This window comes from Pantoea sp. FN0307 (assembly GCF_050113815.1).
Classification (GTDB): Bacteria; Pseudomonadota; Gammaproteobacteria; order Enterobacterales; family Enterobacteriaceae; genus Mixta; species Mixta alhagi.
In genome coordinates this window covers 1-115343 of sequence record NZ_JBNJSO010000004.1, presented here as the reverse complement: position 1 = coordinate 115343, position 115343 = coordinate 1, and the positions used below count along the sequence as shown (strand labels likewise).

General features: G+C 53.7%; 108 protein-coding genes, 12 tRNA genes, 2 other RNA genes and 5 pseudogenes (1 of these 127 running past the window's edge). 60 read left to right on the top strand and 67 right to left on the bottom strand.

Features of this window, described 5'->3' with window-relative positions:
* Positions 1-738 carry the 5' portion of a biotin synthase BioB gene (gene bioB / locus ACQE3Z_RS13250; RefSeq protein WP_426974143.1) on the bottom strand. The gene continues 294 nt to the left of window position 1, outside the view, so only the first 738 of its 1032 coding nucleotides appear in the window; the start codon lies at positions 736-738; its stop codon lies beyond the left edge, outside the window.
* A gap of 86 nt (positions 739-824) precedes the next feature.
* Here bioB and bioA point away from each other — a divergent pair, with 86 nt between their 5' ends.
* The 4 genes from bioA (at position 825) to ACQE3Z_RS13230 (ending at position 4413) form a co-directional block, all read left to right on the top strand.
* On the top strand, positions 825-2117 hold the full coding sequence (gene bioA / locus ACQE3Z_RS13245) for an adenosylmethionine--8-amino-7-oxononanoate transaminase (protein WP_426974368.1): 1293 nt from the start codon (positions 825-827) through the stop codon (positions 2115-2117).
* 74 nt (positions 2118-2191) lie between these two features.
* Positions 2192-3244 (top strand): NADP-dependent oxidoreductase, encoded by a 1053-nt coding sequence (locus tag ACQE3Z_RS13240; RefSeq protein WP_426974142.1) that lies wholly within the window; start codon positions 2192-2194, stop codon positions 3242-3244.
* The gene (locus ACQE3Z_RS13235) at positions 3244-3924 is read left to right on the top strand and encodes a type 1 glutamine amidotransferase domain-containing protein (RefSeq protein ID WP_426974141.1); all 681 of its coding nucleotides are present in this window, start codon (positions 3244-3246) and stop codon (positions 3922-3924) included. The genes ACQE3Z_RS13240 and ACQE3Z_RS13235 overlap by 1 nt, the downstream gene beginning before the upstream one ends.
* 12 nt (positions 3925-3936) lie before the next feature.
* Positions 3937-4413 (top strand): kinase inhibitor, encoded by a 477-nt coding sequence (locus ACQE3Z_RS13230; protein ID WP_426974140.1) that lies wholly within the window; start codon positions 3937-3939, stop codon positions 4411-4413.
* Here the strand turns inward: ACQE3Z_RS13230 and ACQE3Z_RS13225 are convergent.
* Together ACQE3Z_RS13225 and pgl are read right to left on the bottom strand one after the other, a co-directional pair.
* Complete coding sequence (locus ACQE3Z_RS13225) at positions 4410-4580, bottom strand: hypothetical protein (RefSeq protein WP_426974139.1); 171 nt, start codon at positions 4578-4580, stop codon at positions 4410-4412. The two genes, ACQE3Z_RS13230 and ACQE3Z_RS13225, sit on opposite strands and share 4 nt — an antisense overlap.
* Positions 4556-5551, bottom strand: a complete 996-nt coding sequence (gene pgl / locus ACQE3Z_RS13220; protein WP_426974138.1) for a 6-phosphogluconolactonase — start codon at positions 5549-5551, stop codon at positions 4556-4558. The genes ACQE3Z_RS13225 and pgl overlap by 25 nt, the downstream gene beginning before the upstream one ends.
* Before the next feature lie 158 nt (positions 5552-5709).
* Here pgl and ACQE3Z_RS13215 point away from each other — a divergent pair.
* Together ACQE3Z_RS13215 and ACQE3Z_RS13210 are read left to right on the top strand one after the other, a co-directional pair.
* A pseudogene (locus tag ACQE3Z_RS13215) lies at positions 5710-5925 on the top strand (HAD-IIB family hydrolase); the annotation flags it as partial.
* A gap of 124 nt (positions 5926-6049) precedes the next feature.
* Complete coding sequence (locus tag ACQE3Z_RS13210) at positions 6050-6892, top strand: pyridoxal phosphatase (protein ID WP_426974137.1); 843 nt, start codon at positions 6050-6052, stop codon at positions 6890-6892.
* A gap of 192 nt (positions 6893-7084) precedes the next feature.
* Here ACQE3Z_RS13210 and ACQE3Z_RS13205 read toward each other — a convergent pair whose 3' ends face one another.
* The 3 genes and pseudogenes from ACQE3Z_RS13205 to ACQE3Z_RS13195 form a co-directional block, all read right to left on the bottom strand.
* On the bottom strand, positions 7085-7414 hold the full coding sequence (locus ACQE3Z_RS13205; protein ID WP_426974136.1) for a DUF1493 family protein: 330 nt from the start codon (positions 7412-7414) through the stop codon (positions 7085-7087).
* Positions 7399-7860 (bottom strand): STM2901 family protein, encoded by a 462-nt coding sequence (locus ACQE3Z_RS13200; RefSeq protein WP_426974135.1) that lies wholly within the window; start codon positions 7858-7860, stop codon positions 7399-7401. Before ACQE3Z_RS13200 ends, ACQE3Z_RS13205 begins: the two co-directional genes overlap by 16 nt.
* 102 nt (positions 7861-7962) lie before the next feature.
* Positions 7963-8592 (bottom strand): annotated as a pseudogene (locus ACQE3Z_RS13195) (DDE-type integrase/transposase/recombinase); the annotation flags it as partial.
* A 113-nt stretch (positions 8593-8705) separates the two neighbouring features.
* Between ACQE3Z_RS13195 and ACQE3Z_RS13190 the strand changes: the two are divergent.
* Positions 8706-8930, top strand: a pseudogene (locus tag ACQE3Z_RS13190) (HAD hydrolase family protein); the annotation flags it as partial.
* 93 nt (positions 8931-9023) lie between these two features.
* Here ACQE3Z_RS13190 and modC read toward each other — a convergent pair.
* From modC to ACQE3Z_RS13170, 4 genes are all read right to left on the bottom strand, one after another.
* The gene (modC, locus tag ACQE3Z_RS13185; protein ID WP_426974134.1) at positions 9024-10085 is read right to left on the bottom strand and encodes a molybdenum ABC transporter ATP-binding protein ModC; all 1062 of its coding nucleotides are present in this window, start codon (positions 10083-10085) and stop codon (positions 9024-9026) included.
* Positions 10085-10774, bottom strand: coding sequence for a molybdate ABC transporter permease subunit (modB, locus tag ACQE3Z_RS13180; RefSeq protein WP_426974133.1), 690 nt, complete (start codon positions 10772-10774; stop codon positions 10085-10087). The genes modC and modB overlap by 1 nt, the downstream gene beginning before the upstream one ends.
* The gene (gene modA / locus ACQE3Z_RS13175; RefSeq protein ID WP_426974132.1) at positions 10774-11550 is read right to left on the bottom strand and encodes a molybdate ABC transporter substrate-binding protein; all 777 of its coding nucleotides are present in this window, start codon (positions 11548-11550) and stop codon (positions 10774-10776) included. Before modA ends, modB begins: the two co-directional genes overlap by 1 nt.
* 150 nt (positions 11551-11700) lie before the next feature.
* On the bottom strand, positions 11701-11856 hold the full coding sequence (locus ACQE3Z_RS13170; protein WP_426974131.1) for an AcrZ family multidrug efflux pump-associated protein: 156 nt from the start codon (positions 11854-11856) through the stop codon (positions 11701-11703).
* Between the two features lie 164 nt (positions 11857-12020).
* Here ACQE3Z_RS13170 and modE point away from each other — a divergent pair, with 164 nt between their 5' ends.
* From modE to gpmA, 6 genes are all read left to right on the top strand, one after another.
* The gene (gene modE, locus ACQE3Z_RS13165) at positions 12021-12803 is read left to right on the top strand and encodes a molybdenum-dependent transcriptional regulator (protein ID WP_426974130.1); all 783 of its coding nucleotides are present in this window, start codon (positions 12021-12023) and stop codon (positions 12801-12803) included.
* Between the two features lie 76 nt (positions 12804-12879).
* Entirely contained in the window at positions 12880-14349 is a 1470-nt protein-coding gene (modF, locus tag ACQE3Z_RS13160) for a molybdate ABC transporter ATP-binding protein ModF (RefSeq protein ID WP_426974129.1), read from the top strand.
* A gap of 307 nt (positions 14350-14656) precedes the next feature.
* Positions 14657-15709, top strand: coding sequence for a galactose-1-phosphate uridylyltransferase (gene galT / locus ACQE3Z_RS13155; RefSeq protein WP_426974128.1), 1053 nt, complete (start codon positions 14657-14659; stop codon positions 15707-15709).
* Entirely contained in the window at positions 15706-16854 is a 1149-nt protein-coding gene (gene galK, locus ACQE3Z_RS13150; RefSeq protein ID WP_426974127.1) for a galactokinase, read from the top strand. The genes galT and galK overlap by 4 nt, the downstream gene beginning before the upstream one ends.
* Complete coding sequence (galM, locus tag ACQE3Z_RS13145) at positions 16848-17879, top strand: galactose-1-epimerase (protein ID WP_426974126.1); 1032 nt, start codon at positions 16848-16850, stop codon at positions 17877-17879. The genes galK and galM overlap by 7 nt, the downstream gene beginning before the upstream one ends.
* A 146-nt stretch (positions 17880-18025) precedes the next feature.
* Positions 18026-18778: a 2,3-diphosphoglycerate-dependent phosphoglycerate mutase gene (gene gpmA, locus ACQE3Z_RS13140; protein WP_085067561.1), complete on the top strand. Its 753-nt coding sequence runs from the start codon at positions 18026-18028 to the stop codon at positions 18776-18778.
* A 67-nt stretch (positions 18779-18845) separates the two neighbouring features.
* On the opposite strand, the gene aroG is transcribed toward gpmA, so the two are convergent.
* Positions 18846-19898, bottom strand: coding sequence for a 3-deoxy-7-phosphoheptulonate synthase AroG (gene aroG / locus ACQE3Z_RS13135; RefSeq protein WP_426974125.1), 1053 nt, complete (start codon positions 19896-19898; stop codon positions 18846-18848).
* A 293-nt stretch (positions 19899-20191) separates the two neighbouring features.
* Between aroG and ACQE3Z_RS13130 the strand changes: the two genes are divergently transcribed.
* From ACQE3Z_RS13130 to zitB, 4 genes are all read left to right on the top strand, one after another.
* A complete protein-coding gene (locus ACQE3Z_RS13130; RefSeq protein WP_426974124.1) occupies positions 20192-20548 on the top strand; it encodes a YbgS-like family protein in 357 nt (118 codons plus the stop codon).
* Positions 20549-20722: 174 nt separating this feature from the next.
* Positions 20723-21310 (top strand): response regulator, encoded by a 588-nt coding sequence (locus ACQE3Z_RS13125; RefSeq protein ID WP_426974123.1) that lies wholly within the window; start codon positions 20723-20725, stop codon positions 21308-21310.
* Complete coding sequence (locus ACQE3Z_RS13120; protein WP_426974122.1) at positions 21292-24438, top strand: ATP-binding protein; 3147 nt, start codon at positions 21292-21294, stop codon at positions 24436-24438. The genes ACQE3Z_RS13125 and ACQE3Z_RS13120 overlap by 19 nt, the downstream gene beginning before the upstream one ends.
* On the top strand, positions 24407-25339 hold the full coding sequence (gene zitB, locus ACQE3Z_RS13115) for a CDF family zinc transporter ZitB (protein ID WP_426974121.1): 933 nt from the start codon (positions 24407-24409) through the stop codon (positions 25337-25339). Before ACQE3Z_RS13120 ends, zitB begins: the two co-directional genes overlap by 32 nt.
* 4 nt (positions 25340-25343) lie before the next feature.
* Here the strand turns inward: zitB and pnuC are convergent, their stop codons facing one another.
* From pnuC to ACQE3Z_RS13100, 3 genes are all read right to left on the bottom strand, one after another.
* On the bottom strand, positions 25344-26051 hold the full coding sequence (gene pnuC, locus ACQE3Z_RS13110; protein ID WP_250652140.1) for a nicotinamide riboside transporter PnuC: 708 nt from the start codon (positions 26049-26051) through the stop codon (positions 25344-25346).
* Between the two features lie 22 nt (positions 26052-26073).
* Complete coding sequence (gene nadA, locus ACQE3Z_RS13105) at positions 26074-27132, bottom strand: quinolinate synthase NadA (RefSeq protein ID WP_426974120.1); 1059 nt, start codon at positions 27130-27132, stop codon at positions 26074-26076.
* A gap of 161 nt (positions 27133-27293) precedes the next feature.
* A complete protein-coding gene (locus tag ACQE3Z_RS13100) occupies positions 27294-27785 on the bottom strand; it encodes a methylated-DNA--[protein]-cysteine S-methyltransferase (RefSeq protein ID WP_085067569.1) in 492 nt (163 codons plus the stop codon).
* A 168-nt stretch (positions 27786-27953) separates the two neighbouring features.
* Between ACQE3Z_RS13100 and ACQE3Z_RS13095 the strand changes: the two genes are divergently transcribed.
* On the top strand, positions 27954-29414 hold the full coding sequence (locus ACQE3Z_RS13095; RefSeq protein WP_426974119.1) for an AlkA N-terminal domain-containing protein: 1461 nt from the start codon (positions 27954-27956) through the stop codon (positions 29412-29414).
* A gap of 72 nt (positions 29415-29486) precedes the next feature.
* Here ACQE3Z_RS13095 and ACQE3Z_RS13090 read toward each other — a convergent pair.
* From ACQE3Z_RS13090 to sdhC, 26 genes are all read right to left on the bottom strand, one after another.
* Positions 29487-29611, bottom strand: a non-coding RNA gene (locus ACQE3Z_RS13090) — RtT sRNA.
* 29 nt (positions 29612-29640) lie between these two features.
* Positions 29641-29716 (bottom strand) — tRNA-Lys (locus tag ACQE3Z_RS13085).
* Positions 29717-29718: 2 nt separating this feature from the next.
* A tRNA-Val gene (locus ACQE3Z_RS13080) sits at positions 29719-29794 on the bottom strand.
* 75 nt (positions 29795-29869) lie between these two features.
* Positions 29870-29996, bottom strand: a non-coding RNA gene (locus tag ACQE3Z_RS13075) — RtT sRNA.
* Positions 29997-30008: 12 nt separating this feature from the next.
* A tRNA-Lys gene (locus ACQE3Z_RS13070) sits at positions 30009-30084 on the bottom strand.
* 76 nt (positions 30085-30160) lie between these two features.
* Positions 30161-30236: transfer RNA gene (locus ACQE3Z_RS13065), tRNA-Lys, on the bottom strand.
* A gap of 73 nt (positions 30237-30309) precedes the next feature.
* Positions 30310-30385: transfer RNA gene (locus tag ACQE3Z_RS13060), tRNA-Lys, on the bottom strand.
* A 164-nt stretch (positions 30386-30549) separates the two neighbouring features.
* Positions 30550-31335, bottom strand: coding sequence for a cell division protein CpoB (gene cpoB, locus ACQE3Z_RS13055; RefSeq protein WP_426974118.1), 786 nt, complete (start codon positions 31333-31335; stop codon positions 30550-30552).
* Positions 31336-31344: 9 nt separating this feature from the next.
* Entirely contained in the window at positions 31345-31872 is a 528-nt protein-coding gene (gene pal, locus ACQE3Z_RS13050; RefSeq protein ID WP_085067572.1) for a peptidoglycan-associated lipoprotein Pal, read from the bottom strand.
* A gap of 44 nt (positions 31873-31916) precedes the next feature.
* Positions 31917-33212 (bottom strand): Tol-Pal system beta propeller repeat protein TolB, encoded by a 1296-nt coding sequence (tolB, locus tag ACQE3Z_RS13045; RefSeq protein WP_426974117.1) that lies wholly within the window; start codon positions 33210-33212, stop codon positions 31917-31919.
* A 124-nt stretch (positions 33213-33336) separates the two neighbouring features.
* A complete protein-coding gene (gene tolA / locus ACQE3Z_RS13040; protein WP_426974116.1) occupies positions 33337-34635 on the bottom strand; it encodes a cell envelope integrity protein TolA in 1299 nt (432 codons plus the stop codon).
* 31 nt (positions 34636-34666) lie between these two features.
* On the bottom strand, positions 34667-35095 hold the full coding sequence (tolR, locus tag ACQE3Z_RS13035; RefSeq protein WP_038627352.1) for a colicin uptake protein TolR: 429 nt from the start codon (positions 35093-35095) through the stop codon (positions 34667-34669).
* Positions 35096-35108: 13 nt separating this feature from the next.
* Positions 35109-35795, bottom strand: coding sequence for a Tol-Pal system protein TolQ (gene tolQ / locus ACQE3Z_RS13030; RefSeq protein ID WP_085067575.1), 687 nt, complete (start codon positions 35793-35795; stop codon positions 35109-35111).
* On the bottom strand, positions 35792-36196 hold the full coding sequence (gene ybgC / locus ACQE3Z_RS13025; RefSeq protein WP_250652134.1) for a tol-pal system-associated acyl-CoA thioesterase: 405 nt from the start codon (positions 36194-36196) through the stop codon (positions 35792-35794). Before ybgC ends, tolQ begins: the two co-directional genes overlap by 4 nt.
* Positions 36197-36422: 226 nt before the next feature.
* Positions 36423-36716, bottom strand: coding sequence for a cyd operon protein YbgE (ybgE, locus tag ACQE3Z_RS13020; RefSeq protein WP_426974115.1), 294 nt, complete (start codon positions 36714-36716; stop codon positions 36423-36425).
* A complete protein-coding gene (gene cydX / locus ACQE3Z_RS13015; protein ID WP_085067578.1) occupies positions 36716-36829 on the bottom strand; it encodes a cytochrome bd-I oxidase subunit CydX in 114 nt (37 codons plus the stop codon). The genes ybgE and cydX overlap by 1 nt, the downstream gene beginning before the upstream one ends.
* Before the next feature lie 15 nt (positions 36830-36844).
* Positions 36845-37984, bottom strand: a complete 1140-nt coding sequence (gene cydB, locus ACQE3Z_RS13010) for a cytochrome d ubiquinol oxidase subunit II (RefSeq protein WP_426974114.1) — start codon at positions 37982-37984, stop codon at positions 36845-36847.
* Between the two features lie 11 nt (positions 37985-37995).
* Complete coding sequence (gene cydA / locus ACQE3Z_RS13005; RefSeq protein ID WP_426974113.1) at positions 37996-39564, bottom strand: cytochrome ubiquinol oxidase subunit I; 1569 nt, start codon at positions 39562-39564, stop codon at positions 37996-37998.
* Between the two features lie 706 nt (positions 39565-40270).
* Entirely contained in the window at positions 40271-41146 is an 876-nt protein-coding gene (gene sucD, locus ACQE3Z_RS13000; protein ID WP_085067580.1) for a succinate--CoA ligase subunit alpha, read from the bottom strand.
* A complete protein-coding gene (sucC, locus tag ACQE3Z_RS12995) occupies positions 41146-42312 on the bottom strand; it encodes an ADP-forming succinate--CoA ligase subunit beta (RefSeq protein WP_085067581.1) in 1167 nt (388 codons plus the stop codon). The genes sucD and sucC overlap by 1 nt, the downstream gene beginning before the upstream one ends.
* Before the next feature lie 69 nt (positions 42313-42381).
* The gene (gene odhB / locus ACQE3Z_RS12990; protein WP_426974112.1) at positions 42382-43605 is read right to left on the bottom strand and encodes a 2-oxoglutarate dehydrogenase complex dihydrolipoyllysine-residue succinyltransferase; all 1224 of its coding nucleotides are present in this window, start codon (positions 43603-43605) and stop codon (positions 42382-42384) included.
* Between the two features lie 13 nt (positions 43606-43618).
* Positions 43619-46426, bottom strand: a complete 2808-nt coding sequence (sucA, locus tag ACQE3Z_RS12985; RefSeq protein ID WP_426974111.1) for a 2-oxoglutarate dehydrogenase E1 component — start codon at positions 46424-46426, stop codon at positions 43619-43621.
* 254 nt (positions 46427-46680) lie between these two features.
* Positions 46681-47397: a succinate dehydrogenase iron-sulfur subunit gene (locus ACQE3Z_RS12980; RefSeq protein ID WP_085067584.1), complete on the bottom strand. Its 717-nt coding sequence runs from the start codon at positions 47395-47397 to the stop codon at positions 46681-46683.
* A gap of 17 nt (positions 47398-47414) precedes the next feature.
* Positions 47415-49181: a succinate dehydrogenase flavoprotein subunit gene (sdhA, locus tag ACQE3Z_RS12975; RefSeq protein ID WP_085067585.1), complete on the bottom strand. Its 1767-nt coding sequence runs from the start codon at positions 49179-49181 to the stop codon at positions 47415-47417.
* 2 nt (positions 49182-49183) lie between these two features.
* On the bottom strand, positions 49184-49531 hold the full coding sequence (sdhD, locus tag ACQE3Z_RS12970) for a succinate dehydrogenase membrane anchor subunit (RefSeq protein ID WP_085067586.1): 348 nt from the start codon (positions 49529-49531) through the stop codon (positions 49184-49186).
* Positions 49525-49914, bottom strand: coding sequence for a succinate dehydrogenase cytochrome b556 subunit (gene sdhC, locus ACQE3Z_RS12965; RefSeq protein WP_426974110.1), 390 nt, complete (start codon positions 49912-49914; stop codon positions 49525-49527). Before sdhC ends, sdhD begins: the two co-directional genes overlap by 7 nt.
* 622 nt (positions 49915-50536) lie before the next feature.
* On the opposite strand from sdhC, the gene ACQE3Z_RS12960 reads away from it, so the two are divergent.
* Positions 50537-51820: a citrate synthase gene (locus ACQE3Z_RS12960; RefSeq protein WP_085067587.1), complete on the top strand. Its 1284-nt coding sequence runs from the start codon at positions 50537-50539 to the stop codon at positions 51818-51820.
* A gap of 221 nt (positions 51821-52041) precedes the next feature.
* On the opposite strand, the gene nei is transcribed toward ACQE3Z_RS12960, so the two are convergent.
* From nei to ACQE3Z_RS12905, 11 genes are all read right to left on the bottom strand, one after another.
* Positions 52042-52830: an endonuclease VIII gene (gene nei / locus ACQE3Z_RS12955; RefSeq protein ID WP_426974109.1), complete on the bottom strand. Its 789-nt coding sequence runs from the start codon at positions 52828-52830 to the stop codon at positions 52042-52044.
* A 12-nt stretch (positions 52831-52842) separates the two neighbouring features.
* On the bottom strand, positions 52843-53490 hold the full coding sequence (gene pcp / locus ACQE3Z_RS12950; RefSeq protein WP_426974108.1) for a pyroglutamyl-peptidase I: 648 nt from the start codon (positions 53488-53490) through the stop codon (positions 52843-52845).
* A 7-nt stretch (positions 53491-53497) separates the two neighbouring features.
* Positions 53498-54514, bottom strand: a complete 1017-nt coding sequence (locus ACQE3Z_RS12945) for a DUF979 domain-containing protein (RefSeq protein ID WP_426974107.1) — start codon at positions 54512-54514, stop codon at positions 53498-53500.
* Positions 54514-55242, bottom strand: coding sequence for a DUF969 domain-containing protein (locus ACQE3Z_RS12940; protein ID WP_426974106.1), 729 nt, complete (start codon positions 55240-55242; stop codon positions 54514-54516). The genes ACQE3Z_RS12945 and ACQE3Z_RS12940 overlap by 1 nt, the downstream gene beginning before the upstream one ends.
* Positions 55243-55286: 44 nt before the next feature.
* Entirely contained in the window at positions 55287-56027 is a 741-nt protein-coding gene (gene pxpA, locus ACQE3Z_RS12935; protein ID WP_426974105.1) for a 5-oxoprolinase subunit PxpA, read from the bottom strand.
* Positions 56017-56949, bottom strand: a complete 933-nt coding sequence (gene pxpC / locus ACQE3Z_RS12930; protein ID WP_426974104.1) for a 5-oxoprolinase subunit PxpC — start codon at positions 56947-56949, stop codon at positions 56017-56019. Before pxpC ends, pxpA begins: the two co-directional genes overlap by 11 nt.
* Complete coding sequence (gene pxpB, locus ACQE3Z_RS12925; RefSeq protein ID WP_426974103.1) at positions 56943-57599, bottom strand: 5-oxoprolinase subunit PxpB; 657 nt, start codon at positions 57597-57599, stop codon at positions 56943-56945. The genes pxpC and pxpB overlap by 7 nt, the downstream gene beginning before the upstream one ends.
* Before the next feature lie 175 nt (positions 57600-57774).
* The gene (locus ACQE3Z_RS12920; RefSeq protein ID WP_250652121.1) at positions 57775-58518 is read right to left on the bottom strand and encodes a type 2 GTP cyclohydrolase I; all 744 of its coding nucleotides are present in this window, start codon (positions 58516-58518) and stop codon (positions 57775-57777) included.
* The gene (gene phrB, locus ACQE3Z_RS12915; protein WP_426974102.1) at positions 58505-59968 is read right to left on the bottom strand and encodes a deoxyribodipyrimidine photo-lyase; all 1464 of its coding nucleotides are present in this window, start codon (positions 59966-59968) and stop codon (positions 58505-58507) included. The genes ACQE3Z_RS12920 and phrB overlap by 14 nt, the downstream gene beginning before the upstream one ends.
* A gap of 21 nt (positions 59969-59989) precedes the next feature.
* Positions 59990-60943: a YbgA family protein gene (locus ACQE3Z_RS12910; protein ID WP_426974101.1), complete on the bottom strand. Its 954-nt coding sequence runs from the start codon at positions 60941-60943 to the stop codon at positions 59990-59992.
* Between the two features lie 171 nt (positions 60944-61114).
* On the bottom strand, positions 61115-61318 hold the full coding sequence (locus tag ACQE3Z_RS12905) for a YbfA family protein (protein WP_250652118.1): 204 nt from the start codon (positions 61316-61318) through the stop codon (positions 61115-61117).
* 262 nt (positions 61319-61580) lie between these two features.
* On the opposite strand from ACQE3Z_RS12905, the gene kdpE reads away from it, so the two are divergent.
* Complete coding sequence (kdpE, locus tag ACQE3Z_RS12900) at positions 61581-62258, top strand: two-component system response regulator KdpE (RefSeq protein ID WP_250652687.1); 678 nt, start codon at positions 61581-61583, stop codon at positions 62256-62258.
* A gap of 60 nt (positions 62259-62318) precedes the next feature.
* Here the strand turns inward: kdpE and pgm are convergent, their stop codons facing one another.
* A complete protein-coding gene (gene pgm / locus ACQE3Z_RS12895; RefSeq protein ID WP_250652117.1) occupies positions 62319-63959 on the bottom strand; it encodes a phosphoglucomutase (alpha-D-glucose-1,6-bisphosphate-dependent) in 1641 nt (546 codons plus the stop codon).
* A gap of 24 nt (positions 63960-63983) precedes the next feature.
* Complete coding sequence (seqA, locus tag ACQE3Z_RS12890) at positions 63984-64535, bottom strand: replication initiation negative regulator SeqA (RefSeq protein ID WP_426974100.1); 552 nt, start codon at positions 64533-64535, stop codon at positions 63984-63986.
* A gap of 252 nt (positions 64536-64787) precedes the next feature.
* Here seqA and ybfF point away from each other — a divergent pair, with 252 nt between their 5' ends.
* The 4 genes from ybfF (at position 64788) to fur (ending at position 67458) form a co-directional block, all read left to right on the top strand.
* The gene (gene ybfF / locus ACQE3Z_RS12885) at positions 64788-65552 is read left to right on the top strand and encodes an esterase (protein ID WP_426974099.1); all 765 of its coding nucleotides are present in this window, start codon (positions 64788-64790) and stop codon (positions 65550-65552) included.
* A 155-nt stretch (positions 65553-65707) separates the two neighbouring features.
* On the top strand, positions 65708-65983 hold the full coding sequence (ybfE, locus tag ACQE3Z_RS12880) for a LexA regulated protein (RefSeq protein ID WP_085072204.1): 276 nt from the start codon (positions 65708-65710) through the stop codon (positions 65981-65983).
* Positions 65984-66122: 139 nt separating this feature from the next.
* Positions 66123-66653 carry a flavodoxin FldA gene (fldA, locus tag ACQE3Z_RS12875; protein ID WP_085067601.1) on the top strand — a complete coding sequence of 177 codons (531 nt, stop codon included), beginning with the start codon at positions 66123-66125 and terminating at the stop codon, positions 66651-66653.
* A 361-nt stretch (positions 66654-67014) separates the two neighbouring features.
* Positions 67015-67458, top strand: coding sequence for a ferric iron uptake transcriptional regulator (fur, locus tag ACQE3Z_RS12870; RefSeq protein ID WP_085067602.1), 444 nt, complete (start codon positions 67015-67017; stop codon positions 67456-67458).
* 77 nt (positions 67459-67535) lie between these two features.
* On the opposite strand, the gene chiP is transcribed toward fur, so the two are convergent.
* The 4 genes from chiP to nagE form a co-directional block, all read right to left on the bottom strand.
* Positions 67536-68939, bottom strand: a complete 1404-nt coding sequence (chiP, locus tag ACQE3Z_RS12865; RefSeq protein WP_426974098.1) for a chitoporin ChiP — start codon at positions 68937-68939, stop codon at positions 67536-67538.
* 366 nt (positions 68940-69305) lie between these two features.
* Positions 69306-70556, bottom strand: coding sequence for a tryptophan permease (gene mtr, locus ACQE3Z_RS12860; RefSeq protein ID WP_426974097.1), 1251 nt, complete (start codon positions 70554-70556; stop codon positions 69306-69308).
* A 201-nt stretch (positions 70557-70757) separates the two neighbouring features.
* Complete coding sequence (gene glnS, locus ACQE3Z_RS12855; protein ID WP_250652112.1) at positions 70758-72425, bottom strand: glutamine--tRNA ligase; 1668 nt, start codon at positions 72423-72425, stop codon at positions 70758-70760.
* 155 nt (positions 72426-72580) lie between these two features.
* A complete protein-coding gene (gene nagE / locus ACQE3Z_RS12850; protein WP_426974367.1) occupies positions 72581-74608 on the bottom strand; it encodes an N-acetylglucosamine-specific PTS transporter subunit IIBC in 2028 nt (675 codons plus the stop codon).
* A 342-nt stretch (positions 74609-74950) separates the two neighbouring features.
* Here nagE and nagB point away from each other — a divergent pair, with 342 nt between their 5' ends.
* The 11 genes from nagB (at position 74951) to ACQE3Z_RS12795 (ending at position 81028) form a co-directional block, all read left to right on the top strand.
* A complete protein-coding gene (nagB, locus tag ACQE3Z_RS12845; RefSeq protein ID WP_085067612.1) occupies positions 74951-75751 on the top strand; it encodes a glucosamine-6-phosphate deaminase in 801 nt (266 codons plus the stop codon).
* 67 nt (positions 75752-75818) lie between these two features.
* Positions 75819-76967, top strand: coding sequence for an N-acetylglucosamine-6-phosphate deacetylase (nagA, locus tag ACQE3Z_RS12840; protein WP_250652110.1), 1149 nt, complete (start codon positions 75819-75821; stop codon positions 76965-76967).
* 6 nt (positions 76968-76973) lie between these two features.
* Positions 76974-78194 (top strand): DNA-binding transcriptional regulator NagC, encoded by a 1221-nt coding sequence (gene nagC, locus ACQE3Z_RS12835; protein ID WP_085067614.1) that lies wholly within the window; start codon positions 76974-76976, stop codon positions 78192-78194.
* A 291-nt stretch (positions 78195-78485) separates the two neighbouring features.
* A complete protein-coding gene (gene asnB / locus ACQE3Z_RS12830; protein ID WP_085067615.1) occupies positions 78486-80153 on the top strand; it encodes an asparagine synthase B in 1668 nt (555 codons plus the stop codon).
* Positions 80154-80372: 219 nt separating this feature from the next.
* Positions 80373-80449: transfer RNA gene (locus tag ACQE3Z_RS12825), tRNA-Met, on the top strand.
* Positions 80450-80456: 7 nt separating this feature from the next.
* Positions 80457-80541 (top strand) — tRNA-Leu (locus tag ACQE3Z_RS12820).
* Positions 80542-80563: 22 nt separating this feature from the next.
* Positions 80564-80638: transfer RNA gene (locus tag ACQE3Z_RS12815), tRNA-Gln, on the top strand.
* Between the two features lie 35 nt (positions 80639-80673).
* Positions 80674-80748, top strand: a tRNA-Gln gene (locus ACQE3Z_RS12810).
* Between the two features lie 21 nt (positions 80749-80769).
* Positions 80770-80846 (top strand) — tRNA-Met (locus ACQE3Z_RS12805).
* A 6-nt stretch (positions 80847-80852) separates the two neighbouring features.
* Positions 80853-80927: transfer RNA gene (locus ACQE3Z_RS12800), tRNA-Gln, on the top strand.
* A 26-nt stretch (positions 80928-80953) separates the two neighbouring features.
* Positions 80954-81028, top strand: a tRNA-Gln gene (locus tag ACQE3Z_RS12795).
* An 86-nt stretch (positions 81029-81114) separates the two neighbouring features.
* Here ACQE3Z_RS12795 and ubiF read toward each other — a convergent pair.
* Entirely contained in the window at positions 81115-82287 is a 1173-nt protein-coding gene (ubiF, locus tag ACQE3Z_RS12790) for a 3-demethoxyubiquinol 3-hydroxylase (RefSeq protein WP_426974096.1), read from the bottom strand.
* Between the two features lie 175 nt (positions 82288-82462).
* Here ubiF and miaB point away from each other — a divergent pair, with 175 nt between their 5' ends.
* The 9 genes from miaB to ACQE3Z_RS12745 all read left to right on the top strand — a co-directional run bounded on the left by miaB (position 82463) and on the right by ACQE3Z_RS12745 (position 91730).
* Positions 82463-83887 (top strand): tRNA (N6-isopentenyl adenosine(37)-C2)-methylthiotransferase MiaB, encoded by a 1425-nt coding sequence (miaB, locus tag ACQE3Z_RS12785; RefSeq protein ID WP_426974095.1) that lies wholly within the window; start codon positions 82463-82465, stop codon positions 83885-83887.
* Between the two features lie 208 nt (positions 83888-84095).
* Positions 84096-85148, top strand: a complete 1053-nt coding sequence (locus ACQE3Z_RS12780) for a PhoH family protein (RefSeq protein WP_426974094.1) — start codon at positions 84096-84098, stop codon at positions 85146-85148.
* Entirely contained in the window at positions 85145-85618 is a 474-nt protein-coding gene (gene ybeY, locus ACQE3Z_RS12775; RefSeq protein ID WP_426974093.1) for an rRNA maturation RNase YbeY, read from the top strand. The genes ACQE3Z_RS12780 and ybeY overlap by 4 nt, the downstream gene beginning before the upstream one ends.
* A gap of 77 nt (positions 85619-85695) precedes the next feature.
* A complete protein-coding gene (gene corC / locus ACQE3Z_RS12770; protein ID WP_085067620.1) occupies positions 85696-86574 on the top strand; it encodes a CNNM family magnesium/cobalt transport protein CorC in 879 nt (292 codons plus the stop codon).
* A 44-nt stretch (positions 86575-86618) separates the two neighbouring features.
* Positions 86619-88151 (top strand): apolipoprotein N-acyltransferase, encoded by a 1533-nt coding sequence (lnt, locus tag ACQE3Z_RS12765; RefSeq protein ID WP_426974366.1) that lies wholly within the window; start codon positions 86619-86621, stop codon positions 88149-88151.
* Positions 88152-88535: 384 nt separating this feature from the next.
* On the top strand, positions 88536-89432 hold the full coding sequence (locus ACQE3Z_RS12760) for a glutamate/aspartate ABC transporter substrate-binding protein (protein WP_085067622.1): 897 nt from the start codon (positions 88536-88538) through the stop codon (positions 89430-89432).
* 154 nt (positions 89433-89586) lie between these two features.
* Positions 89587-90327 (top strand): amino acid ABC transporter permease, encoded by a 741-nt coding sequence (locus tag ACQE3Z_RS12755; RefSeq protein ID WP_426974092.1) that lies wholly within the window; start codon positions 89587-89589, stop codon positions 90325-90327.
* Positions 90327-91004, top strand: coding sequence for a glutamate/aspartate ABC transporter permease GltK (gltK, locus tag ACQE3Z_RS12750; protein ID WP_250652684.1), 678 nt, complete (start codon positions 90327-90329; stop codon positions 91002-91004). The genes ACQE3Z_RS12755 and gltK overlap by 1 nt, the downstream gene beginning before the upstream one ends.
* The gene (locus ACQE3Z_RS12745; RefSeq protein WP_426974091.1) at positions 91005-91730 is read left to right on the top strand and encodes an amino acid ABC transporter ATP-binding protein; all 726 of its coding nucleotides are present in this window, start codon (positions 91005-91007) and stop codon (positions 91728-91730) included. It abuts the gene before it with no gap.
* A gap of 47 nt (positions 91731-91777) precedes the next feature.
* On the opposite strand, the gene ACQE3Z_RS12740 is transcribed toward ACQE3Z_RS12745, so the two are convergent.
* Positions 91778-92260, bottom strand: a complete 483-nt coding sequence (locus tag ACQE3Z_RS12740; protein WP_250652103.1) for a zinc ribbon-containing protein — start codon at positions 92258-92260, stop codon at positions 91778-91780.
* 288 nt (positions 92261-92548) lie between these two features.
* Between ACQE3Z_RS12740 and leuS the strand changes: the two genes are divergently transcribed.
* The 13 genes from leuS (at position 92549) to lipA (ending at position 106080) form a co-directional block, all read left to right on the top strand.
* Entirely contained in the window at positions 92549-95131 is a 2583-nt protein-coding gene (gene leuS, locus ACQE3Z_RS12735; RefSeq protein WP_426974090.1) for a leucine--tRNA ligase, read from the top strand.
* Positions 95132-95145: 14 nt separating this feature from the next.
* Positions 95146-95748 carry an LPS assembly lipoprotein LptE gene (lptE, locus tag ACQE3Z_RS12730; RefSeq protein WP_250652102.1) on the top strand — a complete coding sequence of 201 codons (603 nt, stop codon included), beginning with the start codon at positions 95146-95148 and terminating at the stop codon, positions 95746-95748.
* Positions 95745-96776 (top strand): DNA polymerase III subunit delta, encoded by a 1032-nt coding sequence (gene holA, locus ACQE3Z_RS12725; protein WP_426974089.1) that lies wholly within the window; start codon positions 95745-95747, stop codon positions 96774-96776. Before lptE ends, holA begins: the two co-directional genes overlap by 4 nt.
* Positions 96777-97421 (top strand): nicotinate-nucleotide adenylyltransferase, encoded by a 645-nt coding sequence (nadD, locus tag ACQE3Z_RS12720; RefSeq protein ID WP_426974088.1) that lies wholly within the window; start codon positions 96777-96779, stop codon positions 97419-97421.
* A gap of 88 nt (positions 97422-97509) precedes the next feature.
* On the top strand, positions 97510-97827 hold the full coding sequence (gene rsfS / locus ACQE3Z_RS12715; protein WP_085067631.1) for a ribosome silencing factor: 318 nt from the start codon (positions 97510-97512) through the stop codon (positions 97825-97827).
* A gap of 3 nt (positions 97828-97830) precedes the next feature.
* On the top strand, positions 97831-98301 hold the full coding sequence (rlmH, locus tag ACQE3Z_RS12710; RefSeq protein WP_085067632.1) for a 23S rRNA (pseudouridine(1915)-N(3))-methyltransferase RlmH: 471 nt from the start codon (positions 97831-97833) through the stop codon (positions 98299-98301).
* Positions 98302-98354: 53 nt separating this feature from the next.
* Positions 98355-100259, top strand: a complete 1905-nt coding sequence (mrdA, locus tag ACQE3Z_RS12705) for a peptidoglycan DD-transpeptidase MrdA (RefSeq protein WP_426974087.1) — start codon at positions 98355-98357, stop codon at positions 100257-100259.
* Positions 100260-100267: 8 nt separating this feature from the next.
* Positions 100268-101380 carry a peptidoglycan glycosyltransferase MrdB gene (gene mrdB, locus ACQE3Z_RS12700; RefSeq protein ID WP_250652683.1) on the top strand — a complete coding sequence of 371 codons (1113 nt, stop codon included), beginning with the start codon at positions 100268-100270 and terminating at the stop codon, positions 101378-101380.
* A 10-nt stretch (positions 101381-101390) separates the two neighbouring features.
* Positions 101391-102482, top strand: a complete 1092-nt coding sequence (rlpA, locus tag ACQE3Z_RS12695; RefSeq protein ID WP_426974086.1) for an endolytic peptidoglycan transglycosylase RlpA — start codon at positions 101391-101393, stop codon at positions 102480-102482.
* Between the two features lie 149 nt (positions 102483-102631).
* On the top strand, positions 102632-103843 hold the full coding sequence (gene dacA / locus ACQE3Z_RS12690; protein WP_426974085.1) for a D-alanyl-D-alanine carboxypeptidase DacA: 1212 nt from the start codon (positions 102632-102634) through the stop codon (positions 103841-103843).
* A 99-nt stretch (positions 103844-103942) separates the two neighbouring features.
* Complete coding sequence (ybeD, locus tag ACQE3Z_RS12685; protein ID WP_085067636.1) at positions 103943-104206, top strand: DUF493 family protein YbeD; 264 nt, start codon at positions 103943-103945, stop codon at positions 104204-104206.
* Positions 104207-104290: 84 nt separating this feature from the next.
* On the top strand, positions 104291-104950 hold the full coding sequence (gene lipB, locus ACQE3Z_RS12680) for a lipoyl(octanoyl) transferase LipB (protein ID WP_426974084.1): 660 nt from the start codon (positions 104291-104293) through the stop codon (positions 104948-104950).
* A gap of 164 nt (positions 104951-105114) precedes the next feature.
* The gene (gene lipA, locus ACQE3Z_RS12675) at positions 105115-106080 is read left to right on the top strand and encodes a lipoyl synthase (protein ID WP_085067638.1); all 966 of its coding nucleotides are present in this window, start codon (positions 105115-105117) and stop codon (positions 106078-106080) included.
* Positions 106081-106170: 90 nt separating this feature from the next.
* On the opposite strand, the gene tatE is transcribed toward lipA, so the two are convergent.
* The 4 genes from tatE to cspE form a co-directional block, all read right to left on the bottom strand.
* Positions 106171-106371, bottom strand: coding sequence for a twin-arginine translocase subunit TatE (gene tatE / locus ACQE3Z_RS12670; protein WP_085067639.1), 201 nt, complete (start codon positions 106369-106371; stop codon positions 106171-106173).
* 160 nt (positions 106372-106531) lie between these two features.
* A complete protein-coding gene (locus ACQE3Z_RS12665; RefSeq protein WP_426974083.1) occupies positions 106532-107323 on the bottom strand; it encodes a deaminated glutathione amidase in 792 nt (263 codons plus the stop codon).
* 45 nt (positions 107324-107368) lie between these two features.
* Positions 107369-107794 (bottom strand): GNAT family N-acetyltransferase, encoded by a 426-nt coding sequence (locus ACQE3Z_RS12660; RefSeq protein ID WP_250652096.1) that lies wholly within the window; start codon positions 107792-107794, stop codon positions 107369-107371.
* 341 nt (positions 107795-108135) lie between these two features.
* The gene (gene cspE / locus ACQE3Z_RS12655) at positions 108136-108345 is read right to left on the bottom strand and encodes a transcription antiterminator/RNA stability regulator CspE (protein WP_038627478.1); all 210 of its coding nucleotides are present in this window, start codon (positions 108343-108345) and stop codon (positions 108136-108138) included.
* Positions 108346-109671: 1326 nt separating this feature from the next.
* Here cspE and ACQE3Z_RS12650 point away from each other — a divergent pair.
* Positions 109672-109917, top strand: coding sequence for a hypothetical protein (locus ACQE3Z_RS12650; protein ID WP_426974082.1), 246 nt, complete (start codon positions 109672-109674; stop codon positions 109915-109917).
* 87 nt (positions 109918-110004) lie between these two features.
* On the opposite strand, the gene gntT is transcribed toward ACQE3Z_RS12650, so the two are convergent.
* A complete protein-coding gene (gntT, locus tag ACQE3Z_RS12645) occupies positions 110005-111321 on the bottom strand; it encodes a gluconate transporter (RefSeq protein ID WP_426974081.1) in 1317 nt (438 codons plus the stop codon).
* Between the two features lie 291 nt (positions 111322-111612).
* On the opposite strand from gntT, the gene ACQE3Z_RS12640 reads away from it, so the two are divergent.
* Positions 111613-112755 carry an iron-containing alcohol dehydrogenase gene (locus tag ACQE3Z_RS12640; protein ID WP_426974080.1) on the top strand — a complete coding sequence of 381 codons (1143 nt, stop codon included), beginning with the start codon at positions 111613-111615 and terminating at the stop codon, positions 112753-112755.
* Here ACQE3Z_RS12640 and ACQE3Z_RS12635 read toward each other — a convergent pair.
* The 3 genes and pseudogenes from ACQE3Z_RS12635 to ACQE3Z_RS12625 all read right to left on the bottom strand — a co-directional run bounded on the left by ACQE3Z_RS12635 (position 112752) and on the right by ACQE3Z_RS12625 (position 114255).
* Entirely contained in the window at positions 112752-113573 is an 822-nt protein-coding gene (locus tag ACQE3Z_RS12635) for a Cof-type HAD-IIB family hydrolase (RefSeq protein ID WP_426974079.1), read from the bottom strand. The two genes, ACQE3Z_RS12640 and ACQE3Z_RS12635, sit on opposite strands and share 4 nt — an antisense overlap.
* Before the next feature lie 111 nt (positions 113574-113684).
* Positions 113685-113828: pseudogene (locus ACQE3Z_RS12630) on the bottom strand (helix-turn-helix domain-containing protein); the annotation flags it as partial.
* Between the two features lie 238 nt (positions 113829-114066).
* Positions 114067-114255 carry a hypothetical protein gene (locus ACQE3Z_RS12625; RefSeq protein ID WP_250652092.1) on the bottom strand — a complete coding sequence of 63 codons (189 nt, stop codon included), beginning with the start codon at positions 114253-114255 and terminating at the stop codon, positions 114067-114069.
* Between the two features lie 453 nt (positions 114256-114708).
* Here ACQE3Z_RS12625 and ACQE3Z_RS12620 point away from each other — a divergent pair.
* Positions 114709-115343: pseudogene (locus ACQE3Z_RS12620) on the top strand (IS3 family transposase); the annotation flags it as partial.

Here is a 115343-nt window from a genome sequence, read left to right as displayed (position 1 = left end):
GGCGATGGTACGGATAAAATCAAAAGGATCGACATCCTCGTTATCCGCCAGCGGCGTGCCTTTGACCTTAACCAGCATATTGATCGGCACGCTTTCCGGCGGCGTCGGCAGGTTCGCCAGCTGTACCAGCAGCGCGGCGCGATCCTTTACCTCTTCCCCCAGGCCAACGATGCCACCGGAGCAGACTTTGATCCCCGCCTCGCGCACTTTTTCCAGCGTATCCAGTCGCTCCTGATAGGTGCGGGTAGTGATGATATTGCCGTAAAACTCCGGCGAGGTATCAAGGTTATGGTTGTAAAAATCGAGTCCCGCTGCGCCCAGCCGCTGTGCCTGCTCATCGTTAAGGGTACCCAGCGTCATACAGGTTTCCAGCCCCATCGCCTTTACGCCCTGCACCATTTTTTCCAGGTAAGGCATATCGCGATCGTTGGGGTTTTTCCATGCCGCGCCCATACAGAAACGGGAGGAGCCTGCCGCTTTCGCCTTACGCGCCGAGGCCAGCACCTCTTCCACTTCCATCAGGCGTTCCGATTCCAGCCCGGTTTTATAACGGGCGCTTTGCGGACAGTATTTGCAATCTTCCGGGCAGGCACCGGTTTTAATCGATAACAGCGTACTCACCTGTACCTGACGCGGGTCGAAGTGCTGCCGGTGTACCTGCTGCGCTTCAAACATAAGTTCAAGAAAAGGCTTATTAAACAGGGCCTTAGCCTGTGCCAGCGTCCAGCGCATTGACATTGCTTACTCCAGAAAGGGTCGTTTTTATCATGGTATCTGATGTAGACTTGTAAACTAAATCTTTTTATTTTGGTTTACAAGTGATCATGACTTCTGACGATCTCGCCTTCGACCGCGACCATATCTGGCACCCTTATACCTCCATGAGCGAACCGCTGCCCTGTTATCCGGTAGTGGGCGCGCAGGGCGTTCATTTGCAACTGGCCGATGGCCGCCAACTTGTGGATGGCATGTCCTCGTGGTGGGCGGCGATCCACGGCTATAACCACCCTCGTCTGAATCAGGCGCTGCAGCAACAGATGGCGCAAATGTCGCATGTGATGTTCGGCGGTATTACGCATCCCTCCGCCGTGGCGCTCTGTCGCCGTCTGGTCGCCATGACGCCTGCGCCGCTGGAGTGCGTGTTTCTGGCCGATTCCGGCTCGGTGGCAGTGGAAGTGGCAATGAAAATGGCGCTGCAATACTGGCAGGCGCGCGGTGAGCGGCGGCAACGCTTTTTGACCCTGCGACGCGGCTATCATGGCGATACTTTCTCCGCCATGTCGGTTTGCGATCCCGATAATTCAATGCACAGCCTGTGGCAGGGCTATCTGCCTACGCATCTGTTTGCGCCCGCGCCGCAGTGTGGCTTTGATGATTGCTGGGATGAGCAGGATATTGCCGAATTTGCCGCGCAGATTGCCACGCATGCAGGCAGCCTCGCCGCCGTGATCCTTGAGCCGATTGTGCAGGGCGCTGGCGGGATGCGCTTTTACCATCCTGATTATCTGCAGCAGGTCCGCGCGCTGTGCGATCGCTATCAGGTACTGTTGATTGCCGATGAGATCGCCACCGGCTTTGGCCGTACCGGCAAACTTTTCGCCTGCGACCATGCCGGTATCGCACCTGATATTCTTTGTCTGGGCAAAGCGCTGACCGGCGGCACCATGACGCTTTCCGCCACGCTGACCACACGCGAAGTGGCGAACACCATCAGCAATGGTGCGGCGCGCTGCTTTATGCACGGACCAACCTTTATGGGCAATCCGCTGGCCTGCGCCGTGGCCGATGCCAGTCTGGCGCTGCTGCAGGAAGGCGACTGGCAAACGCAGGTAGCGACCATTGAACAACAGCTACGCACCGCGCTGCTGCCGCTGGCGGCTCATCCGCAGGTAGCGGACGCGCGCGTGCTGGGTGCTATCGGCGTGATTGAAAGCCGTCAGCCGGTGAATATGGCGGCAATACAACGCTTTTTCGTTGAGCACGGCGTATGGATCCGTCCCTTTGGCAAGCTGATCTATCTGATGCCGCCCTATGTGATTACATCGCAGCAGCTGAGCCAGCTAACTGAAGCAATTAAGGCGGCCCTGGATCACGCCGAACTGTTTCTGCCGGGCTAATGCCGACCGCCGTTAAGCGCGGGGCCGTGGGATAAACTACGCTTTTAGCATCCCCATTAGCCAAGGAGTGAATAATGTCACAGCAGAAAGAGCATAATCGCCGCGTCATTCTGGTCTCGCGTCCACATGGTGCGCCGACTTCCGCCAACTTTCGTCTTGATACGCAGCCGGTTCCCACGCCCGGCGAGGGAGAGCTGCTGTTACGGACGGTTTATCTCTCACTCGACCCTTATATGCGCGGTCGCATGAGCGATGCGCCTTCCTACGTTGAGCCTTTTGCCGTGGGAGATGTGCTGGGCGGCGGTACGGTGGCGATTGTTGAGCAGTCGCAGCATCCCGACTATCAGCATGGCGACTGGGTGGTCAGCCAGAGCGGCTGGCAGGACTATGCGCTGTCGGATGGTCGCGGGCTGTTTAAATTACAGGGCCCGGTATTAAAGCACCCTTCGTGGGCGCTGAGCCTGTTGGGAATGACCGGCTTTACCGCCTATATGGGGCTGCTGGATATTGGTAATCCGCAGCCGGGCGAAACCGTGGTGGTGGCCGCCGCAACCGGTGCCGTTGGCTCGGTAGTGGGTCAAATCGCGAAGCTGAAAGGCTGTCGCGTGGTCGGCATCGCCGGCGGCGAAGAAAAATGCCGCTACGCTATGGAAAAACTGGGCTTTGACCACTGTGTCGATCACCGCCGCGACGATCTGGCGCAGCAGCTGAAGCAGCACTGCCCTGACGGCATCGACGTCTATTTTGAAAATGTCGGCGGCAAAGTATTCAACGCGGTATTGCCGCTGATGAACAGCAAAGGCCGAATCCCACTGTGCGGTCTGATTGCCGACTATAACAGCACCGACCTGCCGCAGGGACAGGATCATTTACCGCTGTTCCAGGGAGCCATTCTGCGTAAGCGCCTGCGGGTGCAGGGCTTTATTATCAATCAGGATTACGGCGATCGTTTTGAGGAGTTTTTCCGTCAGATGAGCCAGTGGGTAGCGGAAGATCGCCTGGTGTTCCGTGAACATAGGGTTGATGAGCTGGAAAACGCGCCTGAAGCCTTTATCGGCATGCTGGAAGGCAAAAACTTCGGCAAGCTGGTTATTCAGGTAGCAGCGGATCAACCGGGAGAGCAGTAATGAAAATTTTAATGGTCTTAACGTCCCACGATCGGCTGGGCGATACCGGCAAAAAAACCGGCTTCTGGCTGGAGGAGTTTGCTGCGCCTTATTATATCTTCAAGGATGCCGGTATCAGCGTGGTACTTGCCTCGCCGCAGGGCGGGCAGCCGCCGCTCGATCCGAAAAGCGACGAGCCGGATGTGCAGACCCACGATACCCAACGCTTTCGTCAGGATATTGCTGCTCAGCAGGCGCTGGCGAATACGCAACGTCTGGAAACCATTGATGGCAGCAAGTACGACGCGGTATTTTATCCCGGCGGCCACGGTCCGCTATGGGATCTGGCCGAGGATAAGCACAGTATCGCGCTGATTGAAAATCTGTTCGCTAACGGTAAGCCGGTCGCTACCGTTTGCCACGCGCCTGGCGTTTTGCGCCATGTGAAAAAACCAGACGGTACACCGCTGGTAGCGGGTAAACGCGTCACCGGCTTTACCAACAGCGAAGAGCAGGCGGTCGGACTGTCAGATATTGTGCCTTTCCTGGTAGAGGATGAGCTGAAGAAACAGGGCGGCCTGTTTGAACGCACCCAGGACTGGGGCGTCTGGACGGTAACCGATGGTCATCTGATCACCGGCCAGAATCCCGCTTCTTCTGCCGCCACCGCCGAAGAGTTACTGAAACTGTTGCATCAATAAAATGGAGAGGCGATGAGGGTTTATAGTCACAATTTCAACGACGGCGAAAAGATGCCGGAGCGCCATGTCTTTAATGGCATGGGTTATCAGGGCGATAACATTTCACCGCATCTTGCCTGGGATGAGGTGCCGGAAGGCACGAAAAGTTTTGTCGTGACCTGCTACGATCCTGATGCGCCGACCGGTTCCGGCTGGTGGCACTGGGTGGTGGCGAATATTCCTGCTGACGTCACGGTACTGCCACAGGGCGCGGGTTCCGGCCAGGCATCGCTGCCTGAAGAGGCGATCCAGACGCGCACCGATTTTGGTAAAGCGGGCTACGGCGGCGCGGCCCCGCCGCAGGGCGAAAGCCACCGCTATATTTTTACCGTACATGCGCTGGACGTGGATAAAATCGAGGTGGATGAAAACGCCAGCGGCGCGATGGTGGGCTTTAATGTCCATTTCCACCGCCTCGCCAGCGCATCGATTACCGTGCATTACAGCTAATAGTATTCAGCGGGGCGCTGGTGCGCTCCGCCTGCTGCCAGCCGCCTGAATTCCTCTTTTGCTTTTACCATCTGCTGACTGAACTGCGTGTTATTGTGCAGCCTTGCCACCATTGCCGCAGCGCTGCGATGCGGCTCAAGTTTTACAGCGCGTGGATCACCACCCACATCGGCCCCTGCCCTACCGCATAGCGCGCCAGCGGCGTCAGCAGCCCCTGCTCGCCATCGATACGATAGACTTCGATATGATGCGATTTCTGCCCTGCCGCAACCAGATACTGGCCGCTGCGATCGATGTTAAAGCCGCGCGGTTGGGTTTCCGTCGGCTGATGCCCTTGCAGAGTTAACATGCTGCCATCTTCGCTGACGCTGAAAATAGTCAGGGTGCTGGAGGTACGATCGCAGGCGTAAAGATGACGACCATTCGGCGTCAGATGAATATCCGCCGCCCAGCGCGTGTCGGTAAAGTCGGCAGGCTGCATATCCAGACTCTGTACGCACTCTACTTCGCCGTGGGCGTTGCGCAGCTTCCAGACGTCAACGGTGCTGTTAAGCTCATTGACGCAGTAGGCATACTGCTGACTGGGATGGAACACCATATGACGCGGGCCTGCGCCCTCAACGGTAGTGACCTGCGGCTGCTGATGCGGCGTGAGTTTTCCGGTGGCATGAACATCAAACAGGCAGATACGATCCTGCTTCAGGGCTGGTACAAATAGCGTCTGGTTGTCGCTGCCGATATTCGCGGAATGGCACCCTTCCAGCCCGTTAATAATCTGGCTCGGCTCCAGCGGTACGCCATCAGCGCCGATCGGGCTAATGCTGACGCAGGCGTCGTTATAGGATCCGCAGAACAGGAACCGGCCCTGATGGTCGGTAGAGATATGCGTCGGGCTGCCCGGCAGCGAGGCCTGCCCCGCTTCGCTCAGCGTGCCATCCTCAGCGATACGATATGCAATAGTACGGAACTGCGGGCGCACGCCTACGTATAAAAAAGGCTGGGTGGGGTTCACCACCATCGGCTGCACCTGACCGGCGACATCCACCACTTGCAACAGCGTCAGCGCGCCATCCTCATTCATACGCCAGACGTGAATCTGTTGGCTTTCCGGACTGGCGGTATAAACAACTTGCTTCATGAATTCTCCTTGTCTGATTACCTGTAATTGTTGGCCTGTGGCAAAGGGTAGCGTGTTTTAACCAGACTCGGCGGATTGATTGTGCCGCTATGGTTTGGTGACCAGCACCACAGGGTGTAACATCGCTGCTTTGCTAATAATGACTGGCGGAATTAACTATGAGCTATCGCGTGATTGCCCTCGACCTTGACGGTACGCTGCTGACGCCGCGTAAAACCATTCTTCCTGAATCGCTGGCCGCCCTTGCCGAAGCCCAACGGGCCGGGGTAAAAGTCCTGATCGTTACCGGACGTCATCACTGCGCCATCCATCCTTTTTATCAGGCGCTGGCGTTAGATACACCTGCAATCTGCTGTAATGGTGCCTGTTTGTATGGGTAAAGCATTACTACAAAAAAATCCTGTCCATGCTTCCCTTCCCATGACTTACAAGTGTTGATCAACAAAGCAAGCGGTGTACTATCAGTACATCTTCTAACTAAGACACTGCGAAAATAGCATGGATTATCAGGTAATAGCTCTCGATCTGGACGGCACTTTATTGACCCCAGAAAAAAAAATCCTCTCTGAATCACTCACTGCCTTAGAGAATGCCCGTAAGTCTGGTGCAAAAGTCATCATTGTTACCGGAAGACATTTTGTTGCAATTCACCCATTTTATCAATCACTTGCATTAGATACCCCTGCGATATGCTGTAATGGTGCATTATTGTACAATTACCAAGAAAAGAAGGTGCTTGAGTCTGATCCCCTGCAAGCTGAACAAGCTATTAAGTTGATTGATCTGCTTGATAGTTACGATGTTCATGGATTGATGTACGCCGATGACGCCATGATTTATCAAGAAGCAACCGGGCACATCATCCGTACTGAAAATTGGGCAAGAGCCCTACCAGCATCGCAGCGTCCTGTGTTTAAAAAAGTAAACTCAATACGAGAAGCCGCAGATGACGTATCGGCAATCTGGAAATTTGCTCTTACTGATACTGATATAGTGAAGTTGCAAAACTTTACTGATGTGGTTGAAAGCGAGCTTGGCCTTGCTTGTGAGTGGTCTTGGCATGATCAGGTAGATATAGCCCAAAGCGGAAACAGTAAAGGTAAACGCTTAGCACAATGGGTTGAATCTCAGAGTTTATCTATGAGCCAGGTTATCGCTTTTGGTGATAACTACAACGATATTAGTATGCTAAAGAATGCTGGTCTTGGTGTAGCAATGGGTAACGCTTCTGATAAGGTTAAAGATAGCGCTGATCTTGTTATAGGTACTAATGTTGAGCCAGGAATAGCAGAAATAGTTAATAAGTATTTTTCAGAACAACAATCAACAGCGTGCAACTGAAACAGGAATGTATGAAATGATACAATTTATACCAGAAAATGGAATGCGAACTTACATTGATGAACAGTTAGTACGGCTAACCTTTCTGTGTATTTATTAATGACTATAAAAACACGGATCAAATCACATTGTTAATCTTAAAACAAAAAATGCCCATACATTGGGCATTTAAAATGAACTGTAATATATCATTCAACTATATAACCAACGTCCAGCTTTAGCACTTTCAACGAGCATACCAACTGTTAGAGGCTTATACGGATCTGGCTCTTTACTTCCAAGATATTCTGGATTCAGATAGTTAAGTATTTCAAATTTTCCTGAATCTACATTCCAACGCTTAAAGTATTCATGTAGTAACTCTTCACTATCTTCAAATACGAGTTTTAGATCGTCTCTAATACTTGTATCAAGCGTAATGGTTCGCTTTGGCCCAAAGAGAAAGTACTTTTTTGTGTTATATTCCTGATCGATAAAATCGATAATTTCTTTCTCAATATCTCTCATTAGAAGTATGTCCACTGAATGCGATCTTTAGGAGCCGCTACACGATTATATGTATCCTTAACATCTCTCTGAATGTCATAAATCGTAGTAAATGTCATAACCCAACCGAGCCAGGGAACATTACGACCAACGAACCGACCTAAATTATTGGTTGAACTTAATCTTAAGCTATTGATAGTTTTACCTGTCAACGTTGGTAATCTGATCCCACGTGGCAGTTTATAATTCAGCCAATGACTGATGTACTTAGAAGCAATAGATGTACCCGGCGTTGCCGTTCCTGGCTTGGCTCTCGTACCTATGATTGGCTGTCCTGAGATCACCAGTGCAGCATCAACCGCCGAGATCCCCAGATGATTGCTCACAACGGCGATGGTTATAGCCCACCATAGTTGTTGTGGTGTCAGGTTTGATAACCCGCCGTAGAAGTACGTACCATTCAGTGTTTCAGTAGTGTCCATTTACTCACTCCCTCTAACCATGACGAACAATTATACAACACACAATCTCGTTGTTCTAACTAACAATTATGGGAGTTATACGCAATTGTCTACTTGAAGTGGTCAACAAAAACTGGCCACATCTTTAGAGTTTTTCCAGTATCGATTTTCCGATTGGTTTGGTGGTAACCCACCGTTATATTCGTGCGGTCTGAGCGCGCTGTAATCTCCAACGATATAGTCTGTTATTGCATGGGCAGCATCACTGAAGCTTATGTAACCTGTCACCGGCACCCACTCATTCTTCAGGCTCCTCGCTCCATCGGGCTGTTATCCCGGCAGTTTCCACGTCGACTCATACTCTATTTGATCGGGCACTGCCACAGTAACTGCCGGAACTGCCTGCTTGTATAATGACTGCCCTGATCACTGTGGAACATCACTCCACCTGGCTTGCCGCGCGCTTCCCATGCCATTTCCAGCGCTTACCTGTCTAACTATACGTCACGTCGCCGCACCTGATTTGGCACTGTCACTGCGAACGGCTGCTCAAGGTGATTCGGGATAGCGACGTGTTCATGGCCGCCACGTTTATATTGATGAGTCGGCTGCTGGCAACTGACCAGCTCCAGCTCTTTCATAAGTCTGCCAGCAAGCCAGCGCCCCATCCGATAGCTTCTCTGAGTCGCCATTGTGGAGATGTTCCTTGCTCCGACCATGGCTGATGTTATACAGATCCAGCACCTGGCTTCGTCGGATTCACGTTTGAATTCACGACTAAAATTTCTTCTTTTCATTGGTGCACCTGTGTTGTTCTGAGGTAAACATATCACCTCTGTTCAGGTGGCCAAATTCAGTAAACCACTTCAAAAGGCAAACGGCTGGCGCAATGGGTCGCTTCGCAGGGACTGGAAATGAAAGATGTGCTGGCGTTCGGCGATAATTATAACGATCTCAGCATGCTGGAAACGGTGGGGCTGGGCGTCGCGATGGGCAACGCCGATGAGGCGATTAAAGCGCGCGCCGCGCGGGTTATTGGCACTAACCTGGAACCAGGGATTGCAGAAACCATTCGGCGCGAAGTGCTGTAAAGCCTTAAGTGCCATACATCAACGGACCCGCCGTTGCTGCCTTACCTGACAGGCAGAGAAAAAACCGCGGAGCCAGGGACGGCTCCGCCGCTTTCAGGGCGTGATAGAAACGCTTTTGATCTGGGCGTACAGCCACATTCCCGGTTTGATCGCCAGCTCATCGCGCGCCCACGGCGTGATGCGCGCCCACAGCTCGCTGGAACCGATACGCAGCTTGACTTCAATCTGCTGATTGGAGACTTCAATCAGCTCGCTGACCTGCGCGGGCAACACATTACGAATGGTGCTGTTAAGCGGCGGTTGCAGAATTAACGACACGTCCGATGACTGAACGCGAATACGCAGCGGCGTTTTCAGCGGCGCGTCTACCCGGCTGACCCAGATATGCTGGTCGCCAAGCGACAGTGCGGTCATGGCATAATCGGGATGCTGCTCCAGTACCTGCACGCGCAGTACGCTGCTCTGTTCGCTACGCGGCAGCCACGGACGTAGCGCGCTGCCGTTCCATACCTCTTCCAGCGTCCCGGTCGCTTTAACCTGACCGTTATCAAGTACCAGCACCCGATCCGCCAGCTGTAAGATCTCATCCAGACTGTGCGACACGTAAAGCAAGGGAATATCTACCTGCTTTGCCAGCTTCTGCAAATAGGGCAGCAGCTCGCGCTTACGTAGCAGATCCAGCGCCGCCAACGGCTCATCCATTAGCAGGATATCGGGCGCGGTTAACAGCGCGCGTCCAATCGCCACGCGTTGCTTTTCACCGCCGGAGAGCGACCAGGGAAAGCGATCCAGCAGGTCGCCAATACCCAACAAACTGACCAGCGCATCAAACTGCCCCTGGCGGCTTTTGGCCATACCGTAGCGCAGATTGCCGCGCACCCGGTAATGCGGAAACAGGCGCGCCTCCTGAAACACATAGCCGACGCGCCGTTTCTCCGGCGGTAGCCAGACAGCCTGTTCCGCATCGCTCAGCGTGCGCCCGTTCAGGCGGATATAGCCCTGCTGCGGCGCAGCCAGCCCGGCGATGGCATTGATCAATGAGGTTTTGCCCGCGCCCGAGACGCCAAAAATGGCGGTGATACCGCTGGCGGGCAGCTGCGTATCGATCTGCAGCGAGCTGTCGCCCTGTTGCAACGTGAAGTTAAGTTCCAGCATCAGCCCCCCAGACGCTTACGGCCCCAGCGAGCCAGCCATTCCGACAGCAGCAATGAAATCAGCGCCAGCGCAATAGCGATCAGGCAGAGTCTGGCGGCATTCGTTTCGGCTCCCGGCGTTTCCAGCAGCGTAAACATCGCCAGTGGAATAGTGCGGGTTTCGCCAGGAATATTGGATACAAAAGTAATGGTGGCGCCAAACTCGCCGAGCGAGCGGGCAAAGGCGAGCACGGTACCGGCGATCAGGCCCGGCAGCGTAAGCGGCAGAGTAACCGTAAAAAACACGCGCAAGCGTCCGGCCCCGAGAGTACGCGCCGCCTGCTCCAGTTTCGGATCGACCGCCTCCAGCGCCAGGCGAATAGCGCGCACCATCAGCGGCAGCGCCACCACGGCGGCAGCCAACGCTGCACCGCGCCAGCTAAACGCGAAGCTGATGCCAAACCAGTCATAGAGCCATGCGCCCAGCCAGCCGCGCCGCCCAAGCGACAGCAGCAGCAGATAACCCACCACCACCGGCGGCAGCACCAGCGGCAGATGGATCAAACTATCCAGCAGGGCTTTGCCACGAAACTCACGGCGCGCCAGCACCCAGGCGAGCAAGATGCCAAAAGGCAAACTGAATAACACAGCAATAGCAGAAACTTTCAGGCTGAGCTCGACAGCCTGCCATTCAACATCACTCAATATCATTAGCGTGGCGTAAATCCATATTTTTTAAATATTGCTGCCGCCTCAGGCCCTTTTAAGTAGTCATAAAATGCGCTGACGGCAGGATGGCGGTGATCTTTGACAATGGCCATCGGATATTCCACCGGTTTATGGCTGTTTGCCGGGAAATGCCCGACCACCGTCACGTTATGGCTGGCGACTGCATCAGAGCCGTAAACAATTCCGTAGGGGGTTTCGTTACGTTCCACCAGCGCCAGCGCGGCGCGTACATTATTGGCGCGCGCCATAACCGGCGACAGCGTATCCCAGGCGCCTAAATTTTGTAAGGCCTCTTTCGCATAAATACCGGCCGGAACATGATCCGGATCGCCGGTAGCAATACGCTGCCCCTTTAGCAGACTTTTCCAGTGGGTATTTTTATCAATGGTAACCGCTTTCGCCTGTGCATCGGCAGGCGCGATAAGCACCAAATCGTTGCCCAGCAGCGTATAGCGCGAATCGCCCTCGATACTGTTTTTTTGCGCCGCGTAATTCATCCACTGCTGATCGGCGGAAATAAACAGATCGGCCGGCGCGCCCTGCTCTATCTGACGCGCCAGCGTCGACGAGGAGGCGTAAGAGGTAACGATTTTAATCTCATGTTTGTTTTTTTCATACTGGCTGACAATATCCTGTAGCGCATTGGTCAGCGACGCGGCGGCAAACACCGTTACATTTTGCGCGGCAACGGCGTGCCCCGATACGCTCAAACTGATGGCGGCAGCACCCAGCCAGCGGCTCCATTTAACAGCAGACATAGCATTTCTCCTGGTTACGTTATATAGCGCATAATATAACGAGACAGGAAGGTATGTCATACGTTTGATCAAATAGCGGCGAATAGGTAGATAAACAGCAGGGCCGACATCATGTCCGCCCTGCTAAAAGAAGAGAATCGCGCGGTGGGATTACTGGCGATGCTTTGCCGGCTGGTCATTACGATGACCGAATTTAGAAATGACGTTGAAAACTTCGCCCAGGCCATAAATCAGGCCAAGAATGACCGCCATTACGATCGGCACCATGATCACGGCGACAGCAAGGCTTTTTAATAACTCCAGCATAGTTGCCTCGTTTATTACGGTAAAAAAACCATTTTAACCAGCGTGGCAGAAAACGCACTGCTATTTTGTGCGCTTTACCTTTCCTTAAGCGGCAATGCTTAACGCCGTGACACTCCCTGCCGCCTCTTTTACAATCCGATGATTACCACTTTTTGGGATTTAGCATGCAGGCTGATATTTCTCTGATTATTCGACTACAGCAGAAGCTGTTTGCCGATCCGCGCCGGATTGCGTTATTGCAGCAAATCAAACACACCGGTTCAATTAGCCAGGGCGCAAAGCTGGCTGGCATCAGTTACAAAAGCGCATGGGATGCGATCAATGAGATGAATCAGCTGGCGGAGCGCACGCTGGTAGAGCGCGCAACGGGCGGCAAAGGCGGCGGCGGCGCGCAGCTTACGCGCTATGGCGAACGTTTAATTGAGCTGTTCCGTCTGCTGGAGCAGATTCAGCAAAAAGCGTTTGATGTGTTGCAGGATGACCAATTGCCGCTGGATAGCCTGCTGGCAGCCATCGCCCGTTTCTCGCTGCAAACCAGCGCGCGCAATCAGCTGTTTGGCACCCTGGTGAATCGCGATGCGCAGTCGGTGCAGCAGCACGTTGAGGTGTTGTTAGCCGATCAACAGACGCGACTGAAAGCTGCCCTGACCCGGCAGAGTGCAGATCGCTTGCAGCTGAGCGCGGGCAAGGAGGTGTTACTGTTGATCAAAGCGCCCTGGATCGAGGTAAGCCATACGCCTTCCGGGGCGGATAACCAACTTCCCTGTACCATCAGCGCGATTGAGCATGGTGAGCAGCAAAGCGAAGTATTGATGCGCCTGACCAGCGGCGAAACCCTGTGCGCCACGTTAAGCAATCAGCAGGTTGCGCAGCAAAATCTACAGCCAGAGGCGACGGTGCTGGCACATTTCAATGCCGATCGGGTGATTATCGCGACGCTGCTCTGAATTGGTCACGGTTGTTTGACAAGCTTTCAGCCAGCCATTAAAAATCCTTTTTACGCTGCAAAAAACGGAATGAAAAATGGCTACATTGCAAATTTCGCAAGGCACGTTTCGTCTTAGCGATACCCGGATCCTGACCCTTAATGATTTAACGCTGCGCGGCGGAGAAAGCTGGGCTTTTGTTGGCGCTAACGGCAGCGGTAAATCTTCTCTGGCGCGCGCGTTGACAGGTGAGCTGCCGCCGCTGCAGGGCCGCTTTTCCAGCGACTTTATCCGCCCGACGCGCCTGTCGCTGGAAAAACTGCAAAAGCTGGTTGAGGAGGAGTGGCAGCGTAACAATACCGATCTCCTGAGCGAAGGCGAAGAGGATACCGGGCGCACGGCGGCGGAAATGATTCAGGAGGAGGTAAAAGATGAAACGCGCTGCCGCCAGCTGGCGCAGCTGTTCGGCATTGAATACCTGCTGGAACGCCGCTTTAAATATCTTTCCACCGGTGAAACGCGCAAAACCCTGCTTTGTCAGGCGCTTATGGCTCAGCCGGATCTGCTGGTACTGGACGAACCTTTTGATGGGCTGGATGTGGCTTCGCGCGCCAGCCTGGCGGCGCTGCTTGAGCAGCTGCATCAGCAAGGATATACCCTGGTGCTGGTGTTAAATCGCTTTGACGATATCCCCGCTTTTGTCGAGCGTACCGGCGTGCTGGCGGAGTGTAGTCTCACCCATGTCGGCGCACGCGAAACGGTGCTGGCAGAAGCGCTGGTGGCGCAGCTGGCGCACAGCGAACAGCTGGCGGGCATGGCGGTGCCGGAAGCAGATAATCCTGCTCAGCAACCGCGGCTGGCGCCTGACGTACCGCGCATCGTGCTGAAAAACGGCGTGGTCAGCTATAACGATAAACCGGTTTTACACGGGTTGACCTGGGAGGTTAAGCCAGGCGAGCACTGGCAAATCGTCGGGCCTAACGGCGCAGGGAAATCGACCTTGCTGAGCCTGGTAACCGGCGATCATCCGCAGGGTTACAGCAACGATTTAACCCTGTTTGGTCGTCGGCGCGGCAGCGGCGAAACCATCTGGGATATCAAACAGCATATTGGCTATGTCAGCAGCAGCCTGCATCTGGATTACCGCGTCGCCATCAGCGTGCGCAACGTGATCCTTTCCGGTTATTTCGACTCTATCGGCCTGTATCAGGCGGTTTCCGACCGCCAACGCAAGCTGGCTGATAACTGGCTGGCGCTGCTGGGAATGGCGACGCAGGGCGATACGCCTTTCCACAGTTTGTCGTGGGGGCAGCAGCGGCTGGTGCTGATTGCGCGGTCGCTGGTGAAACACCCTGCGCTGCTGATTCTGGACGAGCCGCTACAGGGGCTGGATCCCATCAATCGACAGCTGGTACGCCGCTTTGTAGATATATTGATTACCGAAGGCGAGACGCAATTGCTGTTTGTTTCACATCATGCTGAAGATGCGCCGCAATGTATTACCCACCGTTTGAGCTTTGTGCCGCAGGACGATCGTTACCGCTATGAAATTGCCGCGCTGAGTTAATGTTATGGCCCGGGCAAACCGGGCCATAATGAAGCCACAAACGCAGGCCGATCGTTATCTCCTGATTTCCCCTGCTCTTGTTGCATTTGCTGCGCATCACAAAGCGGCATTCATTATGTAACCGTTACCATTATTTCACCCTGTCTAATCAACCCACAAAGCATCAGGTGCTATTAACACTGGCAAATAAGAATTTTCATCTTGTGTAAACGATTCCATTTATCCAGACTGGATCACGCTTTCAGGTTTTACACTGTGCTATTTTTTATTCTGCGATCTCCGCTTTAGTCAGCTATCAGGACACAACATGGAAAAATTCAATCCGGTCGATCATCCTCATCGCCGTTATAACCCGCTGACCGATCAGTGGGTGCTGGTTTCCCCACATCGTGCGAAACGCCCATGGCAGGGCGCGCAAGAGGCACCGGCCGTGCAGCAACTGCCGAAACACGACCCTGACTGTTTTCTTTGTCCGGGGAATACCCGTGTGACCGGCGACAAAAATCCCGATTATCCCGGCACCTGGGTGTTTAACAACGACTTTGCCGCGCTGATGGTTGATACGCCTGAAGCGCCGCAAAGCGACGATATGTTGATGCGCTGCGAAAGCGCGCGCGGCACCAGCCGGGTGATCTGCTTTTCTCCTGACCACAGCAAAACGTTGCCGGAATTAAGTCTGTCGGCGCTGGAAGAGGTAGTCGCCACCTGGCAGCAGCAGACCGCCGAGCTGGGCCGCGACTATCCCTGGGTACAGGTGTTTGAAAATAAAGGCGCGGCGATGGGCTGCTCAAATCCCCATCCGCACGGTCAGGTATGGGCAAACAGTTTCCTGCCAAACGAAGTGCAGCGCGAAGATCAGCATCAGCGCGCTTACTGGCAGCAGCACGGCTCACCGATGCTGGTGGATTATGTGGCGCGTGAGCTAAAAGACGGCAGCCGCACGGTGGTGGAAACTGAACACTGGCTGGCGGTGGTGCCCTGGTGGGCGGCCTGGCCGTTTGAAACGCTGCTGCTGCCGAAAACGGCTGTTCAGCGCCTTGTGGATCTGACTGATGCGCAGCGCAGCGACCTTGCGCTGGCGCTGAAAAAGCTTACCAGCCGCTACGATAACCTGTTCCAGTGCTCTTTCCCCTACTCCATGGGCTGGCATGGCGCGCCGTTCAATGGCGAAGAGAACCCGCACTGGCAGCTGCATGCACATTTTTATCCGCCGCTGCTGCGTTCGGCGACGGTACGTAAGTTTATGGTTGGGTATGAAATGCTGGCAGAAACCCAGCGCGACTTAACCGCAGAACAGGCAGCGGAGCGCCTGCGTTCCGTCAGTGATATTCATTTCCGCCAGACGGGAGACTCAGAATGACGTTAAAAACCACTACCGATCAGATTTTCCAGCAGCAGTTTGGCTATCAGCCGACACACACCATTCAGGCACCGGGCCGCGTCAACCTGATCGGTGAACATACCGATTACAACGACGGCTTTGTGTTGCCCTGCGCTATTGATTACCAGACGGTGATCAGCTGCGCCAGGCGTGACGATCGTCAGGTGCGGGTTATCGCGGTAGATTATGATAATCAGCAGGACAGCTTCTCGCTGGATGAGCCGATTATGAGCGTTAAAGAGCCGATGTGGGCGAATTACGTGCGCGGCGTGGTGAAACATTTACAAAAGCGCAGCGGCAACTTTAACGGCGCGGACCTGGTGATCAGCGGCAACGTGCCGCAGGGGGCTGGACTCAGCTCATCTGCGTCGCTGGAAGTGGCAGTGGGTACCGTATTCCAGCAGCTTTACCATCTGCCGCTGGATGGCGCCGAGATCGCGGTAAACGGTCAGGAAGCGGAAAACCAGTTCGTCGGCTGTAACTGCGGCATCATGGATCAGCTGATCTCCGCGCTGGGTAAAAAAGATCACGCTATGCTGCTTGACTGCCGCACGTTAGGCACGCGTGCGGTGCCGATGCCGCAGGATGTGGCGGTGGTGATTATTAACTCGAACTTCCGTCGCAGCCTGGTAGGCAGTGAGTACAACACGCGCCGCGAGCAGTGCGAAACCGGCGCACGTTTCTTCAGCCAGCCCGCGCTGCGCGATGTGGATATCAATCAGTTCAGAGCAGTAGAACATGAGCTGGATCCGCAGGTTGCCAAACGCGTGCGTCACGTATTAACCGAGAACGCCCGCACGCTGGAAGCTGCCGAGGCGCTAAGCAAAGGCGACCTGAAACGCATGGGTGAGCTGATGGCGGAATCACACGCCTCAATGCGCGATGATTTTGAGATCACCGTACCGCCTGTCGACCAGCTGGTTGAGATAGTGAAAGACGTTATCGGCGATCGGGGCGGCGTGCGGATGACCGGCGGCGGCTTTGGCGGCTGCGTGGTGGCGCTGATTCCGGTTGACCTGGTGGAGCCGGTAAAAGCCGCCGTTGCCAGCCAGTACGAAGCCAAAACCGGGATTAAAGAGACCTTTTATGTCTGCAAGGCATCGGAGGGCGCGGGACAATGCTAAACGAAGCGACTTCACTGGCTCCCGACGGCCAGCCGTGGCGCATTACCGTACTGCGCAACGGCAAGGGCATGGTCGCCACCTTTATGGACTGGGGCGCGACCTGGCTCTCGGCGCGCGTCCCCATGAAAGATGGCAGCATTCGTGAAGCGCTGCTCGGCTGCGCAACGCCTGCCGACTACCTTAAGCAGACCGCTTATCTTGGCGCGACCGTAGGCCGCTACGCCAACCGCATCGCCAGTGCGCGTCTGAACAAGGCGGATATTTTTTTAGCGGCAAATCAGGGCGCGCATCAGCTGCACGGCGGCCCGGAAGGTTTCGATAAACGCCGCTGGCAGATTGTTCGCCAGAACGAAAACAGCGTTATTTACCGTATCGATTCACCCGACGGCGACCAGGGCTATCCCGGCAATCTTATCGCTCAGGTGGAATATCGGCTGGATGATAATAACTGCCTGTGGATTAACTGGGAGGCGCAGGTGGATCGTTCCTGCCCGGTCAATCTGACCAATCACGCCTATTTCAATCTGGACGCGCATCACGGCGATGCGCGTCAGCACAGGTTGCAGCTCAGCGCCGATCGCTATTTGCCGGTAGACAGCGAAGGCATTCCGCGCGCGCCGCTACAGACGGTAGAGAACAGCGGCTTTGATTTCCGCCAGCCCAAATCCATTAGCCGTGACTTTTTGCAGGATGAGGATCAGCGTCTGGTACAGGGCTACGACCATGCCTTTCTGCTGAATGAACGCGATGCCGCGCAACCTGCAGCGCAGCTCTGGTCGGCAGACGGCAAACTTAAGCTGACGGTGCATACCAGCGCGCCGGCGCTGCAGTTTTACAGCGGCAATTATCTGGCAGGAACGCCGGCACGTGACCAGGAGAGCTATACTGCTTTCCAGGGCATCGCGCTGGAGAGTGAGTTTTTACCCGACTCACCTAACCATCCTGAATGGCCCCAGCCTGACTGTTGGTTACAACCGGGCGAAACCTATCACAGTGTTACCCGCTATACGTTAACGGCGGAATAACATCAGGCTGAAAAACAGGCATCGCGCAGGTTGAGTACTTACGCCGTGCGTAGAATTCCGCTATGGTAGGGCACTATCGATTGCCGTGCCGCGCGCGACGGCAATATAATGGTTTCATTATCATACGAGCGTTAAGGAGTTAAGCTATGGCTGTAACTAAGCTGGTTCTGGTGCGCCACGGCGAAAGCCAGTGGAACAACGAAAACCGCTTTACCGGATGGTACGATGTGGATCTGTCTGATAAAGGCCGCGGAGAAGCAAAAGCAGCAGGTCAGCTGCTGAAAAAAGAGGGGTTCACCTTCGATTTCGCTTACACCTCCGTGCTGAAGCGCGCAATTCACACTCTGTGGAACATTCTGGACGAACTGGATCAGGCCTGGCTGCCGGTTGAAAAATCCTGGCGTCTGAATGAGCGTCACTACGGTGCGCTGCAGGGCCTGAACAAAGCAGAAACCGCTGAGAAGTATGGCGACGAGCAGGTAAAACAGTGGCGTCGCGGCTTTGCCGTTACCCCGCCGGAACTGGATCGCGAAGATGAACGCTTCCCGGGCCACGATCCGCGCTATGCGAAACTGACCGCTGAACAGCTGCCTACCACGGAAAGCCTGGCGCTGACCATTGAACGCGTTATCCCTTACTGGAATGAATCTATTCTGCCGCGCCTGAAAAGCGGTGAGAAAGTGATCATTGCCGCTCACGGTAACTCACTGCGCGCGCTGGTGAAATATCTGGATAACATGAGCGAAGAAGAGATCCTCGAACTGAACATCCCAACTGGCGTACCGCTGGTTTATGAGTTCGACGAAAACTTCAAGCCGCTTAAGCGTTACTATCTGGGCGACGCTGACGAAATCGCAGCGAAAGCCGCAGCGGTAGCGAACCAGGGCAAAGCGAAGTAATTCGTTATTTGCAAAAAAACCCGCCAGACGGCGGGTTTTTTATTGCTGCCTGTGCGTAAGACGACGCTCAGCCCCGGCGCGCTTTTACCGCAGCGGCCAGCCGATGCAGTACCTTCTCCGTATCTTCCCAGCCGATGCAGGCGTCGGTAATGCTCTTGCCGTAAACCAGCGGCTCGCCGCTTTCCAGGCTTTGATTACCTTCCACCAGATGACTTTCGATCATCACGCCGATAATGCCCTGCTCTCCGCCTTCGATCTGCTGTGCAACATCCTCAGCCACTACCATCTGACGCTGGAACTGCTTACTGCTGTTAGCATGGCTGAAATCGATCATAACCTGAGCCGGCAGACCCGCTTTTTCCAGACCCGCTTTTACTGTGCTGACATGATGCGCACTGTAGTTCGGCTCTTTACCGCCGCGCAGGATAATATGGCAGTCACCGTTGCCGCTGGTTTCAACAATCGCAGAATGGCCATACTTGGTCACCGACAGGAAACAGTGTGGCGATCCGGCCGCGTTAATCGCATCAATCGCCACTTTAATGGTGCCGTCAGTGCCGTTCTTAAAGCCTACCGGGCAGGAAAGGCCTGAAGCCAGTTCACGGTGCACCTGTGATTCGGTGGTACGTGCGCCAATTGCTCCCCAGCTCATCAGGTCGGCAAGATACTGCGGGGTGATCATATCCAGGAATTCACCCGCCGTCGGCAGACCGGCGTCATTGATGTCCAGCAACAGTTTGCGGGCAATGCGCAAACCATCATTGATCTGGAAGCTGCCGTCCATCAGCGGATCGTTGATCAGCCCTTTCCAGCCCACCGTGGTACGCGGCTTTTCAAAATAGACGCGCATCACGATTTCCAGCTCGCCGCTTAACGCTTCACGCAGCGTTGACAGACGGTGAGCATATTCTTTGGCTGCTTCAACATCATGAATAGAACAGGGACCGATCACCACCAGCAAACGGTCATCTTCATTTTTCAGAATTTTGTGAATCGCCTGACGCGAAGCGGCAACGATCGTCGCGGCTTTTTCCGTCGAGGGAAACTTTTCCAGTAGCGCAACCGGAGGTAACAGTTCTTTTATCTCTTTGATTCTTAAATCATCATTCTGGTAATTCATAAGCTATCCATTTTTATATTTTGCCTGTCATGCAGCTGGCACACCTTGCCCAATCTATCCCGTCACTGCCGCGCTGTAAATCGCGTTTCCCTAAACAAAGGGCATTAGGGATTTGCGTTTCTTTGGTTCCTTACTACACTTTTAACCGTTAGTTCTTAAAAATTTATTATTTTCATCACAAGTTTTCGCCATATGTTGCTGTGGCGATATATTGTTTTGCCTGCACGAGAAAATGACTTAAACGTTTTATCAGGTTTCGTCAGCAACTATCAATAATTAACGGGAGCATAATTATGAATAAGTTTGCCATTGCAATTCTGACAGCAGCCATGACTTTGGGCAGCGGTGCCGCACTGGCCGCAGACGGTAATAACGGTGCAGCAAACCAGGCAGCGGATGCCGGCGCAGTAGCGCCAGGCGCAAAAGAAAATTTGCCGCCGAATAATGTTGATAATAGCCAGATTAACAATTCCGGTATTAATAATAATACCAGCAGCACGCCAACCGCTGGCAGCAACGGCATGAGCGCTGATGAAATGGATAAAAACGCGCAGTGTAAAGACGGCAAATGCCCTAACATCAATGAAAAAGTTCAGACGCAGCAGGGCGGTGGCGACGTTGATCGTAAAACCGACGGCACGACGCAATAACATGACGCCGTCATGCTGATTAAATAAAAGAGAGCCGCGGCTCTCTTTTATTTTGACCCACGATAAATTTTTGCTGGTTTACCGCCTTCTCTTCTGCCAGACATTGCTTCCACCGCTTTTTTCGCTATTCTAAGATGCTGTAATAAATCAAATAACGATCAATGAAATATTTCTATGGCGCATCTGTTACTTATTGACGACCATCCGCTGGTGCAGGTTGCGCTGGAAGCTGCACTGGCAAATGCGCCTATTCGCCTGAGCCTGACGGCAGTGGATAACGAAGCCGCCGCTTTTCAGGCTTTGCAGCAGCAAATGCCCCATTTGGTGATCCTGGATATCAGCCTGCCTGACAGCAATGGGCTGGAGATGCTCAAGCTGCTTAAACGCCGTTTTCCTGATCTGCCGGTGCTGATCTACTCTGCTCAAACCGAGCGCCTGTATATGCAAATGGCGCAGGCTACCGGTGCCGCTGGCTACATTGTAAAAAGTCAGAGTATGCCGCAATTGCTGAGCGCTATTCTTGCGGTGCTGGGCGGGAAGACGGTTTTCGCCGCCGATATTTCCGCTGCAGGCGCTTTGCCACTGACCGGCAAAGAACAGCAGGTGCTTTCCTTACTGGCACAGGGCTTGTCTAATTTGCAGATCGCTCAACAGCTGCATATCAGCAATAAAACGGTCAGTACGCATAAAAAGAATATTCTGGAGAAAACCGGAGCCCATTCCGTCCTGGATCTCGCCGCCTTATGGAAAGCTCAGCAATAGCTCGCCTGCTGCTGCTGGCGCTGCTGCTGAGCCTTCCGGCCACCGCCGCCTGGCGACCGGTAAGCAGTATGCCGCTGCCGCAGGAGCTGATGATGCCGGGCGGCGAAACAGGGCCCTGGCAGGGAAAAACGTTGCGCGTAGGCGTGCTGCAGGCCAGCAGCGCGCCGTGGAATATGTTTGTCGGTAAGGATTTATATGGCATCAACGCCGATTACCTGGTGGCGCTGGGTAATCTGACCGGCGCGCGCTTTGCCATTAACAGCTATCCGACTAACGCTGCGCTGCTGGATGCGCTGCGTCAGGGCAAGGAAGATCTCGCCTTTGGCATCCCGCGTCAGGCGATCGCCGACGATCTTTACGCCACCCGCCCCTGGTTTAGTACCCCGCTACGCATCTACCGCAGCCGCCAGAATCATCGCCCGGTCATGTTTAATTCGCAGGAGGCACGCATTGCGGTTAGCGCCAGCACGCTGCAGCAAGTTGATCCTGACTTTGCGCATCGTCACCGCTGGGAAACTTACAGCAGTGATTTACAGGCGCTCTATACCCTGTTCAATCGGCAAAACGATTATGTTGTGGCGGATGAAACCAGCGCGGGCTTTCTGCTCAGCCAGCTACAGCAGGGAGAGATTTATCAGATTGCCTCCACGCTTGAGCCGGGTGAACTGAGCCTGTACGCCGTTACGCCGCAGGTCGCGCTGCGCGACGCGCTGAATCAGGCGATTCGGCAACTGCCGGTCGAAGTGATTAATGGTATCCAGGGGCGCTGGAGCATGCAGCTACCGCGCTACTCTGATACCAATACGCTGCATCTTACCGCAATGGAAAAGGCCTGGCTGAAGCAGCATCCGCAGGTGGTCTATAGTGCGCTAACGGATAATTATCCCTGGAGCTACCGCAGCGCCAGCGGCGAAGCGCGCGGTTACAGCATCGACCTGCTGAACGCCATCGGACAAAGTACCGGCCTGCGCTTTACCCCGCTGTGGGTTAATAATCCGCAGCAGGCGCGGGAACGGGTCAGCACAGGCCAGGCGCTGATTGAGCTGGTGCAGCCGTTGACCGGCAGCGATGGCATGGAAAGCAGCACGCTTCCGGTCTGGCGTGCGCTATGGGGCGTTTATGTCGGCGCGCTGTCGCCCAACCTTACCCGCTGGCAGGATTTACAGGGCAAACGCGTGGGTATCCGGCGTGGCGATTTAGCACTACAGCTGCTCCCTGAAGGCGTTACCGTGCAACCTTTTGACGATGCCTCCACACTGTATAATGCGCTGGCCAACGGACAGCTGGATGCGGTGGTAGATAATGTGCTCTCGGCACGCTGGCTGATACAAAGCCGCTACGGCGAGGCCGTGCGCTTCGCCTTTGCCGCCAGCGATATTGCCTGGCCGATCGCGATGGGCGTCAACAGTCAGCAGCCGTTGCTGCGTGCCATCCTCGATAAAGGACTGCAGCAGATCCCACCCGATACCCAGCAGCGTATGCGAGCCGCATGGAGCAATGAAAATCAGCCCGGCAGTGCGGATAGCGGCGCCATGCGCCCCGTTATTCTGACGCTGTTGATTCTCGCCCTGGCCGCTATTCTGCTACTGCTGGCGTTGCTGGTACGCCGCTGGCGGCAACAGCGCCTGGAAGCGCGGCAGCGTTTACGGCTTGAGCAGGAGCGCGAGGCGGCAGAGCAAGCCAACCGCATGAAAAGCCAGTTTATCGCCAGCGTCAGCCATGAACTGCGTACGCCAATGCAGGCGATTCTCGGCCTGCTGGAGCTGGAGCTGGCCCATCAGCCACAGACAAGCCGCCTGAGATTAATCCACAGCAGCGCCACCTCACTGATGTCGTTATTAAACGATCTCCAGGATCATGCGCGGATCGAAAATAACACCTTTAGTTTGCAGCCGGTCCCGCTGGATCTCCAACAGTGGCTGGAGGATCTTTCCCGCTTCTGGTCGCCGCTGATGCGTACCAACGGTCCCGCCTTCAACGTGAAAGCGCTGAGCGCCCTGCCCCGGCGCGTGTTGCTGGATGGCGGCCGACTGCAGCAGATTGCCACAAACCTGATCAGCAATGCGCTGAAATTTACCGCTCAGGGCACCATTACCCTGACGCTGAGCGCCACGGATAGTGAGCTTACGCTATGCGTTACCGATAGCGGCTACGGTATCCCTGCGGATGAGCAGGCGCGACTGTTTGAACCCTGGTATCAGACACCTTCAGGGCGTGCGCGCTCTGTCCAGGGAAGCGGACTGGGACTCTCGATTTGTCGTGAAATAGCGCGCCGAATGGGTGGCGATATCATTCTATACTCGCAGCCCGGCCAGGGCACCCGGGTCACCGTGACGCTACCGCTGACCTTCACTTCCGAAGCGTCATTGATTACGGCATCTTCCGCCAATAATCCCTCAGAGCTTCAGCATCTAACGATTGCGGTAGTTGACGATCATCCTACCAACTTGCTGGTTATGAAGCAGCAGCTCAACTGGCTGGGCGCACATGTTCAGGTGTTCGCTGAAGGGCGCGCGCTGCTGCGGGCCGCACAAAGTACCCGCTTCGATATTATTTTTATCGATTACAATATGCCGCATCCCGATGGCCCAACGGTGGCGCGCATTTTACGGCGACGCGAACGCGGTGCGGAAAAACGCACCCGGCTTATCTACTGTAGCGCCGACGTTCAGCTGCCACAGCACCCGGAAGCCTGGCGCGAGGCGGACGAAGTGATACTGAAGCCGGTCAGCCTCACGGCGCTGCGAACCCTGTTAACCAGCCAGCCGGCTACCCAGATCCAGGATGAGCTGGAGCAACAACTCTGGCAGTTGGCCAACCGGGATGCGGCATTCTTACCACGGGTCATCACCACGCTGCGTCAGACGCTTCAGGAAGACAGCGAGGCTATTCAGCAGGCGCTCGATCGACAGGACTGGGCGCAGCTGGAAAAACATGCTCATCGCATGAAGGGCAGCTGGTTGCTGTTAGGTATTGATGAAGGCAAGCAGCTTTGCCAGCAGCTGGGCGCGCAGGCGCAGACGCGGCAGGCGTGCGGGGAAACCAGCCGTTTACTGTTATTATTAATCAAAGATTTATTAGCCAGACTGGAAAACTATGACGCATCATCATTCACACCCGGAACATGACGGCAACCGCTCCCGCCTGCTCGCGGCCTTTATTGTTACCGCCCTGTTTATGCTGGCAGAAGTGGCAGGCGGGCTGCTCTCCGGCTCGCTGGCGCTGCTGGCCGATGCCGGTCATATGCTGACGGATACCGCCGCGCTGCTGATGGCTCTGCTGGCGGTACATTTTGCGCAGCGTAAGCCGAACGCCAGCCATACCTTTGGCTGGCTGCGCCTGACCACGCTGGCTGCCTTTGTTAACGCCATCGCGCTCTTTGTGATTACCGTACTGATTGTCTGGGAAGCGGTGCAGCGCTTTTATCAGCCGCAACCGGTAGCAAGCGGGATGATGCTGGCTATCGCCATTGGCGGCCTGTTGGCCAATCTGCTCTCTTTCTGGCTGCTGCATCGTGGCAGCAGCGAAAGCAATCTGAACGTGCGGGCGGCGGCGCTGCACGTGCTGGGCGATCTACTCGGCTCTCTGGGAGCGATTGTTGCGGCGTTAATTATTATGTTTACCGGCTGGACGCCTGTGGATCCCATTTTGTCGCTGGTGGTCTCCGCGCTGGTGCTACGCAGCGCCTGGGCATTGCTTAAAGAGAGCCTGCATGAATTGCTGGAAGGCGCGCCTGCGGCGATTGACGCAGAGAAGCTAAAGCGTGATTTAACGCTGAATATTCCGGAAGTGCGTAATGTGCATCATGTTCATCTTTGGCAGGTAGGCGAAAAGCCTGTCGTCACGCTACACGTTCACGTGATCCCCCCTTACGATCATGACGCGCTGTTGCAGCGTATTCATCACTATTTGCATCAGCGCTATCAGATCGATCACGCTACGGTTCAGATGGAATACCAGGCCTGCGAAGGGGGGGACTGCGGCCTGACGCTGGGCGCGTCGTCGCACGCCCATCATCACCATCACTAACCCTTTAACGCGCGCGTTGATGCTGACGCGCGCTTTTGATCCACAGCCAGCTGCCATTTAACGCAATCAGCGTCAAAATCAGATATTCCAGCGACATGGCATAGACACCCTGACGGGCAAAAATCCACACGCTGATCACATCAATCACAACCCACAGCAGCCAGTTCTCGACATATTTACGCGTCATCAGAATCATCGCCACGATCGATAACACCATCATGGTGGAATCCCAGAACGGGAAGGCATCAGGCTGCAGTTCCGGCATGGTGACCTGTAGCCCCAGCGCCTGCATCAGCATCACGGCCACCTCGGTCAGGAAAGCGAACACCGGGTCGATCCATAACGTCATTAAGGCTATCGCTAGCAGACTGCCCACGCCCCAGCCAAGCGCTTTGTTGCGCGGTAGCCAGCGAATCTGCAACGCCGCCTGGTTTCCCTCCTGTCGGCTCCAGGCGTACCAGCCATAAAGATTGGCGGCAAAGAAAAACAGCTGCAGCAGCAGGCTGGCATAGAGCTGGATCTGGAAAAAGATAATGGCGAACAGCGTGACGTTGATCAGCCCAAACAGATAATTGATGATTTTTTCCCGGCTGGCCAGCCAGATACAAAGCAGACCCGCCAGAGTGCCAATCGCCTCAATCCATGATAAGTCGTAACCGCCTTTGCCCAGCGGAATGTGAATCAGAATGTTTTGCGTGCTTAAAAAGTCCATCCTGGCACCCTGAAGTAAGCCGTCAGGCATTACCCTTTACGTTAAGTTTAAGTTCCGCTGCAAAAGATAGCATACGGTTAAGCGGCAGCAGCGCCCGCTCACGCAGTGCCTCATCCACATGGATCTCATGCGCCTTACCGCCCTGCTCCAGCCCTTCTGCAATCGCCTGCAGACCATTCATCGCCATCCAGGGACAGTGCGCGCAGCTGCGGCAGGTTGCGCCTTCGCCTGCGGTAGGCGCTTCCAGCAGAACCTTTTCCGGCACCGCCTGCTGCATCTTATAGAAAATGCCGCGATCGGTAGCCACGATCATCTGCGGATGCGGCAATGTTTTCGCCGCCTGAATCAGCTGACTGGTAGAGCCAACCGCATCGGCCAGATCCACTATCGCCTGCGGCGATTCCGGATGAACCAGCACCGCCGCCTGCGGATACAGCGCTTTCATTTGCTGCAGCGCCTGGGTTTTAAATTCATCATGAACAATGCAGGCGCCCTGCCAGCACAGCATGTCGGCTCCGGTTTGCTGCTGCACGTAACGTCCAAGATGTCGGTCCGGCGCCCACAGAATTTTCTCGCCGAGGCTGTCAAGATGTTCTATCAGCTCAACGGCAATGCTGGAGGTGACCACCCAGTCAGCCCGCGCTTTTACCGCCGCCGAGGTATTAGCATAAACCACGACGGTGCGGTCAGGATGCTGGTCGCAGAAGGCATTGAACGCATCAATCGGGCAGCCGAGATCCAGCGAACATTCCGCCTGTAACGTAGGCATCAGAATCGTTTTTTCCGGGCTGAGGATTTTTGCCGTTTCACCCATAAAGCGCACGCCAGCAACCAATAATGTTGAAGCGGAATGGGCGCTGCCGAAACGCGCCATTTCCAGCGAGTCGGCAACGCAGCCGCCGGTTTCTTCCGCCAGCGCCTGAATTTCTGGATCGGTATAGTAGTGGGCCACCATTACCGCATTACGCTCACGCAGCAGACGTTTAATTTTCTCGCGATAGTGCTGTTTTTCATCAGCGGTCAGGCGACCCGGTTTGGGCGGGAAAGGATAGAAGTCATTGAAATCGGGCAACAGGCTCATTCAGCGCTCTCGTTTTATCAATTTAACTTATTTAGCATTTACACCGCTGTATAACGGCATAAAAACCCACATCTGTTTTTTATGCTAAACAAGATAATGGAAAACGAGGCCGCTGTCGCGCGTTTTAGGCGACGGCTGGTGAAACAGGCGCGCCGCGTCTTTCACTGGCTCAGCAGGTCAGGCTTTTCAATCGCCAACAGGAAAGCCTTGGCCTCCAGACCACCGGCAAATCCGGTTAATTTGCCGTTAGAGCCAATGACCCGATGGCAGGGAGCAATAATAGAAACGGGGTTTCTGCCGTTGGCGGCACCGACCGCTCTTACCGCTCCAGGATGGCCTATCGCCCGGGCAATGTCAGCGTAGCTGCGCGTTTCTCCATAGGGAATCGCCACCAGCGCCTGCCAGACCTTTTTCTGAAATTCGGTGCCGTTAAAATCGAGCGGCACGGTAAACTGTCGCAGCTCGCCGTTAAAATAGGCGTTAAGCTGACGTTCTGCTTCCAGCAGCAGAGGATGCCGGGGATCTTCCGTTACCGGAACCAGCCGGATGCGTCTCAGTTCATTGGGCCACAGCACCGCAGCCAGCCCGCGTTCGCTGGCGAACAGCGTTAACTCACCAACCGGCGACGCCATTTTTTTGCTGTAGTAGCTCATGGTATTTACCTCCGTTCACTCGCACTGTTTGCTTATTATCGCGCCTTCTCTGGCGCTTACTCGCTGTTTCCGGTCAGCAGAACAAAAAATATGCCTGTCCGAAAACAGCGAGTTTTATACTGAACCAGAGCATAAGATAAGGTTTATGACCTCTGGCGGAGCAAGACAATGATTAACGGCGATACCGCTTATCAAGCCCTGACCTCTAAAGACACACGCTTTGACGGCCTGTTTTATGTTGGCGTAACTTCGACCGGCATTTATTGTCGCCCTGTTTGTCCGGTGAAAGCGCCGCGAAGGGAGAACTGCCGTTTTTTTGCCAGTGCCGAAGCGGCGGAAAAGGCTGATTTTCGCCCCTGTCTGCGCTGCCGTCCTGAGCTGGCACCAGGCAATGCGCCAGTTGACAGCGCCCATCGGATAACCGATCTGCTGTTGCAGCGTATTGATGAAGGCATGATTGATGAAGTCAGCAGCCTGGAAGAGGTTGCCGCCTGGTTCCATCTTAGCCTGCGCCAGCTACGACGCATTGTGCAGCAGGAGCTGGGGGTTTCCCCGCTTGAGCTGAAACAGACGCGCCGCCTGCTGCTGGCTAAGCAGCTGCTGACCGAAACGCGCCTGCCCATCACCGAAGTCGCTTTCGCCAGCGGCTTTAGTAGCCTACGCCGATTCAACGATGTTTTTAATGCGCGTTATCGTATGCCGCCCAGCCGTCTGCGTAAAGAAGCCGCTACCGGAGAAAAAGATTTCGGTCATTTAGGTTCATCCACCCTGCTGTTGGGTTATCGGCCCCCCTATAACTGGCAGACCATGCTCGACTTTCTTCGCCTGCGTGCGTTAAAGAATGTGGAGTGGGTTGATGAGACTCGCTACCTCAGAACAGTGCAACTGGGGCGCTATCGCGGCTGGATTTGTGTGACCCATGCTCCGCAGAAAAACGCATTGCAGGTAGAGTTTTCGCACGCGCTGACCGGGGCGCTGCCTGCGTTGCTGCGACGTCTGCGTAATTTATTCGATCTTAATGCGCATCCGCAGTGTATTGACGAGCGTTTACGCCAGGATCCTTTGCTAACCGCCAGCATCGATGGCGATCCCGGCCTGCGAGTCCCGGGGGCTTTTGACGGCTTTGAAATGGCGGTACGCGCTATTCTGGGTCAGCAGATTACGGTTAAAGCAGCCACGACGCTGGGAGGCCGTTTTGTCAGCGCCTTTGGTGAGGCGTTTGAAACGCCTTTCCCTGAGCTTAACTGTCTCGCTCCCCTGCCGCAGCGTATTGCTGAGGCGAGCATTGACGAGATCGCCAGCCTGGGCATTGTCAGCGCCCGGGCGCGTTCTATTCTGGCGCTGGCCGCCGCCTGTGCCCAGGGCGATCTGCAACTGGATACCTGTACTCACCCCGAAGAAATGATGCAAAAGCTTAAGCAGCTGCCGGGCATCGGTGACTGGACGGCTGCCTATATCGCCATGCGCGCGTTGCGCTGGCCAGATGCTTTTCCCGCTGGCGATATTGTGGTGCGCAATAACCTTGGCAAGATCAGCGCAAAGCAGGCAGAGGCACGCTCTGTGGCCTGGCAACCGTGGCGCAGCTATGCGGTAATGCATATCTGGAAAAATCTGGGGCCAAAAAAATAGCGTGGTGAATACAGGTTCTCATCCTGCCGATTTTGCATAGCAGAAAGGCGCCTTTAGGGCGCCTTTCTGCACTGGTGGGTCGTGCAGGATAACCCGGCTTCGCCTCGCCCTGCGGGCCGTTGCCGCTGGCAACGTTGTCTCGCTTCGCTCGGCCCGAACCTGCTGCAGGTTCTCATCCTGCCGATTTTGCATAGCAAAAAGGCGCCTTTAGGGCGCCTTTCTACACTGGTGGGTCGTGCAGGATTCGAACCTGCGACCAATTGATTAAAAGTCAACTGCTCTACCAACTGAGCTAACGACCCGATGGTGGGTGATGACGGGTTCGAACCGCCGACCCCCTCCTTGTAAGGGAGGTGCTCTACCAACTGAGCTAATCACCCGCAATGCGGTTACTGCTGTTCAGGAAGAAACGGGGTTCGCTTCCTGCCGATTTACACCGGATACTGCTTTAATAATGGTGGGTCGTGCAGGATAACTCGGCTTGCGCCTCGCCCTTCGGGCCGTTGCCGCTGGCAACGTTGTCTCGCTTATGCTCGACCCGAACCTGCTGCAGGTTCGCTTCCTGCCGATTTACACCGGATACTGCTTTAATAATGGTGGGTCGTGCAGGATTCGAACCTGCGACCAATTGATTAAAAGTCAACTGCTCTACCAACTGAGCTAACGACCCGCAATGCGGTTACTGCTGTTCAGGAAAAAAACGGGGTTCGCTTCCTGCCGATTTACACCGGGTACTGCTTTAATAATGGTGGGTCGTGCAGGATTCGAACCTGCGACCAATTGATTAAAAGTCAACTGCTCTACCAACTGAGCTAACGACCCGCAATGCGGTTACTGCTGTTCAGGAAGAAATGAGGTTCGCTTCCTGCCGATCTACATCGGGTACGGCTTTAAGTGGTGGGTCGTGCAGGATTCGAACCTGCGACCAATTGATTAAAAGTCAACTGCTCTACCAACTGAGCTAACGACCCACTTTTTGCCGTCCGAAACCTAATTGCTTAAGCCTCGTCAACGGCGGCATATATTACTGATTTACCTTTCCAGCGCAACCACTATTTTCCCACAGAAGGTTCAACTGCTTACCTTTCATGCGTTAAGACCAGAAATCCAGCGAAATCTGGTCATTATTACGCGCTTAAAGGCTGGCAGCGCGTTTTTCCGCCTGTTTGGCTGCTTCGGTATTTGGATACTGTTTAATGACCTGCTGATAAACAGCTTTGGCTTTTGCGTTATCACCTTTGTCCTGCATGATAACGCCCACCTTATACAGCGCTTCCGAGCTTTTTGGTGATTTCGGATATTTTTTCACCACGGTAGCGAAATAATATGCCGCATCATCCTTTTTGCCTTTGTTGTAATTCAACTGTCCCAGCCAGTAATTTGCATTAGGCTGATAGGTTGAATCAGGGTATTTCTTCACAAAAGCCTGGAACGCTGCAATAGCCTGATCGTACTGTTTCTTTTCCAGTACCAGCGCAACGGCGCTGTTGTAATCAGTATTGGCGTCACCGCTTTGTACCGGTGCCGCTGACGTTGCACCTGTCTCTGCCGGGGCCGCTGCAGTATCACCGCCGGCATCAGGGGCAGCATTACTGCTCGCCGCCGCAGCGCCGCTGCTCAGGCTGTCAATTTGCTGATAGATCTGTTTTTGCCGCTCAACAACCTGATTCAGTTGATAGCTGTTTTCCTGAATCTGCCCACGCAGCGAATCGATATCACTTTGCGTTGCGTTAAGCTGCTGTTGAAGCTGTTGAAGAAGCTGAGCCTGTGCATTGGAAATGCGCTCAAGGGAGGTGACACGGTCTTCTACCGAGCCGGAGCCGACGCTACTGATTAATGCCTGAGCATTAGCGGCCCAGGGGGCCGCTAAGCCAATCAGTAACGACAGACTCAACAAGTGAGGTCTGAAGCTACTAATCATGTGACTCTCTTAGTATACCAGGACGGCACGGCGGTTTTTGGAGTAAGCCGCTTCGTCATGACCAAGAACCGCAGGCTTCTCTTTACCGTAAGAAACGATAGAGATCTGATCGGCAGAAACGCCTTTACCCTGCAGGTACATCTTCACTGCGTTAGCACGACGCTCGCCCAGTGCAATGTTGTATTCCGGCGTACCGCGCTCATCCGCATGACCTTCAACGGTAACTTTGTAGGACGGGTTATTACGCAGGAAAGTCGCGTGCGCATCCAGCATCTGAGCGAAGTCAGAACGGATGTCATATTTGTCCAGGTCAAAGTAAACGATGTTGTTCTGCTGCAGCTGCTGCATCTGCAGACGCGCCTGCTCGTCAGAAGACATGTTGCCGCCGTTCATGCCATTGCCGCTACCGTATGCACCATCAGCGCCGCCCATACCGTTGGTCTGGTCGTTGTCGTTGTTTTTGTGCGAGCTACATGCAGCTACAGCGATTACCGGCAGAGCCAGCATTAAACCTTTCAGCACTTTGTTCAGTTGCATTTCTAAATCCTGTTATTAGTTTGCCATACATATTTACACATGCATCACAGATACGGCGACCAGGCAGGAAATTTGACCTGTCCATCAGTCGCCGGAAGACGCGCTTTGAAACGCCCATCTGTCGAAACCAACTGCAACACGGAACCCATCCCCTGAGTAGAGCTATAGATTACCATCGTGCCGTTAGGTGCGAGACTTGGCGTCTCATCCAGGAACGTGTCCGTTAATTGTTGAACGGCTCCCGTTTCCAGATCTTGTCTGGCGACGTGTTGAGCGCCGCCGTTGGTGCTGATCATCACCATAGATTTGCCGTCAGTAGCAACGTCAGCGTCCTGGTTTTGTGAACCTTCCCAGGTAATACGCTGCGGCGCGCCGCCATTGACATTAATTTTATAAATTTGTGGACGTCCGGCCTGATCCGAAGTGTACGCCAGGCTCTGGCTATCCGGGAACCAGGTAGGTTCGGTGCTGTTAAAGCGACCATCGGTCACCTGACGAATCTGACCCGATCCCAGATCCATTACATAAAGGTTAAGGCTGCCGGTTTTAGAGAGCGCAAACGCCAGCTTAGAACCGTCCGGCGAGAAGGCCGGCGCACCGTTGTGACGCGGGAAAGAGGCAACCTGACGAATCGCACCGTTAGCCAGCGTTTGAATTACCAGCGCAGACTTGCCGCTCTCAAACGTAACATAGGCCACCTTGCTGCCGTCCGGTGACCAGGCCGGTGACATCAGCGGCTGTGGTGAACGGTGTACCACAAACTGGTTATAGCCATCATAATCCGCTACGCGCAGTTCATAAGGGAACTGGCCGCCATTGGTCTGCACCACATAAGCGATACGGGTACGGAATGCGCCTTTAATGCCGGTCAGCTTTTCAAAAGACTCATCGCTGGCGGTATGCGCGGCATAACGCAGCCACTGTTTGGTGACTTTGTACTGATTTTGCGCCAGCACGGTACCCGGCGAGCCGGAAGTATCCACCAGCTGATAAGAGACCGTATAGCTGCCATCAGCACCCGGCTGAATCTGCCCCACCACGACGGCATCAATACCCAGCGCGGTCCAGGCGGCTGGCTGCACTTCCGCCGCGCTGCCAGGTTGCTGTGGCAGACGAGAGCGATCCAGCGGATTGAATTTACCGCTGTTGCGTAAGTCCGCAGCGATAATGCCGCCAATATCTTCCGGCGCCGCGCCCGGCCCCTCCCATTTAAACGGCACAACACCAATCGGACGCGCCGTATTCACCCCCTGGGTGATTTCGATGCGTACTTCTGCATGCAGCACTGCTGCCCACAGAAGAAGAAAAAAGCTTAGGGTTACACGTAGTGCCTGCTTCATTTTCTCTCCCTTATCTGAACGCCATGTTCTCGATAATTCGCACTGTTCCTGACGACGATTAACTAAAACCATACAGAGTACGGCAAGCTAACCATAGTTCAACCTGCCATTTGTTACTGCATTCTTACGGCTTGAATTCCAGCGTCGCATCTTTTACCGCCTGCCAGACATCCTGACTTGGTGGTTTAGGCATACGCGCCATACGCGCCGCATTGATCGCCGCCTGACACAACACCGCATCGCCGCCCGCCGCCGTAGCTGAAATCAGCAAACCATCAGGCGCCAGCTTGATACGAACGTCACAGGTGCGCCCCTTAAAGGTATCGGCATCATAGAATTTACTCTCTATCGCGCCTTTTACCTGTCCCAGATAGCTGTCAATCGCCGCGCCGGAAGCGCCTGATTTTTTCTGAGTGCCCTTCCCTGCCGCACCGCCACCAGCCTGGCCGGTTTTCGGTGCGTTTTTACCTGAGGTCAGGCCGCCCAGTAAATCATCAACCGCGCTGCTGTCGCTGGCGGCTTCCGCCGCTGCTTTTTTCTTCGCTTCAGCCGCTGCTTTCGCTTTAGCTTCAGCGGCGGCTTTTGCTTTCGCTTCCGCTTTGGCCTTTGCCTCAGCGGCCGCTTTCTCTTTTGCTTCCTGTGCCGCTTTGGCCTTGGCCTCAGCCGCTTTCTCTTTTGCTTCCTGCGCCGCTTTGGCCTTTGCCTCAGCAGCCGCCGCTTTAGCCTGCTCCGCCGCCTCTGCTTTCGCTTTCGCTGCCGCAGCTTTGGCTTGCTCCGCCGCCTCTGCTTTCGCTTTCGCTGCCGCAGCTTTAGCTTGCTCCGCCGCCTCTGCTTTCGCTTTCGCTGCCGCAGCTTTAGCTTGCTCCGCCGCCTCTGCTTTCGCTTTCGCTGCCGCGGCTTTGGCCTGCTCCGCCGCCTCTGCTTTCGCTTTTGCTGCCGCGGCTTTGGCCTGCTCTGCCGCTTCTGCTTTCGCTTTCGCTGCAGCGGCTTCTGCAGCTTTTTGCTGCTCTGCGGCGCGTTTGGTGGCTTCTTCCGCCTGGCGCTGCTGTTCAGCCTGCGCCTGGGCCTGTTGTTTCGCCTCTTCCTGCGCCTGAAGCCGCTCTTTTTCCAACTCTTTCAATCGCTGCTGCTCAGCTGCGCGCTTTTGCTGCAGCTCTTCCGCCTGCTGCTGCGCCTGCTTCTGACGCTGCTGCTCGGCGCGCTGGCTGTCGCTTTGCTGATTTTGCTGGCGGTTATACTGCTCAACCACCGCACCTGGGTCGACCATAACGGCATCAATATCGCTACCGCCACCGCCACCGCTGGCCTCGATTTTTTCGTTAAACGAACTCCAAATCAGTAATGCAATCAGGACGATATGCAATATCACTGAGATGATTATCGCGCGTTTTAACTTATCGTTTTGTTCGGATGCCTTCGACACGCTCGGTTCCCAAAAAACGGTTACGGAATAATTAAATTGGCTGCGTCATCAGGCCGACTGATTTCACACCCGCCTGGTGCAGCAGGTTCAGCGCCTTGATAATCTCGTCATAGGGCACATCTTTTGCGCCGCCAATCAGAAATACCGTTTTCGGATTCGCTTCCAGTCGGCGCTGTGCTTCCGCCACCACCTGCTCTGAAGGCAACTGCTCCATACGATCGTGATCGACAACCAGGCTATATTGCCCAACGCCGGAAACCTCTACGATCACCGGTGGATTATCATCACTGGACACCGTTTTAGAATCCGTGGCGTCCGGCAGATCCACTTCAACGCTCTGGGTGATAATGGGCGCCGTGGCCATAAAAATCAGCAGCAGCACCAGCAGCACGTCCAGCAGCGGAACGATGTTAATTTCAGACTTCAGATCGCGACGACCGCGACCACGCGTTCTGGCCATACGTCACCTCTGCTTACTTTTTATTCTCACTGGAGAATGCCTGACGGTGCAGGATAGCCGTGAACTCTTCCATAAAGTTGTCATAACCCTGTTCCAGTTTGTTAACGCGCTGGTTCAGGCGGTTATACGCCATTACGGCAGGGATAGCGGCAAACAGGCCGATAGCGGTCGCAATCAGCGCTTCGGCAATACCCGGCGCAACCATCTGCAGCGTGGCCTGCTTCACCGCGCCCAGCGCGATAAAGGCGTGCATAATCCCCCACACGGTACCAAACAGGCCAATATAAGGACTGATGGAACCCACGGTGCCAAGGAAGGGAATATGGTTTTCCAGGCTTTCCAGCTCGCGGTTCATTGAGATACGCATTGCCCGACTGGCGCCTTCCAGCACCGCTTCCGGCGCATGGCTGTTGGCGCGATGCAAACGCGCAAACTCTTTAAAACCGGCGTAAAAGATCTGCTCTGAACCGGTTAGCTCATCGCGACGCGCCTGGCTTTCCTGATAAAGGCGGGATAGCTCAATGCCCGACCAAAATTTGTCTTCAAACGCTTCCGCTTCGCGTCCCGCCGCGTTAAGAATGCGGGTGCGCTGGATAATAATCGCCCAGGACGCAATGGAAAACCCGATCAAAATTAACATGATAAGTTTAACCAGAAGGCTTGCCTTCAGGAACAAATCAAGAACATTCATGTCAGTCACTGCTTGAACTCCGCGACAATAGACTTGGGAAGCGCTATTGGCTTCATTAGGTGTGGGTTGATGCAGGCGATAAGGACTTCTGCCTCATTGAGCAATTTGCCTTCTGCATTAACGATGCGTTGCCTGAACGTCATAGTGGCACGGGTCATCGACGTCACCTCGCTCTGCACTTCAAGCATATCATCCAGTCGCGCGGCGGCAATATAATCAACCGTGATTCGACGTACAACAAAAGCAATCTGCTGTTCAAGCAGCGATTGCTGATGAAAATGATGCTGGCGCAGCATCTCCGTACGCGCTCGTTCATAAAAAGCGATATAGCTGGCGTGGTAAACCACCCCACCGGCATCGGTATCTTCGTAATAGACACGCACCGGCCATCGAAACAGCGTTGTACTCACTTTACATCCCGGTAATGCTTTTTAAACGTTGCTACTATACGCAAGTGCAAACGGCTTTGGAATGGGTCACCAGAGCGTGGAGAAAATAATTATAGAATGGAAACTATTGACAAAAATGGCAGGATAATCATTGAAAAAAAACGGCGCTAAACAGACGTTTGCTGACATAAATTTTCAGCGTCAGGCAGACCTGAGCCTGTACTCATGTTTCAGGCCTGCAATCGCATCAAAAAAAGAAAAAGAACGTTCCCAGCGAGAGGGCAATCAGGGCCAACAGCGGCGAGAAAAACATCTGCCACCGTACCCGTCGAGGATGAAATCCAACGCCATGCACCACGCCAGCGCATACCGCCCATATCAGTAAAAAACCCTGCCAGACGGTGAGCGAACTGGTGCTGGCGGCAAAACGCGTCGGATCCCAGAACAGGCAGCCTGCCAGCAGCAATGCCAGCACCAGAGAAAGCGCCCGCAGCGGGCGCTTATCCATGATGAAATAGAGCTGTTGTAGCTGCTGACGCATCAGGGTTTATCCTGTTGCTGGGCGCTATCTTCTACATGCTCCAGCGCCAGCGCGGTGATAATCCCGAAGGCACAGGCCAGTAGCGTTCCAAGAATCCAGGCAAAATACCACATGGTTTAACGCCTCCGTTAATAGAGTGAATGAGTGTTGCTTTCAATATGTTCTTTAGTGATACGTCCGAACATTTTGTAGTAACACCAGCTGGTGTAAATCAGGATAAGCGGCACAAAGATCATCGCCACAAACAGCATCAGCTTCAGCGTCAACAGGCTTGACGTGGCATCCCACATGGTCAGGCTCATGTCAGGCTGAGTGCTGGAGGGCATAATGAATGGAAACATCGCTACGCCAGCGGTCAAAATAACGCAGGCCAGCGTCAGCGAAGAGAACAGAAACGCCCAGCCGCCCTTCCCGATGCGTGAACAGACGACGGTGAACAGCGGCAACGCCACGCCCAGCGCCGGAATCAGCCACAGCAGCGGATGCTGCTTGAAATTAATCAGCCAGGCGCCTGCTTCGCGCGCCACTTCTTTATTAAGTGGATTTGAGGATGCGGCATGATCCAGCGTGCTGGTCACTACGTAGCCATCAATGCCGTAAACCACCCAAACGCCCGCCAGCGCAAAGGCAACCAGCATGATCAGCGCACAGATTTGCGCAGTGGCACGAGCGCGTAAACAGAGCTCGCCATGGGTGCGCATCTGCAGGTAAGTTGCGCCCTGCGTCAGGATCATCGTCAGGCTAACCACGCCCGCCAGCAGACCAAACGGATTCAGCAGCTGGAAGAAATTACCGGTGTAGTAGAGACGCAGATAGGCGTCGATATGGAAAGGCACGCCCTGCAACAGGTTGCCAAATGCCACGCCAATCACCAGCGGCGGAACAAAGCTGCCGATAAAAATGCCCCAGTCCCACAGCGTGCGCCAGCGCATATCTTCAATTTTCGACCGGTAGTCAAAGCCCACCGGCCGGAAAAACAGCGAGGCCAGCACTAAAATCATCGCAACGTAGAAACCGGAAAAGGCGGCGGCATAGACCATCGGCCAGGCGGCAAACAGTGCGCCGCCGGCGGTAATCAGCCAGACCTGGTTTCCATCCCAGTGCGGCGCAATGCTATTGATCATGACCCGGCGTTCCGTATCGGTACGTCCGAGAATGCGCGACAGCATGCCCACGCCCATATCAAAACCATCGGTGACCGCAAAGCCAATCAGCAAAATACCGATCAGCAGCCACCAGATAAAACGTACAACCTCATAATCCAACATGGCTGGCTCCTTTACTGCACCGACTGCGAGGCGAGAGTGGACTGCTCATAGTGATAGCGTCCGGTTTTCAGGCTGCTTGGTCCCAGGCGGGCAAATTTGAACATCAGATACATTTCCACCACCAGGAAGAGCGTGTAGAGGCCGCAAATCAGTCCCATTGAGAACAGCAGATCGCCGACGGTAAGCGTTGAGTTCGCCACGGCCGTTGGCAGCACCTCGCCAATCGCCCACGGCTGACGACCATACTCTGCAACAAACCAGCCCGCCTCAACGGCAATCCACGGCAGCGGAATGCCATACAGCGCCGCTTTCAGCAGCCAGCGGTTTTTCCCGATGCGGTTACGAATAACGCTCCAGAACGAGAGGCCGATAATGCCGAGCATCAGCACGCCGCACAGCACCATAATGCGGAAAGAGAAATAGAGCGGCGCAACATGCGGAATTGAGTCCTGAGTAGCCAGCTTGATTTGCGCTTCCGTGGCGTCGACAACATTTGGCGTATAACGTTTCAGCAGCAGACCGTAACCCAGATCCTGCTTGTGGCCGTTAAAGGCTTCACGCACTGCCGGATCGGTATTGCCTGCACGCAGTTCTTCCAGTAGGTGATAAGCCTTCATCCCGTTGCGGATGCGCACTTCATGCTGTGCCAGCAGATCTTTCAGGCCGGTAACTGGCTGATCGACCGAACGGGTAGCGATCAGGCCCAGCAGATAAGGAATTTGAATCGCGTAGCTGTTTTCCTGCGTCAGCTGATTGGGCAGGCCAAACAGGGTAAAGGCTGCCGGGGCGGGCTGCGTTTCCCACTCGGCTTCGATCGCTGCCAGCTTGGTTTTTTGCACATCGCCCATTTCGTAGCCTGACTCATCGCCCAGCACGATCACCGACAGCACCGCCGCCATGCCGAAACTGGCGGCGATAGCAAAGGAGCGTTTAGCAAATGCCAGATCGCGCCCGCGCAGCAGGTAATATGCACTGATGCCAAGAATAAACATTGCGCCGGTGGTATAGCCTGCCGCAACCGTATGCACAAACTTCACTTGCGCGACCGGGTTAAGCACCAGCTCTGAGAAGCTCACCATCTCCATGCGCATGGTTTCAAAATTAAATTCAGAGGCGATGGGGTTTTGCATCCAGCCATTTGCCACCAGGATCCAGAGCGCAGAGAGGTTGGAACCCAGGGCCACCAGCCAGGTGACGGCCATATGCTGCACTTTGCTCAGGCGATCCCAGCCAAAAAAGAACAGGCCAACAAAGGTGGATTCAAGGAAGAAAGCCATCAGGCCTTCAATGGCCAGCGGGGCACCGAAGATATCGCCGACATAGTGAGAGTAGTAAGACCAGTTGGTGCCGAACTGGAACTCCATGGTCAGGCCCGTTGCCACGCCCAGTGCAAAGTTGATACCAAACAACTTGCCCCAGAATTTGGTCATATCTTTGTAGATCTGTTTACCCGACAGGACATAAACGGTTTCCATAATCGCCAGCAGAAACGCCATACCCAGCGTTAACGGCACGAAAAGGAAGTGGTACATCGCAGTCAGGGCAAACTGTAAACGCGACAGTTCGACGATATCAAACATCTTAACCCCTTGCTCTTTGCTAAAAGCAGTTAATGCATGATGTTCATTTGCCGGAAAGCGTTGGCAAATAGCGCCATGCTGATTGCTGTTTTCAATAAAACGATATTTATAGTTTGCTGTTAAACGGACAGGGAAAATCACACCCGCAGGCAGCAAATAAAAGAGAGTTGATAACTCACCGTAAGTGAGACGGCAATATCATACCCTTACAAACGATACGGTAAAGAAAAATTATTGTGATCTCCGGGATATTTTTTGATCTGGACCCGCATTTAACCTGAAAGTGTTATAAAGGCTTGATATGACATAGCGTAATAGGATCAAAAATGAGAAACAATCTCAAAAATCACTTAAACATCCATGACTTAGCTATAAAATTAAAATAAGGTTAAATATAATAATCAATATAAACCAAACAGGTAAAACATATGTTAATAATATGTTTTGGCTAAATGACTTTATTAAAACTTTATTTAAAAACAGCGGAAATCATACCGCATAAATGTCTATTCCTTTCGCAAGAGCAGTCTTAAATTTTCATTTCAATTCCATTGATAAAAAGAAAAATAGATTTTTACTGCATTTAACTTCACAATTATTAAACCGAAATTCATTTTATTATTAACAAACATCCCTTATAGCAGGAATAAAACTCATAAAAAAGGCCACCCGTAGGTGGCCAGTCTGTGGAATAAGCTGATACCGATTATTTAAGAGGGAGGACTGCTTTTACCGCGTCACCAATATCCGCCAGGCTACGGACGGTTTTAACACCGGCCGCTTCCAGCGCAGCGAATTTCTCATCCGCCGTACCTTTGCCACCGGCAATGATCGCGCCAGCATGGCCCATACGCTTGCCTTTCGGCGCCGTAACGCCAGCGATATAGCCAACAACCGGTTTGGTAACGTGTTCTTTGATGTAGGCTGCCGCTTCTTCTTCTGCGCTGCCGCCGATTTCACCGATCATCACGATGGCTTCTGTCTGCGGATCATCCTGGAACATCTGCAGGATATCGATAAAGTTAGAGCCAGGGATCGGGTCGCCGCCGATACCCACACAGGTGGACTGGCCGTAGCCGATATCGGTAGTCTGCTTCACAGCTTCATAGGTCAGCGTACCGGAACGTGAAACGATACCGATGCGGCCCGGCTGGTGAATGTGGCCCGGCATAATGCCGATTTTACATTCGCCTGGGGTGATAACGCCCGGACAGTTCGGGCCAATCATGCGCACGCCCGCTTCATCCAGCTTCACTTTTACCGTCAGCATATCCAGCGTCGGGATGCCTTCAGTGATAGTGATGATCAGCTTAATACCCGCATCGATCGCTTCCAGAATACCGTCTTTGCAGAAAGGAGCCGGAACATAGATAACGGATGCCGTTGCGCCAGTCGCTTCCACCGCCTCGCGTACGGTATTGAATACCGGCAGGCCCAGATGCGTGGTGCCGCCTTTGCCTGGCGTTACGCCGCCAACCAGCTGCGTACCATAGGCCAGCGCCTGTTCAGAGTGGAATGTACCCTGGCCGCCGGTGAAACCCTGGCAGATCACTTTGGTGTTTTTGTCGATCAAAATGGACATTATTTACCCTCCGCTGCAGCAACAACGCGTTGGGCCGCGTCGGTCAGGCTGGTTGCTGCAATAATGTTCAGACCGCTGTCCGCCAGTTTCTGTGCGCCCAGCTCAGCGTTGTTCCCTTCAAGACGCACCACTACCGGTACGTTGACGCCAACTTCTGCCACCGCGCCGATGATGCCATCAGCAATCAGGTCACAGCGTACGATGCCGCCGAAAATGTTAACGAATACCGCTTTTACCGCGTCGTCAGACAGGATGATTTTAAAGGCTTCGGTAACGCGCTCTTTGGTTGCGCCGCCGCCAACGTCAAGGAAGTTAGCTGGCTGACCACCGTGATGTTTCACGATGTCCATGGTGCCCATCGCCAGACCGGCGCCGTTTACCATACAGCCGATGTTGCCTTCCAGCGCAACGTAGTTAAGTTCCCACTGCGTCGCATGCGCTTCGCGCGGATCTTCCTGGCTCGGATCGCGCATTTCACGCAGCTCCGGCTGACGGAACATCGCATTACCGTCTGCGCCCAGTTTGCCATCCAGGCAGACCAGGTCGCCCTGTTTGGTGATAACCAGCGGGTTGATCTCAACCAGGGCCAGGTCGCGTTCCAGGAACAGCGTCGCCAGACCCATAAAAATTTTGGTGAACTGATTGACCTGCTTGCCGCTCAGACCCAGCTTAAACGCCAGCTCGCGGCCCTGATAAGGCTGCGGGCCAGTCAGCGGATCCAGCGCCATTTTATGAATCAGCTCTGGCGTCTCTTCCGCCACTTTTTCAATTTCAACGCCACCTTCGGTGGAGGCCATAAACACCACGCGACGCGTGCTGCGGTCAACCACGGCACCCAGGTAGAGTTCCTGATCAATATCGGTAGCGGCTTCAACCAGAATCTGGTTAACCGGCTGGCCTTCCGCATCCGTTTGATAAGTGACCAGACGTTTACCCAGCCAGTTTTCAGCAAAAGTACGGATCTCTTCTTTGCTGTTAACCACTTTCACACCGCCCGCTTTACCACGGCCACCGGCATGAACCTGACATTTTACTACCCACGGACCTGCGCCAATTTTAGAGGCCGCTTCTTCCGCTTCACGTGGTGTAGTGCAGGCGTAACCGGTCGGTGCCGGTAAGCCATACCGTGCAAACAGCTGTTTCGCCTGGTACTCGTGTAAGTTCATGATGTTCTATCCATTCAGGTCTGAAAAGATTAATAAGGTTGGGCGCGGCAGTAACCGCGCCCGGCAACATTAAACGTCCAGCAGCAGGCGCGCCGGATCTTCCAGCATCTCTTTCACTGCCACCAGATAGCCCACAGATTCGCGGCCATCAATCAGACGGTGGTCGTAAGAGAGCGCCAGATACATCATCGGCAGCACCACAACCTGACCATTAACCGCCATTGGGCGATCTTTGATTGCGTGCATGCCCAGGATGGCGCTCTGCGGCGGGTTAATGATCGGCGTCGACATCAGCGAACCGAACACGCCACCGTTGGTGATGGTAAAGTTGCCGCCGGTCAGCTCTTCGACCGTCAGCTTGCCGTCACGGCCTTTTACCGCCAGCTCTTTAATTTTCTTCTCGATATCCGCCATGCTCAGCGTATCGACATCGCGCAGAACCGGCGTCACCAGGCCGCGCGGCGTGGAAACGGCGATGCTGACGTCAAAGTAGTTGTGATACACCACATCATCGCCATCGATGGAAGCGTTCACTTCCGGATAGCGTTTCAGCGCTTCCACAACCGCTTTGATATAGAAGGACATAAAGCCCAAACGCACGCCGTGACGTTTCTCGAAGGCATCGCCGTACTGCTTACGCAGTTCCATGATCGGCTTCATGTTGACTTCGTTAAAAGTGGTCAGCATGGCGGTGCTGTTTTTCGCTTCCAGCAGACGCTCGGCAACGCGCTTACGCAGACGCGTCATCGGTACGCGCTTCTCGCTGCGGCCAGCCAGCGGTTGAGGCTGTGCCTGCTGCGCGGCGGCTTGCGGTTTTGACTCGGCTTTCGCCGGCTGCTGCTTGAGATGTTTTTCCACATCTTCGCGGGTAATGCGTCCGCCTACGCCGGTGCCTTTAATCGCCGCCGCATCCAGATCGTGCTCGGCAATCAGCCGACGGATCGCCGGGCTGAGGGCATCGTTGCTCTCTTCTTCCAGCGAAGCAGACTGACGCTGCGCCGGAGTGGATTCATTGCTTTCCGTTTTAACAGAGGCCTCTTTGCCGCCGCTGTTACCCTCTTTCAGGCGTCCCAGGATCTGACGCGAGGTCACGGTTGCACCCTCTTCTTCCAGTATGGCTTCCAGCACGCCGTCAGCAGAGGCTGGCACTTCCAGCACCACTTTATCGGTCTCGATTTCTACCAGTACTTCATCGCGGCTTACCGCATCGCCCGGTTTCTTATGCCAGGTTGCTACAGTGGCATCAGCAACAGATTCAGGCAGGTCGGGAACGAGAATTTCTACGCTACTCATTATCTTTCCTTATTTAATCAACGTTCAGCGCGTCATTAACCAGGTCTTGCTGCTGTTTCAGGTGTACAGACATGTAACCTACAGCAGGTGAAGCGGAAGCCGGACGTCCGGCATAACGTAAAGAAGCACCAAAAGGAATCACTTCACGGAAGTGATGCTGGCTGCAATACCAGGCGCCCTGGTTTAGCGGCTCCTCCTGACACCAAACGAAATCATGCACGTGCGCGTAAGGCTGCAGCGCTTCCTGTACCGCTTTGTGCGGGAAAGGATAAAGCTGCTCAATGCGCACGATAGCGACATCGCTTTGTTCATTTTTGCGACGCTGCTCCAGCAGATCGTAATAGACCTTACCGGCACACAGCACTACGCGTTTTACTGCTTTGGCATCCAGCGCGTCGACTTCACCAATCGCGGGCTTAAAGCTGCCGTTAGCCAGTTCATCCAGGGTAGAAACCGCCAGCGGATGACGCAACAGCGACTTCGGCGACATGACCACCAGCGGGCGACGCATACCGCGCAACGCCTGACGACGCAGCATGTGATAGACCTGCGCCGGGGTCGACGGTACACAGACCTGCATATTCTGCTCTGCGCAGAGTTGCAGATAACGCTCCAGGCGCGCCGACGAGTGCTCCGGTCCCTGCCCTTCATAGCCGTGCGGCAGCAGCATCACCAGGCCGCACATACGGCCCCACTTCTGCTCGCCGGAGCTGATGAACTGATCGATAACTACCTGAGCGCCGTTGGCAAAGTCACCAAACTGCGCTTCCCAGATGGTCAGGGTACGCGGCTCAGCGGTAGCGTAACCATATTCAAACGCCAGCACGGCTTCTTCCGACAGCACCGAATCCCAGACTTTGAACTGGCCCTGGCCGTTATGGATATGCTGCAGCGGGATCCAGGTTGAGCCGTTCGCCTGGTTATGAATCACCGCATGACGATGGAAGAAGGTGCCGCGCCCGGAGTCTTCGCCGGAAATACGCACCGGAATCCCCTCATCCACCAGCGTGGCGTAGGCGAGGTTTTCCGCTGCGCCCCAGTCAAACGGCTTATTGCCTGCTGCCATTTCAGCGCGGTCGTTGTAGATCTTCGCCACGCGCGACTGCACTTCAACGGATTCCGGCACCTGGCTGATGCGTTTCGCCAGCTCCTGCAGACGCTTGAGTTCCACTTTTTCCGGGTAGCTCTCATCCCACTCATGGTTGAGATAAGGCGACCAGGTGAAAGAGTGCAGGCTCATGGGACGCCATTCCGGCACTACGCACTCACCTGCATCCAGCGCATCACGGTAAAGGTTAACCATCTCCGTAGCGTCTTCCAGATTAATCACCTGCTCCGTTTCCAGACGATCGGCGTAGATTTTACGCGGCGTCGGATGCTTTTTGATTTTCTGGTACATCACCGGCTGGGTTGCGCTTGGCTCATCCGCTTCGTTATGGCCGTGACGGCGATAGCAAACCAGATCGATAAAGACATCGCGCTTAAAGGTATTACGGAAATCGAGCGCCAGGCGGGTAACAAAGGCGACCGCTTCCGGATCGTCGGCGTTAACGTGGAAAATAGGCGACTGCACCATTTTACCGATGTCGGTACAGTATTGTGTTGAACGGGCATCTTTCGGGTTTGAAGTGGTAAAACCGATCTGGTTGTTAATCACGATACGCACCGTACCGCCCACTTCATAACCTCGCGCCTGCGACATGTTCAGGGTTTCCTGAACCACGCCCTGGCCGATGACCGCCGCATCGCCATGAATGGTAATCGGCAGCACTTTATTGCTGACCGGCTCATCCAGACGATCGAGGCGGGCACGTACCGAGCCCATAACTACCGGACTGACGATCTCCAGATGCGACGGGTTAAACGCCAGCGCCAGGTGAACCATACCGCCTTCGGTTTCCACATCGGAAGAGAAGCCCATATGATATTTTACGTCACCGGTACCGAGATGCTCTTTGTGTTTACCGGCGAACTCATCAAACAGATCCTGAGGTTTTTTACCCAGTACGTTGATTAATACGTTCAGGCGACCACGGTGCGCCATCCCCAGTACCACTTCACGCGTGCCGCTTTTGCCGGCGTGACGAATCATCTCACGCAGCATCGGCACCAGCGCATCGCCGCCTTCCAGCGAGAAGCGTTTCGCACCGGGGAATTTAGCGCCCAGATAGCGCTCCAGCCCTTCTGCGGCGGTTAGCTCTTTCAGAAAGCCTTTTTTCTCTTCAGCGGAGAAAGATGCGCGTCCCACAGCCGATTCGATACGCTGTTGCAGCCAGCGTTTTTCATCGGTGTTGGTGATGTGCATATATTCCGCGCCGATTGAGCCGCAATAGGTTTGCTTCAGCGCATTAATCAGTTCCCCTAACTGCAGGCGATCTTTGCCGATGGCAAAAGAGCCGACATTGAAAGTTTCCTGAAAATCCGCCTCGCTTAAGCCATGAAAAGCCGGGTCGAGATCGGAAACCTGCTCCTGCTGCCAGAGGCCCAGCGGATCGAGGTTAGCGTGCTGATGTCCACGGAAGCGGTAGGCATTGATCAGTTGCAGGACTTTAACCTGTTTGGCATTGGCATCGGGATCGCCAACGGAAGCGGCGTAACGCGAGGTATCTTTTGCCAGACGACGGAAATAGTCGCGCGTAGAGGAGTGGAACTGCTCAGGCCTGAGCCCGGTGCCGGGAAGCTGTTGGAACATATCGCGCCATACAGCATCAACAGAGTCAGGATCGGTGAGAAAATCCTCATAGAGCTGTTCTATGTAAGATTGGTTCGCGCCGGCCAGCCAGGAAGAGTCAAGCCAGGGCTTCATTGCGCTGTTCTGCATTGTGATCCCTTAAGCATTACATGCTTTTTTCGAGGTTTCATTGTTGCCGGGTTACCGGCTTGCCCAACGCTGTGTCGCGCACCTGCTTGGAAAGTGCCCGCCACAGCCAGATCCAGTTCATCGATACAAGCACGGGGCAATCGATGCCCTGGCCCGTAAGGGAACCTTGGTAAGGTTTTTCACCGCGCCGTGACAGACCTTACCAGGGTCTCCGTAAATGCTCCAGGAACCGGGGTTCCCGGAGCATAGTGCTGTTATGCGTTACGCTGCAGCAGCATCGACTTAATATGGCCGATAGCGCGCGTTGGGTTCAGCCCTTTAGGACAGACGCTGACACAGTTCATGATACTGTGGCAACGGAATACGCTGAAAGCATCGCTGAGATCGTCCAGACGCGCATTGGTTTCGGTATCGCGGCTGTCGATCAGGAAGCGATAGGAAGCCAGCAGCCCCGCAGGCCCAACAAACTTATCCGGATTCCACCAGAATGACGGGCATGACGTTGAGCAGCAGGCGCACAGAATACATTCGTACAACCCATCCAGGTGCGCACGATCTTCCGGCGACTGCAAATGCTCGCGTGCAGGCGGATTTGCGCCATTATTCAACAGGTAAGGCTTAATTTTCTCATACTGCTTGTAGAACTGCCCCATGTCCACGACTAAGTCACGGACTACCGGCAGGCCCGGCAGCGGACGGATAACGATTTTTTTCTTGCCGTTGCCCAGCGCTGAAACCGGCGTAATGCAGGCCAGACCGTTACGACCGTTCATATTCAGGCCGTCAGAGCCGCAAACGCCCTCACGGCAGGAACGCCGAAAGGCCAGCGTCGGGTCTTTCTCTTTCAGCTTGATCAGCGCGTCCAGCAGCATCATGTCACGGCCATCTTCCGCTTCCAGGGTGTAATCCTGCATGCGCGGCGCGTCATCCACGTCCGGGTTATAACGATAAATGGAAAATTCGAGTCTCATCGTCTCTTCTCCGCAAATTAGTAGGTACGCACTTTCGGCGGGAAAGCGGCGCGCAGTTTCGGCTGCATGTTCACCTCACGGCGCGTCATGCTTTCGGTTTGCGGCAGATAGAGCGAATGGCACAGCCAGTTCTCATCGTCACGTTCCGGGTAGTCAAAACGGCTATGGGCGCCGCGGCTCTCCGTGCGGTAATTCGCTGCTACCGCAGTAGCAAAAGCGGTTTCCATCAGGTTATCCAGCTCCAGGCATTCGATGCGCTGGGTATTGAAATCGCTGGAACGATCGTCAAGACGCGCATGTTTCAGGCGCTCACGGATCTGTTTCAGATCCTCAAGCCCCTGCGCCATCGCATCGCCTTCACGGAACACAGAGAAGTTATTCTGCATGCAGCTTTGCAACGCCTTACGGATTTCAACCGGATCTTCACCCGTGGTGTTGTTATCCCAGCGATGATAGCGCGCCATGGCGGCGTCGATATCTTCTGAAGTGGCATCGCGCAGCGTTCCCTGCTCCTGAATCGACTCCAGCAGATGCAGGCCTGCCGCACGGCCAAACACGACCAGGTCCAGCAGCGAGTTGCCGCCCAGACGGTTCGCGCCGTGTACCGATACGCAGGCAATTTCGCCAACGGCGAACAGACCCGGCACCACCACATCTTCCCCTTTTTCGTTCAGGGTCAGCGCCTGGCCGCTCACTTTGGTCGGAATGCCGCCCATCATATAGTGGCAGGTTGGGATAACCGGAATCGGTTCTTTTACCGGATCCACGTGAGCAAAGGTACGGGACAGCTCAAGGATGCCCGGCAGACGCGACTCCAGCACCTCTTTACCCAGATGATCCAGCTTGAGTTTAATGTGCGGACCCCACGGGCCTTCACAGCCGCGGCCTTCACGAATCTCAATCATCATGGAACGCGCGACCACATCACGGCCCGCCAGATCTTTGGCGTTCGGCGCGTAACGTTCCATGAAGCGTTCGCCATGTTTATTCAGCAGATAGCCACCTTCACCACGACAACCTTCGGTCACCAGCACGCCAGCGCCCGCGATGCCGGTCGGGTGGAACTGCCACATCTCCATATCCTGCACCGGCACGCCCGCGCGCAGCGCCATACCCACGCCATCACCGGTATTGATATGGGCATTGGTGGTGGACTGATAGATACGGCCTGCGCCGCCGGTCGCCAGCACCGTGGCTTTCGCTTTGAAGTAGACAACTTCGCCTGTTTCAATACTCAGCGCGGTACAGCCCACTACGGCGCCGTCCTGATTTTTCACCAGATCCAACGCATACCATTCTGAGAAAATGGTGGTTTTGTTTTTCAGGTTCTGCTGATAGAGCGTGTGCAGCAGCGCATGGCCGGTACGGTCAGCGGCCGCCGCGGTACGTGCCGCCTGTTCGCCGCCGAAATTACGCGACTGTCCGCCGAACGGACGCTGATAAATGCGGCCATCTTCCAGACGGGAGAATGGCAGGCCCATATGTTCCAGCTCCAGAATCGCTTCCGGGCCGGTTTTACACATATATTCGATCGCGTCCTGGTCGCCGATATAGTCGGAGCCTTTAACGGTATCGTACATGTGCCATTCCCAGTTATCTTCATGGGTATTACCCAGCGCGACGGTAATACCGCCCTGCGCAGAAACGGTATGGGAACGGGTAGGAAAAACTTTAGACAGCAGGGCGCAGCTCTGGCCCGACTGTGAAATCTGCAGGGCCGCGCGCATACCTGCGCCGCCTGCCCCGATAACTACGGCATCAAACTCTCTGACTGGCAAATTCATTCTCACGCACCCCACACCACAACAGTTCCATAAATTGCATAAACCAACAGCGTAACAACGATGACCAACTGCAACAGCAGACGCCATGCCAGAGGTTTAACATAGTCTGTCAGCACCTGCCACATACCGATCCAGCCGTGGATCACGGTAGAAAACAGCGTCAACAGGGTAAAGACCTTAGTAAAGGAAGAGGCGAAGAAGGCGCGCCAGATATCATAGGTCAGCGTATCTGACACAATGATGAAGCCAAGAATATATAAGGTGTAGAGCGTAATGAGGATTGCAGTGGCACGTAACAGCAGCCAGTCCTGCACACCATTGCGACCCAGTGCAGTAGCATTGCTTACCATACGAGGACTCCAGCCAGAATTGAAAGCACGATAGTAATAGCGAAACAGAAGTGTGCAGAGCTATTGCCGACACGCTGCGTTTCCGCCAGGTAACCGAAATCCATCAACATATGGCGAATACCGCCAACAGTATGCCAGGCCAGGGCGGTGAGAATGCCCCACATAATGAACTTAGCGAAAAAGCTGTTCATCACGGCAGATGCCTGCAGGAAGCCTTCAGGAGAGGAGAGCGAGAGTCCGAGTAACCAGAGCAGGATCCCAACAGCCACAAAACTAATGACGCCGGAAACGCGGTGGAGAATGGACGATATTGCAGTAACGGGAAACCGGATCGTAGTGAGATCCAAGTTGACAGGTCTTTGTTTTTTCACGGTTTTGCCCACACAGCTTTTCTTATTTTGCTTCCTCCGGGCCTGAAGGTGATAGCCGAACACGACTCGTGCACCGGCACCATAACAGCAACATCCAGTGTTAATTGAAGCGATAAAAACGCTGGGTGGCTCCTGGTGTCAGGGTATTCCGGAGACCTGGCGGCAGTATAGGACGATCACATTCTCATTACAATTGCTCTACAAACGCTTTAGCGAGATTTAAGTGGAACAGTGATCAACCTCACGGTTTTCATATTTTAAACAAATTCAATTATCTGATTTGACAAAACTTCAACAATTCAGTTACAAACTAACGCACGAAAGTCCTATGATGCGCAAAAGTTATGGGGATACACTTTACCCCTCAACGCAAGTTATGTAACAGTGATGAAATAAATTGCTAAACGCATCAGGTTATTAGTTAAGATTCATAATGACCAGCACGGATCTTTAACAACCACAGAACGCATTAGCATCGTGGCTGTCGGAAACTTCCGACTGCGCCCGTCACTCTGTACCCTGCAAGCAAAACATGCCACAGAGTAGATAGTCTGCAATTACTTCACGCAATTTGCAGCATGATGGTAACTTCGGTGTCAAAGATCCTACAAATATGGCGCTAAGGAGACTGTAAATGGCTGATAAAAAAGTGACGCTCACCCTTGACGGTGAAGCTCCTGTTGAGCTGGACGTGCTACAGGGCACGCTGGGCCAGGATGTTGTCGATGTCCGAAGCCTTGGCTCACAGGGTTTGTTTACGTTTGACCCTGGTTTTACCTCTACTGCGTCCTGCGAATCCAAAATTACCTATATTGATGGTGATGAAGGCATTCTGCTCCATCGTGGCTATCCCATCGACCAACTCGCTACCCACTCTAATTATCTGGAAGTCTGTTACATCCTGTTGAATGGTGAAGCGCCGACGCCAGAACAGTTTGAAGAGTTTCGTATCACGGTTACGCGCCATACCATGATTCATGAGCAGATTACCCGTCTGTTTCATGGCTTCCGTCGCGACTCGCATCCGATGGCGGTTATGTGCGGCGTCACCGGCGCGCTGGCGGCGTTCTACCATGACTCAATGGATGTGAATATTGAGCGTCACCGTGAAATTGCGGCGTTCCGCTTGCTCTCTAAAATGCCGACCATGGCAGCCATGTGTTACAAATATTCGATTGGCCAGCCGTTCGTCTATCCGCGCAATGACCTCTCTTATGCCGGTAACTTCCTGCATATGATGTTCGCTACCCCGTGTGAAGAGTATAAAGTGAACCCGGTGCTGGAGCGCGCCATGGATCGTATTCTGATCCTGCACGCGGATCATGAGCAGAACGCCTCCACTTCAACGGTACGTACCGCAGGATCGTCCGGCGCTAACCCGTTCGCCTGTATCGCTGCCGGTATCGCCTCGCTATGGGGACCGGCGCACGGCGGCGCAAACGAAGCCTGTCTGCGCATGCTGGAAGAGATTAGCCATAAAGAGCATATCCCGGAATTTGTGAGGCGTGCGAAAGATAAGAATGACTCTTTCCGCCTGATGGGCTTCGGTCATCGTGTTTATAAAAACTACGATCCGCGTGCAACCGTTATGCGCGATACCTGTCATGAAGTGCTGAATGAGCTGGGTATGAAAGATGACCTGCTGGAAGTGGCGATGGAGCTGGAGCATATTGCGCTGAACGACCCATACTTTATTGAGCGCAAACTCTATCCGAACGTCGATTTCTACTCTGGCATTATTCTGAAAGCGATGGGCATCCCCTCTTCTATGTTCACCGTGATTTTTGCCATGGCGCGTACCGTTGGCTGGATTGCCCACTGGAAAGAGATGCATGACGAAGGCATGAAAATTGCCCGTCCGCGTCAGCTCTATACCGGTTACGCACAGCGTGAGTTCGAATCCCAGCTGCAGAAATAATTTTCCTGCCAAAGAAAAAAGGGCCTGCGGGCCCTTAAAGTTTGTTCTGGCGATCGCGCGGGAGACAAGGTCCGTTCGCAAAGACGCAAAAGACGGCATCCCTGCCAGCTCGGCCCGCGCCTTCCCTGGCGCGGGACGCTTTGCTCTTCGGTCCTTGTCTCCCGCGCTTAAGCATAGGCGTCTGAAGGGCCTGCGGGCCCTTTTTTATTAGCGCTAACAGATTAATGTTGACAGCCGGGGCACCAGTAAAAAGGACGCGATGAAAGCGTGCTTTTTTCAATGATTCCGCCGCAGCGCTCACAGGGTTTGCCAGCCCGATGAAAGACTTTAAAACGAAAGGCCGCGCCGTGATGTGCGCTCTTCATGGTGCCACGCATCCGATAAGAGTGACGCGGAATCGCCAACAGCGCATGCGCCAGGCGCTGTAGCTGCGCCCCGGTTAAATCCTGCGCCCGATGCTGCGGTGCCAGCGCTGCGTCCCATAAAATCTCCACACGCAGGTAATTGCCTAAGCCCGCCAGAAAAGCCTGATCCAGCAACAGCCCGCTGAACTGACGCCGACGAAAGCGCGGTGAAAGCAGGCGCTCGCACACCTCTTCTTCGGTAAGCGTCATATCCAGAACATCGGGCCCGATGCGCTGCAAAAAAGGATGCGCCGCCAGCGTGTCGCTGTTGTGCATTTCAATATCAGACGCGCTATAGAGCAAAATCGTTTGGTCGGCGCAGCCGAGACGCACCCGTAATATGCGCTGCGTTGCCGGCTCGCTACCGGTTTTGATCACCCGCCAGACGCCATAGAGCTGGTTATGGCTGTAAAGCGTTAATCCGTTGGAAAAGTGGGTTAGCAGCGCTTTGCCTCGGGTTTCAATGGCGGTGATCGTTTCACCAATTAACGCGTTTTCATAAGTTTTTAGCTGCGGAAAAGCAAACCAGACCTCCGTCAGGGGCTTGCCCGCGATGGCTTTTTCCAGCCGATCCGCCGCCCGACGGATCTCGGGTCCTTCTGGCATAGAGATATCCTGTTAGTGCGTTGCGCCGCCAACCAGACGCAAATCCTGTTCAGTTCGTAGCGCAATGGTAATCGCCATTTCCAGCGCCAGAATCACGGTTTGTGCCGCCATGCTCGGCGCGCCGGGATGGTTAATCGCCTGTTCCGGCAGATAAGGAATATGAATAAACCCACCGCGCACCCCGTTGCCCTGTTGAGCAAGACGATGCAGCAGCCCATACATCACATGATTGCAGACGTCGGTACCTGCCGTTTGTGATACCGATGCGGGAATGCCAGCTTCACGTATCCCTTCAACAATCGCCTTAATTGGCAGGGTTGAAAAGTAGGCGGCCGGACTGCCGGGAATAATCGGTTCATCAATGGGCTGATTACCCTTGTTATCAGGGATACGCGCATCGTTAATGTTGATACCGATGCGCTCCACAGAAATATCGGCGCGCCCACCCGCCTGCCCTACCGCAATAATTAATTCGGGCTGCAGCGCCTCCATTTCAGCGTAAAGCGTAGCGAGCGCATCGCCAAAGACGCAGGGCAATTCTTTGGCTACCACCTGAAAACCGCACAGCATACGCTCATGTAGCTGACGCACCGCTTCCCATGAAGGGTTTATCTGCTCACCGCCAAAAGGCTCAAACGCCGTAATCAGTACTTTTCTCATTATCGCCTCACAAAAACATCAGGAAATAGAGCAGGAATATGTTCACAATTAACAGTAGCACGCCGGTAGGCGTCTGCGCCTTGATGACCGCATTGCGATCCGGCAGCTCCAGTAACGCCGCAGGAACAAGATTAAAATTGGCTGCCATCGGCGTCATCAGGGTGCCGCAGTAGCCGGAAAACATCCCAATAGCGGCCATAACGGCCGGGTTGCCGCCGTGCTGCAGCACCAGGATCGGAATACCGATACCGGCAGTGACAATGGGAAACGCAGCAAAGGCATTGCCCATAATCATGGTCAGCAGCGCCATACCAGTCACATAGACCGCTACGGCAATCATACGATTATCCACCGCCAGATATTCCCCGGTGAGGTGAGCGATCGCGCTGCCAACGCCTGCAGTGGTAAACAGCAAGCCCAGGGTGGCAAGGAGCTGCGGCAAAACAAAGGCCCAGCCGATGGAGTCCAGCAGGCGGCGCGCTTCCTGCAACGATTGCGCCGGACGCTCATGGCTGATTTTCAATGCCACCAGCCAGCCCACCAAACAGCCCACGGACATTGAAAAGAGCGTGACCAACGTAGCGTGGTTGCCGGTGCCGAACACCCGCGTTTCCAGCCCGGCAATATGGTTAAACGCCAGCACGCCCGCTACCGTAACCAGCGGAATAGAGAGCGCCGGCAGGAACAGGCGATTGCCCAGCCGACTGGCGCTTTGCTGACGTTCTTCTTCGCTGCGCTGGTGATAGCGCCCGAGTTTTAACCCACCCAGGCCAGCAATCACGCCCATTAACATCACCAGCACGCCTACAAAAATATGCAGATTACGCGCGCCAGCCTCGCCGGATCCGGTTAACTGTGTCGCCAGTTGATATGCCCAGTCACCGATAAAAAAGATCAGGCCATACAGGCCCCAGAATAGCCCGGTAGTAATACGTCGCGGATTGGCCTTATCACGCCATGACATCAGCGCCACTACCAGCAAAATCAATCCAGCCAGATAAAACAGATACTGTTGCTGAAACATTAGCGGCTCTCCTTCTGCTGCAGCGCCGCCTGATTTAGCGCGCTTAGCTCTGCCGCCAGTTTCTTATCCAGCCGACGCAGACGCAGAGCGTGGATAATAAAGGCGCAAACCGCTGTAGGAATGCCCCATAGCGCAATGTGCAATGGCTCGGTGTGGATACCGCCCGATTCCAGCATAAAGTTATGCATGAAAATAATGGCACCAAAGGCGACAAAAATATCTTCGCCAAAAAAGAGCCCAACGTTATCGGTTGCCGCTGACATGGCGCGCAGACGGTAGCGTACCTCAGCGGGCAGTTCGCCATAACGGTTTTTTGTGGCACCTTCCGCCATCGGCGCCAGTAGCGGGCGCACCATTTGCGGGTGTCCGCCCAGGCTGGTTAGCCCCAGCGCCGCCGTGGCTTCACGCACCAGCAGATAGATAATTAACAGGCGACCTGCGGTGGCCGTTTTAATTGTGGCGATCCATGCCTGGGCACGCTCTTTTAATCCATGCCGCTCCAGCAGCCCGATTATTGCCAGCGGCAACAGCAGAATAAACGGCAGGTTACGGGTATTCAGGAATCCCGAGCCCAGTTTTTCCAGAATATCCGCCAGCGGCATATGCGCGGCGAGGCCAGTGACCAGACCGGCCAGAAGCACCACCAGCACCGGGTTAAAACGCAGTAAAAAACCGATAATAATGGCTGCGATCCCCAACAGGGGCCACAGGCTTACCAGAGGTTGCATAGTATCTCCTGCTAAAAAACCCCGCTACGATCAGGGGTGCACTGTCAGATTTCACTGCTAACAGCAATATGCTGCGCAGCAAACGCGTCACGCAGGCGGCGTGCGAAAGTTAATGCATGCGGGCCGTCGCCGTGCAGACAAACGGTTTGTGCACGCAGTGTTACCCACTCACCGGTGACGCTGGCGATTCTTCCCTGCTGCACCATGCTTAAGGTACGAGATATGGCTTGTTGTTCTTCTTCAATCAGCGCGTCCGGCTGATTACGTGGCACCAGCGAGCCGTCGGCCTGATAACCGCGATCGGCGAAGACCTCTTCCCGGGTGCGCAATCCGTGATGCTGCGCGGCGCGGATCGATTCACTGCCCGCCAGCCCCACCAGCAGCAGCTCAGGGCTCACCGCCTTAACCGCCCGGGCAATCGCATCCGCCAGTTGCCCATCGCGCGCGGCCTGGTTATACAACATGCCATGCGGCTTAACGTGCGTCAGTTCTCCACCTTCGCTTTCCGCCAGGGCTTTTAATGCGCCAATCTGATACAGCACCTGGGCATAGACCGTTTCCGGCGGCAGCTGCATAGCGCTGCGCCCAAAATTTTCCCGATCGGGAAAAGAGGGATGCGCGCCAATCGCCACGCCAAATTCCCGCGCCCAGCGTACCGACTGCAGCATGGTTTGCGCATCGCCCGCGTGAAAACCGCAGGCGATATTGGCTGAGGTCACTAACTGCAGCAGCTCGCGGTCATGGCTGCAGCCCTCGCCCAGATCCGCGTTTAAATCAATTTTCATCTTCCAGCCCCCATGCCATGCGCTCAATAACCTGCTGTTGCTGCCGCTTCGCCTGTAACGCCTCCTCCAGCGTACAGTGTATAAAGTGGATCGGCTCGCCCAGACGGATCTGCGCCAGATGATGAAGATCCGCTTCGATCACACAGGCAATGCGCGGATAGCCGCCGGTGGTCTGCGCATCGGCCATCAGCACAATTGGCTGACCGTTATGGGGAACCTGAATCACGCCCGGCAACAGGCCATGTGAAAGCAGCTCGCGATTAACGTTGCGCGTCAGCGGCCGTCCCTGAAGGCGATAACCCATACGGTTGCTCTGCGGATCGAGCCGCCAGGAAACACGCCAGAAGGCTTCCTGAGACTCTTTACTGAACTCGTGATACTCCGGCCCTGGCAGCGCGCGCAGGCGATTGCCCCACAACAGCTGTCGTACACCGGCGGTTTTGCTGAAATCATGCGTGGGTGCCGCCAGCGGCAACAGATCGCCATCCTGCAGACGCCGCCCCTGCCAGCCGCCAAATTCCGCCCTGGTATCGGTGCTACAGGATCCCAGCACCGGAGCAATATCAAAGCCGCCGTTAATCGCCAGGTAGCTGCGCATACCGCGTACCGGCATCGATAGCGTCAAACGCTGGCCTTTTTTTACCGGCAGACGCCAGCCGGTCCAGGCAGGGCGACCATCTATATCGGCATTGCAGCCAGCCCCTGTTAATGCAAACCAGCCGTCGCGATCGAACTCCGCACAAAACTGGCCCAGCGTAATTTCCAGCACCGCCGCTGTTTGCGGATTACCCACCAGCAGGTTTGCGGTGCGCATCGCCGGTTCATCCAGCACGCCGCCGCCGCTGATGCCAAGCTGACGCCAGCCGCTACGACCGCAGTCTTGCAGTGTGGTATTGATTCCGGCACGGATAATTTTCAGCATACGCCCTCCTTCTGCGGCACAAAGCGCACTTTATCTCCCGGGCGCAACAGCGTGGGCGGCTGATGCTGAGGATTAAATAACGCTAGCGTGGTTCGTCCCAACAGTTGCCAGCCACCGGGCGAGGCCAGCGGATAGATACCGGTCTGACTGCCGCCGATGCCCACCGAGCCCGCGGGCACCAGCACGCGCGGTTCAGCGCGGCGCGGCGCGTGCAGGCGGCTGTCTAACCCGCCCAGGTAGGGGAAGCCGGGCTGAAAACCGATGAAATAGACCACATAATCACCGGCGGCGTGCGCCTCAACCAGCTGCTGCGGCGTCATTTGACAATGGCGCGCCACCGCCACCAAATCGGGGCCGGCCTCACCGCCATAGACCACCGGAATGGCGACCTTGCGCGATTCCGGCACTGCGGCTTCGCTCTCTTCCCACCAGGTCTGCAGACGCTCAATGGCGTCCAGCGCCTGATGCTGTGGGTCACGCAGAATGACAGTGAGGTTATTCATTCCAGGGATCGCTTCCAGCACCTGCGGATAGTCACGCAGGCGTTGGGTTAATCCCCAAATTCGCTGTTGGCTGAACAGCGATACAGGCGGTTCCAGTTCAAGCACGACCGCGCGTTCTCCCAACAGGTAACAACGTGCTCTTTGCAAAACTTACCTCCTGTTATCACTAAGTCGCTCAAACTTATCTATTTTGAGCAGATAGTTATGATGAGATGAGGCAGGCGTGTCAACCGCTTTGCATCAGGTGAAGTTACGAAAATGACGACGGAAACGCCGTCGTCATCGTCAGGAAAAGAGCCGTCAGGGGAAAATCGCAAGGAACTCAGGCTGGGTTAGCAATATCAATAAACGTCACATCCAGCTGATGATGCGCTGCCAGCCACTCGCCCAGTGCACGAATGCCGCCGCGTTCAGTGGCATGGTGACCGGCGGCAAAAAAGTGCAGCCCGTTTTCTCTGGCGCTGTGGATCGTCTGTTCCGATACTTCGCCGGTGATAAAGGCATCCACGCCGAAGTCCGCAGCGCTGTCGATAAAGCCCTGTCCACCGCCGCTACACCAGGCGATACGGCGAATCTGCGACGGCGCGTTGTCGCTACAGTGCAGCGGCTGACGTCCTAATACGCGATTAATGCGCTCCGCCAGCTGCGCTCCGCTCAGGCTCTCCTTTAGCTCTCCCCACGGCACCAGCGGCTGTATTTCGCCCTGTACGTTAATATCCAGCGCCTGCGCCAGCTGTGCGTTATTGCCTAATTGCGGATGCGCATCCAGCGGCAAATGCCAGCCATAGAGATTAATATCGTTCGCCAGTAAGGTACGCAGGCGACGGCGCTTCATGCCTTTAATCACTGGCGCTTCGTTTTTCCAGAAGTAGCCATGATGCACCATGACCGCATCCGCCTGTAAACGCACCGCCTCATCCAACAACGCCTGGCTGGCGGTTACGCCGGTCACGATTTTCCGCACCTCATCGCGCCCCTCAACCTGCAAACCATTTGGCGCATAGTCGCTAAAGGCGGCGCTGTTCAGCTGTTGGTTAACGATTTTCTCCAGTTCAAAATTGTTCATTCATCGACTCCAGGGGCATAACATGGGACGCTTTGCGCGCCGCGGCAAAAATAGCTAACGTTTTTTCTCTTGCCGCCTTATGTTCCACGATTGGTGACGGATAATCGAGTCGCTGATTATTTTTCTTTGCCCAGCCGTGCGGATCGTGGATATCGCTATCCGGCACCTTCGCCAGTTCCGGTAGCCAGCGGCGGATAAACTCGCCCTGTTTGTCAAAGCGCTCGCCCTGCGTGGTGGGATTAAAAATTCGGAAATACGGCGCCGCATCGGTGCCGGTTGAGGCCGCCCACTGCCAGCCGCCATTGTTAGCGGCCAGGTCGCCATCAATTAACATCGACATAAAATAGCGCTCGCCCCGTTGCCAGTTGATCTGCAGATCTTTAACCAGAAAGCTGGCGGTAATCATGCGCAGCCGGTTATGCATCCAGCCGGTGCGGTTCATTTGGCGCATCGCCGCATCCACAATCGGATAGCCGGTTTTTCCCTGTTGCCAGGCGGTGAAATGGTGAGGGTTATCCTGCCAGGCAACCTGTTTCGTCCAGGTCATAAAGGGCTGGTTTTTACACAGCGCCGGAAAAGCCACCAGCAAATGACGGTAGAAATCTCGCCAGATTAATTCGTTCAGCCAGACGCTGGCCTGCCCCTGTTCCAGCGTTTGTGGCTGTTCGCGCAGTAAACGATGCAGGCACTGGCGCGGCGATAAGGTTCCCGTCGCCAGGCAGACCGATAGTCTGCTGGTGCCGTCCAGCGCAGGCAGATCGCGCTGTTCAGGATAGTTCAGCACCGGCTGTCTGCAAAACGCACGCAGACGCTGTAGCGCCGCGGCTTCGCCTGGCGGAAAAAGCTGATGATCGAACGCTTGTCGGGGATAATCAAAGGGCGCTAATGCAGGTAACGTCTGCGGCAGCGTCTGGCTGCGCGGTTCCGGCGCGGGCAGGCATTCCGGCAACGAGATGCGCAACCGTTGCAGGTAAGCTTTACTGAAGGGAGTAAAAACTTTATACATTTTTTGACTGCCGGTACGGACGCTGCCTGGCGGCAGGAGAACGCTGTCATCAAAACCCTGTACTGTGATGCCCTGCTGCGTCAGCCTGCGCTCCGTCGCCGCATCCCGCTCCCGCTCGTTAAACTCATACTGGTAGTTATAGAACAGCGCATCAACCTGCTGTTCACGGCAAAAAGCCGTCAGATAATCAACGGACGCGCTAAAGTCAGCACACTGGTAATAATGCAGAACGATACCTTTTGCCGCCAGCGCCTGCTGGAGGAGCTGCAGGCTGTGCCAGATATAGTCAGCCTGGCGTGGCGACATATCATGCTGACGCCACTGCTGCGGCGTAGCGATAAATAACGCCATGACGTTTGCATCGCGCTGACGGCAGGCGGCCCAGAGCGCGCTGTTGTCATTGATACGCAGATCATTGCGCAGCCAGACCAAATGGGTGGCCATTACCTCTCCTGTATGCTCAACTCAGCGGCCGTAGCGCAGGCGCAGCGTTTCTGGATAGGGTTCAAAATAGCGCTGCTGCGACAGCCATTGTTGCGGATACTCTTTCATATAATGTTTGAGCAAGGTGATGGGGGCCAACAGCGGCTGCACTCCCTGACGATAGCGATCGATCAACGAGGCCAGCTCCTGCCGCTGCGACGACGTCAGCTGTTTACGAAAATAGCCCTGAACGTGCATTAACACGTTGGTGTGATTGCGGCGCGTGGCGGGATGCTTCATGAGTTTCATTAGTCGATTGCGATATTCAACGGCATACGCCTCCAGCGAAGCGTAATCGTTCATTGCCGCCACAAACGGCCCCAGTTCACGATATTCCGGCTGTGAATGCGCCAGCAGCAGCAGCTTGTAGCGGGTATGGAACGACATCAGCTTATGGGCCGTTAACCCTTCGCGCCAGAGCTGATTAAACTCATGCAGCGCATAAACGCGCCCGACAAAATTTTCACGCAGCGTGTCATCATGCAAACGCCCATCCTCTTCCATTGGCAGCCAGGGCATCTCCTGCTGTAACGCCTGTGCGAAAATCCCGATGCCTTCTTTGCGGTTATTCTTGCCGTCGGGTTCATAAATGCGTACCCGTTCCATCCCACAGCTGGGTGATTTGGCACACAGAATATAGCCGCACAAATGATGCAACTCAGCAACTTTCCGCGTGGCGAAATCGCGCATCTGAGCGGTAATCTCTTCACCACCGTTTTTGCTGAAACAGAGTGAAATCTCGTCCTGATGTTTCACCAGACGCAGGGCCGGACGCGGCACAGGCAGGCCAATCGCCATTTCCGGACAGATGGGCTCATAGCGTACATAGGGAGCCAGCTCTTGCGTGGCAAAAGTCAGCCGTTTATGTCCGCCATCAAAACGCACGCTGTCGCCCAACAGACAGGCGCTGATTCCTACCGGGATTTTCTCACTCATACTTGTACAACCCATAACTTCTTGTATAAGTTTAAGTGTAGCTGAAGCTGTTGAATGACGCACCGAAAATGCAGTGATGCTGTGGTACAACGCAAAAAAATCCCGCCAACAGGGCGGGATCTCAGTGAGCGGTTATCATCAAGGCTGAACCGGGCGTGGAAAAAACCAGGGCTAGTAGATGTCTCCGCCTGCGGCTTCAGCCTGCGCCAGCCAAACGGGTTTGGTGCTGGTTTTACTCCAGACGCGGTGCAGATAGCTGTAAAAGCGTGCACGATCGCTGCGAAACAGCATGACCGGAAGCGCCAGCAGGCCAATAACCACTACAACGCTGCGACGCAGGATAATTTTATGCAAAGGGTAAATTGAATAGCTCACCTGGGCCTCCCGGAGGGTTAAACAGCGAATAATTGTTCATTAGTTAATCATCATACGCCGCATTGTGTAATTTTACTACTCATCCGACCACTCGATCGCTGAAAAAAAGTACATCCTCTGATTTTACCTGTAAGAAAGTTACATAAATGTTGATTTAAAGTGATCATCTTGTGCCGGAAAAACCGATTGCCACGCAAAGCGCAGCGGGTTTTGCTAAAGTGCGCTTTCCGTCATTGCTTTATGACGTTGGGGAAGCATGATTTTGACCAGCGTACTGATTGTTGAAGATGAAAAAGAGATTCGCCGTTTTCTGCGCGTGGCGCTGGAAAACGAAGCCCTGCGCGTTTATGACAGCGAAACTTTACAGCGTGGGCTGATGGAAGCCGCGACCCGCAAACCCGATCTGGTTATCCTTGATCTTGGCCTGCCGGATGGCGACGGCATCGACTTTATTCGTGATTTTCGCCAGTGGAGCAGCGTCCCGGTGATTGTGCTTTCCGCACGCAGCGAGGAGCAGGATAAAATCATGGCGCTGGATGCCGGCGCAGACGATTTTCTTACTAAGCCGTTTGGCGTTGGTGAACTGCTGGCGCGCGTTCGCGTTGCGTTGCGCCGTCACACAGGGCTGCAGACGCCAGATCCAGTGGTGCATTTCGCTCAGGTTCAGGTTGATTTGGCTGCGCATCATATTGTGCGTAATGGTGAGACTCTGCATCTGACGCCTACCGAATTTCGTTTACTGGCGCTGCTGCTGAATAATCCAGGCAAGGTACTGACACAGCGGCAGCTGTTAAGCCATGTCTGGGGGCCGAACGCGGTGGAACACAGTCACTATTTGCGCATTTATATGGGCCATCTGCGGCAAAAGCTGGAACAGGATCCCGCCCGTCCGGCGCACCTGCTTACCGAAACCGGTATCGGCTATCGCTTTATGCCGTAGCGCTACGCTGGCCATAAAAAAAGGCGCTGAGATTCAGCGCCTTTTTCGTAGCGATTAAACTCAGGCGTTTTTCAGCACTGCGCTCACAATCTCTACGGCTTCTTTTTCGATTTTTTCGCGATGTTCCGCACCGAGGAAGCTTTCACAATAGATTTTGTAAGCATCTTCCGTACCGGAAGGACGTGCAGCAAACCAGCCGTTTTCGGTCATCACTTTCAGGCCGCCAATCGAAGCGCCGTTGCCTGGCGCGCTGGTTAAACGCGCGGTGATAGGATCGCCCGCCAGCGTTGCCGCGCTTACCATTTCCGGCGACAGCTTTGACAGCGCCGCTTTCTGTGCAGAGGTCGCAGACGCCTGTAAGCGGTTGTAGCTTGGCGCGCCGAAACGTTCTGCCAGCTCATCATAGTGCTGCTGCGGGTTTTTACCGGTTACGGCAGTGATTTCCGCCGCCAACAGGCAGAGGATGATCCCGTCTTTATCGGTAGACCACGGCGTACCGTCGAAGCGCAGGAAAGACGCCCCGGCGCTCTCTTCGCCGCCAAAGCCGAAGCTGCCGTCAAACAGACCATCCACAAACCATTTGAAGCCCACCGGCACTTCCACCAGTTTACGGCCGATATCGTTAACCACACGGTCAATCATGGCGCTGGAAACCAGCGTTTTACCTACGGCAACCTCTTTGCCCCACTGCGGACGATGCTGGAACAGATAGTTGATTGCCACAGCCAGATAGTGGTTCGGATTCATCAGACCTGCAGGCGTGACGATACCGTGACGGTCGTAGTCCGGGTCATTGCCAAACGCCAGATCGAATTTATCACGTAGCGCCAGCAGACCGGCCATTGCACATTCTGATGAGCAGTCCATGCGCACCACGCCATCTTTATCCAGATGCATAAAGCGGAATGTCTGGTCGATAGCGTCGTTAACGATGGTCAAATCGAGCTGATAATGCTCGGCGATGCGTTTCCAGTATTCCATACCAGAGCCACCCAGCGGATCAACGCCGATTTTCAGGCCCGCTTTTTTAATCGCTTCCATATCCACAACCTGGGCCAGCCCTTCAACGTAAGGCTGAATCAGATCTTTTTCCTGAATATGGCCGCTGGCCCAGGCCTGCTCCAGCGACAGGCGTTTAACCTCTTGCAAATCATTCTGAATCAGCTGATTCGCACGGTCTTCCACCACTTTGGTAACGTTGGTGTCAGCCGGGCCACCGTTAGGCGGATTATATTTAATACCGCCATCTTCCGGCGGATTATGGGAAGGCGTAATCACGATGCCGTCAGCCTGAGCGCCGCCCGCTTTGTTATATTCAAGGATTGCGTTAGAGATGGCCGGGGTTGGCGTATAACCGTTATCCTGCTGCACAATGACATCAACGCCGTTGGCCGCTAACACTTCCAGCACGGAAATGATCGCCGGCTCTGACAGCGCGTGGGTATCTTTACCCACGTAACAAGGGCCAGCGATCCCGTTCTTTTTACGTTCTTCAGCAATGGCCTGAGCAATAGCCAGAATATGCGTTTCATTGAAACTCTGACGTGCGGCGCTGCCGCGATGCCCTGATGTGCCAAACTTCACCGCGTGTTCCGCATTCCCTTTCTCTGGCTGCAGAACGTAATACTGGGATGTTAATTGTGCAACGTTAATCAAATCGCTCTGCTGGGCTGGCTGCCCGGCACGGGGGTGATTGGCCATTGGCGCTTCTCCCTGACGCTTCAGTTAAATGGTGCCGCAAACCTTATCTGACAGCTCCGGTGGGAACTGCATAGCCAGCATGATATGTTCTACCATGCTGCATTTGCGGCCTGTGTTAGTGTTGGTGATCACCCAGTACGGCGTGCCGGGAACATGCTTCGGCTTGGTATGGGTGCCATGCTGCAACAGTGTTTGTTCATCGCCGGCAAAATAAACGCGGGTGCGTCCCTGCAGCGATGCGGTGGCCTCAGCAAACGCTTCGGGATCAAGACGATATAGTGTAGATAAAATCAACATAAAGCGATTTACCGCTTTATTCTGCTCGGCGTACTCATCAGAGAGTAGCAGCTCGCGTACAGCACGCACCCGATCTTGCGCACGCGTGGTTGGCTTGCTGACTTCATTTTCCTGACTCACGCTAACAGCAGGTGCCGGGGCCGCAACCGCAACCGGCGCGCTCTGACCAGCGGTAAATTTCAACATCCGCCGTAAAATGTCGGAGGCGCTTTCACCGATATGCTGCGTGTGGCTGGCAATATAGCGATAGAGTTCTTCGTCGACTTCAATCGTTTTCATCTTTATCCGTACGGTAATTGCTTGTGGCAGATCCAGGCGCAGCGCGTAATAGCAAATTTCAGCTGTACAATCTGTGCGCTGGTTCTAACATAAGGATTATAAAGTTAAATCCTGCGGGTCGGTAGCGACGTTGGCGCTTGCAGGCAAAAGTCAGAATATGCCGCAAAGCAATCCGGCAAACAACCACTGACCGGCAGGCAGTCTATAAATCATGATAACCTATGCTTTCCTTTCAACTGTAAGAACTTTGCCATGAATTTGAATACTCGCCTGCAAACTGAACAGTCCGATCCGGACGCGCTCCCCCTTCTGCTTATTCATGGCCTGTTCGGCAGCCTTGATAACTTAGGCGTGCTGGCGCGCGGCTTAAAAGCGGATCGTCCGTTGATTCAGGTGGATGTGCGTAATCATGGCCTTTCACCGCGCAGCGATGAAATGTCCTATGCAGCCATGGCGCAGGATATGCTGGATACGCTCGATGCGCACGGCATCGATAAAATCGCAGTGATGGGTCACTCCATGGGCGGGAAAATCGCCATGACCATGACGGCGCTGGCACCTGAGCGGATCGAACAGCTGGTATTAATTGATATCGCCCCGGTTAACTATCGCACCCGGCGTCATGATGAAATTTTCGCGGCGGTTAATGCTGTAACCGCCGCGAAAGTGCAATTGCGCAGTGAAGCAGCCAGCGTAATGCGCGGGATCATCGCTGACGAAGGCGTTATCCAGTTTCTGCTGAAATCTTTCCACGACGGCGCATGGCGTTTTAACGTTCCGGCGCTCTGGGACAACTACAGCAGCATCTCCGGCTGGGAAAATGTGCCCGCCTGGCACGGCCCGGCGCTGTTTATTCGCGGCGAGCTTTCTCCCTATCTTGATGATATTCATCGCAATGCTTTGCTGGCGCAGTTTCCAGCGGCGCGGGCGCACGTGATTGCCAGCGCAGGCCACTGGGTTCATGCTGAGAAACCGGATGCGGTGCTGCGGGCCGTGCGGCGTTTTTTAGCGCTGTAAAAGCAATATGTTAACGGGCTAACAAAGATTGTCCTCGCTCTTTGGTCAGGGTATGATGGCGCGCTAAAATTTTGCCGCTGTTAAACTGGCGGCAAACCGGCCCAAACGTCACCATGCGCGGCGCACACGCGCAGCCCATTCAGTATCACGATTCTATGGCAAAAGAACAAACGGACCGGACCACGCTCGATCTCTTCGCAGATGAACGTCGCCCGGGTCGCCCGAAAACCAGTCCGCTGTCGCGTGATGAACAACTTCGTATCAACAAGCGCAACCAGCTGAAGCGTGACAAAGTCCGCGGGTTACGGCGCGTTGAACTGAAGATGAACAGTGAGGCCGTCGATGCGCTTAATGCGATGGCTGCCGAACGTGGCGTCAGCCGCAGCGAGCTGATCGAAGAGATGATTCTCGCCCAGTTGCAGGCGCTTTGAACGGCTGGAAGAAGCGCACTAAGAAACAAATGCAGCGGCTTTACGAGTTCCGCCTCCTGACGGTCTCTGCTATTATTGCCGTAATCTGCATACAACGGGCAGTTACCATATTTTTAAGTTTCAAGAGGTTACTAAACTCATGGCAATCGTAGGTATTTTCTTTGGCAGCGATACCGGCAATACAGAAAACATTGCAAAGATGATCCAGAAACAGCTCGGTAGCGATGTTGCCGAAGTGCATGATATTGCCAAGAGCAGTAAAGAAGACCTGGAAGCTTTTGATATTCTGCTGTTAGGCATCCCGACCTGGTACTACGGCGAAGCACAATGTGACTGGGACGATTTTTTCCCGACGCTGGAAGAGATCGACTTCAACGGCAAACTGGTGGCCTTGTTTGGCTGCGGCGACCAGGAAGATTACGCTGAATACTTCTGCGACGCGATGGGGACTATTCGCGATATCATCGAGCCAAACGGCGCGGTGATTGTTGGTCACTGGCCAACCGAAGGTTATCATTTTGAAGCGTCGAAAGGCCTGGCAGATGATAAGCATTTCCTTGGTTTAGCCATTGATGAAGACCGTCAGCCCGAATTGACTAACGAACGCGTTGATAAATGGGTTAAACAGATTTATGCAGAACTGCACCTGCAGGAAATTCTGGAAGCCTGATTTAACGCGCATTGTGCTGTAAATCACATTGCGTAACAGGTATTTCCTATAGAAATGATAGATACGGGTTTGAAAATTTTATCATTGAGTCGGTAGAATACCCGTATCGGTCGCGCGCTTTCCTGCCGTGGTGCTGTAAAGCGGCAGGATCAAGCGAAATGTAAACACAGCATCATATGGGCATGAACAACGCCGGACGTAGCGATCTTCTCTTTACTTCCACTTGCGATTTCACGCGCACCCTTACGGTTTTCATTTCGAAGCATCAGTTCTATAATGAGACGCTATTAGCTTAGCGTCGACCGATGTTCATGGCTGTTCAGCCACATTGTGACTAGCAAAGTAACAGGACAATATCCGCATGACTGACAATAACACCGCATTAAAGAAGGCCGGACTGAAGGTCACACTTCCGCGACTAAAAATCCTGGAAGTGCTTCAGGGACCTGAGAGCCATCACGTCAGTGCGGAAGAGTTATACAAGCGACTCATTGATATGGGCGAAGAGATCGGGCTGGCGACGGTTTATCGCGTCCTGAACCAGTTTGACGATGCCGGTATCGTTACCCGCCATAACTTTGAAGGCGGCAAATCCGTTTTCGAACTGACCCAGCAGCAGCACCACGATCATCTGATCTGCCTGGACTGCGGCAAGGTAATCGAATTTAGTGATGAGTCTATCGAATCCCGCCAGCGTGAAATCGCCACGCGTCACGGTATCAAGCTGACCAACCATAGCCTTTATCTGTATGGTCATTGCGCGTTGGGCGATTGCCGCGAAGACGAAACATTACACGATAAATAATCAATTATGCTATGCAGTAAAATGAAAACCGGTGCTCAGGCACCGGTTTTTTTTACCCTTCAGGCTGCCCGCATGCGTTAAAAAACAGTGAACGGGGCGATAACTATAAACTTCACGTCTTTCTCATCCTGGAAAATATTACCGTATCCGCCGCCATAACTGGGGAGGTTGCTGTGATTGTCGTAACGGGTAAAGTGCAGCTTAAACAGCGTATCCTTCGCCCTGCCCTGTTGAATGGTATAAAGCAGGTCCAGATTCCAGGCCGATTCCCTGATGCGCTGTTGCTGATCCCATTGCGGATGGGTAGCGGGTTTGGCATCCCAGCCCCAGACGTAAGAGGTTCCGACCGTCCAGCCAGGAAGATCCCAGCCGCTTAAGTCATACATCACCCCGGTAAAAATCGCTTTTTCACCATTGGCGTTCCAGTCGGAGCGCGCATCCCACCAGATATCAAGACGCCCGTTAGAGCTGCCATAGGAGGGCGTCATACGCTGCAGAAAGTAGCCCTGATTGCCTTCCGCTTTCACCCAGGTTCCTTCCAGACGGAAATCAACAGGTCCCTGGTTATAGCTAAAAGTCAGCGCCTGCAGCCAGGCCACCCCATCATAAACATCGTTGCCGTTCGCTGCCCCACCTTTTTCATGGTCATGCGCACCATAAAATTGATAGCTGGTAAGCAGATCATTACCCGCCAGCGGCATGGTCCATGAGGCTTTGGCGAAATATTGATCCATATAATTTGCCGCCTGGCCCCATGAAGCTTCCAGGATTACCCGGTTTTTAAAATCATAGCGGGCACCGACCGCATGCAGCCAGGGAATACCGGTTTTGCCATCGGCCTTGCGGAACGAATACAGATGCTGATACCAGGGCGCTTTATAGCGATCGCTCCAAATCCAGGAGATATCCAGCGCCCCCGCGTCAGACAGATCCTGATGCACCCCAGCCTCCAGAGCGCGATAGGTGCCGGGTAAAAAACTCCAGTGCGGCGTCAGCAGCGTTTGCCCCTGAGGCTGCAAATATCCTGCCCGCAACCAGTAATCTCCCACTTTCATTTTTAAAGCCGCTTTATACAAACTGGCACCGCTGCGATCGCCGCCCCACTCTTCATCCCAGGCCGTTCTCGCTTTACTGAAGCCGATTTCATTTGGCGCTGCCGGGCCGCTATTGCTTATTTCCCACGCGCCAAATAACGCCACATCCAGGCCGATAAAATCTGCCGCGTAGCCGGAATTAAAATCCAGGCTGCTGTTAAAGGTGGCATGATGCAGATTAGCCTGATATTGCCCATACTTTTCGCTTGCAGGATCCATATCTTTACGATCGCGCTGCCGCTGCCAGTAATAAACAGCGCCCGTAAGCGATGCATCTTCTAAAAAGCTGGTGGCATGAGCAGGTGGAAGGATAATAAGGCTTGAAAGCGCAGTGATAATGGAAACTGACCAGCCAGTAGCCTTACGCTTCCCTGTTAAGGCGCGCATGATTAATTCCTCTTTGACGGAAAAATAAAAAACAGCAGCAAACATTGGGAAATAGATTCAGCTGCGTAAGTAAGAATATTTTTCACATCATAAATTATCAATACGCAAAAGAGATTAATGTATTAAACCATGATCTTAGCCGCATAATAGACGTTGAGTTTTAACAAGAAGATAAAGTTTTTTATTATAAAAACATCATTATATTCAGGCGACTTTCCCTGCCTGATAAAGGGATGGTCAATAGCGGGAAATAGCCTTAAAAATAGCGCTAATTAAATAATTTATTTCACAGTAATTAATCTGACAAATAAATACAAACGTGATGCTTATTCTCAGGACGGTAAATAAAACGTCCTGAGAATAAATTTAGCGGGCGTAGACCGGAAGTAAATCAGCGTAGCTCAGTAACGACACCACGATATTCAGAACGGCAAACAACAGCACCAGCAGTACCGGTAGATTGCCGCCTTTTAAACGCCAGCCTTGGGGTTGCGGAAAGCGTTGTCTGGCACGCCAGACCAACAGCGCCGGTGTGATAACTGCCCAAACGGTGGCGGCCAGCCCGGCATAGCCAATCGCCACCAGAAAACCATTCGGCCAGATTAACGCTGCGGAAAGCGGCACAACAAATGTGATCAACGTGGTTTTTAACCGCCCTGTCGCACCCTTATCCATTTTCAGCAAATCGGCCAGATAATCAAACAGCCCCAGCGTAACCCCAAGAAATGAGCTGGCAACGGCGAAAGTTGAAAAAATAGTGAGCAGTACGCTAAGCGAGGCGTTTTGCAGTAGATTACCTAACGCGTCAACCAGTGCATCGATATTGCCGCCGCGTTGGGCTATCGCAATAAAGTCCGTGCGTGGAATATTCCCCATGGTGCCAATAATCCAGACCAGATAGATCATCAGCGCCGCCAGGGTTCCCAGCAATAAGCAGCGCGCCACTTTTTTACCATTGCCCTGGTAATAGCCGAGCAGTCCGGAAATATTGCCGTGGTAACCAAACGAGGCCAGGCAAAAAGGAATCACCATCCAGCCATAGCGAAGATAATGGCTTTCCGTTGCGTTGGTATCAAACAGCAACGCCGGCTTAACATGTCCAAGCAGGCCACCGAACAGCAGAAAGAAAGTAATAACTTTCGCGCCCAGAAAGATCAGCGTAACGCGGCTGACTGCGGCCGTCCCCAGCCAGACAAACAGCGCCACCAACAGTGTAAAACCCAGTCCCGCCGCTCTGGCAGAAACCGGCATCGCCAGCGTAGCAAAGGTATGCTGCAAAATAGCGCCGCTGGCTGAAATATAGGCATAGGTCAAAATACCCAGCACAAAGAGGATGGACGCGCCGTTAAGCAGGTTCCAGCGCTGGCCCAGCAGATCGCGCGTCAGCGTATCGAAGCCCGCCCCGCCCGGATAGTGCAGGCTCGTCTCCAGAAACATCAGCCCGGACAGCAGCATGCAGAGCCAGGTAAATAATAAAATAGCTGATGACCAGCTAAACCAGGCACCGGACATCACTACCGGCAGCGAAAACATACCGGCTCCGACTATCGTACCGGTAATGATCAGCGTGCCCCATAGTATTGAGGGAAGCTTGCTGGCGGAAACCGCTGTTTCCATAACATGTCCTTAGAATGATATTTGTTCATTTAATGTTCAGTTGGCACTCTGTCTGGCTGAGAGGCCATTAAGGAAGATATTCTACCCGATAGTGAACTCATGAACTAGTACATGTCATAAAAAACGGCTCAATGCGCTGCCAGGGTTGCAACAAGCAAAAAAAAGGCGGCTCACTAAGCCGCCTTTGATTATTGAAACGTCTTACTCGCCGCTTTTAGCCCAGGTGTCACGCAGGCCAACGGTACGGTTAAATACCAGATGCTGCGGACTGGAATAAACACTGTCGGCACAGAAATAGCCTTCGCGTTCAAACTGGTAAGGCGAGGTGGCTTCAGCCTGCTTCAGGCCTGGCTCGACAAAGCCATGCTTAATCACCAGCGATTCCGGGTTAATGGTCGCCAGGAAATCTTCCGCCGCGCCCGGATTCGGCACGCTAAACAGACGATCGTAAAGACGGAACTCGGCCGGTGCCGCATGTTCTGCCGATACCCAGTGGATAACGCCTTTCACTTTACGGCCATCCGCCGGATCTTTGCTCAGCGTATCAACATCGCAGGTGCAGAAAATGCAGGTAATATTACCCTCTTCATCTTTCGCGATACGCTCGGCACGGATAACGTAGGCATTGCGCAGACGCACCTCTTTACCCAGCACCAGACGTTTATACTGCTTGTTCGCTTCCTCACGGAAATCAGCGCGATCGATCCAGACTTCACGGCTAAAAGGCACTGAACGCGTGCCCATCTCCGGCTTATTCGGATGATTTGGCATGCTGATGATCTCTTCATGACCGGCGGGCAGGTTCTCAATCACCACTTTCACCGGATCGAGCACTGCCATTGCGCGCGGCGCATTTTCGTTCAGATCGTCACGAATACAGGATTCCAGCGCCGCCATCTCCACGATGTTATCCTGCTTGGTCACGCCAATGCGGCGGCAGAATTCGCGGATAGACGCAGCGGTATAACCACGGCGGCGCAGACCGGAAACGGTAAGCATGCGCGGATCGTCCCAGCCTTCCACCACTTTCTCTGTGACCAGCAGGTTCAGCTTACGCTTGGACATAATGGCGTATTCAAGATTCAGGCGAGAGAATTCGTACTGACGCGGATGTACCGGGATGGTGATGTTATCCAGCACCCAGTCATACAGACGGCGGTTATCCTGGAACTCCAGCGTACAAAGCGAATGGGTGATCCCTTCCAGCGCATCGGAAATGCAGTGGGTGAAATCGTACATCGGATAGATGCACCACTTGTTGCCGGTCTGATGATGCTCGGCAAATTTCACGCGATACAGCACCGGATCGCGCATGACGATAAAGTTGGATGCCATATCGATTTTAGCGCGCAGGCAGGCGGTGCCTTCAGCAAATTCACCGTTGCGCATTTTCTCAAATAGCGCCAGGTTTTCTTCTACGCTGCGATCGCGGTATGGGCTGTTTTTACCCGGCGAGGTCAGCGTGCCGCGATATTCGCGGATCTGTTCCGGCGACAATTCATCGACATAAGCCAGACCTTTGTTGATCAGCTCAATGGCGTAGTGATAAAGCTGGTCAAAATAGTTGGAGGAGTAACGAACTTCACCACTCCACTGGAAACCCAACCATTGCACGTCACGCTTGATTGACTCGACATACTCGATATCTTCTTTTACCGGGTTGGTATCGTCAAAACGCAGGTTACACTCGCCCTGATAATCTTGCGCGATGCCAAAGTTCAGGCAGATAGATTTTGCGTGACCAATATGCAAATAGCCATTTGGTTCCGGTGGAAAACGGGTATGCACACTGCTGTGCTTGCCGCTCGCCAAATCTTCGTCGATGATCTGACGAATAAAATTAGTTGGGCGGGCTTCAGCCTCACTCATCACTGTATCCTCAACACGAAATGTCTGGTCGTTATAACCATGAAATAACGGATATGATCCACAAAGCGTGCAAGGGAAACAACCGTTTGTTAGCGCTGAGACAGAAAAAAGGCAGGAATCGCTTCCTGCCTGAAGAGGTTTAACGCAGAGGCGCGTTATTTCTGGATTTCGTACAGTTTGCTTTCGCCTGCAATCACCGTTCCGGTGGCCAGCGATGTCATTCCGGTGAAGTCGTCGATATTGCTCACCACCACCGGGCTGATCATGGAGCGGGCGTTGGCATTAAGGAAATCGAGATCCATTTCCAGCACCGGCTGACCGGCGCTTACGGTTGCGCCCTCTTCCACCAGTCGCGTAAAGCCTTTACCCGCTAACGCCACGGTATCCAGCCCCATATGCACCACGATTTCCACGCCATTTGCCGTTTCCAGGCAGAATGCATGATTGGTGTTAAAGATTTTCACTACCGTTCCGGCAATCGGCGCTACCACTGTTTTACCGGTAGGTTTGATCGCTACGCCATCACCCACGGCTTTGCTGGCGAAAGCTTCATCAGGCACCTGATCAATCGGCACAATTTCACCGCTTACCGGCGCGACCAGGGTGGCAATAGTTTGCTGAGCGCTTGCCGGAGCCGCTTTTACTGCAGGCTCAGCGGCGATAAGTGGCGCTGCGCCACCGGATGCCGCTACCGGTCCTTTTGCCAGGACGTTTTTCATTGCTGAGGCGATGGATTCCGCCTGGGTGCCGACAATAATTTGTACGCTCTGCTTGTTCAGACGGATCACGCCGGATGCGCCTAAACGCTTCGCCAGCTGTTCGTTCAGCGCTGCGCTGTCTTTTACATTCAGACGCAGACGCGTAATACAGGCATCAATATGCGTCAGGTTAGCTGAACCACCTACCGCGCTAATATAGCGACGCGCCAGGGATTCGGTTTCCGTTTCGCCCTGCAGGTTATTTTCAACATTTACATCGTAGCCATCCGTCTCATCACCGGAAACCGCCAGTTCACGACCCGGAGTCAGCAGGTTGAAGCGTTTGATGGTAAAACGGAACACCAGATAATAGATAACAAAGAACACCAGCCCCTGCGGGATCAGCATATACCACTGGGTTGCCAGCGGATTGCGCGATTGCAGCGCCATATCCACCAGCCCGGCGCTGAAGCCGAAACCGGAAATCCAGTGCATGCTCGCAGCGATAAACACTGAAATACCGGTCAGGACCGCGTGGATAAAGTAAAGCACCGGTGCCACAAACATAAAGGAGAATTCCAGCGGCTCGGTAATACCGGTAAAGAAAGCCGCAAACGCTGCGGCGATCATAATGCCGCCTACTTTGGCGCGATTTTCCGGATGCGCGCACTGATAAATCGCCAGCGCAGCGCCCGGCAGACCAAACATCATGATCGGGAAGAAGCCCGCCTGATATTGCCCCGTTACGCCAACAATCCCTTTACCGCTGGCAATGGACTGCGCGCCGCCGAGGAAATTAGGGATATCGTTGATGCCCGCCACGTCAAACCAGAAAACAGAGTTCAGCGCATGATGCAGACCGACCGGAATCAGCAGGCGGTTAAAGAAGGCATAAACGCCGGCGCCAGCAGAACCCAGTTTTTGAATATGTTCGCCAAAAGTGACCAGCGCGTTGAAAATAAGCGGCCAGACATACATCAGAATAAAGGCGATCAGGATCATCAGGAAGGAGACCAAAATGGGCACCAGCCTGCGTCCGCTAAAGAAGGAGAGCGCTTTCGGCAGTTCTACGTGGCTGAAGCGGTTATAAACTTCAGCAGAGAGAATACCCACCAGAATACCGACAAACTGGTTATCAATTTTGCCGAATGCGGCTGGCACTTGCTCCAGCGGCATTTTCTGAATCATCGCCACTGCCGCTGGAGAACAGAGCGTGGTCACGACCAGAAAGCCTACAAAGCCCGATAGCGCCGCGGCACCGTCTTTATCTTTCGACATGCCATAAGCAATACCCACGGCAAACAGCGCAGGCATATGTTCGATAATCGCGCCACCCGATTTAATCAGCAGCGCGGCCAGTGCGTTACCCGCTCCCCAACTATCGGGATCGAGCCAGTAACCGACGCCCATTAAAATTGCGGCGGCGGGTAGCGTAGCAACAGGCACCATCAGCGCCCGGCCCACCTTTTGCAAATAACTAAGAATATTCACTCTTTCCCCCTGTGAGAATCAAAAAAGGCGTCTGAAGCTGTTACTTTTATTATCACATCCCTCAGATAACCTAACGAAAGTACAGCATGCTATGCAGTGTAAAAAGAATTTAATTCGCTTCGCAAATTAAAACCGCTCCGTATGTGACAGTTGTCACCATAAACTTGATTGAAGGTTGCATAGCGCTGGTTATCTCCCCCTACTTATTTTATGATTAAAAATATCCGGACGGCGATCTCCTTTACGGTAAGTGTTAACACATCAAAATACGCTTAGATTAGGTGGCTTTACCGTCCATTAACCGGTTTGAATAATACTCCTTAAACGAGGTCAACTATGAGACTAATTCCCCTGGCAAATGCTTCCCAGGTAGGTAAATGGGCCGCTCGTCATATCGTAAACCGTATTAACGCCTTTAAACCCACGCGCGAACGCCCTTTTGTACTTGGTCTGCCCACCGGTGGTACGCCGCTGGAAGCCTATAAACATTTAATTGAAATGCACAAAGCGGGCCAGGTTAGCTTTCAGAACGTCGTCACCTTCAATATGGATGAATATGTCGGCCTGCCGAAAGAACATCCTGAAAGCTACCACAGCTTTATGTATCGTAATTTTTTCGATCACGTTGATATTCCGCGAGAAAACATCAATCTTCTTAATGGAAATGCGGCGGATATTGACGCAGAATGTCGCCAGTATGAAGAAAAAATTCGTGCTTATGGAAAAATCCACCTGTTTATGGGCGGCGTAGGCAATGACGGTCATATCGCCTTTAACGAACCTGCGTCTTCGCTGGCATCCCGTACTCGCATCAAAACGCTGACGCATGATACCCGCGTCGCTAACTCACGCTTTTTCGATGGCGATGTGAATCAGGTACCTAAGTATGCCTTAACGGTGGGCGTTGGCACGCTGCTGGATGCTGAAGAAGTGATGATTCTGGTGACCGGCCATGTGAAGGCGCAGGCGCTACAGGCAGCAGTCGAAGGCAACGTTAATCATATGTGGACGATCAGCTGTCTGCAGCTTCATCCCAAAGCAGTAGTGGTTTGCGATGAGCCTTCCACCATGGAGCTGAAGGTAAAAACGGTCAAGTATTTCCGCGAAATGGAAGCGGAAAATATGCAGAATTTATAATCACTGGATTTAACCCCCTGTCCGGTTAACCTGCCGGACAGATGCCGCCTTGAGTCGGGAGAATATTATGTACGCTTTAGTAAATGGTCGCGTGTTTACCGGCCATGAGATCCTGGATAATCACGCTGTTATTATTAATAACGACCTGATTGAACGTGTCTGCCCTCACAATGAGCTGCCAGCGGAATGCGAACAGCGTGATGTGGGCGGTGCAATTATTGCTCCCGGCTTTATTGACGTTCAGCTAAATGGCTGCGGCGGCGTCCAGTTTAATGATGATATTGATGCGATTAGCCTGGAAACCCTGGCTATTATGCAAAAAGCGAATGAAAAGTCAGGCTGCACCAGCTTTCTTCCTACCCTGATTACCAGCAGCGATGAGCTGATGGTGCGGGCGGTCGAGGTGATGCGTAGCTGGCTGAAACTGCATTCCCATCAGGCGCTCGGCCTGCATCTTGAAGGCCCGTGGCTGAACGTGGCGAAAAAAGGCACCCACCACGCAGAGTTAATCCGTAAACCCGATGCGGCACTGGTGAAATTCCTGTGCGATAACGCCGATGTGATTACCAAAGTTACCCTGGCGCCAGAAATGGCGGGCACCGAAGTGATCCGTCAATTACATGATGCTGGCATTATTGTTTCCGCCGGGCACTCTCATGCTACCTATGATGAAGCGCGTAGCGGTTTTGCCGCCGGTATCAGCTTTGCCACCCATTTATATAACGCCATGCCGGTAACAACCGGTCGCGAACCTGGTTTGATTGGCGCACTGCTGGATACGCCAGAAGTTTACTGCGGCATTATTGCCGACGGCCTGCATGTTCACTACGCTAACGTGCGCAACGCAAAACGCATCAAAGGCGATAAGCTGGTACTGGTTACTGATGCCACCGCGCCGGCCGGTGCAGCCATTGACCGGTTCATTTTTGCCGGTAAAACAATATACTATCGAAACGGGCTGTGTGTTGACGAAAACGGGACACTGAGCGGATCGGCGCTAACGATGATCGAAGCAGTAGAGAACTGCGTTGAACATGTCGGCATTTCACTGGATGAAACCTTGCGTATGGCAACGCTTTATCCAGCCCGTGCAATGGGCGTGGATAAACAGTTAGGCTCTATTGAAGCTGGAAAAGTAGCAAACCTGGCTGTTTTCACACGCGATTATCACATTATCAAGACTATCGTTAACGGTAACGAAGTCTTTAGCGAGTAATCATTGATGACCACTGGCGGCCAGGCACAAATAGGAAATGTCGATCTCGTAAAGCAGTTAAACAGCGCAGCGGTTTACCGTCTTATCGATCAGATGGGTCCGATTTCCCGTATTCAGATTGCGGAGCATAGCCAGCTTGCGCCAGCCAGCGTCACAAAAATTACCCGCCAGCTTATTGAGCGCGGTCTGATAAAAGAGGTCGATCAGCAGGCCTCTACCGGCGGTCGTCGCGCTATTTCGATCGTTACCGAAACGCGAGGCTTTCATACCATCGGCGTGCGCCTTGGGCGTAACGACGCCACGCTCACGCTCTACGACCTGAGCGGTAAGTCGCTGGCGGAGGAGCATTACCCGCTGCCTGAGCGCACCCAGGAGACGCTGGAGCATGCGCTTTTCAATGCCATCGATCACTTTATTGCCGCTCATCAGCGTAAGCTGCGTGAGCTGATTGCCATCTCTGTTATTTTGCCGGGCCTGGTGGATCCCCATAGTGGCATCATCCGTTATATGCCACATATCACGGTCAATAACTGGCCGCTGGTCGCCAATCTTAAACAGCGTTTTCACGTTACCAGCTTTGTTGGTCATGACATTCGCAGCCTGGCGCTGGCGGAACACTATTTCGGTGCAAGTCGCGACTGCGCAGATTCTATTTTGGTGCGCTTACATCGCGGCACCGGGGCGGGCATCATCACTAACGGTCATATTTTCCTTGGCAGCAACGGCAACGTAGGGGAGATAGGTCATATTCAGGTGGATCCGCTGGGCGAGCGCTGCCACTGCGGCAACTTTGGCTGTCTGGAGACCATTGCCGCCAACGGCGCGCTGGAAAATCGCGTGCGTCGTCTGTTGCAGCAAGATTACCCCAGTACGTTAACGCTGGATGATTGTACGATTCACGCTATCTGCAAAGCAGCCAATCGCGGTGACAGGCTGGCGACGGAAGTGATTGAGCATGCCGGGCGCTATTTAGGTAAAGCGATCGCGATTGCGATTAATTTGTTTAATCCACAAAAAATCGTGCTGGCTGGCGAGATCACCGAAGCGGAAAAGGTGCTGTTCCCGGCTATTGAAAGCTGTATCAATGCGCAAACGTTAAAGGCGTTTCGTAAAAATTTACCGGTCGTGCGCTCGGAGTTGGATCATCGTTCCGCCATTGGCGCTTTCGCGCTGGCCAAACGCGCCATGCTGAATGGTGCCCTGCTCCAGCATCTGCTGGAAGAATAACCGCTAACGCCAGCCTTTCACGGCTGGCTTTTTTTTTGCGTTGCGCCCGCACGGATGTTTTTTGCTCATCGGAGCATCTTTTTTGATGAATCCACAATTTTCAGCGCTTTTTATTAGATAAAATCTAATATCCGACGCCTGACAACAACCTTTTTATCAAGAAAAAGGGAAATCGCTTGCATTGCATGTACCAGATAGCGCATTTTCTTATACATCACGCAACGACAGGCGTTGCTTATCCAACATCACTTAATGAAAACATCACCGTTTAGGTGAGATCAGGAGTAGGTTATGTGTTCAATCTTCGGTGTACTCGATCTGAAAAGCGACGCTTCAGAACTGCGTAAAAAAGCGTTAGAACTTTCACGCCTGATGCGTCATCGCGGCCCGGACTGGTCCGGTGTCTATGCTGACGATCATGCCATTCTGGCGCATGAACGTTTGTCGATTGTTGACGTTAACAACGGCGCGCAGCCCCTGTACAACGCAGCCCATACCCACGTTCTGGCCGTTAACGGTGAAATCTACAACCACCAGGCGCTGCGCGCAGAGCTGAGCGATCGCTATGCGTTTCAGACCGGCTCCGACTGCGAAGTGATCCTGGCGCTTTATCAGGAGAAGGGCGTTGATTTCCTGGACGACCTGCAGGGCATGTTCGCCTTCATCCTTTACGATAGCGAAAAGAAAAGTTGGCTGATTGGCCGCGATCATATCGGGATTATCCCGCTCTATATGGGCAACGATGAGCATGGCAACCTGTTTGTAGCTTCAGAGATGAAAGCGCTGGTGCCGGTATGCCGCACCATTAAAGAATTCCCGCCGGGAAGCTATCTTTCCAGCACCGACGGCGAAATTCGTCGTTATTACCAGCGTGACTGGATGGAATATGACAGCGTCGCCAACAACTCTACCGATGCAACCGCGCTGAAAAATGCGCTGGAAGAGTCAGTAAAAGGTCATCTGATGTCTGATGTGCCTTACGGCGTGCTGCTTTCAGGCGGTCTGGATTCGTCCATTATTTCAGCGATCACCAAACGCTTTGCGGCCAAACGCGTGGAAGATCAGGATAAGAGCGATGCCTGGTGGCCGCAGCTGCACTCTTTCGCCGTTGGTCTGGAAGGCTCGCCCGATCTGAAAGCGGCCCGTTCCGTCGCCGATCACCTGGGTACGGTGCATCATGAGATTCACTTTACCGTGCAGGAAGGTCTGGATGCGATTCGCGATGTGATCTATCACATTGAAACGTATGATGTCACCACCATCCGCGCCTCTACGCCGATGTACCTGATGTCACGTAAGATTAAAGCGATGGGCATTAAAATGGTGCTCTCTGGCGAAGGTGCCGATGAAGTGTTTGGCGGCTATCTCTACTTCCATAAGGCACCAAACGCGAAAGAGTTCCATGAGGAAAACGTCCGTAAGCTGCTGGCGCTGCACATGTATGACTGTGCGCGTGCCAATAAGGCGATGTCCGCATGGGGTGTGGAAGCGCGTGTGCCCTTCCTCGATAAAAAATTCCTCGACGTGGCGATGCGCATCAACCCACAGGATAAAATGTGCGGCAGCAACGGCAAAATGGAAAAACATATTCTGCGTGAATGCTTCTCTTCTTACCTGCCGGAAAGCGTGGCCTGGCGTCAGAAAGAGCAGTTCTCTGACGGCGTAGGCTACAGCTGGATTGATACGTTGAAAGAAGTCGCCGCACAGCAGGTAAGCGCTCAGCAGCTGGAAACTGCGCGCTATCGCTTCCCGTACAACACGCCAACATCAAAAGAAGCCTATCTCTACCGCGAGATCTTCGAAGAGCTGTTCCCGCTACCCAGCGCGGCAGAGTGTATTCCAGGCGGTCCGTCTGTGGCCTGCTCTTCTGCTAAAGCCATTGAGTGGGATGAAGCCTTTAAAAGCATGGACGATCCGTCTGGGCGCGCTGTTGGCGTACACCAGTCCGCCTATAAATAAGCGATCTCACATCACTGATAAAACGGGCCTGCGCGGCCCGTTTTTTTATTGCATCTGGCGGTGTTACGATCAAAAATTGCCGTTTTTATCATCATGCTGGTTACAAGCCAGTCAAACAGTGTGCGAATGGTAAAAAACGACAAAAAACTTGTTGACGCTCTTGAGTGCAATACGCATAATGCGCCCCGCAACGCCGATGAAGGTAGCGCGAAAAAAGATGGCTACGTAGCTCAGCTGGTTAGAGCACAGCACTCATAATGCTGGGGTCACAGGTTCGATTCCCGTCGTAGCCACCATCTTTTTGCGGGAGTGGCGAAATTGGTAGACGCACCAGATTTAGGTTCTGGCGCCGCAAGGTGTGCGAGTTCAAGTCTCGCCTCCCGCACCATTTCAGTCATCGGTTTAGCGGATGGGGTATCGCCAAGCGGTAAGGCACCGGTTTTTGATACCGGCATTCCCTGGTTCGAATCCAGGTACCCCAGCCATATTTCTGATGTGAAACTGATGCGTAATCGGATCTTGGGATATCGCCAAGCGGTAAGGCACCGGTTTTTGATACCGGCATTCCCTGGTTCGAATCCAGGTATCCCAGCCACATCAGAAAGCAATAAAATTTGGCTACGTAGCTCAGCTGGTTAGAGCACAGCACTCATAATGCTGGGGTCACAGGTTCGATTCCCGTCGTAGCCACCATTTTATTGGGGTATCGCCAAGCGGTAAGGCACCGGATTCTGATTCCGGCATTCCGAGGTTCGAATCCTCGTACCCCAGCCAATTAAAAACTGTTTATCCCATTTTATTGGGGTGTCGCCAAGCGGTAAGGCACCGGATTCTGATTCCGGCATTCCGGGGTTCGAATCCCTGCACCCCAGCCAAACAGTGTAAAAAAGCCCGCTTCTGCGGGCTTTTTTGCGTCTGCGTATCTGGTATTTCAACGGGCGCTGCCTTCCGCCCGCCTCGTTTACAATCCCAGCGCGTAACGCAGCGCCTGACGTTTCAGCACGCCAGCATGTTCTGCCGCCATCAATCCCACATTACGCAGCACGCGCAGCGGTGGCAGGCGGTTGCTGAAGGCAAAATAGAAAAGATCCATACCGCTCTGCATCAGCAAATTATCTTTCTGGCGCTGACGTTGATAACGCAGCAAGACCCGCTCTGAAGACCACTCTTCCGCCTGGTTGCGAGCCGTGGTTAACACCTCAATCAGCGCATCAACGTCGCGGTAGCCCAGATTTACCCCCTGCCCGGCCAGCGGATTGATGGTATGCGCCGCATCACCTACCAGCGCCAGCCCCGGCTGCACATAACGATTGGCGTGACGACGCACTAACGGGAAGGAGGCAGCCTGCTGCACGTGAAAACGCCCCAGACGCGACGGGAAACAGCGTTCTACCTCTTTTTGCAACTGTTCTGGCGACAGCGTCTGCAGCTGGCGAATGCGGGCCGGGCTGTCATACCAGACCAGCGACGCCCAGCGATCAAACAGCGGCAGCAACGCATGAGGCCCCTCTGGCGTGAAATGTTGCCAGGTGGTATCGCCTGCCGCATGATCCAACTCCACGCTTATCAGCATACAGGACTGGCTATAGTTCCAGCCCTGAATGCCAATACCGGTAAGCTGGCGCACCTGAGAGTTCGCCCCATCGGCACCGATCACCAGCCGGGCCGTAAGCGTCTGGCCATCTTCCAGCACCAGCTGCCAGCCGCCGTTATGCTGCTGCAAGGCACTCAATTTCGCTGGCGCGAACAGGCTAACCGGCTGCTGTTGCAGACGCTGCCACAGCGCCAGCTGCAATACCGAATTCTCCACCATGTAACCCAACTCTGGCAGACCAAGACTTGCGGCATCAAACTGTACGCGCGCCGTCTGCCATTCCCAGGTTTCCAGCTTACGATAGGGCGCACAGCGCATTTGCTGTACGGCCGGCCAGACTTCCAGCTGTTTGAGTAAATCCACCGAGGCGCAGCCGATGGCGGAAATGCGAATATCTGGCGGCGCGTCAGGATCGAAAGCCGCCGGAACGTCTCGCTCCAGTACGGCAACCTGAAAGCCCTGCTGCGCCAGCCCACTTGCCAGCGCCGCGCCAACCATACCTCCGCCAACCACGACGACATCGAATTGCGTTTGATGCATAAATTTATCCTTTTGTGCCCTGCCGTCTCGCGGCGACAGGTCCGCGAGCCCGTTAAGTTAAAGTGTACCGGAAATCCTGCGAAAAACAGAAAAGCCGATACACTGGTCACAACAGCAGCAAAGCATTACAATACGCGCCCTGCAATCCTTCCTGCACTGATAAATGGCAAGTTAGATGAGTAAAAAACTGCATATCAAAACCTGGGGCTGTCAGATGAACGAATACGATTCATCTAAAATGGCCGACCTGCTGGAGAGTACGCACGGCTATACCCTCACGGAAGTGGCGGAAGAAGCTGATATTCTGCTGCTTAATACCTGCTCTATCCGCGAAAAGGCACAGGAGAAAGTCTTTCATCAGCTGGGCCGCTGGAAGACGCTGAAAGAGCGTAATCCTGAACTGATTATTGGCGTGGGTGGCTGCGTCGCCTCGCAGGAAGGTGACCATATTCGTCAGCGCGCCAGCTATGTCGATATTGTCTTCGGCCCGCAAACCCTGCATCGCCTGCCGGAAATGATCAACACCGTGCGCGGCTCGAAAAGCCCGGTGGTGGATATCAGCTTCCCGGAAATTGAGAAATTTGACCGCCTGCCGGAGCCGCGCGCTGAAGGTCCGACGGCGTTTGTTTCCATTATGGAAGGCTGCAACAAATACTGTACTTTCTGCGTGGTGCCTTATACGCGCGGTGAGGAAGTCAGCCGTCCCTGCGATGATATTCTGCTGGAAATTGCCCAGCTCGCTGCTCAGGGCGTTCGTGAAGTGAACCTGCTGGGCCAGAACGTTAACGCTTATCGCGGCCCTGCTTTCGACGGCGGCATCTGTTCTTTTGCTGAACTGCTGCGTCTGGTGGCGGCGATTGACGGTATCGATCGCATTCGCTTTACCACCAGCCATCCGATCGAATTTACCGACGATATTATCGAGGTTTACCGCGATACGCCGGAACTGGTGAGCTTCCTGCATCTGCCGGTGCAGAGCGGTGCTGACCGTATCCTGACCCTGATGAAGCGTGCCCATACGGCGCTGGAGTATAAAGCGATTATCCGCAAGCTGCGGGAAGCGCGTCCGAATATTCAAATCAGCTCTGACTTTATCATCGGCTTCCCTGGCGAAACACAGGAAGACTTTGAAAAAACCATGAAGCTGATCGCCGACGTTAACTTCGATATGAGCTTCAGCTTTATCTATTCTGCGCGTCCCGGCACGCCGGCTGCCGATCTGCCGGACGATGTCAGCGAAGAAGAGAAAAAGCAGCGTCTCTATATCCTGCAGGATCGCATTAACCAGCAGGCGATGGCATGGAGCCGTCGCATGATGGGCACCGTGCAGCGCATCCTGGTTGAAGGGCCGTCACGTAAAAATGTGATGGAGCTTTCAGGCCGTACGGAAAACAACCGCGTGGTGAACTTTGAAGGCACGCCGGAGATGATCGGCAAGTTCGTCGATGTGGAAATCGTGGACGTCTATACTAATTCTCTGCGTGGCGTGGTGGTTCGTACCGAGCAAGAGATGGGCCTGCGCGTTGCAGAAAGCCCGGCTTCCGTCATTGCGCGTACCCGTAAAGAAAATGAAATTGGCGTGGCCATTTTCCAACCCTGATATGATGTCATTCAACGGTGGGCAGCGCTTGCCCACCGCACAATTTCACCTCATTGCACTTGCTTTCTGAAAGCAACGCCCAAATATCGGCTTTACAGCTTGCGCCTTTTGGTCATGCCATAAATACTTCTGCTATGGTTCGCCTGTATCTCAGGCGGCAAGTCCCTGTTAATTATCAACCTGGCCCTGAGCGACCCAAAGGATTAGTTTGAATATCGAAACACGCGAAATAGAATTAGAACCTGCTGATAACAACCGGTTGCAGAGCCTGTGTGGTCCGTTTGACGATAACGTGAAGCAGCTGGAGCGTCGGCTGGGCATTGAGATCAGCCATCGCGATCACAGCTTTAAGCTGGTTGGACGCGCGCTCTGCGTGAATGCCGCTGTGGATATCCTGCGTACTCTGTATGTGGATACCGCGCCGGTACGCGGCGTTATCCCGGACATCGAGCCGGAACAGATCCATCTGGCGATTAAAGAGAGCCGCGTGCTGGAGCAGACGGCGGAAAGCGTGCCTGAATATGGCAAAGCGGTAAATATCAAAACCAAACGCGGCGTTATTAAGCCACGTACGCCGAATCAGGCGCAGTATATTGCTAACATCCTCGACCATGACATCACCTTCGGTGTAGGCCCTGCGGGTACGGGTAAAACCTATCTGGCGGTGGCTGCTGCGGTTGATGCCCTGGAGCGCCAGGAAATACGCCGTATTCTGCTGACGCGTCCGGCCGTCGAAGCGGGTGAAAAGCTGGGCTTTCTGCCCGGTGATTTAAGCCAGAAGGTCGATCCCTATCTGCGCCCGCTTTATGACGCGCTGTTCGAAATGCTGGGCTTTGAGCGCGTAGAAAAGCTGATAGAGCGTAACGTGATTGAGGTTGCCCCGCTGGCTTATATGCGTGGCCGTACCCTGAATGATGCGTTTATCATTCTCGACGAAAGTCAGAACACCACCATTGAGCAGATGAAGATGTTTCTGACCCGTATCGGTTTTAACTCCAAAGCGGTTATTACCGGCGACATTACCCAGATCGACCTGCCGCGCAACGCCAAATCAGGTCTGCGCCATGCGATCGAGGTGCTGTCAAACGTCGAAGAGATCAGCTTTAACTTCTTCCACAGCGAAGACGTGGTGCGTCATCCGGTTGTTGCCCGTATCGTAACGGCCTATGAGGCCTGGGAAGAGGCCGATCAGAAGCGTCGTGATAAACTGGCCGAAGAACGTAAGCGCGAAGCGCAGGCAGCTGCACAGGAACAGAAATGAGTCAGGTTATTCTCGATTTACAGTTGGCTTGCGAACAGGCCAGCGGCCTGCCGACCGAAACGGATTTCCGTCGCTGGCTGGAAGCGGTGCTGCTGCAGTTTCAGCCCGAAAGCGAAGTCACTATTCGCGTAGTGGACGAAGCGGAAAGCCACGATCTTAACCTGACCTGGCGCGGAAAGGATAAGCCGACTAACGTGCTCTCTTTTCCTTTTGAAGCGCCACCCGGCATAGAGTTACCGCTGCTGGGCGATCTGGTGATTTGCCGTCAGGTTGTCGAGCAGGAAGCCGCCGAGCAAGAGAAAGCGCTGGAGGCGCACTGGGCGCACATGGTTATTCATGGCACCCTGCACTTGCTGGGTTACGATCATATCGAAGATGATGAAGCCGAAGAGATGGAATCGCTGGAGACCGAGATAATGCTTGCTCTTGGTTATCCCGATCCGTACATTTCGGAGAAAGAGGCGCCGTAAAGGCTGCCTGTTGTTAAATCCTGCCGGCAAAGGCTGGCAGGCCGATCCTCATAAAGAGAGACCCATACCAGAACGCCATGAGCGACGACCATTCACAAAACAGCGACAGTCCCAGTAGTAAAAAGGGCTTTTTTTCCCTCATTCTCAACCAGCTTTTTCATGGTGAGCCTAAAAACCGTGAAGAACTGTTGGAACTCATTCGTGATTCCGAACAGAACGAACTGATCGATCAGGATACGCGTGACATGCTGGAAGGCGTCATGGATATCGCTGAGCAGCGCGTCCGCGATATCATGATCCCCCGCTCGCAAATGATTACGCTGAAGCGCAATCAAAGCCTGGAAGAGTGTCTGCAGGTCATTGTTGAGTCTGCCCATTCCCGCTTCCCGGTGATTAGCGAAGATAAAGATCATGTCGAAGGGATCCTGATGGCAAAAGATTTACTGCCGTTTATGAGCAGTGGATCAGAGCCGTTCAGCATGGAAAAGGTGCTGCGTCCAGCCGTTGTCGTGCCGGAAAGTAAGCGCGTGGACCGCATGCTGAAAGAGTTTCGTTCTCAGCGCTACCATATGGCGATCGTGATCGATGAGTTTGGCGGTGTTTCCGGCCTGGTGACCATTGAAGATATTCTTGAGCTGATAGTGGGTGAAATTGAAGATGAATATGATGATGAAGAAGATCGTGATATTCGTCAGCTTAGTCGTCACGCCTATACCATTCGTGCGCTGACGCCGATTGAAGACTTCAATGAAGCCTTTGCCACGCAGTTCAGCGATGAAGAGGTCGATACTATTGGTGGTCTGGTGATGCAGGCGTTTGGTCATCTGCCGGCGCGTGGTGAAAGCATCGACATTGAAGGCTATCAGTTTAAAGTCGCGATGGCGGACAGCCGTCGTATCATTCAGGTGCATGTAAGGATACCGGAAAATGCTCCACTGCCTGTGCTGGATGAATAACGCTTTGTAGGGCTATTGCCTGATTCTGGATGAATAACACATTTATGGCTATTGCCTCTGTTTACGCCCGTCAGCAGGTTCGCCTGCTGCTGGCTTTAGGTGCCGGCGCCGTCGGCACCCTGGCTTTTTCCCCGTATGATTTCTGGCCTGCCGCGCTGCTTTCGCTGATCGGCTTACAGGCGCTGACCTTACAACGCACCACGCCACAGGCTGCCGCTATCGGCTTCGCCTGGGGCTTTGGCCTGTTCGGCAGCGGCATAAACTGGGTATACGTCAGCATCGCCACTTTTGGCGGCATGCCTGGCCCGGTCAATGTTCTGTTGGTTATTCTGCTGGCTGCTTATCTGGCGCTCTATCCGCTACTATTTGCCGCAGTGGTGAATCGTCTTAGTCCACAAGCGAGCCTGTTAAGGCTGGTATTACTGGCGCCGGTTGCCTGGCAGGTCAGCGAGTTCTTGCGCGGCTGGATCCTGACCGGTTTTCCGTGGCTGCAGTTCGGCTACAGTCAGATTGACGGTCCGCTAAAAGGGCTGGCTCCGCTGGCGGGCGTGGAAGGCGTCACCTTCCTGCTAATGATTATCGCCGGGCTGGCAGTTTACGCATTAATGCAGCGACGTCTGTGGCCAGCGCTGGCGGCGCTGGCGCTGCTGCTGCTGCCCTGGCCGTTGCGTTATATTAGCTGGTATCAGGCGCAGCCAGCGCGAGCGGTAAACGTTGCGCTGGTGCAGGGAAACATTGCGCAGTCGCTGAAATGGGATCCGGAACAGCTGCGTAATACGCTGCGCATTTACAGCGACAGCGTGCGTCACTATATGGGCAAAGCGCCGATTATCATCTGGCCGGAATCCGCCGTTTCCGATCTGGAAGTAAACCAGCAGCCATTTTTACACCAGCTTGATGATGCCCTGCAGGCGGGTGGCAGTACGCTGATTACCGGCATCGTGGATTCACGCCTGGAAGGCAACCGCTATCACGACTATAACTCGGTGATCGTGCTGGGCGGAAAAGAGCCCTACAACTATTACGGCGGCAATCGCTACCAGAAAAATCATCTGGTGCCTTTTGGTGAATTTGTGCCGCTGGAGTCGTTACTGCGTCCGCTGGCTCCCTTCTTTGATTTGCCAATGTCCTCTTTCAGCCGTGGCAACTATCTACAGCCTCAGCTACAGGCGGCGGGCTATAATCTGACCACGGCTATCTGCTATGAAATTGTGCTGGGCCAGCAGGTCAGGGATAACTTCACTGCGCAAACCGATTTTCTGCTAACGGTCTCGAATGATGCCTGGTTTGGTCACTCTATCGGCCCGTGGCAACACTTCCAGATGGCGCGCATGCGCGCGCTGGAGCTTGGCCGTCCGCTATTACGCAGCACCAATAACGGTGTAACCGCCGTTGTTGGCGCCGATGGCGAAGTGCAGCACATTATTCCGCAGTTTACTCGTCAGGTACTGGGAGCGAAGGTCACGCCGACAACCGGTCTGACGCCTTACGCACGCACCGGCAATCTTACCGTCTGGTTGATAACGCTGTTGTTTACTCTGGCTGCAATTTTTACGGCGCGCCGCTCTCGCCGCTAACTTTCCAGGCGAAGCCCATGCTTCGCCTGTTTTCCCCTCTGCTCTTGTTTCATCAAACCGACATCTTTTTTTCATACCTTCACTGGCACAGGCTTTGCATTAGTTTGATAGCGAAACCGTGCTTTCTGCGCTCACGCCAACGGGCCGTCAGCTTTTGCACCATGCAGGGTCAGCCAGCGCTCCCCTTTGGCGCAGAGCAGCAGAAATGCATTGATTTGGTGCGGCGGACTTCGCAAAAAACAAACTTTTCTGTTTCATTACGTTAACATTCCGCTATGTTAAGAATTATTCAGAACCCGTTCTGGAACCAAAAGAAAAGCGGCAGGCATTAATAACCTATCTCGGTCCCTGAATTAGGTGCCAAAAACATGAAGGAGTTGGAACATGCAGATGCGCAAAGTTGCACTGTCTCTGCTGTTGCTCAGTGCAGCAGCAGGCGCAGCCCAGGCCGAAGAACTCACCGGCACGCTGAAAAAAATTAATGATAACGGCGTGATTGTTGTCGGGCATCGTGAGTCTTCCGTTCCCTTTTCATATTACGATAACCAACAGAAAGTGGTGGGTTACTCTCAGGCTTATTCTAACGCCATCGTCGATGCCATTAAGACCAAACTGAATAAACCCGATCTGCAGGTCAAAATGTTGCCGGTGACGTCGCAAAACCGCATCCCTCTGCTGCAAAACGGCACCTACGATTTCGAGTGCGGCTCCACCACTAATAACCTGGAGCGCCAGAAACAGGCCGCCTTCTCCAATACGGTCTTTATTATCGGTACGCGCCTGCTGGTTAAAAAAGGCAGCCCGATTAAAGACTTCACCGATCTGAAAGGCAAAACCGTGGTTGTGACATCGGGCACCACTTCAGAGGTGTTGCTGCATAAGCTGAACGATGAGAAAAAACTGGAGATGCGCATTATCAGCGCCAAAGATCACGGTGACTCCTTCCGCACGCTGGAAACCGGCCGCGCCGTGGCCTTTATGATGGATGACGCCCTGCTGGCGGGTGAACGCGCCAAAGCCAAAAAGCCGGATAACTGGGAAATTGTCGGCACGCCGCAGTCGAAAGAGGCTTACGGCTGTATGCTGCGCAAAGACGATCCGGCGTTTAAAGCGCTGGTCGATGAAACCATTGCGAAGGCGCAAACCTCCGGTCAGGCAGAAAAGTGGTTTGATACCTGGTTTAAACAGCCTATCCCACCGAAAAACCTCAATATGAACTTTGCGCTTTCTGAAGACATGAAAACGCTGTTTAAAACGCCAAATGACAAAGCGTTGAATTAATTACAATGAAAACAGGGCGATGCGTCGCCCACTCGATTGCTGAAAACAGGCTCGGACAGACAGCGTGAGTCGGTCGTTCCCCGGCTCACGATCCACAGAAGCCTCTCATCAATCTTCAGGGTAGCTTAGCTACCCTTTTTTACCGGAGTTTGTTATGGGTATTGACTGGAACTGGGGCATTTTCTTTGAACAGGCCCCGTTTGGAAACACCACCTATCTCGGCTGGCTGTGGTCAGGGTTGCAAACCACGGTTACCGTTTCGTTATGCGCCTGGATTATCGCCTTTTTCGTTGGCTCTTTTTTTGGCATTTTGCGTACGGCCCCCAGCCGCCTGCTGTCAGCAATTGGCACCTGCTATGTTGAGCTGTTCCGTAATATTCCTTTAATCGTTCAGTTCTTTTTTTGGTATCTGGTAGCGCCGGAACTGGTGGGTGAAGATGTGGGGATGTGGTTTAAGGCCGAACTCGATCCTAACCTGCAGTTTTTCCTCTCCTCGACCATTTGTCTTGGGCTTTTTACCGCCGCACGCGTTTGTGAACAGGTGCGCGCAGCGATTCAGTCGCTGCCGCGTGGACAACAGAGCGCTGGCCTGGCAATGGGGTTAACGCTGCCGCAAACCTATCGTTATGTGCTGCTGCCTAACGCCTATCGCGTGATCGTACCGCCGATGACCTCGGAAATGCTGAACCTGGTAAAAAACTCCGCTATCGCCTCCACTATTGGCCTGGTGGATATGGCCGCGCAGGCGGGCAAGCTGCTGGACTATTCCGCCCACGCCTATGAATCCTTTACCGCCATCACGCTCGCCTACATCGGCATTAATCTGGTGATCATGCTGTTAATGGGCCTTGTAGAGCGCAAGGTGCGTTTGCCCGGCAATATGGGGAGTAAATGATGTACGAATTTGACTGGACTTCGATTATCCCCAGCCTGCCTTACCTGATTAACGGCCTGGTCATTACCCTGAAAATTACCGTGACGGCAGTGGTATTTGGCATTCTCTGGGGCACTCTGCTGGCGGTAATGCGCCTCTCTACTTTTAAGCCAATCAGCTGGTTTGCCAACCTGTATGTGAACCTGTTCCGCTCCGTGCCGCTGGTCATGGTGCTGCTGTGGTTTTATCTGGTGGTGCCCAGCTTTTTACAGCAGGTGCTGGGACTCTCGCCCAAAACCGATATTCGCCTGATTTCAGCTATGGTGGCCTTTTCGCTGTTTGAAGCAGCCTACTATTCAGAAATCATCCGCGCCGGTATTCAAAGTATTTCTCGTGGTCAGTCCAGCGCCGGGCTGGCGCTCGGCATGACGCCGCTTCAGACCATGCGGCTGATTATTCTGCCGCAGGCGTTTCGTGCCATGGTGCCGCTGCTGCTGACGCAGGGCATTGTGCTGTTTCAGGACACCTCGCTGGTTTATGTGTTAAGTCTGGCTGACTTTTTCCGCACCGCCACGTCGATTGGCGAGCGTGACGGCACTCAGGTAGAGATGATCCTGTTTGCCGGTCTGGTTTATTTCGTTATCAGTATTAGCGCGTCAATGCTGGTCAGCTATCTAAAAAGAAAAAGGACGGTTTAAATGATTACCCTGAAAAACGTTTCGAAGTGGTATGGTCACTTTCAGGTGCTGACCGATTGTTCAACCCAGGTTAATAAAGGCGAAGTGGTGGTAGTGTGCGGCCCTTCCGGCTCCGGCAAATCGACGCTGATCAAAACCGTAAACGGGCTGGAACCCATTCAGCAGGGCACCATTGAGGTCAATGGCATCCAGTTGAACAATAAAAAAACTAATCTGGCCCAGCTGCGCGCTAAAGTCGGGATGGTATTCCAGCACTTTGAGCTCTTCCCTCACCTCAGCATTATAGAAAATCTGACGCTGGCGCAGATTAAAGTACTGAAGCGCAACAAAGATGAGGCGCGCGACAAAGGCCAGAAACTGCTGGCGCGCGTAGGGCTCTCCGCGCACGCCAATAAATTTCCGGCTCAGCTCTCCGGCGGGCAGCAGCAGCGCGTAGCCATTGCGCGCGCGCTCTGTATGGATCCGGTCGCCATGCTGTTTGACGAGCCCACCTCGGCGCTCGATCCTGAAATGATTAACGAAGTGCTGGATGTGATGGTGGAGCTGGCCCATGAAGGCATGACGATGATGGTGGTGACCCATGAAATGGGCTTCGCCCGTAAAGTGGCGCACCGGGTCATCTTTATGGATGAGGGCAAAATTATTGAGGACACTCAGAAAGAGGCCTTTTTTGCCGATCCGCGCTCCGATCGCGCTAAAGACTTTCTGGCCAAAATCCTGCATTGATCTTCAGGGCAGCCTGCTGGCTGCCCTGCTACGCAAAAGTATCAGGTTCAGGGCGTAAAAGGCTGGCGCTGGAAATGGTCATGCCCGCACTCAGGGCAAAGCGTCAGCGTCTCTGGCGTATAGATCGCCCGGGTAAAGTGGCACTTTTCACAAACCAGATTACCCAGTCCCACTACTTCGCCGCTCTGATAAACGCCATGGTGATTCAAATCCTGGAAAATCTCACGCCACTCCAGCTGGCTTTTATCGGTGATATCAGCCAGCTCTTTCCATACGCTTTCACGGATTACACGCATAAAAACGCTGTCTGTAGGGTCGCTTTCATTTTCATGATAGCTGCGGGCAAACTCCTCCAGGTCACGCCGGACCGCTCGCGTGACTTCGTTCACCTCGTTACGTGACAAATCGCTGTTCATTATAAGCTGCTGCCTGGCACGCTCTACCATTCCATCGATATCGCGTTCCCCCTGCGTTAAACGTTCACTGAGCGAAGAGATCAATTGCTGATAATGCTGCGCCACCTTATTCATATATTCTCCTGTTATCGCGATTGATGACTACGAGCCTGCGCCCTCCGCGCGTTGGGTTGGTCAGCACTCTGTGTAGCGGGGTTGTCATTAATTCTAGCGCTTCTCGCGAATTTACTCCGCCTGCGCCGCGATTCGCAGCAAATTCTGCAGCCATGCTTCCAGCTTGCAGAGAAATGGCCTGCCGGTTGCCGTCAGGTGTTGTTGCAGCAAAGCCTTATCGGCTATGCTATGCGGATCTTATCTACACAGTTCAGGCTTCGCGCTATTCATAAAGGACCACAGGCTGCCATGCAAGAGCAATACCGCCCGGAAGAGATCGAATCCCATGTTCAACAATACTGGGATCAACAACAGACCTTCAAAGTGACCGAAGAAGAAGGCAAAGAGAAATATTACTGCCTCTCAATGCTGCCCTATCCTTCTGGTCGCCTTCATATGGGCCATGTGCGCAACTACACCATTGGCGATGTGATTGCCCGTTACCAGCGTATGCTGGGTAAAAACGTACTGCAGCCGATCGGCTGGGATGCTTTCGGTCTGCCTGCGGAAGGCGCCGCGGTAAAAAACAAAACCGCGCCGGCCCCCTGGACCTATTCCAATATCGAATACATGAAGAACCAGCTGAAACTGCTGGGCTTTGGCTATGACTGGAGCCGCGAACTGGCCACCTGTCAGCCGGAATATTATCGCTGGGAACAGTGGTTCTTCACCAGGCTGTATGAAAAAGGCCTGGTTTATAAAAAAACTTCAGCGGTTAACTGGTGCCCCAACGACCAAACCGTGTTGGCGAATGAGCAGGTTATTGATGGCTGCTGCTGGCGCTGCGATACCAAAGTTGAGCGTAAAGAGATCCCGCAGTGGTTTATTAAAATCACCGACTACGCCGACGAATTGCTGAACGACCTGGACAAGCTGGAAGACTGGCCGGAACAGGTTAAAACCATGCAGCGCAACTGGATCGGGCGTTCTGAAGGGGTGGAAATCACCTTTGATGTGGACGGCAGCGAAGAGAAAGTTACCGTTTATACCACGCGTCCCGATACCTTTATGGGCGCAACCTACGTGGCGGTAGCCGCAGGTCATCCGCTGGCCACTCAGGCGGCGGTGAATAATCCGGCACTGGCTGATTTCATTGCCGAGTGCCGTAATACCAAGGTAGCAGAAGCTGAAATGGCTACCATGGAGAAAAAAGGCATGGCGACCGGCCTGTTCGCAATTCATCCGCTGAGCGGTGAAAAAGTGCCGGTTTGGGTCGCTAACTTCGTACTGATGGAGTATGGCACCGGTGCGGTAATGGCTGTTCCCGCTCACGATCAGCGCGACTGGGAATTCGCCACAAAATATGACCTGCCGATTAAACCGGTGGTGCTGAATCTCGACGGCAGCGAGCCAGACGTCAGTGCAGCCGCCATGACCGACAAAGGCGCGCTGTTTAATTCTGCTGAGTTTGACGGTCTTAGCCATGAAGCGGGCTTCAACGCCATCGCTGACCGCCTGGCTGATAAAGGCGTGGGCGTACGTAAAGTTAACTATCGTCTGCGCGACTGGGGCGTTTCTCGTCAACGTTACTGGGGCGCGCCGATCCCGATGGTCACCCTGGAAGATGGCACGGTAATGCCAACGCCGGAAGATCAGCTGCCGGTTATCCTGCCGGAAGATGTGGTTATGGATGGCATTACCAGCCCGATTAAGGCAGACCCGGAGTGGGCAAAAACCACCGTTAACGGCCAGCCAGCGCTGCGTGAAACCGACACCTTCGATACCTTTATGGAATCGTCCTGGTATTACGCACGTTACACCTGTCCCGACTACGATCAGGGCATGCTCGATCCTGCTGCGGCTAACTACTGGCTGCCGGTGGATCAATATATCGGCGGCATTGAACACGCGATCATGCATCTGATGTATTTCCGCTTCTTCCATAAGCTGCTGCGTGATGCGGGCATGGTCACCTCTGACGAGCCGGCAAAACGCCTGCTGTGCCAGGGTATGGTGTTAGCGGACGCCTTCTATTATCTGGGCGAAAACGGCGAGCGTAACTGGGTTTCTCCGGTAGAGGTCACCGTTGAACGCGATGAGAAAGGGCGTATCGTTAAGGCGACCGACGCCTCAGGCCGCGAAGTGATCTACGCGGGCATGAGCAAAATGTCAAAATCGAAAAATAACGGTATTGACCCGCAGCTGATGGTAGAGCGCTACGGCGCGGATACTGTTCGCCTGTTTATGATGTTTGCTTCACCGGCAGAGATGACGCTGGAGTGGCAGGAATCAGGCGTTGAAGGCGCTAACCGCTTCCTGAAACGCGTATGGAAGCTGGCTTACGAACACAGTCAGAAAGGCGCTACCGTCGCGCTGGATATCAACAGCCTTAACGATGACCAGAAAGCGCTGCGTCGCGATCTGCATAAAACCATCGCTAAAGTTTCTGATGATATTGGCCGCCGTCAGACCTTCAACACCGCCATCGCGGCGATCATGGAACTGATGAACAAACTGGCGCGCGCGCCGCAGGAAAGCGATCAGGATCGCGCTCTGCTGCAGGAAGCGCTGCTGGCCGTAGTGCGTATGCTTTATCCTTTCACTCCGCACGCCAGCTTTACGCTGTGGCAGGCGCTGGGTGGCGAAGGTGAAATTGACAATGCGCCGTGGCCGGTAGCCGATGAAGCCGCTATGGTGGAAGATTCGGTGCTGGTAGTGGTACAGGTTAATGGCAAAGTGCGCGGTAAAATTACCGTGCCGGCGGATGCGACTCAGGAGCAGGTTCAGGCGCTGGCTGCGCAGGAGCATCTGGTAGCGAAATACCTGGACGGCGTCACCATTCGTAAAGTGATTTACGTCCCGGGCAAACTGCTTAACCTGGTGGTAGGTTAAGTTCAGGAGGAACTGTGCGACATCCGATTTTTACCTTTTTACTTGGCCTGGCGGTACTGGTTACCGCCGGCTGCGGCTTCCATCTGCGTAGTACCACTCAGGTGCCGCATGAGCTGCGTACCCTGGTATTGCAAAGCAGCGATCCCTACGGTCCGTTAGCGCGCACGGTGCGTCAGCAGCTACGCCTGAATAACATTACGATTGTGGAAGCAGAGAATGCGGGCACCCGTACCGATCTGCCTACCCTGCGCCTGGCAGCTGAACGTCAGGGTCAGGATACGGCATCGGTGTTCCAGAACGGCGTCACGGCGGAGTATTCCATGGTAATGACCGTCAGCGCTCAGGTGGTTATCCCTGGCAAGGGGATCTACCCGATCAGCGCAACGACCTATCGCTCCTTCGTGGATAACCCGCTGGCAGCGCTGGCGAAAGATGCCGAGCAAATCATCATCCGTGATGAGATGCGTCAGCGTGTCGCGGAGCAACTGGTCCGTAAGCTGCTGACAGTACACACCGCCCAGCTGAATGATAAAGAGACGCTGCCGTCATCAGATGTGCTGGCACCGGGTGAAGATTCACCGGAAGTCTCCTCCTCTTCGGCTACCAGCCTGCAATGATCAGGATTTACCCTGAGCAACTCCGCACGCAGCTCCATGAGGGGCTGCGTGCCTGTTATCTGCTCATGGGCAATGAACCGCTACTGCTGCAGGAGAGCCATGATGTCATCAAGGCCAGTGCGCAGCAGCAGGGGTTTATTGAACATTTCAGCGTGGTGCTGGATAACCAGACCGACTGGGACAGCGTATTTGGCAACTGTCAGGCGATGAGCCTGTTTGCCAGTCGCCAGACGCTGACCTTAACGCTGCCGGAAAACGGTCCCAACGCAGCGATGGCCAGCCAGCTGGAAAAGCTAAGTACGCTGCTGCATGACGATATTCTGCCAATTATTATCGGCAACAGGCTGACCAAAGCGCAGGAAAACAGCGCCTGGTTTAAATCACTCAGCGCCAAGGCGGTGCTGGTGCCCTGCGCAACGCCTGAGCATGCCCAGCTTCCGCGCTGGGTTGCCGCGCGTGCCAAAAGCATGCAGCTGGATTTGGATGAAGCTGCCTGTCAGCTGCTGTGCTACTGCTATGAAGGGAATCTGCTGGCGCTGGCACAGGCTCTGGAACGTTTATCACTGCTCTGGCCGGACGGCAAACTCACGCTGCCGCGTGTGGAGCAGGCGGTCAGCGATGCAGCGCACTTTACGCCTTTTCACTGGGTTGATGCATTGCTGGCGGGGAAAAGCAAACGCGCCCTGCATATCCTTCGGCAGCTTGCCGCCGAAGAGAGCGAGCCGGTGATTTTAATCCGCACTTTGCAGCGTGAATTGCTGCTGCTGTTGACGCTACAGCGCCAGCAGAGCAACGTTCCGCTGCGAACCCTGTTCGATCAGCATCGCGTATGGCAAAATCGTCGCGCTCTGTTCAGCGAAGCGCTGCAACGCCTGACGTTAGTGCAAATCCGTCAGGCTATTCAGCTGTTAACGCGCCTGGAAATCACTCTTAAACAGGATTACGGCCAGCGGCTGTGGCCGGAGATAGAAACTCTTTCGCTGCTGCTGTGTAATAAAGCCCTTCCTGCGGAATTAGGCGAATTTTAAATGGCTTCTCTGCATGCGCTCTTTGGCGGCACCTTTGATCCGATCCACTACGGCCATCTGAAAACCGTTCAGGCACTGGCGCAGGAGGTCGGTTTACATCAGGTTACACTGCTGCCGAATAATGTCCCGCCGCATCGCCCTCAGCCTGAAGCCAGCGCCGAGCAACGCGTTGCGATGGTCAGGCTGGCGATTGCCGATCGTCCGTTGTTTAACCTTGATACGCGCGAGCTGGAACGTCAGACCCCTTCCTATACGGTGGAAACGCTGGAGCAGCTGCGCGCTGAACGCGGGGCGCATCAGCCGCTGGCCTTTATCATTGGTCAGGACTCACTGCTTAGCCTGCATACATGGCATCGCTGGCAACAGCTAATGGGTCTCTGTCATCTGCTGGTTTGCCAGCGCCCAGGTTACGATCGCGCGATGCCAACGTCAGCGCTTCAGGATTGGCTTGAGCAGCATCAGACAGCGGACGCCTCAGCTTTACATCAGCAGCCTGCCGGCCTGATCTGGCTGGCAGATACGCCGCTGGTGCCGGTTTCCGCTACCGATATTCGTCGCCGTCGTCATCAGGGACTCCCCTGTGAAGATTTGCTTCCGCCCGCGGTTATCGACTATATCAATCATCAGGGCTTATATCGCCCTTGATAAGCGCATGTTATACTGCGCCGCTCAATTTTTCAGGCGCCGCGAAGCGCGTTTGACAGACAACAGAAACGCTTAAAAGGTGAACCTTTTGCAAGGTAAAGAACTCCAAGATTTCGTTATTGATAAGATTGATGATCTGAAAGGTCAGGACATTATTGCTATCAACGTGCAGGGTAAATCCAGCATTACCGATTGTATGATCATCTGTACCGGCACCTCTTCCCGTCACGTGATGTCTATTGCCGATCACGTTATGGAAGAGTCCCGCGCTGCGGGCCTGATCCCGCTTGGCGTGGAAGGGAAAAACGTTGCCGACTGGGTGGTGGTCGACCTCGGTGAAATTATTGTTCACGTCATGCAGGAAGAGAGTCGTCACCTGTATGAGCTGGAAAAGCTCTGGAGTTAAGTCGTGAAGTTGCAGCTTGTTGCCGTAGGCACCAAAATGCCGGACTGGGTTCAAACCGGCTTTATGGAATACCTGCGTCGCTTTCCAAAAGATATGCCGCTGGAGTTGACCGAGGTCACTGCCGGCAAGCGCGGTAAAAACGCGGATATCAAACGCATTCTTGAAAAAGAAGGGGAAGCGATGCTGGCTGCCGTCGGCAAGGGTAACCGTATTGTGACGCTGGATATTCCCGGACAACCCTGGGAAACGCCACAGCTTGCCCAACAGCTGGAGCGCTGGAAACAGGATGGCCGCGATGTCAGCCTGCTGATTGGCGGCCCGGAAGGGTTATCGCCAGCCTGCAAAGCCGCAGCGGAACAGAGCTGGTCTCTTTCAGCGCTTACGCTGCCTCATCCGCTGGTACGCGTGTTGGTTGCAGAAAGCCTGTATCGTGCATGGAGCATTACTGCGAATCATCCTTATCATCGTGAATAATCCGGATCATCGTGAATAATCCGATAAGGCCAAACGGACATCTCAAACAGCGGATGAAATCTCAACGTAACGCTTTTCGTGACTATACTGCCGAGCAAACTCTGTTTGTACGGCGGGCGCTGCTGGCGTTCGTCGGTATTTTATTGCTCTCCGGTATTCTGGTCTTCAACCTGTATCATCTGCAGATCTTACGCTTCGAAGATTACAGCACCCGCTCTAACCAAAACCGCATCAAGCTGGTGCCGGTGGCGCCCAGCCGCGGCATTATCTATGACCGCAACGGCACGCCGCTGGCGCTGAACCGCACCATTTATCAGGCGGAGCTGGTGCCGGAAAAAGTTGATAACCTCAAACAGACGCTACAGGCGCTGCGGCCGGTGCTCGATCTCACCGATGATGATATTGAGAATTTTGAGAAAGAGCGCAAGCGGTCGCGTCGCTTTACCTCCATCCCCTTAAAAACCGCGCTGAATGATGTGCAGGTTGCCCGTTTCGCCGTGAACCAGTATCGCTTTCCCGGCGTTGAGGTAAAAGGTTACCAGCGGCGCTACTACCCTTACGGTCAAACGCTGACCCATGTGGTGGGCTACGTCTCTAAAATTAACGATCGTGACGTAGCGCGCCTGGATAAAGAGGGTAAATGGCCTAACTATGCGGCAACGCACGATATCGGCAAGCTGGGCATTGAGAACTATTACGAAGATGTGCTGCACGGCAAAACCGGCTATGAAGAGGTTGAGGTCAACAACCGTGGCCGTGTGATCCGTCAGTTACATGAGCAGTCGCCGCAGGCCGGGCGTGATATCTGGCTGACCATCGATCTTAAGCTGCAACAATATATTGAGACGCTGCTGGTCGGCAGCCGCGCGGCGGTGGTGGTGAGCGATCCGCGTACCGGCGAGATTCTGGCGATGGTTTCCACGCCAAGCTACGATCCAAACCTGTTTGTTGATGGCATTTCCAGCAAGGATTATAAGGCGCTGCTGCAGGATGAAAACCGCCCGCTTTATAACCGTGCGATTCAGGCCGCGTATCCGCCGGCATCAACAGTGAAGCCCTATGTCGCCGTCTCCGCGTTAAGCGCCGGGGTTATCAATCGTAACACCAGCCTGTTCGATCCTGGCTGGTGGCAGCTGCCCGGCTCTGAAAAACGTTACCGCGACTGGAAAAAGTGGGGACACGGTCGGCTGAATGTGACCAAATCCCTTGAAGAGTCAGCGGATACCTTCTTCTATCAGGTTGCCTATGATATGGGTATCGATCGCCTGTCAGAGTGGATGAATAAATTTGGCTACGGCCAGCGCACCGGTATCGATTTGCCGCAGGAAAACCCCGGCAATATGCCGACGCGCGAATGGAAAATGAAGCGCTTTAAAAAGCCGTGGTATCAGGGTGATACTATTCCGGTGGGTATCGGTCAGGGCTACTGGACGGCAACGCCGCTGCAGATGAACAAAGCGTTGATGATCTTAATCAACGACGGCTTAATCAAAACGCCACATTTGCTACGCGCCACGCAGGAAAACAACGTGCTGGTGCCTTATCGTCAGCCGCCGTCTGCCCCGATTGGCGATATTCACTCCGGCTATTGGGAGATTGCAAAAGATGGCATGTACGGCGTAGCTAACCGGCCTAACGGCACCGCACATAAAAGTTTTGATAACGCGCCCTATAAAATTGCCGCAAAATCCGGTACGGCACAGGTGTTCGGCCTGAAAGAGAATGAAACCTATAATGCGCACAAAATTGCAGAACGGCTGCGCGACCATAAGTTAATGACTGCGTTTGCACCTTACGATAAGCCGCGCGTAGCGGTAACCATCATCCTGGAGAATGGCGGTGCAGGTCCGGCTGTGGGCACGGTGATGCGCCAGATCCTCGACCACATTATGTTAGGCGATAATAATACGGTGCTGCCGGATGCCGCGCCGACCCCGCCCGGTTATGAAGGTGAATAACGATGTCCATGAACGATAATCCGCAAAAAAAATCGATCTGGACCAAGATTCATATCGATCCCCTGTTCCTGATTATTATCTCCTGCCTGCTGATCTACAGTGCCTTTGTTATGTGGAGCGCCAGCGGTCAGGATCCCGGCATGATGGAGCGTAAAATCGGCCAGATTTTTATGGGCCTGGCGGTAATGGTGGCGATGGCGCAGGTGCCGCCGCGCGTCTATGAAGGCTGGGCGCCCTACCTTTATCTGGTTTGCGTGGTGCTATTGATTGCGGTAGATGCCTTCGGGCATATCAGTAAAGGCGCGCAGCGCTGGCTGGATCTTGGCATAGTTCGCTTTCAGCCTTCGGAGATCGCAAAAATCGCCGTTCCGCTGATGGTGGCGCGTTTTATTAACCGCGATATTTGCCCGCCGACGTTAAAGAATACCGGTATTGCGCTGGTGCTGATTTTTGTGCCCACGCTGTTGGTAGCCGCTCAGCCCGATCTCGGCACCTCGATTCTGGTTGCCACTTCTGGCCTGTTCGTGCTGTTCTTAGCCGGTATGAACTGGAAGCTGATCGGCGTGGCCGTACTGCTGGTCGCCGCCTTTATTCCGATACTGTGGTTTTTCCTGATGCACGATTATCAGCGTGACCGCGTGATGATGCTGCTCGACCCGGAAAGCGATCCGCTAGGTGCCGGTTATCATATTATTCAGTCGAAGATCGCTATCGGCTCTGGTGGCCTGCGCGGTAAAGGCTGGCTGCATGGCACCCAGTCACAGCTGGAGTTTCTGCCGGAGCGTCATACCGACTTTATCTTTGCGGTGCTGGCTGAAGAGCTGGGGCTGGTAGGCGTCCTGATCCTGCTGGCCCTCTATCTGATGCTGATCATGCGCGGCCTGGTTATCGCTGCGCGCGCTCAAACCACCTTTGGCCGTGTAATGGCAGGCGGCCTGATGCTGATTTTGTTTGTCTACGTTTTCGTTAATATTGGCATGGTTAGTGGTATCTTACCGGTGGTTGGCGTTCCTTTGCCGCTGGTAAGCTACGGTGGCTCGGCGCTGATTGTACTGATGGCTGGATTTGGCATCGTTATGTCGATTCACACACACCGAAAATTATTGTCTAAAAGCGTTTAAGAGGCTCTCGATGCGTAAGGATTGGCTTTGGGTGGGTGCAGCTTCGCTGCTGCTCGCCGCCTGTACGACTCCCACAGAACAGCAGACGCCCGCTCCGCAGCAGCCTGCTTATAACGGCCCGGTTGTGGAGATCGGCGGCGTCGAGCCGCGCTATGAGCCGATAAATCCGGCCACCAGCCAGGATTACAGCGTCAATGGCAAAACCTGGCGGATTATAAAAGATCCCTCTAACTATAGCGAAACCGGACTGGCCAGCTGGTATAGCGAGCAGGCCAACGGTACGCGTACCGCTACCGGTGAAACCTTCGATCAGGAAGGGTTAACCGCAGCTCACCCTACCCTGCCCCTGCCCAGCTATGTGCGGGTAACCAACCTTGCCAACGGCAGGCAACTGGTGGTGCGCGTTAACGATCGCGGCCCTTACACGCCAGGCCGCATTATTGACCTTTCGCGCGCGGCCGGGGATCGACTGAACATATCTAATAACACGCGCGTACGTGTTGATTACATCAAGGTTGCGCCGGACGGCTCGCTTTCCGGTCCTGGCACCATTGGCACCGTGGTTGCCAAACAGAGCTACGCCTTACCGTCGCCTCCCGATATCGGTGGCGGAACCATGATGATGGGCGGCTCCGCTGCGGCGGGACAGCCAGCAGCGACTGAACAGCCGCAAAATATACATCCGGTGGATAACAGTACGCTCACCAGCGATAGCTCAATCGGCGCACCGGTACGCAGCAGCGGCTTCCTTGGTGCGCCAACGCCGCTCCATGCGGGCGTACTGGAAGGCAGCGAGCCAGAAATGCCAGCGGCCTCGCCATCGCCTGCGGCTGGCAGCGTGTCGGCGGCGGCACCCTCTGCGGCAGCGGGAAATTATGTGGTCCAGGTTGGCGCGCTCAGCGATGCCGGTCGGGCGCAACAGTGGGCGGAGAAACTGAAATCGCAGTTTGGCGTACCGGGTACGGTAGCCAGCAGCGGTAAACTTTATCGCGTACAGCTGGGACCGTTTGCTTCCCGTCAACAGGCGGCGGCGCTGCAGCAGCGGCTGATTAGTGAAGCCAGTCAGCAATCCTTTATTACCGTGATTCAAAGCGGCATGTAAAAACTAACGGCGGCCACTTTGCGTTAAGACAACAGAAAACAGGCTGGCTGTTTATTTTGTCAACGCAAAGTTGGGTGCCTGTAAAAACGCCTTTTGCTATAGTAAGGCACTTTTTTTCACTAACCTCCACGGATGATGTTGTCCTTAACATGAATACGCTGAAAACCTGTCACTATTTTAAGCGCCTGGCGGCGGGCACCGTGATTGCCCTGAGCCTGAGTCAGGCCGCGCTGGCTGAAGATATTAATCTTAAAACCATGATCCCTGGCGTACCGGAGATTGACGCAGAAGCGTATATCCTGATCGACTATAACTCCGGGAAAGTCCTTGCTGAAAAGAATGCCGACGCGCGTCGCGACCCGGCCAGCCTGACCAAAATGATGACCAGTTATGTTATTGGCCAGGCGGTGAAAGCAGGCAAAATTCATCAGGACGATATGGTTACCGTGGGCCAGGATGCCTGGGCGACCGGAAATCCGGTGTTCCGTGGTTCTTCGCTGATGTTTCTGAAGCCGGGCGATCGCGTGCCGGTTTCCCAGCTGACGCGCGGTATCGTGCTGCAGTCCGGCAATGATGCCTGCGTCGCTATGGCAGACTATGTGGCAGGCAGTCAGGATGCGTTTGTCGGCCTGATGAACAACTATGTCAAAGCGCTGGGCTTGCAAAACACTCATTTCCAGACGGTGCATGGTCTGGATGCAGATGGCCAGTATAGTTCCGCGCGCGATATGGCGCTGATTGGTCAGGCACTGATCCGTGATGTGCCGGAAGAGTATGCGGTTTATAAAGAGAAAGAGTTCACTTTCAACAATATTCGTCAGATGAACCGTAACGGCCTGCTGTGGGATACCAGCCTGAACGTCGACGGCATCAAAACGGGCCATACCTCCGCAGCCGGTTATAACCTGGTCGCGTCTGCGACTGAAGGCCAGATGCGTCTGATCTCGGCGGTACTGGGCGGCCATACTTATAAAGGCCGTGAAGTTGAAAGTAAAAAGCTGTTGACCTGGGGCTTCCGTTTCTTTGAAACCGTTGCGCCGTTGAAAGCTGGAAAAGAGTTCGCCTCTGAGCCAGTATGGTTTGGCAACAGCGATCGCGTTCAGCTTGGTGTCAGTAAGGATATGTATCTGACCATTCCACGCGGACGGATGAAAGATCTGAAAGCCAGCTACGTGCTGAGCAATACCGAACTGCATGCGCCGCTGCAGAAAAATCAGGTGGTCGGTACCATTAACTTCCAGCTGGATGGCAAAACAATTGAGCAACGCCCGTTAGTGGTACTGAATGAAGTGCCGGAAGGGGGTTTCTTTAGCCGCATCGTGGATTATATTAAGCTGATGTTCCACCACTGGTTCGGTTAAGGCGCGAGGCGGTTGATATTCGCTCTGTTCGCCCTTATATCCTGATTATGTGTAAGCTCCCGCTGCGGCGGGAGTCTTTTTTTTAGCACCGGAGTCTCTATGAAAACCAAACTGAACGAACTGCTCGAATTTCCCTGTTCTTTTACCTATAAAGTCATGGGACTGGCACAGCCGGAGCTGGTTGATCACGTGGTGGAAGTGGTGCAGCGTCATGCGCCAGGCGATTATACGCCAGATGTAAAACCCAGCAGCAAAGGCAACTATCACTCTGTCTCGATTACCATCACCGCGACGCATATTGAGCAGGTTGAAACGCTGTATGAAGAGCTGGGCAAAATCGAAATTGTGCGTATGGTGCTGTAATTCCATGCGCATCAGCCTGGGCGGGTAGAGCTCGTCCAGGAGCAGCGTTATACTTCCCTCTTTATCTGGAACGGAAAGCACGTTTTGCAGCAGCCTCCTCTTATTGTTCGCCCGTTGGGTCTGCGCCCCTGGGAATCTGTCTCTCTTGCCATGCATCAGTTTACTGATAGCCGTACTGCCGATACGCCGGATGAGCTGTGGCTGGTAGAGCATCCTGCGGTTTTTACGCAGGGTCAGGCGGGTAAGGCTGAGCATTTACTGATGCCCGGCGATATTCCCGTGGTGCAGAGCGATCGCGGCGGCCAGGTGACCTATCACGGCCCGGGGCAGCAGATATTGTACGTATTAATCGATCTGAAACGCCGCAAGCTGGGTGTACGTCAGTTGGTTACCGCTATCGAACAAACGGTGGTTGAGACGCTGGCGCATTATGATGTGGCAGCCTATGCGCGCCCCGATGCTCCCGGCGTCTATGTGGATGGCAAAAAAATCTGTTCGCTCGGGCTACGTATTCGTCAGGGCTGCTCTTTTCATGGGCTGGCATTGAATATCGCTATGGACCTTGCGCCTTTTCAGCGCATTAATCCCTGCGGCTACGCCGGACTGGAGATGACGCAGCTAAGTGCGTTTCGTGCTGGTATCACGCCGCAAGAGGTACAGCCCGTGCTGATTGAAAAGTTTTTGCAGCAGGTGGCGATCCCGTCGGCCAGCTGGCAGCCAGCGGAGCACTCTGCTTTTTTGTAAAGGTGCAGGCTACTTTACAAATTTGCAACTTTTTAGCACGCCGTCAGGCTGTTTGTCAGGCGCTGAAATGATATAATTTTTGCACTTTTTTCAAATAAAGTTGAAAAGCTCGTTGAGTTACCGCCTCTTTTCAAACTGCAATCCAACCTGGAAACTGCAAGCTTATGAGTAAACCGATTCAGATGGAACGCGGCGTCAAATATCGCGACGCAGACAAAATGGCGTTAATCCCGGTGAAAACCGTGGTAACCGAGCGCCAGGAGTTGTTGCGCAAGCCGGAATGGATGAAGATCAAACTGCCCGCCGACTCCAGCCGTATTCAGGGCATTAAAGCGGCGATGCGTAAAAACGGTCTGCACTCTGTCTGTGAAGAGGCCTCCTGCCCTAACCTTGCAGAATGTTTTAACCACGGTACGGCCACCTTTATGATCCTGGGTGCCATCTGTACTCGTCGCTGCCCATTCTGCGACGTGGCGCATGGTCGCCCGCTTACGCCAGACAGCAACGAGCCAGCCAAACTGGCACAAACCATTGCCGATATGGGCCTGCGCTATGTGGTCGTGACCTCAGTGGATCGCGACGATCTGCGTGACGGCGGCGCACAGCATTTTGCCGATTGCATCACCGCAATTCGTGAAAAAAACCCAACGATAAAAATCGAAACGCTGGTACCAGATTTCCGTGGCCGTATGGATCGTGCGCTGGAGATCCTGACCGCAACGCCGCCGGATGTGTTTAACCACAACCTGGAAAACGTGCCGCGTATCTATCGTCAGGTGCGTCCCGGCGCTAACTATGAGTGGTCGCTGAAACTGCTGGAGCGTTTCAAAGAAGCACATCCGGATATCCCGACCAAATCGGGCCTGATGGTGGGTCTGGGCGAAACCAATGCGGAAATTATCGAAGTGATGCGCGATCTGCGTCGTCATGGCGTGACCATGCTTACGCTGGGTCAGTACCTGCAGCCAAGCCGTCATCACCTGCCGGTTCAGCGCTATGTCAGCCCGGCAGAATTTGATGAAATGAAAGAAGAAGCGTTGGCGATGGGCTTTACCCACGCCGCCTGCGGTCCTTTTGTACGCTCTTCTTATCACGCCGATCTGCAGGCGAAAGGGCTGGAAGTTAAATAAGCGCTTTGTTGCAAAAAAACGCAGCCATAAGCTGCGTTTTTTTATTACCGCTGCGAAGTTACAATTTGTAACTTAACGCTGCCGCAGGGGTTACTCTTTATGGGTGACGCGCTCAGCAGGCATTTCTTCTGCTTTCGCAGCCGGTGCCGCATCCTCATCCTTCATCGCTTTTTTAAAGCCTTTAATGGCGGCACCTAAATCACCACCCAGCGAACGGAGTTTATTCGTACCGAACAGCAGTACGATCAACGCACCAATAACCAGTAACTTGGCAATGCTGATACCTTCCATAACACCTATTTACCTTAAACGAGAAGCCAACGTCGGCTATTAACGCGCAGAACGTTACCCAATACAACCGCCACTTGTAACAGATTACAAATTTTTTTGACGCGCAAAACAAGGGGGTGGTTGCTTATTCAGCTCCGGCTCGCCTGAGCGATATCAGGCGTCAGGCATTCAGTTCGGGGCGGCTAAAGCGACGATTGGCTAAAACCGGCAGCCTTTCGCGGGCGCTTTTAACGCGCTGCGCATCCAGTTCGGCAAATACCAGCGCCGGGCTTTCCGCAGCGCGGGCAATGGCGACGCCCAGCGGATCGACAATCAGGCTGCTGCCGATATTACGTGGTCCGCATTCGCCTACCGCAATCACATAACAGGTATTTTCCAGCGCCCTTGCGGTAACCAGCACGTCCCAGTGCATCTCTTTTAGCGGCCCTCTGACCCACGCCGATGGCAGTACCAGCACATCGGCACCATCCAGCGCCAGGCGACGTGCCAGCTCCGGGAAACGGATATCGTAACAGGTCATCATGCCGACTTTCATTTCGCCCACTTTCAGCAAAGGCGGAACAGCCAGGCCAGCGGTGACGTGCTGTGATTCCTGCATCGCGAATGCATCGTAAAGATGCAGCTTATCGTAGCGTGCAACAATTTCCCCGCCGCGCAGAGCCACCTGTGCGTTAATCGCCCGCTGTGAGCCATCAGGGACATAGAGGGTCAATATCGTCGTTAGCGTGCTTTCACGGCTGGCAGCCAGCAACTGAGTCAGAAAAGGGCCATCCAGCGGCTGTGCCTCTCTTACCGCCAGCCCTGGGTCCTGGATATCGGTCGCTAATACCGCTTCAGGCAGCACCAGCAATGCAGCGTCTGCCTGCTGCGCCTGCTGCATCAGCTCAATACAGGTATGCGCATTTTGCTGCCATTCACGCGCGACAGCAAACTGCCCCATAGCGACTTTCATCTTCTTCCCTCCCTTACGCTGACCCGCTGTCAGAACCATGATCTCTTACGCCAGCCGTTTGATACGGTAGCAGGGCGATTCGCTATAGCCTTCACGCGCATAAAACTGGTTAGCTTTGATACGCGCCTCATGGCAATGCACCTCCATGCGATCGCAGCCCCGTTCACGCGCCAGCTGTTCAGCATGCTGTAGCAAATGCTGCCCGACTCCCTTGCTACGCTCACCGTCGGCAATACAGAAATAGCTGATACGAGCAAAGTCACCGGCCAGCGCCAGCTGTGGAATAAAATGCAGTGATAAAAAGCCCAGCACGGTTTGCCTGTCCTCGGCCACCATCAACATCTCATCGGGATGGTCAATCAACTGCTGTAAGCGGTGGTTCATCAGGCCTTCGGTGCCACCGTAGCCTAATTCATGCAGTAAAGAGATTAAGGCGAAACTGTCTTTAGTTTGAGCTGGCCTGATGTTCATTGCGGCTCCTTCAGATACGCTTACCGCGTTGGGGTTACCTGTTTATAGCTGTAGTTAAGGCAGGGAAGCAAGCGGATACCGCAGGTAAAACATAACTCCCGCTTTTTATGTGCGGTCACGCAATAATTAATGTTTCCTTAACCTTACGACGGCACACTGAGGGAAGATTTTACGGGAAGGAGTAATAATGAAAAATTTGATGCCGCGTAGCCTGTCTGAACTCTTTGCTCTGACGTTAAGCTGCGTTTCGCTGATTGGTTTTATCGGTTTATATCTCTACCGCTGACTCAGGCAAAAAAAAACCCGCCAGCAGGCGGGTTTTTAAAATTCTGACTGTTAACTTACAGAGCGATAACGTTAGCAGCAGATGGGCCTTTTGCGCCGTCAGTGATTTCAAACTCAACGCGCTGACCTTCGGCCAGGGTTTTGAAACCATTGCTCTGGATAGCAGAGAAGTGTACGAATACGTCTTTGCTGCCATCTTCCGGAGTAATGAAGCCGAATCCTTTGGACTCATTAAACCACTTAACGTTACCTTTGATCTTGGACATCTATATTACCTTTACATGAAAAATGGACACTAAACTGTGTCGGGGTTAAGTACAGCAATTGCCGCGCCTTTTGTCCAGTGCGTCGTGAAGAAAAAGTGATAAATATCGCCTTTTTTTCGTATGTGACTACTTTGTAGAAGTCATTAAATATCACAGAGAATCGTCTTTCCAGAGCAGTCGCCTTCACTTCTTCATCTCAACAAATCATAACCCAATGATTTAATTAAGATAAATTTTGTTATTGATCTGCTCTCTAAAAAAATGCGGTAAAAACGGATGTTTTCCAGCGTCTCAACCTTTGCGGCGAAAAATTACCATGCCAGACGATAACAACATTGAGCAAAAGATAAACAGCATTTTTTATCGCCGTAAAGTTATCCCACACCCATCTCATTTAGTCTGGCTTTAGCTTTTAACAGCAGGCCTCTTGTGCATCAAGGTAATATCAGAGGTAGCACGCATCACACTCTTTCCTTTTTCTAATGAGAAAGGAATATCTACCGATTAAAAATTGCTCTATTATTGAGAAAAATCATTGAAATCAGCTTTTTCTTATCTTTATAGCCTGGTCCAGTGAAAAGCATGCTTTAAATTTACTTACTTTTCATTTATTTAGCGCGTGATCATAACAACCTTAAACAGATTAAGTAAATTTATAGATCTTTCATGTGTTTTTGCTAAGATATTTCACGCCGCGAAATCAGCAGTAAGGAAGATAAGGATGGTCATGAAAGTACGATGTACCGCCTGTGGCAGCAAAAGGTTTCGCTATACTACCGGGGACCAAAAAGGGAAATTTCACCACGGCGCGGTATGTGCTTATTGCTTTAAACCTTTTACCGTACAGGATGTATTACCCCATACAGAAATAGATCCTATTGCCCATTGCCTTATCAGGCAGCGCAATAGCCGACTCAGGCCTTAGAAAAGCGGCACCTGCCTGAGGTGCCGCCAGTTAAACTAAAACAGAATCTTGAATACGCCGGTAAGCGTTAGTAACCCAACGATAAAGATAATTGCAATAATCCAAAGTATAATCTTCATTCTATTCTCCCTGTAGACGACTATGGCGATGAGTCGATAAGTAAAGTGCGCTGCGGTCAGTTTTTAAGAAAACATGAGCGCCATTTGGTCAACAACCGCAACGTTATCTGTCGCTTAAGTATAGTTAAGGATTGGGATTTTGCATTTTGCGAGCCCGGTCGCGCTCTTTACCTTTCCCCCTGCCCTGCCGCTTCGCTCTGTGCAATAAAGAAAGCTAAACTTAAGGCGGGTATCAACCCGGTGTCTTAGTGACTTTTTGTCAGCCTGTAAAAAGGAGGCCTTATGAGTACGATTGATACCAATATGGGCAGATATTGTCTGAAGGCGAACCATGCCGGTAATCATATCAAGGGGACGATTGCCATCAACGATGAGGGCGGCGACCAGCTCTCTTTACAGGAGTTTGATGAGCACTATCTGGATGATGTGGTTAATAACGTTATCTATCCGGTCACCGGCGGCAATCGTGAAATTACGCGGGCGCTGCGCGAGCAAATGATAAAAGCGGGTTTTAATCAGCCGCATTAAATGACCAGGGACCCCGCAGGATGCCCTGGCGCTTGATGCTTCGGGCAGCAGCGCAACCGGGAATATCAGCGTCGCTGCTGCCTTAGCTTAGATAAGAGCAGAGAGCAGCAAACACCCCACCAGCCCGCAAACCGAAATAATGGTCTCCAGCGCTGACCATGATCGCATGGTTTCACCAATGGTCAGGTTAAAATACTCTTTGAACAGCCAGAAGCCAGGATCGTTAACGTGCGAGAAAATAACGCTGCCTGCTCCCACAGCGATCACCATCAGCTCAGGGCTGGCACCGGAAGTGGCAATCAGCGGCGCGACGATACCACCCGCGGTAATGGCGGCAACGGTTGCCGATCCCAGCGCAATACGCAGTACGGCGGCAATCGACCAGGCCATAAAAATAGGCGACAGGTTAGTAGCATGCATCAGACCGGCAATATATTTGTCCACGCCGCTGTCCACTAACACCTGTTTAAAGGCGCCGCCGCCGCCGATAATCAGCAACATCATGGCAATAATCTTGATGGAATCAGTCAGCGTATCCATCACCTCTTCCATACTACGGCCGCGATTAAGGCCAAAGGTAAAAATACCAATCAGTACCGCTATCAGGGTTGCCATTACCGGATCGCCAAAGAACTCCGCCCAGGGCAGCAACGGGTTATCTTTAGACAGAACCATTTCCGCTACGGCACGTAAAGCCATCAGCACAACCGGTACCAGCGCGGTCCAGACGCTGACGCCAAAGCCTGGCATTTCCTCTTCGCTAAAGGTTTTCGGGTTGTAAAGCCCTTCCGGAATAGGCTTATCAATGTTTTTCAGAAAGCGCGCATAAACCGGCCCCGCCAGTATTACCGTTGGAATCGCCAGCAGCGTACCGAACAACAGCGTTTTCCCCATATCGGCGTTAAACAGCGTGGCAATAGCGGTCGGACCCGGGTGCGGCGGCAGGAAGCCATGCGTTACGGATAAAGCGGTGGCCATTGGTACGCCAACGTAGAGCAGCGGCACGCGCGCCGAGGCTGCAATGCTGAACACCAGCGGCAGCATCAACACAAACCCCACTTCATAAAACAGAGCAAAACCCACGGTAAAGCCGGTTAATACCACGGCCCACTGAATATGACGGTGGCCAAATTTAGCAATCAGCGTAGTGGCGATCCGCTGCGCCCCGCCGCAGTCCGCCAGAAGCTTCCCTAACATTGCGCCGAATCCCATGATCAGCGCCAGGCTGCCAAGTGTGCTGCCAACGCCAGCTTTAATGGAGGCGATCACTTTATCGACCGGCATTCCCTGCATTATTCCCACCACCAGCGCAACCAAAATAAGCGCAATAAATCCATTAAGCTTGAAGCGAATCATTAGCAGGAGCAGCAGCGCGACTCCAACCGCAACGATAACTAATGGCATAATTTTTCTCCGGTGAATGGCCGCCAGGAATAACGGCCGACTTTATCATTGTGGGTCACGACAGGAATAAACTGAGTGACATGCTTAGCAGCAAGTGAAAGCGTTGCCGTATTGTTACCGATAACATGGTAGCGGTAACAAATTGTCACTGGAATCAGAGCCGCAGGTAGAATTATTGATTTGCGAAGATGATCAACTTTTTACCGCCATGTTAACGTTCATAAGCTATCCATAGCGGAGCGGTTGACTGTTAAACTCACCTCTCCTTACTAAACCGTGGCGGGAGTAAACGTGTTGACCAGCCAGACGATCGCTAACCGACAAACTTTTTTTGGCCGGGGCAGCCTGCAACAGCTGCTACCGCTACTTCAGCAAACACCGCAAGCGACACTCCTGTTTTGCAGCCGCTCTTTCCTTAACAGCTCGCACTACGCTGCTATCAGTCCGGCGCTTAAGCCGTTGCTTATCGGCTATGAAGTCGTTACTCATGAAGCCTCGCCGGATAATATTGACCACTGGGTCGCGCGCTGGCGCGGCAAGGTTGAACGCGTGGTGGCAATTGGCGGCGGCAGCGTTCTGGATGCGGCCAAAGCCTTCGCCGCCATGAGCCAGCACCCGCTTAACACGTTGCGCTATCTGGAAAAAACAGGCGATACGCCGGTCAGCGGCGAAACGCTGCCATTAATTGCCGTTCCAGCTACGGCGGGCACCGGGAGCGAAGTGACGCAAAATGCGGTAGTCACCGACCAGAGCGATAACAAGGTTAAGGCTTCATTACGTCACGCTAATTTTGTGCCGCAGGTTGCCATTCTTGATGCTGATTTACTCGACGGCGCGCCCGATAAGGTCCTCGCCTGCTGCGCCATCGATGCCTTTACTCATCTGTTTGAAGCCTGGCTTTCAGCCAAAGGGAATATGTTCACCCGGCAAACCGCGCTTAACGGTATGCGTCAGTTTATTAAGGGCTGGCCGGATCTTAATCGTCAGGATGAACGCGGAGCCGAAGCGCGCGAGGCGATGTTGATGGCGTCGTGGCTGGGAGGGTTAAGCCTGAGCATGGCCGGGTTAGGCGTTATCCACGGTATTGCGGGCGAGCTGGGCGCTATCAAAGCCTGGCATCACGGTGAAGTCTGTGGCCGCCTGCTGTTGCCCTTTTTAGCGCTGCTGGACAACAGCGAACATCCGCAGCAGCAGGCATTAATGGCCGAGCTACAGCTGGCGCTGTTTGGCGCAGCACACCCGACGCCGGCAAGCTATCTGTCGCAGTGGCTTCAACAGCATGCTGTATTTCCTTTCTGGCAGCAACGGCTTGCGCTCAGCGCCAGCGAAGTCGAGTGGATAGTGGCGCGCGCCAACAGTAAAAATTCGCTGGTTAATTACAGCCCCGCGCAAAGGCGTTGGATGCTGGAACAGGCGTACTGCTGTACCGACTAATCAAAGGGAGGGCGTCCGTCCAGCAGCAACTGGATAACATCCAGCACGCCTTCCTGATTATTTGACGGTGCCCGATACTTTGCTGCCGCCTTCACTCTTTCCGGCGCGTTAGCCATAGCGTAACCGAAACCGGCCTGGCTAAGCATCTCCAGATCGTTGCCGCCGTCGCCAAACGCCAGCATCTGTTGATGGGTTATTCCCCAGCGCTGCTGCAGCAGCGCCAGGCCGTGCGCTTTGTGCAAGCCGGGAATAATCAGATCAACAGAGCCATGGCCGCTGGTCACGGCGGTCGCGACGCCAGCATGATGTCGTTCAATATCTGCCATCAATACCGGAACGTACTCATCCGATAGATTCAGCGCAAATTTAAACAGACGATCGTGAATCTCATCCAGCCGTTCTACTGGCTGGAGGCGATAACAGTAGCGGCGCATTTTTTCAATGTAGGCTGCGGGCGCCGAGGAAAAATACCAGGCGCTGTGGTAGCCGCACAGCACATAATTCAGCGCAGGGTAATTGCCGCGTGCCAGCGTATCGATAATTTTTGCCACATCGCCAGCTGGAAACTCGCCCACGAAGCGATCCTCGCCCGCCTCAACGATATAAGCGCCATTCTCTGCCACAAAGGCGAGCTCATGTGCAATGTCAGGAAAAAAGGTGCGCAACTGATAATACTGGTTGCCGCTGGCAACCACGAACCGAATACCGCGTGCCTTAAGCTCTGCATACTGTTCGGCAAAGCGCGCACGGTTATAATTTTTCCGGTCATCAAGAAAGGTGCCATCCATATCAACAGCAATAAGTTTGATATCTGCCATTATTTTGCCTCTGCTTACGCTAACTGAGGGTGATCTTAGCTGACGATCGCTTTTGCTGCCTCCTGCAACATCTTAACGCTGGCCGCTCTTTTAACGGCTGGCTAACGCGTTTTACTTCGTCTTGATGCCTGATTTTTTCATTCTTGACAGCAGCGTGGTGCGTTTTAAGCCTAAACGGCAGGCCGCACCGCGAGGACCGGCAACCACCCCGTTAGTCTCTTTCAACACCTGAAAAATACGTTCGCGCTCATTGAGAACGTTCATTACCGGAGGCGTTTCTTCCGGCATGTCTGTATGGATAACGGATAAGGGCCGATGCATCGAAACGGTGGCTCGGTAAAAAGGAGAAGATGAGGAAATATCAAGGATCGTTTGATTTCTGGTTCGGAGCAGCGTGTAAAAATCAACGGTGTTAACCAGAGAATATCTTAATTTTAGCCGATTAAAGATGCTCACCAGACGCTTTCTTACGAGAGCACCTGGTGATATATCATCAGGAAAGTATATCGCTGATATGTGCAGATAAATCTTCTTTTTTGATTCCAGTGAGTTCAGCCAGACTGGAAGATAATTCTTCAATACTCTTGCCTGTCGATGACGGGCCAGACGTGGCATGAGCAAAGTAAAGCCCATTATCGAAACCAATATCGAAAGTAATATGATTAAGCTGAACACGTTGCATAAACGATCCTTTTAATAACATGAAATTCAGGCTTAACGATAATTTGATAACTTATCAAAGCATCGTTTGTTCCTGATAATGCTTCATCAGGCGGTAACCATAAGGTCTCGCTAACGACGCACCAGCAAAAAAGCCTTCTGAGCAAAAAACGCACAACAGTAATAGTGTAAGTCTTATCTGCCATAAAGGCCAAATTAAATGCCCTGTTCCGGACGCTTTATGAGTCAGGTTGCAAAACAGATTCAGATGCCAGTTGCCTTGTTAGCAGGAAAAAGACGGATTTTGGTTTTTCCTCATACTGGTTGGCATCAGCGATGTCTACCAACCCTATGTAACTGCTGAATTAAATTACCCTGAACGGTAAACGAATCTGCTTATAGTTGGCTGAATGAATCGCCACAGGTTTAACAGACACCCCGGAGTCATTTAAGATGACTTAAAAGAGAGGTGCTCATGAGCGGTAAACGTTATCCCGAAGCGTTTAAAATTGAAGCGGTAAAACAGGTTGTTGATCGTGGTTATTCTGTTTCCAGCGTTGCAACACGTCTCGATATCACTACCCACAGCCTTTATGCCTGGATAAAGAAGTACGGACCGGACTCTTCCACCAACAAAGAACAGTCAGATGCTCAGGCTGAGATCCGCCGACTCCAGAAGGAGCTGAAGCGGGTTACTGACGAACGGGACATATTAAAAAAAGCCGCGGCGTACTTCGCAAAGCTGTCCGACTGAGGTACGCCTTTATCCGTGACAACACCTGTTGCTGGCCTGTTCGTCTGCTCTGTCGGGTGCTGAATGTTCATCCGAGTGGGTTTTACGCCTGGCTTCAGCAGCCGCATTCACCACAGCATCAGGCGGATCTCAGGCTGACAGGACAAATCAAACAGTTCTGGCTGGAGTCCGGTTGCGTTTATGGCTATCGCAAGATCCATCTCGACCTGAAAGATAGAGGGCAACAGTGCGGGATAAAGGCTCAGGTCGGGTATCGAAGCCCACGAGCGCATAAAGGTGAAGCCAGTATCGTGGCACCCAACAGACTCCAGCGTCAGTTCAACCCGGAAGCACCGAATGAACGTTGGGTAACGGAC

Coding starts and splice junctions, on each gene's coding strand:
- chiP (WP_426974098.1), bottom strand. CDS start 68,939: ATGCGCGCCTTAACAGGGAAGCGTAAGGCTACTGGCTGGTCAGTTTCC.
- gpmA (WP_085067561.1), top strand. CDS start 18,026: ATGGCTGTAACTAAGCTGGTTCTGGTGCGCCACGGCGAAAGCCAGTGG.
- ACQE3Z_RS13200 (WP_426974135.1), bottom strand. CDS start 7,860: ATGGACACTACTGAAACACTGAATGGTACGTACTTCTACGGCGGGTTA.
- corC (WP_085067620.1), top strand. CDS start 85,696: ATGAGCGACGACCATTCACAAAACAGCGACAGTCCCAGTAGTAAAAAG.
- ACQE3Z_RS13235 (WP_426974141.1), top strand. CDS start 3,244: ATGAAAATTTTAATGGTCTTAACGTCCCACGATCGGCTGGGCGATACC.
- ACQE3Z_RS12625 (WP_250652092.1), bottom strand. CDS start 114,255: ATGCAACGTGTTCAGCTTAATCATATTACTTTCGATATTGGTTTCGAT.
- ACQE3Z_RS12960 (WP_085067587.1), top strand. CDS start 50,537: ATGGCTGATAAAAAAGTGACGCTCACCCTTGACGGTGAAGCTCCTGTT.
- ACQE3Z_RS13170 (WP_426974131.1), bottom strand. CDS start 11,856: ATGCTGGAGTTATTAAAAAGCCTTGCTGTCGCCGTGATCATGGTGCCG.
- phrB (WP_426974102.1), bottom strand. CDS start 59,968: ATGGCCACCCATTTGGTCTGGCTGCGCAATGATCTGCGTATCAATGAC.
- galK (WP_426974127.1), top strand. CDS start 15,706: ATGACGTTAAAAACCACTACCGATCAGATTTTCCAGCAGCAGTTTGGC.
- nagA (WP_250652110.1), top strand. CDS start 75,819: ATGTACGCTTTAGTAAATGGTCGCGTGTTTACCGGCCATGAGATCCTG.
- sucA (WP_426974111.1), bottom strand. CDS start 46,426: ATGCAGAACAGCGCAATGAAGCCCTGGCTTGACTCTTCCTGGCTGGCC.
- sdhA (WP_085067585.1), bottom strand. CDS start 49,181: ATGAATTTGCCAGTCAGAGAGTTTGATGCCGTAGTTATCGGGGCAGGC.
- galM (WP_426974126.1), top strand. CDS start 16,848: ATGCTAAACGAAGCGACTTCACTGGCTCCCGACGGCCAGCCGTGGCGC.
- pcp (WP_426974108.1), bottom strand. CDS start 53,490: ATGAGAAAAGTACTGATTACGGCGTTTGAGCCTTTTGGCGGTGAGCAG.
- seqA (WP_426974100.1), bottom strand. CDS start 64,535: ATGAAAACGATTGAAGTCGACGAAGAACTCTATCGCTATATTGCCAGC.
- sdhD (WP_085067586.1), bottom strand. CDS start 49,531: ATGGTAAGCAATGCTACTGCACTGGGTCGCAATGGTGTGCAGGACTGG.
- ybeY (WP_426974093.1), top strand. CDS start 85,145: ATGAGTCAGGTTATTCTCGATTTACAGTTGGCTTGCGAACAGGCCAGC.
- ACQE3Z_RS12940 (WP_426974106.1), bottom strand. CDS start 55,242: ATGCAACCTCTGGTAAGCCTGTGGCCCCTGTTGGGGATCGCAGCCATT.
- ACQE3Z_RS12910 (WP_426974101.1), bottom strand. CDS start 60,943: ATGAGTGAGAAAATCCCGGTAGGAATCAGCGCCTGTCTGTTGGGCGAC.
- lnt (WP_426974366.1), top strand. CDS start 86,619: ATGGCTATTGCCTCTGTTTACGCCCGTCAGCAGGTTCGCCTGCTGCTG.
- ACQE3Z_RS12980 (WP_085067584.1), bottom strand. CDS start 47,397: ATGAGACTCGAATTTTCCATTTATCGTTATAACCCGGACGTGGATGAC.
- dacA (WP_426974085.1), top strand. CDS start 102,632: ATGAATACGCTGAAAACCTGTCACTATTTTAAGCGCCTGGCGGCGGGC.
- rlpA (WP_426974086.1), top strand. CDS start 101,391: ATGCGTAAGGATTGGCTTTGGGTGGGTGCAGCTTCGCTGCTGCTCGCC.
- ACQE3Z_RS12745 (WP_426974091.1), top strand. CDS start 91,005: ATGATTACCCTGAAAAACGTTTCGAAGTGGTATGGTCACTTTCAGGTG.
- ybeD (WP_085067636.1), top strand. CDS start 103,943: ATGAAAACCAAACTGAACGAACTGCTCGAATTTCCCTGTTCTTTTACC.
- ybgE (WP_426974115.1), bottom strand. CDS start 36,716: ATGCGTCAGCAGCTACAACAGCTCTATTTCATCATGGATAAGCGCCCG.
- mtr (WP_426974097.1), bottom strand. CDS start 70,556: ATGGAAACAGCGGTTTCCGCCAGCAAGCTTCCCTCAATACTATGGGGC.
- tolR (WP_038627352.1), bottom strand. CDS start 35,095: ATGGCCAGAACGCGTGGTCGCGGTCGTCGCGATCTGAAGTCTGAAATT.
- mrdA (WP_426974087.1), top strand. CDS start 98,355: ATGAAATCTCAACGTAACGCTTTTCGTGACTATACTGCCGAGCAAACT.
- cydB (WP_426974114.1), bottom strand. CDS start 37,984: ATGTTGGATTATGAGGTTGTACGTTTTATCTGGTGGCTGCTGATCGGT.
- modA (WP_426974132.1), bottom strand. CDS start 11,550: ATGTCTGCTGTTAAATGGAGCCGCTGGCTGGGTGCTGCCGCCATCAGT.
- ACQE3Z_RS13120 (WP_426974122.1), top strand. CDS start 21,292: ATGGAAAGCTCAGCAATAGCTCGCCTGCTGCTGCTGGCGCTGCTGCTG.
- cydA (WP_426974113.1), bottom strand. CDS start 39,564: ATGTTTGATATCGTCGAACTGTCGCGTTTACAGTTTGCCCTGACTGCG.
- ubiF (WP_426974096.1), bottom strand. CDS start 82,287: ATGCATCAAACGCAATTCGATGTCGTCGTGGTTGGCGGAGGTATGGTT.
- gltK (WP_250652684.1), top strand. CDS start 90,327: ATGTACGAATTTGACTGGACTTCGATTATCCCCAGCCTGCCTTACCTG.
- ACQE3Z_RS13125 (WP_426974123.1), top strand. CDS start 20,723: ATGGCGCATCTGTTACTTATTGACGACCATCCGCTGGTGCAGGTTGCG.
- aroG (WP_426974125.1), bottom strand. CDS start 19,898: ATGAATTACCAGAATGATGATTTAAGAATCAAAGAGATAAAAGAACTG.
- ACQE3Z_RS12920 (WP_250652121.1), bottom strand. CDS start 58,518: ATGAACAATTTTGAACTGGAGAAAATCGTTAACCAACAGCTGAACAGC.
- gntT (WP_426974081.1), bottom strand. CDS start 111,321: ATGCCATTAGTTATCGTTGCGGTTGGAGTCGCGCTGCTGCTCCTGCTA.
- pal (WP_085067572.1), bottom strand. CDS start 31,872: ATGCAACTGAACAAAGTGCTGAAAGGTTTAATGCTGGCTCTGCCGGTA.
- asnB (WP_085067615.1), top strand. CDS start 78,486: ATGTGTTCAATCTTCGGTGTACTCGATCTGAAAAGCGACGCTTCAGAA.
- tatE (WP_085067639.1), bottom strand. CDS start 106,371: ATGGAAGGTATCAGCATTGCCAAGTTACTGGTTATTGGTGCGTTGATC.
- tolB (WP_426974117.1), bottom strand. CDS start 33,212: ATGAAGCAGGCACTACGTGTAACCCTAAGCTTTTTTCTTCTTCTGTGG.
- ACQE3Z_RS13095 (WP_426974119.1), top strand. CDS start 27,954: ATGATTAACGGCGATACCGCTTATCAAGCCCTGACCTCTAAAGACACA.
- ACQE3Z_RS12755 (WP_426974092.1), top strand. CDS start 89,587: ATGGGTATTGACTGGAACTGGGGCATTTTCTTTGAACAGGCCCCGTTT.
- pgm (WP_250652117.1), bottom strand. CDS start 63,959: ATGGCCAATCACCCCCGTGCCGGGCAGCCAGCCCAGCAGAGCGATTTG.
- nadD (WP_426974088.1), top strand. CDS start 96,777: ATGGCTTCTCTGCATGCGCTCTTTGGCGGCACCTTTGATCCGATCCAC.
- miaB (WP_426974095.1), top strand. CDS start 82,463: ATGAGTAAAAAACTGCATATCAAAACCTGGGGCTGTCAGATGAACGAA.
- pxpA (WP_426974105.1), bottom strand. CDS start 56,027: ATGAAAATTGATTTAAACGCGGATCTGGGCGAGGGCTGCAGCCATGAC.
- ACQE3Z_RS13230 (WP_426974140.1), top strand. CDS start 3,937: ATGAGGGTTTATAGTCACAATTTCAACGACGGCGAAAAGATGCCGGAG.
- fur (WP_085067602.1), top strand. CDS start 67,015: ATGACTGACAATAACACCGCATTAAAGAAGGCCGGACTGAAGGTCACA.
- sucD (WP_085067580.1), bottom strand. CDS start 41,146: ATGTCCATTTTGATCGACAAAAACACCAAAGTGATCTGCCAGGGTTTC.
- ACQE3Z_RS13240 (WP_426974142.1), top strand. CDS start 2,192: ATGTCACAGCAGAAAGAGCATAATCGCCGCGTCATTCTGGTCTCGCGT.
- leuS (WP_426974090.1), top strand. CDS start 92,549: ATGCAAGAGCAATACCGCCCGGAAGAGATCGAATCCCATGTTCAACAA.
- odhB (WP_426974112.1), bottom strand. CDS start 43,605: ATGAGTAGCGTAGAAATTCTCGTTCCCGACCTGCCTGAATCTGTTGCT.
- ACQE3Z_RS13130 (WP_426974124.1), top strand. CDS start 20,192: ATGAATAAGTTTGCCATTGCAATTCTGACAGCAGCCATGACTTTGGGC.
- ybfF (WP_426974099.1), top strand. CDS start 64,788: ATGAATTTGAATACTCGCCTGCAAACTGAACAGTCCGATCCGGACGCG.
- ACQE3Z_RS12660 (WP_250652096.1), bottom strand. CDS start 107,794: ATGAACATCAGGCCAGCTCAAACTAAAGACAGTTTCGCCTTAATCTCT.
- ACQE3Z_RS12650 (WP_426974082.1), top strand. CDS start 109,672: ATGAGTACGATTGATACCAATATGGGCAGATATTGTCTGAAGGCGAAC.
- cpoB (WP_426974118.1), bottom strand. CDS start 31,335: ATGATTAGTAGCTTCAGACCTCACTTGTTGAGTCTGTCGTTACTGATT.
- holA (WP_426974089.1), top strand. CDS start 95,745: ATGATCAGGATTTACCCTGAGCAACTCCGCACGCAGCTCCATGAGGGG.
- bioA (WP_426974368.1), top strand. CDS start 825: ATGACTTCTGACGATCTCGCCTTCGACCGCGACCATATCTGGCACCCT.
- galT (WP_426974128.1), top strand. CDS start 14,657: ATGGAAAAATTCAATCCGGTCGATCATCCTCATCGCCGTTATAACCCG.
- pgl (WP_426974138.1), bottom strand. CDS start 5,551: ATGAAGCAAGTTGTTTATACCGCCAGTCCGGAAAGCCAACAGATTCAC.
- glnS (WP_250652112.1), bottom strand. CDS start 72,425: ATGAGTGAGGCTGAAGCCCGCCCAACTAATTTTATTCGTCAGATCATC.
- nagB (WP_085067612.1), top strand. CDS start 74,951: ATGAGACTAATTCCCCTGGCAAATGCTTCCCAGGTAGGTAAATGGGCC.
- ACQE3Z_RS12760 (WP_085067622.1), top strand. CDS start 88,536: ATGCAGATGCGCAAAGTTGCACTGTCTCTGCTGTTGCTCAGTGCAGCA.
- lipA (WP_085067638.1), top strand. CDS start 105,115: ATGAGTAAACCGATTCAGATGGAACGCGGCGTCAAATATCGCGACGCA.
- cydX (WP_085067578.1), bottom strand. CDS start 36,829: ATGTGGTATTTTGCCTGGATTCTTGGAACGCTACTGGCCTGTGCCTTC.
- ACQE3Z_RS13210 (WP_426974137.1), top strand. CDS start 6,050: ATGGATTATCAGGTAATAGCTCTCGATCTGGACGGCACTTTATTGACC.
- nagC (WP_085067614.1), top strand. CDS start 76,974: ATGACCACTGGCGGCCAGGCACAAATAGGAAATGTCGATCTCGTAAAG.
- cspE (WP_038627478.1), bottom strand. CDS start 108,345: ATGTCCAAGATCAAAGGTAACGTTAAGTGGTTTAATGAGTCCAAAGGA.
- mrdB (WP_250652683.1), top strand. CDS start 100,268: ATGAACGATAATCCGCAAAAAAAATCGATCTGGACCAAGATTCATATC.
- modF (WP_426974129.1), top strand. CDS start 12,880: ATGGCTACATTGCAAATTTCGCAAGGCACGTTTCGTCTTAGCGATACC.
- ACQE3Z_RS12740 (WP_250652103.1), bottom strand. CDS start 92,260: ATGAATAAGGTGGCGCAGCATTATCAGCAATTGATCTCTTCGCTCAGT.
- pnuC (WP_250652140.1), bottom strand. CDS start 26,051: ATGGACTTTTTAAGCACGCAAAACATTCTGATTCACATTCCGCTGGGC.
- ACQE3Z_RS13100 (WP_085067569.1), bottom strand. CDS start 27,785: ATGAGCTACTACAGCAAAAAAATGGCGTCGCCGGTTGGTGAGTTAACG.
- modC (WP_426974134.1), bottom strand. CDS start 10,085: ATGCTGGAACTTAACTTCACGTTGCAACAGGGCGACAGCTCGCTGCAG.
- sucC (WP_085067581.1), bottom strand. CDS start 42,312: ATGAACTTACACGAGTACCAGGCGAAACAGCTGTTTGCACGGTATGGC.
- modE (WP_426974130.1), top strand. CDS start 12,021: ATGCAGGCTGATATTTCTCTGATTATTCGACTACAGCAGAAGCTGTTT.
- nadA (WP_426974120.1), bottom strand. CDS start 27,132: ATGAGCCTGTTGCCCGATTTCAATGACTTCTATCCTTTCCCGCCCAAA.
- pxpC (WP_426974104.1), bottom strand. CDS start 56,949: ATGCTGAAAATTATCCGTGCCGGAATCAATACCACACTGCAAGACTGC.
- ACQE3Z_RS12665 (WP_426974083.1), bottom strand. CDS start 107,323: ATGAAAGTCGCTATGGGGCAGTTTGCTGTCGCGCGTGAATGGCAGCAA.
- ACQE3Z_RS12635 (WP_426974079.1), bottom strand. CDS start 113,573: ATGGCAGATATCAAACTTATTGCTGTTGATATGGATGGCACCTTTCTT.
- fldA (WP_085067601.1), top strand. CDS start 66,123: ATGGCAATCGTAGGTATTTTCTTTGGCAGCGATACCGGCAATACAGAA.
- zitB (WP_426974121.1), top strand. CDS start 24,407: ATGACGCATCATCATTCACACCCGGAACATGACGGCAACCGCTCCCGC.
- nei (WP_426974109.1), bottom strand. CDS start 52,830: ATGCCAGAAGGACCCGAGATCCGTCGGGCGGCGGATCGGCTGGAAAAA.
- modB (WP_426974133.1), bottom strand. CDS start 10,774: ATGATATTGAGTGATGTTGAATGGCAGGCTGTCGAGCTCAGCCTGAAA.
- ACQE3Z_RS12945 (WP_426974107.1), bottom strand. CDS start 54,514: ATGTTTCAGCAACAGTATCTGTTTTATCTGGCTGGATTGATTTTGCTG.
- ybfE (WP_085072204.1), top strand. CDS start 65,708: ATGGCAAAAGAACAAACGGACCGGACCACGCTCGATCTCTTCGCAGAT.